The organism is Mesorhizobium sp. CA7 (assembly GCF_020165015.1).
GTDB lineage: Bacteria > Pseudomonadota > Alphaproteobacteria > Rhizobiales > Rhizobiaceae > Mesorhizobium.
In genome coordinates this window covers 340,258-451,374 of record NZ_JAIUHH010000003.1, presented here as the reverse complement: position 1 = coordinate 451,374, position 111,117 = coordinate 340,258, and the positions used below count along the sequence as shown (strand labels likewise).

At 63.9% G+C, this 111,117-nt stretch carries 112 protein-coding genes and 2 pseudogenes (2 of these 114 cut by a window edge); 63 read left to right on the top strand and 51 right to left on the bottom strand.

Features of this window, described 5'->3' with window-relative positions; genetic code table 11:
* Window positions 1–423, bottom strand: partial view of a diacylglycerol/lipid kinase family protein gene (locus LB552_RS09845; RefSeq protein WP_224604523.1) — the start only. It extends 516 nt beyond the left edge of the window; 423 of the gene's 939 nt are visible here — the first part of the coding sequence; the start codon lies at window positions 421–423; its stop codon lies beyond the left edge, outside the window.
* 954 nt (window positions 424–1,377) lie between these two features.
* Here LB552_RS09845 and LB552_RS09840 point away from each other — a divergent pair.
* Both LB552_RS09840 and LB552_RS09835 read left to right on the top strand, forming a co-directional pair.
* Window positions 1,378–1,893 carry a hypothetical protein gene (locus LB552_RS09840; protein WP_224604520.1) on the top strand — a complete coding sequence of 172 codons (516 nt, stop codon included), beginning with the start codon at window positions 1,378–1,380 and terminating at the stop codon, window positions 1,891–1,893.
* A gap of 164 nt (window positions 1,894–2,057) precedes the next feature.
* A complete protein-coding gene (locus tag LB552_RS09835) occupies window positions 2,058–2,540 on the top strand; it encodes a YegJ family protein (protein WP_224604517.1) in 483 nt (160 codons plus the stop codon).
* 3 nt (window positions 2,541–2,543) lie between these two features.
* On the opposite strand, the gene LB552_RS09830 is transcribed toward LB552_RS09835, so the two are convergent.
* On the bottom strand, window positions 2,544–3,593 hold the full coding sequence (locus LB552_RS09830) for a CapA family protein (RefSeq protein ID WP_224604514.1): 1,050 nt from the start codon (window positions 3,591–3,593) through the stop codon (window positions 2,544–2,546).
* Between the two features lie 137 nt (window positions 3,594–3,730).
* Between LB552_RS09830 and LB552_RS09825 the strand changes: the two genes are divergently transcribed.
* Window positions 3,731–4,981 (top strand): hypothetical protein, encoded by a 1,251-nt coding sequence (locus tag LB552_RS09825; RefSeq protein WP_224604512.1) that lies wholly within the window; start codon window positions 3,731–3,733, stop codon window positions 4,979–4,981.
* Window positions 4,982–5,193: 212 nt separating this feature from the next.
* On the opposite strand, the gene LB552_RS09820 is transcribed toward LB552_RS09825, so the two are convergent.
* On the bottom strand, window positions 5,194–6,414 hold the full coding sequence (locus LB552_RS09820) for a clavaminate synthase family protein (RefSeq protein ID WP_224604509.1): 1,221 nt from the start codon (window positions 6,412–6,414) through the stop codon (window positions 5,194–5,196).
* Window positions 6,415–6,518: 104 nt separating this feature from the next.
* Here LB552_RS09820 and LB552_RS09815 point away from each other — a divergent pair, with 104 nt between their 5' ends.
* The 7 genes and pseudogenes from LB552_RS09815 to LB552_RS09785 all read left to right on the top strand — a co-directional run bounded on the left by LB552_RS09815 (window position 6,519) and on the right by LB552_RS09785 (window position 12,777).
* Window positions 6,519–7,442, top strand: coding sequence for a LysR substrate-binding domain-containing protein (locus tag LB552_RS09815; RefSeq protein ID WP_224604506.1), 924 nt, complete (start codon window positions 6,519–6,521; stop codon window positions 7,440–7,442).
* Window positions 7,443–7,541: 99 nt separating this feature from the next.
* The gene (gene uvrB, locus LB552_RS09810; RefSeq protein ID WP_318012026.1) at window positions 7,542–10,664 is read left to right on the top strand and encodes an excinuclease ABC subunit UvrB; all 3,123 of its coding nucleotides are present in this window, start codon (window positions 7,542–7,544) and stop codon (window positions 10,662–10,664) included.
* A 53-nt stretch (window positions 10,665–10,717) separates the two neighbouring features.
* Window positions 10,718–10,885, top strand: a pseudogene (locus LB552_RS09805) (ABC transporter ATP-binding protein); the annotation flags it as partial.
* 121 nt (window positions 10,886–11,006) lie between these two features.
* The gene (locus LB552_RS09800; protein ID WP_224604504.1) at window positions 11,007–11,396 is read left to right on the top strand and encodes a nuclear transport factor 2 family protein; all 390 of its coding nucleotides are present in this window, start codon (window positions 11,007–11,009) and stop codon (window positions 11,394–11,396) included.
* Between the two features lie 94 nt (window positions 11,397–11,490).
* Window positions 11,491–11,673 carry a hypothetical protein gene (locus LB552_RS09795; protein WP_224604502.1) on the top strand — a complete coding sequence of 61 codons (183 nt, stop codon included), beginning with the start codon at window positions 11,491–11,493 and terminating at the stop codon, window positions 11,671–11,673.
* Between the two features lie 155 nt (window positions 11,674–11,828).
* On the top strand, window positions 11,829–12,245 hold the full coding sequence (locus tag LB552_RS09790; RefSeq protein WP_224604501.1) for a VOC family protein: 417 nt from the start codon (window positions 11,829–11,831) through the stop codon (window positions 12,243–12,245).
* A gap of 178 nt (window positions 12,246–12,423) precedes the next feature.
* Entirely contained in the window at window positions 12,424–12,777 is a 354-nt protein-coding gene (locus LB552_RS09785) for a DUF1428 domain-containing protein (RefSeq protein WP_095766545.1), read from the top strand.
* Window positions 12,778–13,069: 292 nt separating this feature from the next.
* Here LB552_RS09785 and LB552_RS09780 read toward each other — a convergent pair whose 3' ends face one another.
* Entirely contained in the window at window positions 13,070–14,704 is a 1,635-nt protein-coding gene (locus LB552_RS09780; protein ID WP_224604498.1) for a tetratricopeptide repeat-containing sulfotransferase family protein, read from the bottom strand.
* Window positions 14,705–14,894: 190 nt separating this feature from the next.
* Entirely contained in the window at window positions 14,895–15,287 is a 393-nt protein-coding gene (locus LB552_RS09775; RefSeq protein WP_224604496.1) for a Kazal-type serine protease inhibitor domain-containing protein, read from the bottom strand.
* Between the two features lie 447 nt (window positions 15,288–15,734).
* Here LB552_RS09775 and LB552_RS09770 point away from each other — a divergent pair, with 447 nt between their 5' ends.
* The 3 genes from LB552_RS09770 to LB552_RS09760 all read left to right on the top strand — a co-directional run bounded on the left by LB552_RS09770 (window position 15,735) and on the right by LB552_RS09760 (window position 17,079).
* The gene (locus LB552_RS09770; protein WP_006202520.1) at window positions 15,735–15,947 is read left to right on the top strand and encodes a cold-shock protein; all 213 of its coding nucleotides are present in this window, start codon (window positions 15,735–15,737) and stop codon (window positions 15,945–15,947) included.
* A gap of 238 nt (window positions 15,948–16,185) precedes the next feature.
* The gene (locus LB552_RS09765; protein ID WP_008877668.1) at window positions 16,186–16,398 is read left to right on the top strand and encodes a cold-shock protein; all 213 of its coding nucleotides are present in this window, start codon (window positions 16,186–16,188) and stop codon (window positions 16,396–16,398) included.
* A gap of 267 nt (window positions 16,399–16,665) precedes the next feature.
* Complete coding sequence (locus LB552_RS09760) at window positions 16,666–17,079, top strand: BA14K family protein (protein ID WP_095766542.1); 414 nt, start codon at window positions 16,666–16,668, stop codon at window positions 17,077–17,079.
* Window positions 17,080–17,149: 70 nt separating this feature from the next.
* On the opposite strand, the gene LB552_RS09755 is transcribed toward LB552_RS09760, so the two are convergent.
* The 3 genes from LB552_RS09755 to LB552_RS09745 form a co-directional block, all read right to left on the bottom strand.
* Window positions 17,150–17,791, bottom strand: a complete 642-nt coding sequence (locus LB552_RS09755) for an MBL fold metallo-hydrolase (protein WP_224604493.1) — start codon at window positions 17,789–17,791, stop codon at window positions 17,150–17,152.
* Window positions 17,792–17,996: 205 nt separating this feature from the next.
* On the bottom strand, window positions 17,997–18,305 hold the full coding sequence (locus tag LB552_RS09750; RefSeq protein ID WP_224604490.1) for a hypothetical protein: 309 nt from the start codon (window positions 18,303–18,305) through the stop codon (window positions 17,997–17,999).
* Window positions 18,306–18,451: 146 nt separating this feature from the next.
* A complete protein-coding gene (locus LB552_RS09745; protein ID WP_224604487.1) occupies window positions 18,452–19,345 on the bottom strand; it encodes a branched-chain amino acid aminotransferase in 894 nt (297 codons plus the stop codon).
* Window positions 19,346–19,604: 259 nt separating this feature from the next.
* On the opposite strand from LB552_RS09745, the gene LB552_RS09740 reads away from it, so the two are divergent.
* From LB552_RS09740 to LB552_RS09725, 4 genes are all read left to right on the top strand, one after another.
* Window positions 19,605–20,132: a MarR family winged helix-turn-helix transcriptional regulator gene (locus tag LB552_RS09740; RefSeq protein ID WP_140647554.1), complete on the top strand. Its 528-nt coding sequence runs from the start codon at window positions 19,605–19,607 to the stop codon at window positions 20,130–20,132.
* Window positions 20,119–20,838: a response regulator gene (locus LB552_RS09735; RefSeq protein ID WP_095766537.1), complete on the top strand. Its 720-nt coding sequence runs from the start codon at window positions 20,119–20,121 to the stop codon at window positions 20,836–20,838. The genes LB552_RS09740 and LB552_RS09735 overlap by 14 nt, the downstream gene beginning before the upstream one ends.
* 51 nt (window positions 20,839–20,889) lie before the next feature.
* Complete coding sequence (locus tag LB552_RS09730; RefSeq protein WP_224604485.1) at window positions 20,890–22,305, top strand: ATP-binding protein; 1,416 nt, start codon at window positions 20,890–20,892, stop codon at window positions 22,303–22,305.
* 225 nt (window positions 22,306–22,530) lie between these two features.
* A complete protein-coding gene (locus LB552_RS09725; RefSeq protein WP_224604730.1) occupies window positions 22,531–23,595 on the top strand; it encodes a glycosyltransferase family 4 protein in 1,065 nt (354 codons plus the stop codon).
* Here LB552_RS09725 and LB552_RS09720 read toward each other — a convergent pair.
* The 3 genes from LB552_RS09720 to LB552_RS09710 all read right to left on the bottom strand — a co-directional run bounded on the left by LB552_RS09720 (window position 23,587) and on the right by LB552_RS09710 (window position 25,081).
* Window positions 23,587–23,946 carry a tRNA-binding protein gene (locus LB552_RS09720; protein ID WP_127251739.1) on the bottom strand — a complete coding sequence of 120 codons (360 nt, stop codon included), beginning with the start codon at window positions 23,944–23,946 and terminating at the stop codon, window positions 23,587–23,589. The genes LB552_RS09725 and LB552_RS09720 overlap by 9 nt on opposite strands.
* 18 nt (window positions 23,947–23,964) lie before the next feature.
* On the bottom strand, window positions 23,965–24,465 hold the full coding sequence (locus tag LB552_RS09715) for a YbjN domain-containing protein (protein ID WP_040989643.1): 501 nt from the start codon (window positions 24,463–24,465) through the stop codon (window positions 23,965–23,967).
* Window positions 24,466–24,778: 313 nt separating this feature from the next.
* The gene (locus LB552_RS09710) at window positions 24,779–25,081 is read right to left on the bottom strand and encodes an accessory factor UbiK family protein (protein ID WP_040990372.1); all 303 of its coding nucleotides are present in this window, start codon (window positions 25,079–25,081) and stop codon (window positions 24,779–24,781) included.
* A gap of 135 nt (window positions 25,082–25,216) precedes the next feature.
* Between LB552_RS09710 and LB552_RS09705 the strand changes: the two genes are divergently transcribed.
* From LB552_RS09705 to LB552_RS09670, 8 genes are all read left to right on the top strand, one after another.
* Window positions 25,217–25,477 (top strand): type II toxin-antitoxin system ParD family antitoxin, encoded by a 261-nt coding sequence (locus LB552_RS09705; RefSeq protein ID WP_224604483.1) that lies wholly within the window; start codon window positions 25,217–25,219, stop codon window positions 25,475–25,477.
* On the top strand, window positions 25,474–25,731 hold the full coding sequence (locus LB552_RS09700; RefSeq protein WP_224604481.1) for a type II toxin-antitoxin system RelE/ParE family toxin: 258 nt from the start codon (window positions 25,474–25,476) through the stop codon (window positions 25,729–25,731). The genes LB552_RS09705 and LB552_RS09700 overlap by 4 nt, the downstream gene beginning before the upstream one ends.
* 19 nt (window positions 25,732–25,750) lie before the next feature.
* Window positions 25,751–26,605, top strand: a complete 855-nt coding sequence (lgt, locus tag LB552_RS09695; RefSeq protein ID WP_224604479.1) for a prolipoprotein diacylglyceryl transferase — start codon at window positions 25,751–25,753, stop codon at window positions 26,603–26,605.
* Entirely contained in the window at window positions 26,602–27,669 is a 1,068-nt protein-coding gene (locus tag LB552_RS09690; RefSeq protein WP_224604478.1) for a class I SAM-dependent methyltransferase, read from the top strand. Before lgt ends, LB552_RS09690 begins: the two co-directional genes overlap by 4 nt.
* Before the next feature lie 87 nt (window positions 27,670–27,756).
* On the top strand, window positions 27,757–28,545 hold the full coding sequence (pgeF, locus tag LB552_RS09685; RefSeq protein WP_224604476.1) for a peptidoglycan editing factor PgeF: 789 nt from the start codon (window positions 27,757–27,759) through the stop codon (window positions 28,543–28,545).
* Window positions 28,545–29,696, top strand: coding sequence for a M24 family metallopeptidase (locus LB552_RS09680; RefSeq protein WP_224604474.1), 1,152 nt, complete (start codon window positions 28,545–28,547; stop codon window positions 29,694–29,696). Before pgeF ends, LB552_RS09680 begins: the two co-directional genes overlap by 1 nt.
* A 55-nt stretch (window positions 29,697–29,751) precedes the next feature.
* Window positions 29,752–30,378 carry a hypothetical protein gene (locus LB552_RS09675; RefSeq protein WP_095766530.1) on the top strand — a complete coding sequence of 209 codons (627 nt, stop codon included), beginning with the start codon at window positions 29,752–29,754 and terminating at the stop codon, window positions 30,376–30,378.
* 189 nt (window positions 30,379–30,567) lie between these two features.
* Entirely contained in the window at window positions 30,568–31,503 is a 936-nt protein-coding gene (locus LB552_RS09670; RefSeq protein WP_095766529.1) for a ribose-phosphate pyrophosphokinase, read from the top strand.
* Here the strand turns inward: LB552_RS09670 and LB552_RS09665 are convergent, their stop codons facing one another.
* Both LB552_RS09665 and LB552_RS09660 read right to left on the bottom strand, forming a co-directional pair.
* On the bottom strand, window positions 31,504–32,070 hold the full coding sequence (locus LB552_RS09665; RefSeq protein WP_224604472.1) for a dihydrofolate reductase family protein: 567 nt from the start codon (window positions 32,068–32,070) through the stop codon (window positions 31,504–31,506).
* A 115-nt stretch (window positions 32,071–32,185) separates the two neighbouring features.
* Window positions 32,186–33,055: an AraC family transcriptional regulator gene (locus LB552_RS09660; protein WP_224604469.1), complete on the bottom strand. Its 870-nt coding sequence runs from the start codon at window positions 33,053–33,055 to the stop codon at window positions 32,186–32,188.
* A gap of 167 nt (window positions 33,056–33,222) precedes the next feature.
* Here LB552_RS09660 and LB552_RS09655 point away from each other — a divergent pair, with 167 nt between their 5' ends.
* Window positions 33,223–34,452 (top strand): MFS transporter, encoded by a 1,230-nt coding sequence (locus tag LB552_RS09655; protein WP_181174692.1) that lies wholly within the window; start codon window positions 33,223–33,225, stop codon window positions 34,450–34,452.
* A 152-nt stretch (window positions 34,453–34,604) separates the two neighbouring features.
* Here LB552_RS09655 and LB552_RS09650 read toward each other — a convergent pair whose 3' ends face one another.
* Both LB552_RS09650 and LB552_RS09645 read right to left on the bottom strand, forming a co-directional pair.
* Window positions 34,605–35,891, bottom strand: a complete 1,287-nt coding sequence (locus tag LB552_RS09650; RefSeq protein ID WP_224604467.1) for a glycosyltransferase — start codon at window positions 35,889–35,891, stop codon at window positions 34,605–34,607.
* Between the two features lie 267 nt (window positions 35,892–36,158).
* Complete coding sequence (locus tag LB552_RS09645) at window positions 36,159–37,016, bottom strand: alpha/beta fold hydrolase (RefSeq protein ID WP_224604465.1); 858 nt, start codon at window positions 37,014–37,016, stop codon at window positions 36,159–36,161.
* Window positions 37,017–37,160: 144 nt separating this feature from the next.
* Between LB552_RS09645 and LB552_RS09640 the strand changes: the two genes are divergently transcribed.
* Window positions 37,161–37,610, top strand: a complete 450-nt coding sequence (locus tag LB552_RS09640) for a MarR family winged helix-turn-helix transcriptional regulator (protein ID WP_095766524.1) — start codon at window positions 37,161–37,163, stop codon at window positions 37,608–37,610.
* A gap of 39 nt (window positions 37,611–37,649) precedes the next feature.
* On the opposite strand, the gene LB552_RS09635 is transcribed toward LB552_RS09640, so the two are convergent.
* From LB552_RS09635 to LB552_RS09610, 6 genes are all read right to left on the bottom strand, one after another.
* Entirely contained in the window at window positions 37,650–38,411 is a 762-nt protein-coding gene (locus LB552_RS09635; protein ID WP_224604462.1) for an ABC transporter ATP-binding protein, read from the bottom strand.
* Window positions 38,412–38,428: 17 nt separating this feature from the next.
* A complete protein-coding gene (locus LB552_RS09630; protein ID WP_224604453.1) occupies window positions 38,429–39,424 on the bottom strand; it encodes an ABC transporter substrate-binding protein in 996 nt (331 codons plus the stop codon).
* Window positions 39,425–39,471: 47 nt separating this feature from the next.
* A complete protein-coding gene (locus LB552_RS09625) occupies window positions 39,472–40,320 on the bottom strand; it encodes an ABC transporter permease (RefSeq protein ID WP_224604448.1) in 849 nt (282 codons plus the stop codon).
* 24 nt (window positions 40,321–40,344) lie between these two features.
* Entirely contained in the window at window positions 40,345–41,709 is a 1,365-nt protein-coding gene (locus LB552_RS09620) for an LLM class flavin-dependent oxidoreductase (RefSeq protein ID WP_224604445.1), read from the bottom strand.
* Between the two features lie 36 nt (window positions 41,710–41,745).
* Window positions 41,746–42,303 (bottom strand): FMN reductase, encoded by a 558-nt coding sequence (gene msuE, locus LB552_RS09615; RefSeq protein WP_224604443.1) that lies wholly within the window; start codon window positions 42,301–42,303, stop codon window positions 41,746–41,748.
* 140 nt (window positions 42,304–42,443) lie between these two features.
* Entirely contained in the window at window positions 42,444–43,088 is a 645-nt protein-coding gene (locus tag LB552_RS09610; RefSeq protein ID WP_224604432.1) for a glutathione S-transferase family protein, read from the bottom strand.
* A gap of 347 nt (window positions 43,089–43,435) precedes the next feature.
* Between LB552_RS09610 and LB552_RS09605 the strand changes: the two genes are divergently transcribed.
* The 6 genes from LB552_RS09605 (at window position 43,436) to LB552_RS09580 (ending at window position 48,259) form a co-directional block, all read left to right on the top strand.
* The gene (locus LB552_RS09605) at window positions 43,436–44,077 is read left to right on the top strand and encodes a 50S ribosomal protein L25/general stress protein Ctc (RefSeq protein ID WP_095766518.1); all 642 of its coding nucleotides are present in this window, start codon (window positions 43,436–43,438) and stop codon (window positions 44,075–44,077) included.
* Window positions 44,078–44,188: 111 nt separating this feature from the next.
* Window positions 44,189–44,911 carry an aminoacyl-tRNA hydrolase gene (gene pth / locus LB552_RS09600; protein WP_095766517.1) on the top strand — a complete coding sequence of 241 codons (723 nt, stop codon included), beginning with the start codon at window positions 44,189–44,191 and terminating at the stop codon, window positions 44,909–44,911.
* Between the two features lie 198 nt (window positions 44,912–45,109).
* Window positions 45,110–46,213, top strand: coding sequence for a redox-regulated ATPase YchF (gene ychF, locus LB552_RS09595; RefSeq protein ID WP_224604429.1), 1,104 nt, complete (start codon window positions 45,110–45,112; stop codon window positions 46,211–46,213).
* A gap of 19 nt (window positions 46,214–46,232) precedes the next feature.
* A complete protein-coding gene (corA, locus tag LB552_RS09590) occupies window positions 46,233–47,207 on the top strand; it encodes a magnesium/cobalt transporter CorA (RefSeq protein ID WP_140838680.1) in 975 nt (324 codons plus the stop codon).
* Window positions 47,208–47,321: 114 nt separating this feature from the next.
* Window positions 47,322–47,792: a MaoC family dehydratase gene (locus LB552_RS09585; protein WP_224531110.1), complete on the top strand. Its 471-nt coding sequence runs from the start codon at window positions 47,322–47,324 to the stop codon at window positions 47,790–47,792.
* The gene (locus LB552_RS09580; protein ID WP_224604415.1) at window positions 47,789–48,259 is read left to right on the top strand and encodes a MaoC family dehydratase; all 471 of its coding nucleotides are present in this window, start codon (window positions 47,789–47,791) and stop codon (window positions 48,257–48,259) included. The genes LB552_RS09585 and LB552_RS09580 overlap by 4 nt, the downstream gene beginning before the upstream one ends.
* A gap of 157 nt (window positions 48,260–48,416) precedes the next feature.
* Here LB552_RS09580 and LB552_RS09575 read toward each other — a convergent pair whose 3' ends face one another.
* The 5 genes from LB552_RS09575 to petA form a co-directional block, all read right to left on the bottom strand.
* Window positions 48,417–48,962: an adenine phosphoribosyltransferase gene (locus LB552_RS09575; RefSeq protein WP_140838687.1), complete on the bottom strand. Its 546-nt coding sequence runs from the start codon at window positions 48,960–48,962 to the stop codon at window positions 48,417–48,419.
* Between the two features lie 194 nt (window positions 48,963–49,156).
* A complete protein-coding gene (locus tag LB552_RS09570; RefSeq protein ID WP_224604414.1) occupies window positions 49,157–49,852 on the bottom strand; it encodes an acid phosphatase in 696 nt (231 codons plus the stop codon).
* 138 nt (window positions 49,853–49,990) lie between these two features.
* A complete protein-coding gene (locus LB552_RS09565) occupies window positions 49,991–50,848 on the bottom strand; it encodes a cytochrome c1 (protein WP_224524619.1) in 858 nt (285 codons plus the stop codon).
* A gap of 21 nt (window positions 50,849–50,869) precedes the next feature.
* Window positions 50,870–52,171, bottom strand: coding sequence for a cytochrome b (locus LB552_RS09560; RefSeq protein ID WP_224524616.1), 1,302 nt, complete (start codon window positions 52,169–52,171; stop codon window positions 50,870–50,872).
* Between the two features lie 16 nt (window positions 52,172–52,187).
* On the bottom strand, window positions 52,188–52,748 hold the full coding sequence (gene petA, locus LB552_RS09555; RefSeq protein WP_095766509.1) for a ubiquinol-cytochrome c reductase iron-sulfur subunit: 561 nt from the start codon (window positions 52,746–52,748) through the stop codon (window positions 52,188–52,190).
* 310 nt (window positions 52,749–53,058) lie between these two features.
* Here petA and LB552_RS09550 point away from each other — a divergent pair.
* Window positions 53,059–53,398: pseudogene (locus tag LB552_RS09550) on the top strand (cupin domain-containing protein).
* A 4-nt stretch (window positions 53,399–53,402) separates the two neighbouring features.
* Here the strand turns inward: LB552_RS09550 and LB552_RS09545 are convergent.
* The 5 genes from LB552_RS09545 to LB552_RS09525 all read right to left on the bottom strand — a co-directional run bounded on the left by LB552_RS09545 (window position 53,403) and on the right by LB552_RS09525 (window position 60,025).
* On the bottom strand, window positions 53,403–53,714 hold the full coding sequence (locus tag LB552_RS09545) for a DUF6665 family protein (RefSeq protein WP_140838699.1): 312 nt from the start codon (window positions 53,712–53,714) through the stop codon (window positions 53,403–53,405).
* Window positions 53,715–53,723: 9 nt separating this feature from the next.
* Entirely contained in the window at window positions 53,724–55,607 is a 1,884-nt protein-coding gene (locus tag LB552_RS09540; RefSeq protein WP_224604412.1) for an ABC transporter ATP-binding protein, read from the bottom strand.
* On the bottom strand, window positions 55,604–57,496 hold the full coding sequence (locus LB552_RS09535) for an ABC transporter ATP-binding protein (RefSeq protein WP_224604409.1): 1,893 nt from the start codon (window positions 57,494–57,496) through the stop codon (window positions 55,604–55,606). Before LB552_RS09535 ends, LB552_RS09540 begins: the two co-directional genes overlap by 4 nt.
* Window positions 57,497–57,702: 206 nt before the next feature.
* Complete coding sequence (locus tag LB552_RS09530) at window positions 57,703–59,583, bottom strand: ABC transporter ATP-binding protein (protein ID WP_224604408.1); 1,881 nt, start codon at window positions 59,581–59,583, stop codon at window positions 57,703–57,705.
* Between the two features lie 25 nt (window positions 59,584–59,608).
* Entirely contained in the window at window positions 59,609–60,025 is a 417-nt protein-coding gene (locus LB552_RS09525; protein ID WP_224604406.1) for a hypothetical protein, read from the bottom strand.
* Between the two features lie 443 nt (window positions 60,026–60,468).
* Between LB552_RS09525 and LB552_RS09520 the strand changes: the two genes are divergently transcribed.
* Complete coding sequence (locus LB552_RS09520) at window positions 60,469–60,927, top strand: tRNA (cytidine(34)-2'-O)-methyltransferase (RefSeq protein WP_224524600.1); 459 nt, start codon at window positions 60,469–60,471, stop codon at window positions 60,925–60,927.
* Window positions 60,928–61,075: 148 nt separating this feature from the next.
* Window positions 61,076–61,519, top strand: a complete 444-nt coding sequence (gene soxR / locus LB552_RS09515) for a redox-sensitive transcriptional activator SoxR (RefSeq protein WP_140838707.1) — start codon at window positions 61,076–61,078, stop codon at window positions 61,517–61,519.
* 150 nt (window positions 61,520–61,669) lie between these two features.
* Here the strand turns inward: soxR and LB552_RS09510 are convergent, their stop codons facing one another.
* Window positions 61,670–61,927, bottom strand: coding sequence for a hypothetical protein (locus LB552_RS09510; RefSeq protein WP_095766723.1), 258 nt, complete (start codon window positions 61,925–61,927; stop codon window positions 61,670–61,672).
* Between the two features lie 121 nt (window positions 61,928–62,048).
* On the opposite strand from LB552_RS09510, the gene hemF reads away from it, so the two are divergent.
* The 5 genes from hemF (at window position 62,049) to LB552_RS09485 (ending at window position 65,769) form a co-directional block, all read left to right on the top strand.
* Window positions 62,049–62,963: an oxygen-dependent coproporphyrinogen oxidase gene (hemF, locus tag LB552_RS09505; RefSeq protein ID WP_224604405.1), complete on the top strand. Its 915-nt coding sequence runs from the start codon at window positions 62,049–62,051 to the stop codon at window positions 62,961–62,963.
* Between the two features lie 258 nt (window positions 62,964–63,221).
* The gene (locus tag LB552_RS09500; RefSeq protein WP_224604402.1) at window positions 63,222–63,482 is read left to right on the top strand and encodes a DUF1344 domain-containing protein; all 261 of its coding nucleotides are present in this window, start codon (window positions 63,222–63,224) and stop codon (window positions 63,480–63,482) included.
* 169 nt (window positions 63,483–63,651) lie between these two features.
* The gene (locus tag LB552_RS09495) at window positions 63,652–63,837 is read left to right on the top strand and encodes a DUF1059 domain-containing protein (protein ID WP_095766497.1); all 186 of its coding nucleotides are present in this window, start codon (window positions 63,652–63,654) and stop codon (window positions 63,835–63,837) included.
* A 203-nt stretch (window positions 63,838–64,040) separates the two neighbouring features.
* On the top strand, window positions 64,041–64,703 hold the full coding sequence (locus tag LB552_RS09490) for a hypothetical protein (protein ID WP_224604399.1): 663 nt from the start codon (window positions 64,041–64,043) through the stop codon (window positions 64,701–64,703).
* 85 nt (window positions 64,704–64,788) lie between these two features.
* The gene (locus tag LB552_RS09485) at window positions 64,789–65,769 is read left to right on the top strand and encodes a S8 family serine peptidase (RefSeq protein WP_095766496.1); all 981 of its coding nucleotides are present in this window, start codon (window positions 64,789–64,791) and stop codon (window positions 65,767–65,769) included.
* Between the two features lie 24 nt (window positions 65,770–65,793).
* On the opposite strand, the gene LB552_RS09480 is transcribed toward LB552_RS09485, so the two are convergent.
* From LB552_RS09480 to LB552_RS09470, 3 genes are read right to left on the bottom strand one after another with little or no spacing between them, the layout of a single operon-like run.
* Window positions 65,794–67,062, bottom strand: coding sequence for a CCA tRNA nucleotidyltransferase (locus LB552_RS09480; RefSeq protein ID WP_140838712.1), 1,269 nt, complete (start codon window positions 67,060–67,062; stop codon window positions 65,794–65,796).
* Window positions 67,059–67,691: a CoA pyrophosphatase gene (locus LB552_RS09475; RefSeq protein ID WP_224604729.1), complete on the bottom strand. Its 633-nt coding sequence runs from the start codon at window positions 67,689–67,691 to the stop codon at window positions 67,059–67,061. Before LB552_RS09475 ends, LB552_RS09480 begins: the two co-directional genes overlap by 4 nt.
* Window positions 67,691–68,365 carry a DUF1285 domain-containing protein gene (locus tag LB552_RS09470; protein ID WP_411965805.1) on the bottom strand — a complete coding sequence of 225 codons (675 nt, stop codon included), beginning with the start codon at window positions 68,363–68,365 and terminating at the stop codon, window positions 67,691–67,693. The genes LB552_RS09475 and LB552_RS09470 overlap by 1 nt, the downstream gene beginning before the upstream one ends.
* A 154-nt stretch (window positions 68,366–68,519) precedes the next feature.
* Here LB552_RS09470 and LB552_RS09465 point away from each other — a divergent pair, with 154 nt between their 5' ends.
* The 4 genes from LB552_RS09465 to LB552_RS09450 are packed head-to-tail and all read left to right on the top strand — an operon-like array spanning window position 68,520 to window position 75,348.
* Window positions 68,520–69,524, top strand: a complete 1,005-nt coding sequence (locus tag LB552_RS09465) for an AAA family ATPase (RefSeq protein WP_095766493.1) — start codon at window positions 68,520–68,522, stop codon at window positions 69,522–69,524.
* Window positions 69,524–70,438: a DUF58 domain-containing protein gene (locus tag LB552_RS09460; protein WP_224604394.1), complete on the top strand. Its 915-nt coding sequence runs from the start codon at window positions 69,524–69,526 to the stop codon at window positions 70,436–70,438. Before LB552_RS09465 ends, LB552_RS09460 begins: the two co-directional genes overlap by 1 nt.
* Window positions 70,435–73,257, top strand: a complete 2,823-nt coding sequence (locus LB552_RS09455; RefSeq protein WP_224604391.1) for a DUF4159 domain-containing protein — start codon at window positions 70,435–70,437, stop codon at window positions 73,255–73,257. Before LB552_RS09460 ends, LB552_RS09455 begins: the two co-directional genes overlap by 4 nt.
* A 3-nt stretch (window positions 73,258–73,260) precedes the next feature.
* The gene (locus tag LB552_RS09450; RefSeq protein ID WP_224604386.1) at window positions 73,261–75,348 is read left to right on the top strand and encodes a hypothetical protein; all 2,088 of its coding nucleotides are present in this window, start codon (window positions 73,261–73,263) and stop codon (window positions 75,346–75,348) included.
* A 170-nt stretch (window positions 75,349–75,518) separates the two neighbouring features.
* Here the strand turns inward: LB552_RS09450 and clpS are convergent, their stop codons facing one another.
* The 4 genes from clpS to LB552_RS09430 all read right to left on the bottom strand — a co-directional run bounded on the left by clpS (window position 75,519) and on the right by LB552_RS09430 (window position 77,067).
* A complete protein-coding gene (gene clpS, locus LB552_RS09445; protein ID WP_140546186.1) occupies window positions 75,519–75,824 on the bottom strand; it encodes an ATP-dependent Clp protease adapter ClpS in 306 nt (101 codons plus the stop codon).
* A 127-nt stretch (window positions 75,825–75,951) separates the two neighbouring features.
* Window positions 75,952–76,296 (bottom strand): hypothetical protein, encoded by a 345-nt coding sequence (locus tag LB552_RS09440; protein ID WP_224604384.1) that lies wholly within the window; start codon window positions 76,294–76,296, stop codon window positions 75,952–75,954.
* Window positions 76,297–76,448: 152 nt separating this feature from the next.
* The gene (locus tag LB552_RS09435; RefSeq protein WP_095766487.1) at window positions 76,449–76,724 is read right to left on the bottom strand and encodes a hypothetical protein; all 276 of its coding nucleotides are present in this window, start codon (window positions 76,722–76,724) and stop codon (window positions 76,449–76,451) included.
* 37 nt (window positions 76,725–76,761) lie between these two features.
* On the bottom strand, window positions 76,762–77,067 hold the full coding sequence (locus tag LB552_RS09430) for a hypothetical protein (protein ID WP_224604381.1): 306 nt from the start codon (window positions 77,065–77,067) through the stop codon (window positions 76,762–76,764).
* A 247-nt stretch (window positions 77,068–77,314) separates the two neighbouring features.
* Between LB552_RS09430 and LB552_RS09425 the strand changes: the two genes are divergently transcribed.
* The 3 genes from LB552_RS09425 (at window position 77,315) to LB552_RS09415 (ending at window position 79,907) form a co-directional block, all read left to right on the top strand.
* Window positions 77,315–78,031, top strand: coding sequence for a response regulator (locus tag LB552_RS09425; protein ID WP_224604378.1), 717 nt, complete (start codon window positions 77,315–77,317; stop codon window positions 78,029–78,031).
* Complete coding sequence (locus tag LB552_RS09420; protein ID WP_224604375.1) at window positions 78,028–79,437, top strand: ATP-binding protein; 1,410 nt, start codon at window positions 78,028–78,030, stop codon at window positions 79,435–79,437. Before LB552_RS09425 ends, LB552_RS09420 begins: the two co-directional genes overlap by 4 nt.
* A 95-nt stretch (window positions 79,438–79,532) precedes the next feature.
* Window positions 79,533–79,907 (top strand): YciI family protein, encoded by a 375-nt coding sequence (locus tag LB552_RS09415; RefSeq protein ID WP_140838742.1) that lies wholly within the window; start codon window positions 79,533–79,535, stop codon window positions 79,905–79,907.
* A 20-nt stretch (window positions 79,908–79,927) separates the two neighbouring features.
* On the opposite strand, the gene LB552_RS09410 is transcribed toward LB552_RS09415, so the two are convergent.
* Window positions 79,928–81,406 (bottom strand): pyridoxal phosphate-dependent decarboxylase family protein, encoded by a 1,479-nt coding sequence (locus LB552_RS09410; protein ID WP_224604372.1) that lies wholly within the window; start codon window positions 81,404–81,406, stop codon window positions 79,928–79,930.
* Window positions 81,407–81,486: 80 nt separating this feature from the next.
* On the bottom strand, window positions 81,487–82,572 hold the full coding sequence (locus LB552_RS09405; protein ID WP_224604369.1) for a PLP-dependent cysteine synthase family protein: 1,086 nt from the start codon (window positions 82,570–82,572) through the stop codon (window positions 81,487–81,489).
* Window positions 82,573–82,813: 241 nt separating this feature from the next.
* On the opposite strand from LB552_RS09405, the gene LB552_RS09400 reads away from it, so the two are divergent.
* Window positions 82,814–84,814, top strand: coding sequence for a BTAD domain-containing putative transcriptional regulator (locus LB552_RS09400; protein WP_224604726.1), 2,001 nt, complete (start codon window positions 82,814–82,816; stop codon window positions 84,812–84,814).
* A 52-nt stretch (window positions 84,815–84,866) separates the two neighbouring features.
* Here the strand turns inward: LB552_RS09400 and LB552_RS09395 are convergent, their stop codons facing one another.
* From LB552_RS09395 to LB552_RS09380, 4 genes are all read right to left on the bottom strand, one after another.
* Window positions 84,867–85,904, bottom strand: coding sequence for an MBL fold metallo-hydrolase (locus tag LB552_RS09395; RefSeq protein ID WP_224604366.1), 1,038 nt, complete (start codon window positions 85,902–85,904; stop codon window positions 84,867–84,869).
* Window positions 85,905–86,005: 101 nt separating this feature from the next.
* On the bottom strand, window positions 86,006–87,187 hold the full coding sequence (gene choV, locus LB552_RS09390; RefSeq protein ID WP_140838752.1) for a choline ABC transporter ATP-binding protein: 1,182 nt from the start codon (window positions 87,185–87,187) through the stop codon (window positions 86,006–86,008).
* Window positions 87,184–88,038, bottom strand: a complete 855-nt coding sequence (gene choW, locus LB552_RS09385; RefSeq protein WP_095766478.1) for a choline ABC transporter permease subunit — start codon at window positions 88,036–88,038, stop codon at window positions 87,184–87,186. Before choW ends, choV begins: the two co-directional genes overlap by 4 nt.
* Before the next feature lie 123 nt (window positions 88,039–88,161).
* Complete coding sequence (locus tag LB552_RS09380) at window positions 88,162–89,097, bottom strand: choline ABC transporter substrate-binding protein (RefSeq protein WP_095766477.1); 936 nt, start codon at window positions 89,095–89,097, stop codon at window positions 88,162–88,164.
* On the opposite strand from LB552_RS09380, the gene LB552_RS09375 reads away from it, so the two are divergent.
* The 8 genes from LB552_RS09375 (at window position 89,096) to LB552_RS09340 (ending at window position 99,491) form a co-directional block, all read left to right on the top strand.
* On the top strand, window positions 89,096–89,320 hold the full coding sequence (locus LB552_RS09375) for a hypothetical protein (RefSeq protein WP_095766476.1): 225 nt from the start codon (window positions 89,096–89,098) through the stop codon (window positions 89,318–89,320). The two genes, LB552_RS09380 and LB552_RS09375, sit on opposite strands and share 2 nt — an antisense overlap.
* Before the next feature lie 62 nt (window positions 89,321–89,382).
* Window positions 89,383–89,994, top strand: coding sequence for a thymidine kinase (locus tag LB552_RS09370; protein WP_095766475.1), 612 nt, complete (start codon window positions 89,383–89,385; stop codon window positions 89,992–89,994).
* A 428-nt stretch (window positions 89,995–90,422) separates the two neighbouring features.
* Window positions 90,423–91,511: a hypothetical protein gene (locus LB552_RS09365; RefSeq protein ID WP_224524557.1), complete on the top strand. Its 1,089-nt coding sequence runs from the start codon at window positions 90,423–90,425 to the stop codon at window positions 91,509–91,511.
* Window positions 91,512–91,545: 34 nt separating this feature from the next.
* Window positions 91,546–92,691: a hypothetical protein gene (locus LB552_RS09360; protein ID WP_095766473.1), complete on the top strand. Its 1,146-nt coding sequence runs from the start codon at window positions 91,546–91,548 to the stop codon at window positions 92,689–92,691.
* A 23-nt stretch (window positions 92,692–92,714) separates the two neighbouring features.
* Window positions 92,715–94,625, top strand: a complete 1,911-nt coding sequence (locus tag LB552_RS09355) for an AAA family ATPase (protein ID WP_224604348.1) — start codon at window positions 92,715–92,717, stop codon at window positions 94,623–94,625.
* Window positions 94,626–94,850: 225 nt separating this feature from the next.
* Window positions 94,851–96,155 carry a DUF6638 family protein gene (locus tag LB552_RS09350; RefSeq protein ID WP_224604345.1) on the top strand — a complete coding sequence of 435 codons (1,305 nt, stop codon included), beginning with the start codon at window positions 94,851–94,853 and terminating at the stop codon, window positions 96,153–96,155.
* Window positions 96,156–96,373: 218 nt separating this feature from the next.
* Complete coding sequence (locus tag LB552_RS09345; protein WP_224604333.1) at window positions 96,374–97,498, top strand: DUF2333 family protein; 1,125 nt, start codon at window positions 96,374–96,376, stop codon at window positions 97,496–97,498.
* Window positions 97,499–97,811: 313 nt separating this feature from the next.
* Window positions 97,812–99,491 carry a formate--tetrahydrofolate ligase gene (locus LB552_RS09340; protein ID WP_224604330.1) on the top strand — a complete coding sequence of 560 codons (1,680 nt, stop codon included), beginning with the start codon at window positions 97,812–97,814 and terminating at the stop codon, window positions 99,489–99,491.
* 65 nt (window positions 99,492–99,556) lie between these two features.
* On the opposite strand, the gene LB552_RS09335 is transcribed toward LB552_RS09340, so the two are convergent.
* The 4 genes from LB552_RS09335 to LB552_RS09320 all read right to left on the bottom strand — a co-directional run bounded on the left by LB552_RS09335 (window position 99,557) and on the right by LB552_RS09320 (window position 101,892).
* On the bottom strand, window positions 99,557–100,417 hold the full coding sequence (locus tag LB552_RS09335; RefSeq protein ID WP_224604328.1) for a hypothetical protein: 861 nt from the start codon (window positions 100,415–100,417) through the stop codon (window positions 99,557–99,559).
* Window positions 100,414–100,860, bottom strand: coding sequence for a hypothetical protein (locus LB552_RS09330; protein WP_224604326.1), 447 nt, complete (start codon window positions 100,858–100,860; stop codon window positions 100,414–100,416). The genes LB552_RS09335 and LB552_RS09330 overlap by 4 nt, the downstream gene beginning before the upstream one ends.
* Window positions 100,861–100,875: 15 nt before the next feature.
* On the bottom strand, window positions 100,876–101,091 hold the full coding sequence (locus tag LB552_RS09325) for a hypothetical protein (protein ID WP_224603672.1): 216 nt from the start codon (window positions 101,089–101,091) through the stop codon (window positions 100,876–100,878).
* 159 nt (window positions 101,092–101,250) lie between these two features.
* Window positions 101,251–101,892, bottom strand: a complete 642-nt coding sequence (locus tag LB552_RS09320; RefSeq protein ID WP_224603669.1) for a cysteine hydrolase family protein — start codon at window positions 101,890–101,892, stop codon at window positions 101,251–101,253.
* A 127-nt stretch (window positions 101,893–102,019) separates the two neighbouring features.
* Here LB552_RS09320 and LB552_RS09315 point away from each other — a divergent pair, with 127 nt between their 5' ends.
* Window positions 102,020–103,006: a helix-turn-helix domain-containing protein gene (locus LB552_RS09315; RefSeq protein ID WP_224603666.1), complete on the top strand. Its 987-nt coding sequence runs from the start codon at window positions 102,020–102,022 to the stop codon at window positions 103,004–103,006.
* On the opposite strand, the gene LB552_RS09310 is transcribed toward LB552_RS09315, so the two are convergent.
* Window positions 102,993–103,550, bottom strand: coding sequence for a sugar O-acetyltransferase (locus tag LB552_RS09310; RefSeq protein ID WP_224604307.1), 558 nt, complete (start codon window positions 103,548–103,550; stop codon window positions 102,993–102,995). The two genes, LB552_RS09315 and LB552_RS09310, sit on opposite strands and share 14 nt — an antisense overlap.
* A 133-nt stretch (window positions 103,551–103,683) precedes the next feature.
* Between LB552_RS09310 and LB552_RS09305 the strand changes: the two genes are divergently transcribed.
* From LB552_RS09305 to LB552_RS09285, 5 genes are all read left to right on the top strand, one after another.
* Window positions 103,684–104,145 (top strand): DUF4126 domain-containing protein, encoded by a 462-nt coding sequence (locus LB552_RS09305; protein WP_224604305.1) that lies wholly within the window; start codon window positions 103,684–103,686, stop codon window positions 104,143–104,145.
* A complete protein-coding gene (locus LB552_RS09300; protein ID WP_224604303.1) occupies window positions 104,142–105,518 on the top strand; it encodes an FAD-containing oxidoreductase in 1,377 nt (458 codons plus the stop codon). The genes LB552_RS09305 and LB552_RS09300 overlap by 4 nt, the downstream gene beginning before the upstream one ends.
* Before the next feature lie 141 nt (window positions 105,519–105,659).
* On the top strand, window positions 105,660–106,715 hold the full coding sequence (locus LB552_RS09295; RefSeq protein ID WP_224604300.1) for a succinylglutamate desuccinylase/aspartoacylase family protein: 1,056 nt from the start codon (window positions 105,660–105,662) through the stop codon (window positions 106,713–106,715).
* Window positions 106,716–106,953: 238 nt separating this feature from the next.
* Entirely contained in the window at window positions 106,954–109,143 is a 2,190-nt protein-coding gene (locus LB552_RS09290; RefSeq protein ID WP_224604297.1) for an anthranilate synthase, read from the top strand.
* A gap of 5 nt (window positions 109,144–109,148) precedes the next feature.
* Complete coding sequence (locus LB552_RS09285) at window positions 109,149–110,096, top strand: cation diffusion facilitator family transporter (RefSeq protein WP_224604293.1); 948 nt, start codon at window positions 109,149–109,151, stop codon at window positions 110,094–110,096.
* Window positions 110,097–110,248: 152 nt separating this feature from the next.
* Here the strand turns inward: LB552_RS09285 and LB552_RS09280 are convergent, their stop codons facing one another.
* Window positions 110,249–111,117, bottom strand: the 3' portion of a protein-coding gene (locus LB552_RS09280) for a hypothetical protein (protein ID WP_224604291.1). It continues 232 nt past the right edge of the window; 869 of the gene's 1,101 nt are visible here — the last part of the coding sequence; its start codon lies off the right edge, out of view; the stop codon is at window positions 110,249–110,251.

Here is a 111,117-nt window from a genome sequence, read left to right as displayed (position 1 = left end):
GCTGGCCAGCGCGCCGTGGTCGTCGATATAGCAGATGCGGCCGGCGTCGATTTTTCGCGCATTGGAATCGGCGATCCGCTTCAGCGCGGCATCGATGCCGCGCGGCAAGTCGAGCCCGCGCGCGAAGTCGATGCCGGTACCACAGGGCAGAAGGCCAAGCGCGGCTTCCTGGCCGGTCTCATCTTGTACCTGCAGCAACCCGTCGGCCACCTCGCTTGCGGTGCCGTCGCCGCCTGCCGCGATCACCAGGTCGCACCCGCCGGCGGCGAGGTCGATCGCCAGCCGCTCGGCGTCGCCGCCGGCCTGAGTTTCACGCAAGTCGAAATCGCCGAAATTCCTGTTGAGCGATGCCGCGGCCTCCGCCCAATGCCGCTTGAGCCTGCCGCCTCCGGCTATCGGATTGAGAACCACTCCGACTTTCAAGTCGACCTCCCCCGAGGCAAGTCGCGCAAAATGTGCGGCGGCACCTGTGCGGGCATCCAAAGTCTTTTGCCGGCCCAAACTCTTTTGCCGACATTGAAACGCGGACCGGGCGACGGAGCAAGGCTCCAACGTCCAGCGGTCACAGAAAAGCGGGGCAGGCTGTCTAAGCGGTTCGGCCGGCGGATTCCGAGACTTTTGCCACTGGTCCCCGATAATCCCGCTATCCACAGGCGCGCCGGCATTCCCCAGACCCCTTACCCGGCGTACATTCAACCCATCTCAGGCGGCTACCGAACGCCCAGCCGAAAGGCAAAAGCGCAAGGCGGATTTCCTGAGGCCCGTACGGCCCAGAACGAGAGCAGGCTCGCCTGTTGGAGGGACGGATGCCGAGACCTACGGGTGCCGCGGAAAGCGTGCCAACGCCGACGGCGGACCGATGCTGCCATGAAGGCCGGTAAAAACCTTCGATGGCACGCTGGGCGAAGCCCGCAAGGGTGGAGATCGGCGTGGTCTGGAACGGGCGCCGCCCTCGGGTGGCGACTGGCAGGACCGTCAAAATCAAGGCTGGCCTGGCGCGACGACTTTACGGAAGTTGCTGCCTTGACTGGTTCCTGATCTGACAGGGAGGCGCTGGGAGAAATCCCAGCGCCGACTGTCTTTTTGAGGACGGCGTCGCCTCCTGTCAGGCCTACGAATCGCCACTACCCGACATGTGCCGCGCCGCGCTGGCCGGCGCCGTCCACAAGCTGCACTTGGTCCTGCCGGCGCTCGCCAACCCGGTGCCAAATTGGAACATGTCTACGCCGAGACTGAGGCATTTCGGTCACAGTCGCCGGCTGAGCAACCTTCGGAACGTCCCGTCATCCACATTTCACAATGGCGGCCAAATCCCGCCTTGTTCGGCATGGATTGATGCAACCGGGTGGAGCGGGGCAATTTCGAAGGGACAAGACCGTGATCAAGACCGCCCTTGTCGCCATGACCATTGTCGGCTGCGACTGCGACGCCAAGCTGTGCGAATATATCGGTGAAACGCCGGCCAAATGGGCGACAATCGCCGACTGCGAAGCGGCGATGAAGAGCCAGATGCTGCACCAGCGCAATTTCGACTATCCGCTGGTTTCCGGCATCTGCCGCGCCGAGGGCTCGGCCTCTTCCTCCGAGCTTGCCGAGAAAGCTTCCAGACCGGATTTGAAGCCCAGGAACCGCGTCGTCGGAACCATCGCCCCGCTGCCGCCCGAGCTCGACCATCGCCCGAGCGCTCCGGTCGGCGGAACGGTGACCGCCAGCGAAACGGAATCGGCAAAGCCCGTGGCCTTCGACGGGTCGGTCGATGGCGGCCGCGCCGTGCTCTACCGCACCAAGGCCGGCTATGCCGTGGTCAAGACCGACCTCAGCCGCGCTGCCGGCGCAACGGTGGACGCGGCGAAGCGCTCGGCAAGCTGGCTGGCCGGATTGACCGGGCTGTAAGCCTGCCCACGGTTCAGGTCGGCCCGAGCAGAACTGAAGCCATTCCCTTATCATTGCCCGATGACAAAGGCGTAGGGCCGCTTCGCAACCGCAGATCGGATTGATCAAGCCGACACATTGCCCGAAGATAACGCACAGGATATTGGCCTTCACCGGGGGGTGTCATGACAATTGCCGTTCGTATCGCGTTATCCCTGCTGCTGGCGCTCGCTCCCTTGCATGCCAGGGCGGAAGGCGACGACAAGGCCATGGTGATCGCCTCCGACGACGCCGAGATGGCGGCGGCGGTCGAGAAGGCGCGATCCAGCCTGGATGAATTCCTGAACCTGTCCGACGCTCCGCCGCCGGGAACCGACAGGTTCAAGCTGAAGGTGATGGTCGTCGACGGCAAGGCGACGGAGCATTTCTGGGTCATTCCCTTCAAGCGGACCGCCAACGGCTTCGTCGGCATATTGGCGAACGAGCCGGAAATCGTCCGCAACGTCGTCCTTGGCCAGAACATCGAATTCACCAGGGACGACATCTCCGACTGGGGCTACACCAGGAACGGCCGCCAGGTCGGCAGCTTCACCGTCTGCGTGATGCTCAAGAAGATGTCGAAGGAAGAGGCCGAGCACATGCGCGCCCAATACGGCTTCGATTGCTGAGATCTATCGCCCACCTCCCGCCATGGGAAAAATCGCCACCAGTCGGGCCGCGACCCGCTGCTTGAGCACTCCATCCAGAACTTCGATCGGCAGCAGCCGCTCATGGTTGCCTGCCCGCAGCCGCACGAAGAAATGCATCAGGTAGCCAGCGATCCTACCCCGCGTGGCCGGATCGACGCTGACATCGACGACGAATATCGAGCCGATGCGTGCCGGCCATGGCAGTCTGGCGAGCGCAGTGCCGAGGAAATCGCCAAGGCCGTAGGCGATCACGCTGTCGCCGATGCGCTCGATGGGCTGCACGACATGCGCGTGATGCCCCGCGATCAGCCGGACGCCGTGATCCGCCAGCCGGCTCGCCAGCACCCGCGTCGGGGGTCGTGGAAAATGCCGGAACTCCCAGTCCCAGTGCGGCACGGCGCAGATGAGATCGATGCCGGATGCAGCGTCGCGCGGCCATTCGGCGGCATGCATCGAGATGCGTTCTTCGAACGGCGCGGCATCCGTGTTGCGCCAGAGCGTGAAAGCCGCAAAGCCGATCGTCAGCGGTCCGGCCGCATGACGCTGGACGGGCCCGCCGGCAACCGTGCCGATGGTCCGGACCCCGAGCCGGTTCAGCGCCGCGAGCGTTTCGTCGAAACCGGCGATGCCCTGATCGAGCACGTGGTTGTTGGCCAGGGACAGAACGAGCCTGTCGCGCGCGATGCCGGCGGCTGCGAGCGCATCGGCCAGGAAATGCTCGCTCATCGCATGATGCGTGCCGAGCCGCGTGCCCATGACCGCGCGTGCGCGTTCGACGATCGGACTTTCGCAATTGCCGATCACGAGGTCGGCGGATGAAAGCAGCGTCGTGATCGCCGGATCGCATTCCGGCGCATCGCGATTGGCGACGGCCGAAATGTCGCCAATAAACGCCAGCCGCACTGTCCGCATGGACTGCCGATCGAGCAACGTCGCCGCCGGCGCCGCGAAGCCGCTTCTGTCACCGGCAAGCGACGGTCTCAGCAGGCGCGGCAGCCATGACAGTTTATAGGCAAGCGGATAGTTCGACACAGGCCCATCCAGTTTCGCCCTGTGTAGACTGTCTGATGGATAGGTTGAAGCGGGTTGCTGGCGATCCCGCGGCGGGCATCTCGGACTGACCGAAATCCGTGTATGCTCACGACGTGGAGCAGTGGAGGGCGATGCCGATGCGTAGAACGATCCTTGCAGCAGCCTTGTTTGCATTCCTGCCGGCGTCTGTCGCCTGGGCCGAGATGCCGGACGCGGCCAAGTCCATGTTCGAGGCCAAGAGCGTGAGCGACCGGAACACGGCGCTGTCGACGTTGGAGGCGGCAGGGGCCAAGGACCCGGCCTCGGCCTATGCTGCCGGCGCCGGCGAATTCTTCACCGCGCTCGAACTCCTCGCCGGCGGCCTGCATCGCCACGGTTTCGAGAGCCCGAAATCCTTCATGCTGCCGCTGATGCGGTTGCCCGTGCCGGACAATCCCAACCCGCAGCCGCTGACCTACGAAGAATTCCGCGCCATCCTGATTGCCTTCCGTGACCGGCTGGAGAAATCCGCCGCCACGCTCGGCTCCGTGCCAAAAGATGCCGATATCGGCATGATGGTCGATCTCACCTATGTCGGCATCGATCTCAACGAGGATGGCAAGCTCGCGCCCGACGAAAGCATCGCCGCCATCATGGCGTCGCTCTCACGCGGCAGCGTCGAACCGAGCGATGCCGCGCCTTCGCTCGTCTTCCGCTTCGACCGCGCCGACGGTTTTTGGCTGCAAGGCTATGCCGAGTTCCTCATGGCGCAGGCCGATTTCTGGCTGGCGCATGATTTCCGCAATGCCTTTGACGGCTCGTTCCACATGCTGTTCCCGCGCGCGAAACTGCCATTGCAGGATACGCTCGTGCCGCTGGACGGCGGTATGAGCGGCAACATTTTCGCCTCGGAATGGCGCTTCGCCGACTTCATCTCGCTGGTGCATCTCGTCAACTGGCCGGTGGTCGAGCCGGAACGCCGGCAGGCCGCGCGCCGCCACCTGCTGGAGATGATCCGACTGTCGCGCGAGGACTGGAAATCGATCCTGGCCGAGACCGACAACGACCGCGAATGGCTGCCGGGACCCCAACAGCAAGGCGTCAACCCGCTGACCGGCCTCGAGGTCGGCGAGGAACAGGTGCAGGCCTGGCTCGCCACGCTGACGATAGCCGAGGATCTTCTCGAAGGCCGCGCGCTGCTGCCGCATTTCCGCATTGCCGGGAAGGGCATCAACATGAAGCGCTTCTTCGACGAGCCGAAACCTTTTGACCTGGTCCTGTCGATCACCGGTCCCGGCATCGCGCCCTATCTCGAAAGCGGCAAGATCCTCACCAGCGACGATTTCGACCAGATCCAGCGCCAGTTCGGCGGCGCCGGTTTCTTGACGTTTGCGCTGTGGTTCAACTGAGGCCCGCGGTCTTAGGTTCCTCGCCCCCCATGAAATGGGGGAGAGGTGGCTCGGCGAAGCCGAGACGGAGAGGGGGGCGCGGTCCGGGCGGCGAAAGCGCTTTGAAGAGAAGGGCTTCCGCCTTACGAAACCCCCCTCTCCGTCCGCTTCGCGGACACCTCTCTGGGCGAGGAACCGAACCTTCGAGGTCGACGCCGTCCCCCTGGCTATCGTCAGAAAATTGCGCCCTGATAAAGCACCGCTTCCGCCTCTTCCGGCGCGAAGCGCCGCGCCAGGGTGCGGAAGGCGCTGTGGACGCCGTCGCGGTCCAGGTTGCAGCTTCTGAGGTGGCGGACGGCCAGCGTCGGATCGAATTCGGTGCGTCCGTGCAAGACCCGCTGATTGTCGAAGACCAGCACCTCGCCGGGCTGCAGCTGGTGCCGGAACTGGTTCGCCGGATCGCAGACCAGCCGCGTCAGCCCGGCAAGCGCCTCGATCAGCCCGTCGATCTCATCGACAGCGCCCGTCTGCGGCGCCAGGCAGCGATCGTTGAAGCGTATGCCGGTGACGGCGCCGCTCGCGTCGAGGCTGATGACATGCGCCTCGGCGCTGAAGAACACTTCGCCGGCATGCTCGCGATGGAATGTCACGCCATGCCGCGCGAGTAGGGCGAACAGATCCGGCGTATCGCGCCGCATCCGTTCGGCAATTTGAAAACCGTCGACCATCAGCGATGTGCCGCCGCTGCCGGCGCCGGTCCTGATGGCGTGGAAGAAGATGAAACCCGGCGGTGAATAGCGGAACGGCTCGTCCGTGTGCGGAATTTGCGCGCGCGCCGTTTCCCCGGCCACCCGGGCGTCCGGTCGTGAGATGAGATCGAAAACCTTGCCGTAACTAGTCTCGCGCACGGGCCCGTAGCGGCCGGCGACGCGCAGCGTCGCCTCAGGCTCGGCCGGGACGCCGGTCAGCATGGCGATGCCATGGTCGCGCAAGGCGCGCAGCGACTGGAAAAGCGCCGCGTCGTCCTCCACCACGGCGTCGAAGGCGAAGCGGCCAAGCCGCGCCCCGAGATCGCTATTCCACAGTTCCGGCTGAAAGCGTGGAGCGCCGAAGTCGCCGCCGCGTCCGGCATGGGCCGCCAGAAAGTCCGCCGCGAAGCGCGAGACATGGCCGTCCTGCCAGACCACGTCCATCTTCCCATCCGTCGAGATCTCGATCGAGGTCGCGCGGGTATCGGCCGGAACATCGGCAGGCGTCAGCCAGCGCTTTCCGGAAGCGGTGTCGCCGCATATCCCGCATTCGCAGGCAAGCCGCAGCCAGCGCGTCGACAGCCGACCGACGCTGCCGTCGTCGAATTCCATGGCGATGTTCGGTCCTTCGTTGCGCATCGATCGCAAGGAGCGCGTTGCGAGTGCCTGGCCGGCGGGGACGGACTGCGTTTGCATATCAAGCATGGCGACGGCTTTCCTGGATTGAGTTGTCTTCAACAACGGTAGGGCGATCGCGGCTTTTCCTGCAAACGAGTTTGTTTTCGCAAGTTTTGAGGTATTCTCAATCCATGATGCTTCTTCGCGACCTCCCGCTGTCGGCCCTGCGTGCGCTGGCCGCCGCCGCGCGAACCGGCAGTCTGACGCGGGCCGCCGACGAACTCGGCGTCACGCCGGGCGCCGTCGGCCATCAGTTGCGGCAGCTGGAGGACCGGCTTGGCGTCAAGCTGGTCAGGCGCGAGGGCAACGGCATCGCGCTCACGCGCATCGCCGAGGCGGCGCTGCCCGACATCGATCGCGGCTTCGACGCGCTGGCCTCCGGATTGCGGCGGCTGCGGTTCGAGCGCCGCGCCGATACCTTCACCATCGCCGCCGACCCGTCCTTCGCCTCGCTTTGGCTGGCGCCGCTCCTTGGCAATGTCCGCGCGGCTCTCGGCAGGCTGGACGTGCGCATCGTCGTATCGATCGCGTTGGATTCGATGCTGGAGGAAGGCATCGACCTCGCCATCAGTTACCGCAACAGCACGGCAAGAGATCTCGCATCGGCCGATCTTTTCACCGAAAGGGTGGTTCCGGCCTGTGCCCCGGCGCTAATCCGCAACCGCACAGATCAAGACAGCGCCGAAGTGCTCGACCGCCTGCCCCTCCTCCACATCGACCAGACGATGGGCGACGACGTCTATCCCACATGGGCAAACTGGTTCGCCGCCGCCGGCCGCCAGCGTAAGAACATCGATCACGGACCGCGATTCCCCTTGACCGTGCTGGCCGCGCAGGCCGCGCTTTCCGGCATGGGCGCGCTGCTTGCCAGCGAACTGGTGCTTAGGGAGCATTTCCGCTCCGGCCAGCTCGTCGAGATTGCCCGCGAGGTTCCGGCATTGACCATCAAGCGCCGCCTGGTCTGGCCGGTTGACGGGCCGAAGGGCCGCCGCGCCGCCGCCGTCGCCGCGGCGCTTGCCGCAATCGCAGACGCTCCCAGCCCAATCGGATCATGACCCCTTTCCTGACAGCCTTCTGTCAGCAGCGTCCGCGCTCGGCCGGAGCCCTTTCACTCCGCTCTTTCCATTTCGGCCGAGTCCTCCCATATTCGGGCCATGGCCAGACATCCTGACAAGAAGACGCCTTCGCAAGACGGCGCGCCGAAGCGGCGCAGCCCGCTGACCGAATTCCTCGATGCCGCCGAGCCGCTGGAGCCCGGCGGCTTCGCGGAAGCGCCGCAGGCCGACTTTTCCGGAGCGCCGCTGACCGGCTCGATCTCCGATTGGGCCGGGCAGATCGAGCGTGAAGCTGAAAAGCAGCCGAAGGCAAAAGCGCCGAAGAAGATACCCGAGCGCTCGTCGGCGCCCGGCCGCACCGCGCGCGGCACCTCGATGGGCGGCGCTGCCTCGGCGAAGGAGCGCGCGGCCGCTGGCCTCAACCCTGTGGCCGGCCTCGACATCAGCCTGGAGGATGCCGAGTCGGTTTCGTCCGGCGGCGTCACCGCGACGGTCGCGGCGCTGTCGGCGCTGATCGAATCCGGCAATCCGCTGCACAAGGACGGCCAGCTGTGGACGCCGCACCGTCCGGCCCGCCCGGAAAAGTCTGAGGGCGGCATCGCCATCAAGATGGTCTCGGATTTCGAGCCCGCCGGAGATCAGCCGACAGCCATCAAGGACCTCGTCGAAGGCGTCGAGCGGAACGACCGCACCCAGGTGCTGCTCGGCGTTACCGGCTCGGGCAAGACCTTCACCATGGCCAAGGTGATCGAGGAGACACAGCGCCCTGCTTTGATCCTGGCGCCGAACAAGACGCTTGCCGCGCAGCTCTATGCCGAGTTCAAGAAATTCTTCCCCGAGAACGCGGTCGAGTATTTCGTCTCCTACTACGACTATTACCAGCCGGAAGCCTACGTCCCGCGCACGGACACCTATATCGAGAAGGAATCCTCGATCAACGAGCAGATCGACCGCATGCGCCACTCGGCGACCCGCTCGCTGCTCGAGCGCGACGATGTCATCATCGTCGCCTCCGTGTCCTGCATCTATGGTATCGGCTCGGTCGAGACCTACACGGCGATGACGTTCCAGATGCAGGTCGGCGACCGGCTCGACCAGCGCTCGCTTCTCGCCGACCTCGTCGCCCAGCAATACAAGCGCCAGGACATCAACTTCGTGCGCGGCTCGTTTCGCGTGCGCGGCGACACCATCGAGATCTTTCCCGCCCACCTGGAAGACCGCGCCTGGCGCATCTCGATGTTCGGCGACGAGATCGAACAGATCACCGAGTTCGATCCGCTCACGGGCCAGAAGACCGGCGAGCTGAAGAGCGTCAAGATCTACGCCAACTCGCACTACGTGACGCCGCGCCCGACCTTGAACCAAGCTATCAAGTCGATCAAGGAGGAGCTCAAGCATCGCCTGCAAGAGCTTGAAAAGGCTGGCCGTCTGCTGGAAGCGCAGCGGCTGGAACAGCGTACGCGCTTCGATCTGGAGATGCTGGAGGCGACCGGCTCCTGCGCCGGCATCGAGAACTATTCGCGTTACCTCACCGGACGCCAGCCCGGCGACCCGCCGCCCACCTTGTTCGAATATGTGCCCGACAACGCGCTGATCTTCATCGACGAAAGCCACGTCACAGTGCCGCAGATCGGCGGCATGTATCGCGGCGACTTCCGCCGCAAGGCGACGCTGGCCGAGTATGGTTTCCGCCTGCCCTCCTGCATGGACAACCGGCCGCTTCGCTTCGAGGAATGGGACGCCATGCGCCCGCTGTCGGTGGCGGTCTCGGCGACGCCGGGCGGTTGGGAAATGGAGCAGTCCGGCGGCGTCTTCGCCGAGCAGGTCATCCGTCCGACCGGCCTGATCGATCCGCCGGTCGAGGTGCGTCCGGCCAAGAGCCAGGTCGACGACGTTGTCGGCGAGATCCGCGACACGACCCGGGCCGGCTACCGCACGCTGGTCACCGTGCTGACCAAGCGCATGGCCGAGGACCTCACCGAATATTTGCACGAGAACGGCATTCGCGTCCGCTACATGCATTCCGACATCGACACGCTGGAGCGCATCGAGATCCTGCGCGATTTGCGCCTCGGCGCCTTCGACGTGCTGGTCGGCATCAACCTGTTGCGCGAAGGCCTCGACATTCCCGAATGCGGCTTCGTCGCCATTCTCGATGCCGACAAGGAAGGGTTCCTGCGTTCGGAAACCTCGCTGATCCAGACCATCGGCCGCGCTGCCCGCAACGTCGATGGTAAGGTCATCCTCTACGCCGACCAGATCACCGGCTCGATGGAACGGGCGATGGCCGAGACCAACCGCCGCCGCGAGAAGCAGATGGAGTGGAACGCCGCCAACGGCATCACGCCGGAATCAGTCAAGTCGCGCATCGCCGACATCCTCGACTCGGTCTACGAGAAGGACCATGTCCGCGCCGACATCTCGCAGTTCACCGACGACGCCGGGGCGATGATCGGCAACAATCTGAAGACGCACCTCGAGGCGCTGGACAAGCAGATGCGCGACGCCGCCGCCAATCTCGATTTCGAGAAGGCGGCGCGCGTCCGCGACGAGATCAAGCGGCTGCGCGAGATGGAGCTTGCCATCTCCGACGACCCGCTGGCGCGCGAGGTGGAAGGCCAAAGTCCTGCCTCAGGCCGCGAAAAGGGCAAGCACAACAAGGGCGTGGCCAAGCATCGCACGGTCGAGGAACAGGAGCGCTTCCGCAAGCTCGATGAGGCACGCGCCGCCGAGGAGGCGGCAAAGGCTACCCGGCCCAACCTCTTCCGCAAGCCGCATCTGGACGAGATGGGCGCCGACGGTGCCGTGCCGGTGAAGAAGCCGCTCTTCGCCAAGCCGTCGATCGACGACATGGGGCCCGGCACCGACATGACGACCCCCGCCGGCGCGGTGTCGCGCTCGCTGTTCAAGAAGCAGAGCGCGCACGAAGCGCACGGTTCCGATTTCGGCATTCCGGGCGAGCCGACAAAGCCCCTGTTCAGGAAGAACTCGCTCGACGAGATGACCGTGCGCCGCACGGAGAAACCGGTCGAGGGCAAGAAGCCGGCGAAGCCGCAGCCAACGCCTCCTCCGGCGGGGGAGATGTCCGGCAGGACGGGCGCGAAGGAACGCGACGATAAGCCGATCGTCCGCCAGAGAGCCGGCATCGGCTCCTACGAGGACCCTGGCGACGAGCGGCGTCAAAAACGCCGGCCGGGCAAGACCGGACGGCCGGGGCAGTAGCGCCTTTTCCCTTCTCCCCCTGTGGGAGAAGGCAGGCGCTCCACCGTCGCCGCCTGGAGGACGAATTGTTGAAGCATCAGGCGAGCTGCCTGCTTGCCTCGCATGATCGCTCCTTCATCCGCGCCGTCGGCAATCGCTTCTGGCTGATCGACAAGCGGCGGCTGACCGAGGTCGACGACCCGGAAGCGTTCTTCCGCTCGGTCGCCGAGATGCCGAGCTGAGACGATACCTCTGTTGGGCCGGCGCTGCCGGCCCGACAGGCGTTGCTGCCGGCTCGGCGATACTTTTCCACCTGCTAAAAAAAGCGCATGCTGAACTGCTTAGCCATGGAGGGAATGGGCCATGCGTGCAGTGGAAATCGTCAGCAATCTTTATCAGGCCTACGCGGACCGCGACATCGAAGGCGCCTTGTCTCGGTGCGCTGAAGATGTCGTGTTCCGCTGGATTGCCGATCCCCGGCAATCGCGTCATGCCGGCACCGCGCACGGCAAGCAGGAATTCCTCGCCAGGCTCCTGGCGCTCGATGACGACTTCGAGTACCGGCATTTTGTCCCCGTCGAGCTCATCGACGGCGGCGACAAGGTCGCCGCGCAAGTCGAGATCCACATGACGCGCCGCGCCACCGGCGAGGAGCTCATCATGCGTACCGCCAATTTCTGGACGGTCCGCGACGGCGAGATCATCGAGATGGTGCAATATTACGACACCGCGCTGGCCGCGTCGGTGCTCTGAAAAAAAATCGAGGGCGCCCTGTCGGATCGCCGATTGCCGCCTCGTCCTTGGGATGCCGACACGATGATGCCGGCATCAACCAGGGAGAGACATCATGTCGGTACTGTCATCCATCGGCCGCCTTGCCAACCGCTATACCCAGGCGCGCGCCCGTCATCGCAGCGAGCGCATCCTGCTGTCGCTGCCGGCCGAGCTGCGCAAGGACATAGGCTTTCCGGAGATTTTCGAAACGCGGGAAAGCCGCCGCGCCGCCACCTTCTCGGCGAAGGTCATATAAGTCGCTTTCGATGCGATCGTTTTGCAGCCGCGCTTGCCGCCCGAGCTGTTTGGGCTAGCTACTCTAAAAATAATTCTCGGGCCATGTAGGATCGCCGCCGCTTCATCCGTCCTGGGGTCGCAAAACCGGATCAACCCGTGAAGAGGAACACGAGAATGAATGACCAAACCCCGCCCCGCGCCAAGGTCCTTGGCGGATTGACGCCCTACCTGCAGGTCGACGGCGCTATCAAAGCCGCCGAGTTCTACAAGAAGGCTTTCGGCGCCGAGGAAGTGTTCGCCTATCCGCCTGACGACAAGGGCCGCACCATGCACATCCATCTCTACGTCAACGGCTCGACGCTGATGCTGGGCGATGCCTATCCCGAACACGGCTATCCGCACCAGGCGGCACAAGGCTATACGCTGCAGCTGCATCTCGGCAGCGACGACATCGATGCCTGGTGGCAGCGCGCGGTGGATGCCGGCTGCGAGATCGTCACCCCGCTGCAGGTGATGTTCTGGGGCGACCGCTGGGGCCAGGTGAAAGACCCCTTCGGCGTCGCCTGGGCGATGAATGCCCCGGTGAAGTGAGCCCGCCCACCTCTCCCTGTGGGAGAGGTCGGATTGCCCCAATTTGCCCTTCGCAAATCGGGGCAATCGGGGTGAGGGCTAGTTACCGCCAAGCTGGAACACCCCTCATCCGTCTCGGCGCTGCGCGCCGATCCACCTTCTCCCACGGGGGAAGAGACGCCACAAAGAGGAGTTCAGCATGTCCTATGTCGATGGTTTCGTGCTTGCCGTTCCGAAGGCAAATCTCGATGCGTACAAGAAGATGGCCGAGAACGCCGGCGCCGTCTGGATGGAGCACGGCGCGCTCGCCTATGTCGAATGCGTCGGCGACGACGTGCCCTATGGCGAGCTGACCTCGTTCCCGCGCGCCGTGCAGGCGAAGGACGACGAGGTCGTCATCTTCTCCTGGGTCGTCTACGAGTCCAGGCAGAGCCGCGACGCGGTCATGGCCAAGGTGATGGCCGATGAGCGTCTCAAGATGGACTGGTCCGCCATGCCGTTCGACGGCAAGCGCATGATCTTCGGCGGCTTCCAGCCATTCATCCAGCTTTGAGGAGCGACGGAACGCCAGTGTCGGCTGATCGCAATCCGTTGCGATTGGCCGAGACGCTCGTCAGGTCGTCATCCACGGGCGGAGCAAGGAGCGAAGCGACGCGGCGCAGACCCGAGGATCCATTCCGTTACCTATGAGCTTTGCAGCGATGCAAAACGACCTCTGTTCTGCGCCGCCTTTAACCTTCGCGCGAGGTCACGGAATGGATCCTCGGGTCTACGCGTCCGCTTCGCTCCCGCTCCGCCCGAGGATGACGAAGTTCGGGCGCTTCGGCCAATCGCTGACGCGTGTGCTAGTTCAGCCGATCAAGCAGCGGCTTCAGCCGCTCCCCATAACGCTTCCACAGATCGACCGAGCCCTGATACATCGGCTTGCGCACCTGCGCGGCGGAAGCGGTGCGCACCGGCCGGTCCGTCTCGTGGAAGGACAACACCTTGTCGTCCCAGGGCAGGCCGAGATACGCCATCAGCGCCCGCGACTGCCCTTCCTGGTCGGCGACGAAATCCTCATAGCGCACATCATGCACGACGCCTGGCAGCACCTTGTGCCAATGCGCCATGATGTCGGTGTAGAGGTTATGGAAATCGGCGAGCTCGCCGAGGTCGTAGCCGTAGCGGTGGCTGTCGCCGCGGAAATGCACTTTGAAGATCGACAGGCACGTGGCCGCCGCATCGCGCGCGCAATGGACGATCTTGGCCTTCGGCAGCATCATGTGCAGGAAGCCGACCAGCAGGAAGTTGCCCGGCATCTTGTCGGTGACATGGCGGTAGCCCGGATAGCGGGTATGCAGCATGTCGAGATAGGCCTGGCCCGCCTCGGCGAAGGCCTTGTCGGGCATATCGGCGATACCGGCGGGGAAGCCGCCCGGCATGCTCATCGGAAACTGCTTGCCGACGGCCGTCTTCAGGATGTTCAACTCGCCCGCGCCAAAGACCGTCGGGTGGCTGGCGATGATCTGCTCGACCAGCGTGGTGCCGGAGCGCGGCATGCCGACGACGAAAATCGGCGTGTCGTCGGAAATGCCGCTTGGCCTGCGCTTCTCGAAGAAGGCTGTGTCGAAGGCCGCCTTCATCGCCTCGAATTCGCCGCGCGTGCGCGCGGGATCGTAGTCGATCGCCTTGCGGCGGATGGCATTGCCCTCGGCGAAATAGTCGAAGGCGCGACCGTAATCCTTGAGGTCGTCATTGACCTTGCCCAGGCCGAAGGAGAGCTGCATGCGCGCGAGGCTGCCTTGCGGCGCCTTGGCGTGCTCGGCCTCCATGCCGGAAAGCTCCTTGTCGCGCTCGGTCTGGCGCTTGACCTGCGAGAGCAGCAGCCAGGCTTTCGATATGTTCGGGGCGATCGCCAACGCCTGGCGGGCGAAATCGGCCGCCTCGCCGAGCTTGCCCTTCTCCATCATCGCGACGCCAAGCCCGTAGAGCAACTCGGCGTCCTTCGGCCGGATCGACAGCGCCTCGCTAAACAGCTTGATCGCCTCATCCAGCCGCCCGGCCTCCTGCATCGTCTCGGCAAGGCCGATGCGCGCGCGGACGTGGAACGGGTTGCGGCCGATGGTGCCGCGATAGATCTCCTCAGCCGCGTCGAGCTGTCCGAGCTGCTTCAGCGACGAGCCGAGATTGTCGCGCGCGGCCAGTTGGTCCGGCCGGATATCCACCGCGCCGCGGAAGAAATCGATCGCGGCGGCGACGCGCCCGAGATCGCGCATGACCGTGCCCATATTGTTGAGGAAGTCGGCATTCTGGGGCTGCAGCGTCACGGACTGCTCGATGAGATCGAGCCCTTCCTCGCTCCTGCCGGTCTGGTGCAGCAGCAGCCCGAGGAAATGCAGCGCGGCGGCATGGTTCGGCTGCTGCCCCAATACCTGCCGGTAGAGGCCCTCGGCCTCCTGGCGCCGGCCGGCCTGGTGCAGTTGCAGCGCCTTTTGCACATAAGGATCGAGCGGGCTCGCCGAGCCACCTGGCCTGCCACCTGCGTTTGCCGCTCTTCTGCGATCTTTGTTAATGGGAAACCTGCCGTATTTGTTGGTCCGCCGGACCTAAGCCATGCGGGCAAGAGATTCAAGACAAACGTCAGCGCGCCTCGCGGTGTCTATCTTGCGAATGGAGACCGCGGTCTGCTCAGCACGGCCCGTCGCCGATGATGCGATAGTCCGCCGCGCGCGCCTCGCAGGCGTTCGGGAAGGTGCGCATCTGCCCATGGCGCCTGGCGCAGACCGGCGCGTATTCGCGCGTGCAGAAGGCTTGTTCGCCACCACCACCGCCGCCCTCGCGGCAAGGACCGTCCCGCACGATGCGGTAGCCTTCCCTTTCAGCCAGGCAGGCATTGGCAAAGGTCTGCCGGTCGCCGCCGCGCCGAGCGCAGACCGGTTGGTACTGCATGGTGCAGAGCTGCGGATGCGGCCGGGACGGCAGCGGGCGCGGCCCATCGTCGACGACGACGGTGCAGGCTGCCAGCAGCGCCGACAGCGTGAAAACGACAACGCCCTGCCATGACACCGCAAGAAGCCGCATATACCCCTCCTCCATCCCGACGCGTGATGCCGGCTCGCGGTATCCTCGCATCCTGCGCGTTAAACGCAACCATCGTTTGTGGAGCCACGGAACGGTCGCCACCTACATTCTGGCCCATGCTTGGCCCGCCTCTGGCCGATGACCGGTGATAGGGCCGGGTCTATCGAGGCCCAGCGTTGGACGCGCCGCTGGCCGCCCGCGAGCGTCGTCTTGCAACCATCACGTTTCCGTGTAATAAAAATCATGTTCGGGCATTTGCGACCCGGAGAGCGGAACGTTTTGGACGACCTTTCCCCGATAAGTGTGAATCTCTGACAACCCCGTTTTTCGGCGGGGGGTTTGACCATGCGCGAATGCATGACCGCCGAAGCAACCACCGGGATTTGCCCAAGGCGCGAGGCAGCGGGCAAACCACCAAGACTGACACGGGTGAAGGAGTTTTCCCCAATGGCCCAGACCGGTACTGTAAAGTTCTTCAATGCCACCAAAGGCTTCGGCTTTATCACGCCGGATGGTGGCGCCAAGGACGTGTTCGTCCACATTTCCGCGATCGAGGCCTCTGGCCTGCGCACGCTGGTCGACGGCCAGAAGGTCACCTTCGACGTCGAGCCGGACCGCATGGGCAAGGGCCCGAAGGCGGTCAACCTGCGCGCCGCCTGATCCGCCGAAACAGCCTATCGTTGCGGATGCAATGGTGCGGCAGGATCATGAACCGGCTTCAGGACAGGCTTGAATTTGCGAAGGCGCGACCGAAAAGGTTGCGCCTTTTTTGCGCGCAAATGCTTGGATCGGCAGGCGAAAACTTTCTCTTGCCGATAGCGCTAAAATAAAGGACAAATTTCCTCTCGGGCAGTTTGCCGGCCCGAGACTTGACTTGATGGGATCAAAGGAGTTTCCCATGCCGCAGACCGGCACCGTCAAATTCTTCAACCATGCCAAGGGCTTCGGCTTCATCACGCCCGATGATGGCGCGAAGGATGTCTTCGTCCACATCTCGGCTGTGCAGGCGTCGGGCCTTCCCGGTCTTGAGGATGGGCAGAAAGTGACATTCGACACCGAGCCGGACAAGCGCGGCAAGGGTCCGAAGGCCGTCAATCTGTCGGTCGGCTAAGCCGGCTCGCGACGGATCCGACGGAAGCTTTTCAGGCGGGACCGCTCCCGCCCCGGAACGGATTGTGCCCAGGTCCGGAAAGGTCGCCGGCTTCGAAAATCGCCAAGCCTCGCAAACCGCCGAGGCTCGAAAAATCCCCAGGCCTCGAAAAATCGTTTACGCCGATTTCCGTTCAGCCTCCGTTCAGCCACGGTCTTCTATTAACCTTTGCTAAAGCCGGTCCGTATCCTCCGAAAAACGCGCGGGCCGGCGCGAAGGAGACCGAAAATGAACCGTTTTCTCAGGACCGCCATCCTCAGTGTTGGCATTGCCGCGACCACCTTGGCCACCTTCTCGGCGGCCAATGCGGACGACTGGCGCTGGCACCATCATCGTCATCATGGCGGTGACGCCCTCGCCGCCGGCGTTGTCGGCCTCGCGGCAGGTGCCCTGATCGGCAGCGCGCTCAGCAACCCCGGGCCGCGCTATTACGAACCGGCCTATGGTGACGATTATTATGTCTACCGGCCGGTGCGCCGCTACTATGTTCAGCAGCCGCGCGTCGTCTATGCCGACCGCTACGCCGAGCCGTGGACCCGCGGCTGGTACGAGTATTGCTCGGACCGCTACCGCAGCTTCAATTCGCGGACCGGCACTTTCACCGGCAGTGACGGCGCCCAGCATTTCTGCGTCGCCAACTGACCGATCGAACATCGCCTGGGTTCCCTGCCCAAGAAAAGCGCCGCTCCCCGCGGCGCTTTTCTTTTGAAGGTCAGGTCAGAAACGGATTGGTCCGCCGCTCGTCGCCAAGGCGGCTACCCGGGCCATGGCCGCAGATGAAACCTATGTCGTCGCCTAGCGGCAGAAGCTTGTCCTTGATCGAGGCGATCAGCGCGGCATGGTCGCCGCCGGGCAGATCGGTGCGCCCGATCGAGCCGCGGAACAGCACGTCGCCGACATGCGCGAATTTGGCCGCCCGGTTGTAGTAGACGACATGGCCCGGCGCATGTCCCGGGCAATGCAGCACTTCGAACACATGGTTGCCGAACGACACCGTTTCGCCTTCGGTGAGAAAACGGTCCGGCACGCAATTGCGCACCGGATCGGTGAGGCCGAAACGTTTGGCCTGGTTCTCGAGATTGGCAAGCAGCGGCTTGTCGGCCTCATGTGGGCCGATAATGTCGATGCCCAGCGCGTCCTTCAGGTCCATCGCGCCGCCGGCATGGTCGATATGACCGTGCGTGATCCAAATTGCGCCGGCGGTGATGGCATTGTCCTTCAGCGCCGACAGTATCTGGTCGACATCGCCGCCGGGATCGACCACGACGCCCGTCCTGTCGTCCATGTCGAAGAGAATGGTGCAGTTCTGCTGGAAGGGCGTGACCGGCACGATACCGGCATTGAGCTGACCCATGGCATTCCTTTCCCTTCCTTCGAAGTGTCGCCCTGATGTAGACAGCCCGGCGAACCTCGTCCACCACTGTTCGAACTTCGGGAGGAAATGCGCGGCCGAGGCCGCTGGCCATGTTTCCAAAGTAATGGGCGGCCGAGGCCGCCGGCTTGGTCAAAAAAGGAATGGGCGGCCGAGGCCGCCCATGGCAAAGTCCGAAAGACCGGAGCTATTTCTTCATCGCATTCATGACCGCGCCGACGATGCCGGTCAGGATCGCGCCACCGCCAACGCCGCCGAGGAGGTTCTTCAGGTCGAGCGCGCTGCCGATGCCGCTCGCCGCCGCTGCCGCGTCAACGCCGCCGCCGCCGAGAAGGCTGCCGAGAATGGCCGCGCCGCCGACGCCGCCGATCGCACCGCTGAGGATTTTGGCAAGTTGGCCCATCGCCGCCTGCTTGAACGCCGCGCCAACCGCCTGGCCACCGATAACGCCGGCAATTACCTGTACAACGATCTGAATAATCGTGTTGCTGTCCATGTAACTAGTCCCTCCATAGCCGCCAGCCTCCTCGGGCCGACGCCATCATGAGACGCCGAATTGTTCGAAAGTCAAATGCGCGCGCGCTTAAATAAAAGGGGCGGCTCGAAAACCGCCCCTATTGCACAAAAAAGCTGTGACTATCTCTATTCTGCAGCGATTGCATGCTTTGGCTGCACCGCGGCGGAATAGTCATTCATCAATGTCTTGGCGATCTCGCCGACCTCGAATCGGTATGGACCGATCTCGGAAACCGGCGTGACCTCGGCGGCGGTGCCGGTGAGGAAGCACTGCTCGAAATCTTCGAGCTCCTCCGGCATGATGGCGCGCTCGATCACCTCGAAACCGCGGTCCTTCGCCAGGCCGATCACCGTTCGGCGGGTTATGCCGTCGAGGAAGCAGTCGGGCGTCGGCGTATGGATCTTGCCGTCCTTGACGAAGAAGATGTTGGCGCCCGTGGCTTCCGCCACCTGGCCGCGCCAATCGAGCATCATGGCGTCGGCGTAGCCCTTGGCCTCGGCGGCGTGCTTGGACAGCGTGCAGATCATGTACAGGCCGGCGGCCTTCGACTTGGACGGCGCGGTGCGCGGATCGGGCCGGCGCCATTCGGCGACGTCGAGCCGAATGCCCTTGAGCTTCTGCGCGGGATCGAAATAGCTCGGCCACTGCCAGATGGCGATGGCGCAGTTGATGCGGTTGTTCTGCGCCGAAACGCCCATCTGCTCGCTGCCGCGCCAGGCGATCGGACGCACATAGGCGTCCTGGAAACCCTGCTTCTTCAACAGCGTGCGACAGGCCTCGTCGATCTCGGCGACCGGATAGGGAATCTTGAAGCCTAGCAGGCGCGCCGATTCATGCAGGCGCTCATTGTGCTCGGTCAGCTTGAAGATCTGGCCGCCATAGGCGCGCTCGCCCTCGAAGACGGCACTGGCATAGTGCAGGCCATGGGTCAGCACATGGATCTTGGCGTCGGCCCATTTGACGAACTCGCCGTTCATCCAGATGAAGCCTTCCAATTGATCGAAGGGAACGGATGCCATGGAAACCTCCCGCGGGCAGGCGCCCGCAAATCGTTGTGTTTATGACCTTTCGAACCGGCCCCGCACAGGATCCGAAACGCTGGCCAATGCTTGAAAGCGTAGGCGGATATTCAATCCGTGGCAAACTCAGGAAGTTCCGGAAAAACGGCTTCCTCTTGCCTTTTTGTTCGCAATCCGCCGAAAAGCTTGTCAAAAATTATCATTGCCCGGAAATTACGTCAATAGTACTGACGTAATTCCCGCCTCGCATGGAGAAACGATGACGAGCCCCGCAGCCGGAAAACCGATCAGGACGGCCATCGCCGATGAGGACGGCATCGACTTCGCCATCATCGAGCTGTTTTTCTTCGCCTATCGCGATTTCACCTCCGACCCGGACCAGATCCTCGCCGATTACGGCTTCGGCCGCGCCCATCATCGCGTGCTGCATTTCGTCAATCGCAGGCCCGGCCTCACCGTCGCCGAGCTGCTCGATGTGCTGAAGATCACCAAGCAGAGCCTGGCGCGGGTTTTGAAGCAGTTGATCGACACCGATCACATCGTCCAGGTGCAGGGTCCGCGCGACCGCCGGCAGCGCGAGCTTTACCCGACCGCCAAGGGTCGCGCCCTGGCCCTGGCGCTGGCGCGGCCACAGTCGCGCCGCATCCGTGCGGCATTGGAGGATTCCGGAACCACCGAACGCGCCACGATCGAGCGTTTCCTGGAAGCGATGGTCAATCCGGAACTAAGAGCGCAGATCGACATTGTGCCTGCGCAAACATCGGGGAAGAACCATGGAGACCATTGAGAAGGTCGATCATCCGTCAGCGCCCGACGATGACGCGCCGCATCTTCTGGTCGTCGACGACGACACGCGTATCCGCAACCTGCTCAAGCAGTATCTGTCCGAGAACGGTTTTCGCGTCACCGTGGCCGGCAATTCCGGCGAGGCCAGGCGCAAGCTCGCCGGCCTCGACTTCGACCTTCTGGTGCTCGATGTGATGATGCCGGGCGAGACCGGCGTCGACCTCACCAAGGCGCTGCGGGCCGAGAAGAACGTGCCGATCCTGATGCTGACGGCGCTGTCCGAGACCGACAGCCGCATCACCGGACTGGAAGCCGGCGCCGATGATTACCTGCCGAAACCGTTCGATCCGCGCGAGCTGATCCTGCGCATCAACAACATCCTGCGCCGTGGCGGCCCGGCGGCGACGCCGAAGGTGGAGCAACTGGTGTTCGGGCCCTACACATTCCAGATCGCCAAGCGTGAATTGAAGCGCGGCGGCGAGGCGCTTAAGCTGACCGACCGCGAGCAGGAGATCCTCGCGATCTTCGCCGCGCGGGCGGGCGAGACCATACCGCGCCATGAGCTGGTGGGCGATGAATCGGATGTCGGCGAGCGCACCATCGACGTGCAGATCAACCGGCTGCGCCGCAAGATAGAGCGCGATCCGTCCAATCCGGTGTGGCTGCAGACGGTGCGCGGTATTGGGTATCGGCTCAGCGTCGAATAGGTTACCGTCGAAGGCCCTTTGCTGAACGGCCATCGACGAGCGGAAGGGCGAATGGCGACCACGCAACTGGACGAGCCGAAAGGAAGCGGTCCCGGCGATCTCGCATTGCGGACGCTGAGGGCGATGCCGCGTGCCTGGAACCGGTTCTGGCGCCTGGTCGCGCTCTACATGCCGAAACGGCTTTATGCCCGCTCGCTGATCATCGTGATCGCGCCGATGATCCTGCTGCAGTCGGTGGTCGCCTTCGTCTTCATGGAGCGCCATTGGCAGACTGTCACGCAGCGCCTGTCGCAGGCGACCATCTCGGACATAGCGGCCGTCATCGACATGATGGAGACCTATCCGCACGACGCTGACTACGCCAACATCATCCGCATCGCCCAGGACCGCATGCAGTTGAAGGTGGATCTGCTGCCGCCGGACCCGCTGCCGCCCCCCGGTCCCAAACCGTTCTTCTCGATCCTCGACGAGGCCTTGTCGTCGGAGATCACGAAGCAGATCAACCGTCCGTTCTGGATCGACACCGTCGGCAACTCCAACGTTGTCGAGGTTCGCGTCCAGCTTGAAGGCAAGGTGCTGCGCGTCTTCGTGAGGCGCAGCCAGGCTTATGCCTCGAACACCCATATCTTCCTGATCTGGATGGTCGGCACCTCGCTGGTGCTGTTGATGATCGCCATCCCCTTCCTGCGCAATCAGATCAGGCCGATCCTGACGCTCGCTGAGGCCGCCGAGAGTTTCGGCAAAGGTCGGCCGATGCCGCGCGATTTCCGCCCGCGCGGCGCCGAGGAAGTCCGTCGCGCCGGCTTCGCTTTCATCCAGATGCGAGAGCGCATCGAGCGCCAGATCGAGCAGCGCACCGCGATGCTGACGGGCGTCAGCCACGACCTCAGGACCATCCTCACCCGCTTCAAGCTGCAGCTGGCGCTGGCCGGCGGCAAGTCCGAGACCAAGGCCGCGCTGAACCAGGACATCGACGACATGCAGTCTATGCTGGAAGGCTATCTCTCTTTTGCCCGCGGCGAGTCCGCGGAGGATACAGGCCGCTTCGACCTTGAGACCTATTTCCAGAAGCTCGGCGAGGAAGCGCAATTGCGCGGCTGCAAGCTCGCGACGACGCTGGTCGGCGATCCGACCGTGCATGTGCGGCCAAACGCCTTTGCCCGTTTGCTGTCGAACGTCATCGGCAATGCTTTCCGCTATGCCAAGACCGTCGAGGTCCACGCCAATCATGGCCGCGGCTCGCTTACCGTCACCATCGACGACGACGGACCGGGCATCGCACCCGACAAGCGCGAAGAGGTGTTCAAGCCTTTCCTGCGGCTCGACGAGGCGCGCAATCTCGATGCCAGCGGCACCGGCCTTGGCCTGTCGATCGCCCGCGACATCGCCCGCAGTCACGGCGGCGACGTCGGCCTCGAGGACAGCCCGCTCGGCGGCCTGCGCGCCGTGATCAAGGTGCCTGCGTAAGTCCAGCCGAGACAGGCTTCATCCGCCCGTCATGAAATCATGGTCAAGAGCGCGCATGAAGCGCGCGACCTCTGTTGATTCGGCCCTGCCGCATCGCTTCGATCCGGCCCCTGCCCGGGTGCGCTGGAGCGAGGCGCGAGCGGCTGCCTGGTCGCCGTTCCGGCACCGCGCCGGCGCGCTCAGGAATTATTACGGCAAAGGATCGCCATGCGTATCGGGATCGCCATGCGTATCCTGATGATCACCGACGCGTGGCGGCCCCAGGTCAACGGCGTGGTGCACACGCTGGAACGCCTCACCGAGGCGCTGAAACCCTTCGACGTCGAGCTCGATTTCCTGACGCCGAACCTGTTTCGCACCTTGCCGATGCCGACCTATCCCGACATCCGCTTGGCGCTGACCACGCCTAGCCGCGTCGCGCGCGTGATCAAGGCCGCCAAGGCCGACCACATCCACATCGTCACCGAGGGTCCGCTCGGCATCATGGCGCGCCGCCATTGCCGAAAAGTGGGCCGCCCCTTCACCACCAGCTACCACACGCGCTTTCCCGAATATCTCAGCGCCCGCCTGCCGGTGCCGGAGAGCTGGGCTTACAATTGGCTGCGCGACTTCCACAATTCCGGACAGGGCACGCTTGTCGCCACGCAATCGCTGGCGGACGATCTCGCGGCACGCGGCTTCAACAAGCTGAGGCCCTGGACGCGCGGCGTCGACACCGACCATTTCCGGCCCAACAAGCGCAAGGAAACCGGATTCCCCCGTCCGGTTTTCCTATGCGTCGGCCGTGTCGCAATCGAAAAGAACCTGACCGCCTTCCTCGATCTCGACCTGCCCGGCAGCAAGGTTATCGTCGGCGAAGGACCGGAACTGGCAAAGCTCAAGGCGCGCTATCCCAACGCGCATTTCCTCGGCCACCGCCCGAACGACGAGCTGGCCGAGATCTACGCGTCGGCCGATGTCTTCGTCTTTCCGAGCCGCACCGACACCTTCGGCAACGTCATCATCGAGGCGCTGGCCAGCGGAACGCCCGTCGCCGCCTATCCGGTGACCGGACCGATCGATATTGTCGGCGATGGCGTCGGCGGGGCCGTGTCGAACGACCTGGGCGAGGCGGCGATGAAGGCGCTTCACGTCGATCGCGCCGAAGCGCGCCAGCGCGCGATGCGCTACAGCTGGCAGGCCTGCGCCGAAATGTTCCTCGACGCCGTCGACGAAGCGCTGGGCATGCCAAGCAAGCCCGCCGATCAGGACAGAGCGGCTCCAGTTCGCCCCAGGCTCGCCCTAGAATAGGCGCCCGCCGTCCGGCACTTTGCGCTCGATGGCGCCGAGCACCACGGCGCCCTCTTCGTCGGGAAAGCCCAGCGTCAGCACTTCCGACATGAACGGGCCGATCTGGCGCGGCGGGAAGTTGACCACCGCGAAGACCTGGCGGCCGATCAGCGTTTCCGGCGCGTAGTATTTGGTGATCTGCGCCGACGACTTCTTCACCCCGATCGCCGGGCCGAAATCGATCTTCAGCTTGATCGCCGGCTTGCGCGCCTCCGGAAACGGCTCGGCCTCGACGATCGTGCCGGCACGGATGTCGACACGGTCGAAATCGGCAAAGCTGATCTCGGGCTTGCGCTCGCTGCTGGAACTCATTGGCGGAATTGGCTTGGTTCAGGCGTTACCATGGGTCTCGAAGAGCACGCTGGAAAGCGCGTCCTTGGCCGATGTACCCGACCAGACGACGAACTGGAAGGCCTGGAAATAGCATTCGCAGGCCTCGAGCGCCGACGACAGCAGCACCTCGACCTGCTGGCTCGACGGCTCGACCCCGCCGGCAAGCAGCAGCGACTGCCTGAACATGATCGCGCCTTCCTGCTCCCACAGATCGAAATGCCCGAACAGCATCTGCTCGTTGATCAGCGACAACAGCCGCATCACTTCCAGCGCGCGCGTTTCCGGCACCTTGATGTCGAAGGCGCAGGCCAGATGCAGCGCCTCGAAATCCTCCATCCAGGAAAAGGAGACGTGATAGTCTGTCCAGCTGCCGGCCACCGAAATCGAAATCTCGTCGTCGCCGGCGCGCTCGAAGGACCAGTCGTTGTTGTGGGCCACCTGCTCGATGACATCCACCGGGTGGATTTCGCGGGAGAATTCGAGTTCGAGGAGTTCCATGAATGCTTCCTGTGTTCAGGGGAGCGCCACACGCTCCGCGGGGCACACACGACGAACAATCTTGTCTAGAACTCGGACGGTCAGGACTTTCCAACACAAAGACCCAACCGGACCCCACCGCCCGGCGCATGACCCTGCTTCGAATCATGCAACAAATTCAGTCTATTGATCGGGAGTCGCGTGAACAGCCCAATTTTTCGCACTGCGTCATCCGCATGTGGAAAGGTGGCTGTGACAAAGATTCATGCAATGCCGGTAAGCGATTCACGGCAAAGCGATTTTTCGGATCGCGCTATGTGGAAAAGTTTAACGATTATTTTTTTGCGCGGGGCTTCGCCGCACCCGCAGGTGCGGCTTGTCCGGTCAATTCGGCGAGCCTGGCCTCGAGCGCCTCGACACGCGTCGCCAGCTGAATGTTGTCTTCCCGCGCCTTGACCGCCATCTCGCGCACCGCCTCGAACTCTTCGCGCTGCACCACATCCATGGAATTCAGCATGCGCTCGGCCTGGGCCCGGAACGCCGTCTCCACTTCGCGCCGCACGCCCTGCGCGGCACCCGCGGCATCGGTCATGATCTTTGCGAATTCATCGAGAATGCGGTTCGGTCCAGTCGCCATGGCAGATCCTCGCTTTGTCGTTTTGACGTAGTGGGGCGCGGCGCGGAATGCAAGCGTGCCTGATGACGAGCGGTTCATGTTAGCGCAGCGCTCAATAACTATTATTACGTCGACAAGAGCCCCTAGGAGCATGTCATGGCAATCAGTGCAGATCTCGGTGACCGCCTGGAAGACGTCGTGAACCGGCTCGTCAAAACCGGTCGCTACAATTCGAAAAGCGAGGTGTTGCGCGAGGGTGTCCGCCTCGTTGAAGAAAGGGAGAAACGACTCGCCACGCTCGATGCAGCCCTCGCGCGAGGCGTCGCTGACGCAGACGCAGGACGCGTGAAACCTGGCGTGGACGTGTTCGATCGCCTGGAGAGCAAATATAAGGCGATGGCCGAGAAGCGTAGGTGAAACTACTGGTATTTGCCGACCAGGCCGAGGGTGACCTTGAGGCTATCGGCGATCACATCGCCAGCGACAATCCATTCCGGGCGATGACCTTCGTTCGCGAATTGCGCAATGCCTGCATTGAACTATGCACAATGCAGGAACGTTGTCAGTTGGCCCCACGCCATCAGTCCTCCGGTATCGTGACGGTCGGCTGCGACATCGACCTTGCCTTGACCGCGCCAAAACCCTGCCGCATGGTCCGCGCCCAATCGTGACCGTCACCGGGGAACCGTTTTGAGCGAATATTTCCTGCTGCCGCTGGCCTCCCTGCCCTTCCCCAACATCGATCCGGTCATCGTCCATATCGGGCCGCTGGCGGTGCATTGGTACGGCGTCGGCTATATCGTCGGCATACTCTTTGCCTGGTGGTACGCCAAGCGCCTGGTCACCAACCCGCGCCTGTGGCCCGACGGCAATCTGCCGATGAAGCCCGAGGACCTCGACGACTTCATTGTCTGGGCGGCGATCGGCGTCGTGCTCGGCGGGCGCACCGGCTACGTGCTCTTCTACGACCTGCCGCGCTATATCGCGCATCCGCTCGACATCTTCGCGGTCTGGCAGGGCGGCATGTCGTTCCATGGCGGCCTGCTTGGCGTCATCCTCGCCATGACGCTGTTTTCGCTCAAGCGCCGCATTCCCACCTGGACATTGTTCGATGTGGTGTCGGCTGGCGTGCCGGTTGGGCTGGGCCTGGTCCGTATCGCCAACTTCATCAATTCGGAGCTTTGGGGCCGGCCGTCGGACGTGCCCTGGGCGATTGAATTCCCCAATGGCGGCCCGTTCACCCGCCACCCCAGCCAGCTCTACGAGGCGCTGCTCGAAGGGCTCGTGCTTTTCCTGGTGCTGCGCTTCCTCACCAACTCGCGGCTCAAGCTGAAGACGCCGCGCTTCGTCGGCGGCGCCTTCATCTGCGGCTACGGCCTGTCGCGCATCTTTGTCGAGTTCTTCCGCGAGCCCGACCAGCAGCTCGGCTATCTGCTCGGCACCGGCTGGCTGACCATGGGCATGATCCTGTCCACGCCGATGCTGCTCGCCGGTATCTGGGCCGTGGCTACGGCGAAGCCGGCGGCCGAGCAGCGGGCGGCATGACCCGGCTGAAGGAGCGCATCATAGGCCTGATCGGCGCGGCGGGGCCGATCCCGGTCAGCGAATATATGGCGCTCTGCCTGTTCGATCCCGACGCCGGTTACTACACGACGCGCGAGCCCTTCGGCGCCGCCGGCGACTTCATCACCGCGCCAGAGATCAGCCAGATGTTCGGCGAACTCGTCGCCGTCTGGCTCTACCAGGCCTGGCAAGGTGCCGGCCGGCCGTTGCCTGCGACCTTCGCCGAGATCGGTCCCGGCCGCGGCACCCTGATGAACGACATGCTGCGCACCTGGTCGCGGCTCGACCCGGCGCTCACCGGTAAGGCTTCGTTTGCCCTCATCGAGACCAGCCCGCGCCTGGCTGAAATCCAGAGAGAGACACTTGCCGACCAAGACGCAAAGCTAGCCTGGCACCAGACCATCGACACGCTGCCGCGGCAGCCGCTCTTCATCGTCGGCAACGAGCTGTTCGACGCGGTGCCGATCCGGCAGTTCGTCCATGTCGGCGAAAGCTGGCGAGAGCGCGTGGTCGGCCTCGATGGCGCCGATGAACTGCGTTTCTTCGCCGGCGCGGGGTCTGTCGATCCGGCACTGCTAACGGCCGCCACGGCCGATGCGCCGCAAGGCGCCGTCGCCGAAATCGCGCCCGCCCGTTCGGCGCTGATGGCGGTGATCGCCGAACGCATCGCCGGCCAGGGCGGCGCCGGCCTGTTCATCGACTACGGCCACCTCCGGCCGGGGATCGGCGACACCTTCCAGGCGCTGCGCCGGCATCGGCGCGAAGACGTGCTGGCCAACCCAGGTGAAGCCGATCTCACCGCCCATGTCGATTTCACGCCCCTTGCCGATATGGCGCGCGCTCACGGTCTCGATGTGCAATTGTCGACCCAGGGCGAATTCCTGCTCGGCATGGGCCTGCTCGAGCGCGCCGGCACGTTGGGTGCCGATGCCGATGCCAAGACACGTCAAGCCATTTCGGAAGCGGTCGAACGCCTGGCCGGCCGCGACGCGATGGGCGAGCTGTTCAAGGTCATGAAGGTCCTGCCGGCGGCCCAAGCCGCCTGAGATCGACGAGCGGCTTCACCGGCTGGTCCGCTTCGTACTCCGAACTTCGCCTTGACGAGACCGCCCCGCACGGACGACAAACCCACCATGCTGAATCAGACCAGACCCGATCCAGTGCGCTCGCCGCTGCTTGAAAAGGCGCAAGGCATGCGCCACGGCTATTTCACGCGCATCGGCGGCGTCTCCGACGGCATCTATCGGGGGCTCAACATCGGCACGGGCTCCAGCGACGATCAGACACTGGTCGCCGAGAACCGGCGGCGCGTTGCCGCCTGGATGGGCGTGCCGGCGGATCATCTGTTGACCGCGCACCAGGTCCATTCGCCGGATGTCGTCGTCGCCAGGGAACCCTTCGCTGGTCCTCGCCCAAAGGCCGACGCCATCGTCACCGACCGTCCGGGCATCGCTATCGGCGCCTCGACCGCCGATTGCGGGCCGGTTCTCTTCGCCGATGCCGAGGCGCGCGTCATCGGTGCCGCCCATGCGGGCTGGAAGGGTGCCTTCACCGGCGTGCTCGAGAATACCGTCGCCGCGATGGAGAGCCTCGGCGCCAGCCGCGAGCGCATCGTCGCCGTGCTCGGTCCTTCCATTGGCCCCGACAATTACGAGGTCGGGCCGGAATTCGTCGCCCGCTTCGTCGAGGCCGATGCCGGCAATCACCGCTATTTCAGACCGTCGAAGACAGCCGGGCACTCGATGTTCGATCTCAACCGATATACGGTCGACCGGCTGCGCAAGGCCGGCGTGACCGCTGAGGGGCTTGGCCGCTGCACCTATGCGGAAGAAGACCTGTTCTATTCCTACCGGCGCACCACACACCGCAAGGAAGCGGATTACGGGCGCCAGGTTTCGGCAATCGTTCTGGAGAAAGAATAATGGCGCTGCATTTCGAACGTTCGGAATTCGACGCGCGGCGCGACCGGCTGCTGATCGAGCTGGCCGAGAAGAAGCTCGACGCCGTGCTCCTGTTCGCGCAGGAGAGCATGTACTGGCTGACCGGCTACGACACGTTCGGCTTCTGCTTCTTCCAGTGCCTGGTGGTGAAGGCCGACGGCTCGATGGTGCTGCTCACCCGTTCGGCCGATCTGAGACAGGCGCGCCATACCTCGACCATCGAGAATATCGTGCTGTGGACCGATCGTCAGGGGGCCAATCCGGCGATCGACCTGCGCAACCTGCTTAACGACCTCGATCTGCTCGGCGCCCGCATCGGCGTCGAATACGACACCCATGGCTTGACCGCCTACAATGGCCGCCGCCTGGACGAGCAGTTGCAGACCTTCGGCCAGATCGCTGATGCTTCCGGCATCGTCGGCCGGCTGCGCCTGTTCAAGAGCCCGGCCGAGATCGCCAAGGCGGAAAAGGCCGCCAATCTTTCCGACGACGCGCTGGATGCCGCCCTGCCCCTGATCAAGCAAGGCGGCGACGAAGGGCTGATCCTTGCCGCCATGCAGGGCGCGGTCTTTGCCGGCGGCGGCGACTATCCCGCCAATGAGTATATCATTGGCTCCGGCGCCGATGCCTTGCTCTGCCGCTACAAGGCCGGCCGCCGCAAGCTCACCAAGAACGACCAGCTGACGCTCGAATGGGCCGGCGTCTTCCACCACTACCATGCCCCCATGATGCGTACCGTTTTGACCGGCAAGATATCGAAACGTCATCAGGAATTGTTCGACGCTTCCCGCGCCGCCCTGCTCGCGGTCGAAAAGGCGATGACGCCGGGCAACACTTTCGGCGATGTCTTCGACGCGCATGCCCGCACGCTCGAAACGCACAATCTGACCAAGCACCGGCTGAACGCCTGCGGCTATTCGGTCGGCGCCCGCTTCACGCCGTCCTGGATGGACATGCCGATGTTCTACCAGGGCAACACGGAACCGATCGCGCCCAACATGACGCTGTTCGCGCACATGATCATCATGGACTCTGAGACCGAGACCGCGATGACGCTTGGCCGCACCTACCTCACCACGGAATCGGCGCCGAAGCCGCTGTCGCGCCATGATCTCGACTTGATCGTGCAGTGAATCCATAATCGTTCGTTCACGCGGGGGCGTTCGCCAGCAGGGAGTTTTCAGGCAAATGAGACGATCGCAGGTGACGACCGTGTCATTGCTTGCGGCGCTGGCGCTTGGCGCCTGCACCAATGCCAAGGACGTGCTCGAACCTTCGGCAATCACCCCGCCGGCGGGCTCGGCCCAGTCCTCGGCCGCATCGCAGGGCACATCAACGACGGCCACAACCCCGACCACGACCGCGCCCGCCCCTTCGCCCGCGCCTTCCACCACAGCGTCGCCCGCGACATCCAGGACACCGGCCCAGACCGCGGCTGTCGCCAAGACGCGGCTGCAGGTGGCGCCGATCGTCGGCGCGTCCGTGGAGGCTGCGGCGCCGTTGACGGCGGAACTGCAGGCCCGTGCCCGGCAGCGCGGCCTGACGCTTGTCGGCAGCACCGACCAAACGGCCACGCATGTGCTGAAAGGCTATTTTTCGACGATGTCCGAGGGCAAGGACACGACCGTCATCTATGTCTGGGACATCTACGACCCCTCCGGCAATCGCCTGCACCGCATCAATGGCCAACAGAAGGCGCCCGCGGCCGGCAGCGGCGAGGGCTGGCCCACGGTGGCGCCCGCGACCATGCAGGCCATTGCCGACCAGACGATCGACCAGTTCGCCGCCTGGCTCGGCAGCGGCGGCGCCGGTTGACCGGACCGGCGCGGGCCGAACTGTTGCCGGCCAAACTGTTGCCGGCTTGCGATGTTTTCCGTGTTTGTTGCGGCCGCCGGAAGGATTCCCCACGACGAGGCTTGCAATACCGGCCCGGCCCGCTAAAAGCCCGCTTAAAAGGCGCATGAGAGTCTCTCCGGCCTCTCCATCCTTCACCAGGAACGGTGCATGAAGCTTTTCGCGGGCAATTCCAATCGGGTGCTGGCCGAGGCGGTCGCTCGCTATCTCAACGTCCCGCTGGGCAAGGCCAGCGTCAGGCGCTTCGCCGACCAGGAGATCTTCGTCGAGATCCAGGAAAACGTGCGCGGCGAGGATGTCTTCATCCTGCAATCGACCTCTTATCCGACCAACGACCATCTGATGGAACTGCTCATCATGATGGACGCCTTCATGCGCTCCTCGGCGCGGCGCATCACGGCGGTCATCCCCTATTTCGGCTATGCAAGGCAGGACCGCCGCGCCTCGGGCCGCACGCCGATCTCGGCCAAGCTGGTCGCCAACATGATCACCCGCGCCGGCGCCGACCGCGTGCTGACGCTTGATCTCCATGCCGGCCAGATCCAGGGTTTCTTCGACATCCCGACCGACAATCTGTTCTCGGTGCCGGTGATGGCCCGCGACGTGAAGGCCAAGTACAAGCAGCTCGGCAATGTCGTCGTCGTGTCGCCCGACATTGGCGGCGTGGTGCGGGCGCGCGCGCTGGCCAAGCGCTTCGACGCGCAGCTCGCCATCGTCGACAAGCGCCGCGAGCGTCCCGGTGAATCGGAAGTCATGAACATCATCGGCGCGGTTGCCGGCAAGGACTGCCTCCTGATCGACGACATCGTCGATTCCGGCGGCACGCTTTGCAACGCGGCCGACGCGCTGCTGGCCAATGGCGCGACCTCCGTCACCGCCTACATCACCCATGGCGTGCTCTCCGGCGGCGCCGTTGCCCGTATCGCCGGCTCGAAGCTGCAGGAACTGGTGATCACAGATTCCATTCAGCCGACGCAGGGCGTGCTCGACGCCCCGAACATCCGTGTCATTTCGATCGCCGACCTGCTGGGCGAAGCGATCTCGCGCACCGCGACGGAAGAATCGGTCTCGAGCCTGTTCGATTGATCAGAAACTGGTTCCCGCGGGCGCATAGCGCAGCAGCGTGACCCCTTGGGCAAGGCGCTCCGTGCCGAGCGGCTTTAACGCCAGCGACCGGCCGGACTGGAAATAGGGCTTGCCGCCGCCCAGCACGACCGGATGCACGTAAAGCCGGTATTCGTCGATTAGGCCGGCACGCGCAAGGTGCCCGGCAAGGTCGGCGCCGGAGACCGAAATCTCGCCATCTGTATCCGTCTTGAGGGTCCTTGCCACCGCCTCCGCGTCAGCCTTCACCAGGCGGGCATTCGGCCCGACCTCCTGAAGCGTGGTCGAAAACACGACCTTCGGCGTCTCCCGCCACGCGCGGGCAAAATCCCGCTCGACCTCCCCAGCCGCGATATCGCGTTCCGGGCTGTCCCAGAAGCGCATGGTTTCATACATCCGGCGCCCGCACAGCGCGATCGACGTCCGCCTCATCTCGTCGTTGAAATACCGATGCAATTCTTCCTCGGGAACCGGCAAGTCGATGTCTCCGCTCGGCCCGGCGATGTAGCCGTCCAGCGATGTCAGCATGGCATAGACGATCGTTGCCATGGGGCCTCCGATTTTGCGTTTCTCGCAAAAGAAACATAACTGATTGCAAATTGCAATCAGAATTGGCGCCTAGGCCGAGAACCGGCACACCGGCTCAATGCCGCTTGGCGCTGTTTCACGCGGCGATCGGACCGCCTGTACGGCGCTGGTTCTCACCGGCATCGCGCGAGCCACGCATATAGCCGCGCGGCGAAGCGCCGAGCATGCGCTTGAACATGGTGATGAAGGCCGGCACGCTGTCATAGCCGAGATCGAGCGCCACCCTGGTGATCGGCTCGCCGTCGGCGAGCCTTGGCAACGCCGCGAAAAGGCAGGCCTGCTGGCGCCAGGTCGACAGCGACAGCCCGGTCTGGCGATGGAAGGCGCGGGTGAAAGAGCGCCGGCTCATGCCCGCGGCATCCGCCCATTCGTCGATCGTCGCATGCGGCGAAGGGGCCGCCACGAAACGCCGGCAAAGCGCCGCGAGCTTCGGATCGGACGGGAAAGGCAAGCCGAGCGGTCGTTCCGGCAGGTTCGGGATCTCGTGCAGCAGCAGTCCCATGACAAGTGCTGCCCGCCCTTCGAGCTCGCCGCCCTGCGGCAGCTTCTCCGATTCGACGATCAGGCTGTGCATCAGCTCGGTAATGCCGACGACGCGCAAGCTGTCCGGCAGGCCGGCAATGGCGCCCGGCATCACATAGACCGAGCGCATCGAGACGTCGCCCAACATCTCGACGGAATGCTCGATGCCGGCTGGTATCCACATCGCATGGTCGGGCGGCACCATCCAGCGCCCGTGCCTGGTCGTCACCAGGACCACGCCGACCAGCGCGTGCAGCAGCTGGCTGCGGCTGTGGCGGTGCTGCGGCACGTGATAGCCGTCCGGATATTCGGTCGGCAGCGCGACCGCCGGCCCGACAGCCTGTTCCAGCCATTGCCAGCGGCTTTCATGCAGCCGGCCGAGCTCGGCGGCGTCGCCCTTGAATATCTCCTTGCCATGCGGCATCGATGTGGCCCACTTGCGAAACTATTGGACCAAACCACGAAAGAAGTCGCTTAGCAACGGGCCTATAAGGCCGGCTGCGGTTCGGCCCGCCCAGAGCATGATCCCGAAAAGTGGGAACCGGTTTTCGGAAAAGACCATGCTCCAACAAGAGACTACGGAGCATTGCCTTGACTGATACGACCGCCACCTCCGTCGCCGCACCGGCGCCGGCAAGCAACATCTCGGCGCAGGCGACGGCCTTCACCGTCATTCTTGCGGTGAGCTTCTGCCACTGCGTCAACGACATCATGCAGTCGCTGCTTTCGGCGATCTATCCGCTGCTCAAGGACAATTACGGTCTCGATTTCTGGCAGATCGGCCTTTTGACCTTCACCTTCCAGGTGACGGCCTCGCTGCTGCAGCCGGTGATCGGCATGATCACCGACAAGAAGCCGATGCCCTACTCCTTGCCTTGGGGCATGGCCTCGTCGCTGGTCGGCCTGGTGGTGCTCGCCCATGCCGGTCATTACTGGCTGCTCCTGATCGGCGCCTCGCTGATCGGCATCGGCTCGGCGATCTTCCATCCGGAATCCTCGCGTATCGCCCGCTTCGCCTCGGGCGGCCGGTTCGGCCTGGCGCAATCGCTGTTCCAGGTGGGCGGCAATTTCGGCCAGGCCATGGGCCCGCTGCTCGCCGCCTTCATCGTCGTGCCGTTCGGCCAGACCAGCATTTCCTGGTTCGCCGTCGGCTCGCTGATCGGCATCGTCGTTCTGTGGCGGGTCGGCGGCTGGTACAGTCGGCTGCGCGCCTCGCTGGCCACCCGCAAGCAGGCTGCCCATGTCTCGCCCTTCGCGCGCAAGAAGGTCATGTGGGCGTTGGCCGTGCTGACGCTGCTGGTGCTGACCAAGAACGCATATATCGCCTCGCTCTCCAGCTACTACACCTTCTACGCCATGCATAAATTCGGCGTTTCGGTGCAGATGAGCCAGGTGATGCTGTTCCTCTTCCTCGGCGCCTCGGCGCTGGGCATCCTGCTCGGCGGCCCCTTCGGCGACCGCTACGGCCAGAAGGCGATGATCTGGTTCTCGATCGTCGGTGTGCTACCCTTCACGCTGGCGCTGCCCTACGCCAATCTGGAATGGACGATGGTGCTTACCGTGCTGATCGGCCTGATCCTGTCGTCGGCCTTCTCCAACATCGTCGTCTTCGCGCAGGAGCTGGTTCCGGGCCGCGTCGGCATGATCGCCGGCATCTTCTTCGGCTTCGCCTTCGGCATGGGCGGCATCGCCGCCGCGGTGCTCGGCGTCGTCGCCGACATGAAGGGCATCGACTTCGTCTACCAGATCTGCTCGTACCTGCCCTTCCTCGGCCTGCTGACTGTTTTCCTGCCCAACATGAAGGAAGCGCGGAAAGCCTGAGCCGATCGGATCAGCGGCCAAGCTGCCGTTCAACAAAAGATCGCCGCCGGGTTCGGAGCCTTGAAGGTTTCGGAGCCGGCGGCGGCGTCCCATGGCGCGACGCTTGCTTTATCCAACAAGCAGCTTCTTCCCTCGCCGCCCTCGCGACGAGATCAGCTCCTTCCCCTCAAACCCAGGCGTTGCAAAAGGCCGTGAAGAAAGCGACCCCGGCCATCGGCTGGCTTCGCCGCCGGCTGGCGTTGCCGCCTCGGCAGCGCTGCAAACAGCTCGGGAAGCTTTCGGAGCGTCGAACTCCAAAGCAGCGTGTCGAGCTGCGCGATGTCCGCCGAATTCAGCTCTTCAGGCTCGCTTCTGAGCGCCTGGGCAAGCACATCCCGGAAGTCTTCCGGCCTGTCCGCCAGCCGGACATTCGGCCAATGCTGGAATTGCTCGTAGCCGCGCAACGCGAAGGATGTCGCCACGACCGGCTTGCGGTTGTACAGCGCTTCCGCGGTCTTGATATTCGTGCCGCCGCCCTCGACGATCGGAAGCATCACGACGTCCGCAAGCTCGATCAGCGCGCTGAGGTTCGCGCCGTCCTGCATGCCGAGCAGCTCGATCCGGGCATTGTCGGCGCCACGATGCCGCAGGAATCCGGGATCGTTGCGGATCTGGTCGGCAACGCCGCCAACCACCACAATCCGTTCCGAGGCTGAGAGAAAACCAAGGTCCGGATCCGTCATCTGCAGAAAACCGCGGGCGTTGGGCGGATGGCCCGACCCGACGAACAGCGCCGTGCGCAGGCCGGCGAACCGCGATGCCCAACGATCGAGGCCGACGGGCGTTTCCCGCGGCCATACGCCGTTGCCGGCGACCACCACGCTTGGATTGAGCTTGCGAAAATGGGCTGCATCCTGCTCGCTGACCGCGACCACCAGGTCCGCCTTTGCGGCAAGATCGGACTCGATGTCCGCCGCACGTCGAGCGCTCCAGAGGTCCGTTCCCGCGCCGGCAATCGCGGCCTCTTGCGCCAGCAAGTGCTGTTCGACATTGTGCGAGCTGTAGACGATTGAAAAATTCGCCTCGGGCGGGCACGTCTCAACATACTCACGCAAAGCCGGCCAAAGCCAGCCTTGCTCCACGGCAATGACATCCGGCCTGAAGTCGTCGAGAAATCTTGCGATTTCAAGGCGATGGGAGCTGCTGCGCGCGATGAATTCGGCGGTGGCGACATCGGAACGCCATTTGCGCCTGGCCATCTGCTTGCGAAACCGGCGCGGCATCTCGATGAAAAGATCGCCGGCCTCCATTTCCCGCCTGGCGCCGCGGTTGGGAGTAACGAGGACATGGCGTGTTTCCCATCCACAATCCCGCAGGACCTTGTGGATGGCGTTCGCCCGCAGCTGGCCGCCCTGGACCGGCTGCCGGATCGGATACGTTCCCAGCGAAACATATCTCATCGGATCAGCATGATGCTGCAATCGCCGGCATCAAGCAGCGATCCTACGACGGCACTCATTTTTTTGCCCCCTTCTTCAGAGGCGACAGTACCATTTTTCGGTGCCGAGTCTGGAGATGATATCGGCGGCCGGGCGCTGACTTCTCGCCGATATCGAAAGGACGGCATAGGGACAATATCGAGCGTCCCCGCCCAACCGCGAAACGATGATCCGTCGTCTTACAGCACCCGCCCGAGGGCGGGTGCTTTCGCGTTTTGGCGGCCAGCCTCAGGCCTTGAAGAAGGCCAGCAGGTCGGCGTTGATGACATCCGCATGGGTCGTTGCCATGCCGTGCGGAAAGCCCTTGTAAACCTTGAGCTCGCCCTTCTTGAGCAGCTTGATCGAGAGGAGCGCGGAGTCGGCGATCGGGACGATCTGGTCGTCGTCGCCATGCATGACCAGCACCGGCACGTCGATTTTCTTCAGGTCCTCGGTGAAGTCTGTTTCTGAGAAGGCCTTGATGCAGTCGTAATGCGCCTTGGCGCCGCCCATCATGCCCTGGCGCCACCAATTGTCGATGACACCTTCGGAAGCCTGGGCGCCGGGACGGTTGAAGCCGTAGAACGGGCCGGCCGGCACGTCGTGGAAGAACTGTGCCCGGTTGGCCGCCAGCGCCGCGCGGAAACCGTCGAACACCTCGATCGGCAGGCCGCCGGGATTGGCCGGCGTCTTCAACATGATCGGCGGCACCGCGCCGATCAGCACGGCCTTCGCGACGCGGCCTCCGCCGCCATATTGCGCGACATAGCGAGCGACCTCGCCGCCGCCTGTCGAATGACCGACGTGGATGGCATCCTTGAGGTCGAGATGTTCCGCGAGCGCCGCCACATCGGCGGCATAGGTGTCCATCTCGTTGCCGGTATCGGTCTGGCTGGACCTGCCATGGCCGCGCCGGTCATGGGCGATGACGCGGTAGCCCTGTGCCAGGAAGAACAGCATCTGGGCGTCCCAGTCGTCGCTGCTCAGCGGCCAGCCATGGTGGAAGACGACCGGCTGGCCAGTCCCCCAGTCCTTGTAGAAGATCTGCGTTCCGTCCTTCGTGGTGATCGTGCCGCTGCCCGAACCCGACTTGGTCTGCGAGGTCATCTCAATCTCCTTGTATTAGCGCGATAAACAATATCGCGATAATTATTTCGTAATGGAGATCGGGAGCCTTGTCCACGAAAAAATGTATCGCGATACCATTTCCCGTGGTACATAAAGGATGCTCAGTCGGCAAAGGAATGCGCCGTGCCTCTCCCGTTGGACAATCAGCTCTGCTTCACCCTCTACGCCACCAGCATGGCGATCAACCGCACCTACAAGCCAATGCTGGACGAGATGGGGATCACCTATCCGCAATATCTCGTGCTCAATGCGCTGGGAGAGACGGACGGCATGTCGGTGGGCAGCATCGCGCATCGGCTGGCCCTCGAATCGAGCACCATCACGCCGCTGGTGAAACGCATGGAACAGGCAGGACTTGTCACCCGCCAGCGCAGCCAGACGGACGAGCGCCAGGTGCAGGTCGATCTCACCGCCGCCGGACGTGCTCTGCTCGTCCGGTGCAATTGCCTGAACGAGACCCTGATCGAGCGCTCAGGCATGAAGCTGGCTGAACTCGATGCTCTGAACCGGCAAATCCAGGCGCTGCGCAATGCTTTAAGCGGCGGCCAGGTGGTGGACACCGCCGAAGGCTAATTGAGATCAAGATCGAGCCGGCATCACCTGAATATCAACCTAGTGCAGGCCGAACTCGCTTAGCAGCTCCTCGCGATAGCGCACGAAGCGGCTTTCGCTGCGCTCGCGCGGCCGCGGTAGGTCGACATCGATCAGTCGCGCCGCGCCGCCTTTCTCCCTGGGCAGGATCAGCACCCTGTCGGCAAGATAGATCGCCTCTTCAAGGTCATGGGTCACCATGACCATGGTGACATTCTCGTCGCTCCAGATGCGCGCCAGCTCCTCCTGCATGGAGATCTTGGTCATGGCGTCGAGCGCCCCGAGCGGCTCGTCGAGCAGCAGGATTTCCGGCTGCACCGTCAGTGCCCTGGCGATGCCGACGCGCTGCGCCATGCCGCCGGAGAGCTGCCTGGGATATGCATCGCTGAATTCGGCAAGGCCGACCAGGGCGACATAGAAACGCGCCCGCTTCTCGGCCTCCGCCTTGGCAATGCCGCGCACTTCGAGACCGAAGGCGACATTGCCGAGCACAGTCAGCCAGGGCAGCAGCCGCGGCTCCTGGAAAATTACCGCTCGCTCTTCGCCGACGCCCTCAATCCGCTTGCCGTCGATCGCGACGGCGCCGCCATCGGCCCGCTCCAGCCCGGCAAGGATGCGCAGCAGCGTCGTCTTGCCGGAACCGCTTGCGCCGACAATGACCAGGCATTCGCCGGAGCGGATATCGAGATTGAGCGAGCGCAGCACGGCAAGCTGCCGCCCGGCGAGAGCGAAGGATTTCGACAGGTCGCGGATCGTGACATCGCCGCCGCGTGCCGTGGGCATGGTTTGCGTCTCCGTGCTCAATTGGTCTTGGTTTCGCCGAGACGGTAGAGAATGTCGGAAGCCTTGAGCTTGCCTTTCGGCAGCCGGCCGTCGCGCTCGAGGATATTCACCCAGAACTCGACGTCGCGGTCGGTCACCGCCGCCTTTTCGCGCAGGCCGAAGCCGGTCCAGTAGCGCGCCAGCTCGCCATTCTCGCCACGCCTGTTGAGGATGTCGGCGAGCAGCTTGCGCGTCTCGTCCGGATTTTGCCGCGACCAGTCCGACGCGCGCGCCGACTGTTCGACGAAGTTGTGGGCTGCCTCCGGATTCGCCGTGATGAAATCACGACGCAGGACGACGAAGCCACCGGCGATTTCGCCGAGCACGTCGGTATCGTTGAAGACGCCGCGCACACCGCCATTGCTGACCAGTTGGCCCGCAAACGTCGCTTGCCAATAACCCAGCCCGGCAATATCGACCTGACGCGAGCGCAAGGTCTGTTCGAGCTGCGGCCCGGGCACCACCACCAGCTTGGCCGCGTCCGGCGGCAGGCCAACGCTGTGCAGCGCCTCGCGCACCGTATAATCGAGATGGGCGCCGAGCGTGTTGACCGAGATCGTCTTGCCGGCAATGTCGGCGATCGATTTGATCGGACTGTCTTCCAGCACGTAGAAGACACTCTTCACATCCTTGTTGATGCCGTTGCTGGGATAAGCCGCGACGAAGTCGTTGCCGCCGGCGATAGAGTTGATCACCGCCGGCGTGGCTGCCGAGCCCAGGTCGACGCTGCCGGACGCGAGCGCGAACAGCGATTCCGGGCCGCCCGCGGCATAGCCGACATTTTCGAGCTCGATGCCGAGGCCCTTGAAATAGCCGAGCGCGTCGGCCAGCTCATGCGGGGAGATGCTGCCGCGGCTGGCGAGATAGCGGATCTTGACGGATGCGGCTTGCGCCATGGCGATCGACGGCAGGCCGGCGAGAATGCCGACAGCAAGCGGAGCGCGCAGGAGAAGCGAACGGCGGGTGATGCTCATGATCAAGCCTTTCGTTGTTTTGGGAGTGACGGTGAAGGTTTGGGTGCTTAGCCGGCTGAAACATTCCAACGACACAGCCGCCGCTGCAGGACGACCAGCACCTGGTTGGCGATCAGGCCGAGTGCCGCCAGGATGACGATCGCCGCGAACATCAGCGGAATCTGGAAATTGTACTGGGCATTCATCACCTGGAAGCCGATGCCCTTGTTGGCACCGATCATCTCCGAAGCGATCAAGAGCAGCAGCGCGGTCGTGGCGCCGAGCCGCAGGCCGACGAAGATCGACGGCACCGCGCCCGGCAGCACGACGCGACGGAAAATCGTCAGCCGCCGGGCACCATAGGCGCGCGCCATTTCGAGCAGCTTCGGGTCGACCTCCTTGACGCCGCTGATGGTGTTGAGCAGTAGCGGAAACAGCGTCGCCCAGAAGATGACGAACACCTTCGAAGCTTCACCCAGTCCCAAAAGCAGGATGAACACCGGGTAGAGCGCCAGCGCCGAGGTCTGACGGAACAGCTGCAGGATCGGGTCGAGCGCGGTCTCCACGGCACGCGCCTGGCCCATGACCAGGCCAAGCGGAATGGCAACGACGACGGCCGCCGCGAATGCAAGGCCGGCACGCTGCAGGCTGATGGCTATGTCGCCGAGCAGGCTGCCGCCAATGAGACCGTTCCAGAGCGCCGCGACGATCGTGTCGACCGGCGGCAGCACGGCCGAATTGACCCAGCCGCTGCTCGCTGCCACCTGCCAGAACACGAGAAAGCCGAGCAGCACGCCATAACGCGACAGGATTCGCGCCGAAGTCCGCGTCAGGAGGTGCAGCGGCTCCATGCCGGTGCCGCTGCCACCCTCATGACGGCCGATACCGACCGTCTTTTCGATATGCTGCAAAGTCATCGTCTTGCCCTCTCGCTTCAGGAATCATTCGGCGGCGAGCACGGTCGAGCGCGCGGCCGCCCACGGATTCTGCGGTCGCCTCAGGCCAAGATTTTCGCGCAGCGTCCTGCCCTCGTAAGCGGTGCGGAACAGGCCGCGACGCTGCAGCTCCGGGATTACCAGGTCTACGAAGTCGTCGAGCGCGCCGGGCAGCCAGGGCGGCAGGATGTTGAAGCCGTCGGCGGCCTCGCCTGTGAACCATTCCTCCAGCTGATCGGCGACCTGGGCGGCACTGCCGATCACCGTGTAATGGCCGCGCGCGGTCGCCACCCACTGATAGAGCTGGCGGATCGTGAAATTATGCTCGTCCGCGATCTGGCGGATCAGCACCTGGCGGCTCTTCATGCCTTCGGTCTCCCTGCTCGGCGGCAGCGGGCCGTCGAGCGGATAGTCCCTGAGGTCGAGCGTCTGGCCGGCAAGTCCGTTGAGCAGCGCCACGCCGTCCTCCGGCAGGATCAGGTCGTTCAGCTGCTGGTATTTGGCACGGGCCTCTTCCTCGGTGCGGCCGACGAAGGGCGCCACGCCCGGCATGATAAGCACCTGCGCCGGATCGCGCCCGGCCGCCGCGACGCGCGCCTTGATGTCGCGATAGAACTCCTGCGCCGAGGCAAGGTTCTGATGCGCGGTGAATATCACCTCGGCCGATGCCGCCGCAAGCCCGCGACCGTCCTCCGACTGTCCCGCCTGCACGACCACCGGATGACCCTGCACCGGACGCGGCACGTTGAGCGGCCCCTTGACGCTGAAATGCGCGCCCTTGTGGTTCACGTCATGCAGCTTGTCCTTATCGTAGAAACGGCCCGTCTTCTTGTCGCGGATGAAGGCGTCGTCTTCCCAGCTGTCCCACAGCGCCTTGACCGTTTCGACATGCTCATGCGCCCGCGCATAGCGCTCGGCATGATTGGGCTGGACGTCACGATTGAAGTTGCGCGCCGTGTCGTCGCCGGCCGACGTCACCACGTTCCAGCCGGCGCGCCCGTTCGACAACAGATCGAGCGAGGCGAATTTGCGCGCGAGCGTGTAGGGTTCCTCATAGGTGGTCGAGGCGGTGGCGATGAAGCCGATATGCGTGGTCAGCGGCGCCAGTGCTGCAAACAGCGTCACCGGCTCGAAACCGGCGATCTTGGCGTTGCCGCCTTCACGGGCGCCGAGACCGATGGTGAGATTGTCAGCCAGGAAATAGGCGTCGAACAGGCCCCGCTCGGCGGTCAGCGCGAGTTGCTTGTGGAACTCGAAATTGGTGGCGCCATCGGCCGGCGCGTCCGGATGGCGCCAAGCCGCGACGTGCTGGCCGCCGCCGGGCAGAAAGGCGCCGAGCTTGATCTGTCTGGATGTGCTGGAGCTGGTCATGGCTGATCCTTCGGGTTCCAAAACGACTGCCTGAATTCAGGCGGCGAGGCCGACGCTGCGAGTTTCGCCAACGATGCGCAAAACCTCGGCAACGGCCTGGCGGGCGCGGGCTTGGGTGGCTTCCGACACCAGCACGCCGTCGGCGAAATCCTTGTCGGAAGCGTAGATCGCGGTCGGCATGGTGAGCGCTTCGAAGAAGCCGAACAGCGGCCGCAGCTGATGCTCGACGATCAGCGAATGGCGCTCGCCGCCGCCCGTGGCAACGAGAACGATCGGCTTGCCGCGCAGCGACGACGGATCGAGCAGATCGAACAAGTGCTTGAAAAGCCCGGTATAGCTGCCTTTGAAGGTCGGCGACCCCACCACCAGAACATCGGCGCCGGCCAATTGCTCAACGATATTGCGCGCCGTTTGATCGAGATCGGAAATGCGCCGTGCCGACGGGAACGATAGACCGAGATCTTCAATGTCATGGACCGCCGAGGCCGCCCCGATGCGGCCAGCCGCTTCGTCCGCGATCTGCGTGATAAATGCCTTGGTCTTTGACGGACGGGTCAGATTGCCGGAAAATCCAACCACCAGCTTCTTTGTCATGTTCGGGCTCTCCTCGCGGGCACTTCTTCATTAAGACTACAGATTTTATAGAATTAAATGAGCGAGAAGATTTCAAAACGCGCCGCGCAAACGGATTGAGTTTGCGCGGGAGAAGCGTTGATTGGTTCAGCCCATGCGGGTCAGGCCTCGATCTTGACCGGAGCCAGTGGAGGCGCCTGAAGTCCCTGGAACGGGTCGCGCCAGGCATCGATCGCCTCGAGCCGGCCATACCAGCGGCGGATAGACGGGTAGTCGTCGAGCGGCAATCGGGCGGCATCGTTGAAAGGCAGGAACGTCGCCATGCGGAAGTCGGCATAGGAGACGGAATTGCCGACCAGCCAATCGCGTCCGGCAAGCTCAGGCTCGAGGATCGCGGCGGCGGCGTGGAACTGCCTCAATCCCTCCTCGACCATCGCTTGATCGATCGGACCGAGCCCATAGCGCTGCTTGGTCCCACGCTCGAAATGCACCATGTCGCAAGCGAAAGCGAACCGTTCCTTGCCCCAGCTGATCCAGCGGATCATGTCCGGCTCGTCCTCCCCGCTGCGCCAGAAATCCGAATGCGTCTCGCGCGAAAGTCGGCAGGCGATGGCGTCGGCCTCCCAAAGACTCCATCCCGGCCCGACCAGGATCGGCAAGGTCAGATTGGGGTTCAGCGCGCGATAGCGTTCGGCCTGCCCCGGCGCCATGGGCGATGCGAACTCGAACGCGATCTCCGCCTTGAGATGGCGCGCCGTCGCGACCGCGAGGCGAGGATTGGGATTGCGGCTGAACAGAAGCTTCATATCGGTCCCCTTTGGGTCTGGTCAGATGCCGCAGGACGGCTGAGAACTGCGCGTTCCTACATTTGCCGCAAATCGGATTTCCGGCTTATCCTTTCGGCACCGGAAACCGCCGGCAAGCCTTCCGGCCCAACCGCTTGCACCCTTGCCCGCCTTCCGCTATAGAGCCGCCACCCGCGTAGACACCCTTGGAGGCAACGCGGAGGAAGGCCGGCCAGGCCTGCATGATCCCCTAGACGCTTTTGGATCGCCAAACGCATCGACAGATCGTGCAAGGCCGCGACGGCTTTCGACGTTTACGGACGGGTTTGCCGGCCGCGAACGCTCCACAACACGCGAAAGGAAATGCCATGAGCCACGATGCTTATGAGCTGAAAGCCGAAGCGCGCGAACAGGTCGGTAAGGGGTCCGCCCGTGCAGTTCGTCGCGACGGTAAAGTGCCTGCAGTTATCTATGGCGACAAGCAGCCTCCCCTGGCGATTGCGCTCAACTACAAGGACATCTTCTACAAGATCCATGGCGGCGGGTTTCTGACCACGATCGCCACGATCGATGTCGACGGCAAGAAGATCCAGGTCCTGCCGAAGGATTTCCAGCTCGACCCGGTCAAGGATTTTCCTGTCCATGTCGACTTCCTGCGCATCGGCAAGGACACCGAAGTCAATGTCGACGTGCCTGTCCACTTCATCAATGAAGACAAGTCGCCAGGCATCAAGCGCGGCGGCGTGCTCAACATCGTTCGTCACGAAGTCGAGTTCCACTGCCCGGCCAACGCGATCCCGGAGTTCATCACCGTCGATCTCACCGGCACCGACATCGGCGATTCGATCCATATCTCGGCGGTCAAGCTGCCGGCCGGCGTCAAGCCGGTCATCTCCGATCGCGATTTCACCATCGCGACCGTTGCCGGCTCGTCGGCGATGAAGCCGGAGACGGAAGCGACCACGGAAGCTGTGGAAGAGACGGCGGCCCCGGAGGCCGAAGAGAAGTAATTCTCCGAGCCGGATGATTTCATCCGGCTCTAAATCAAAGAAATAGAGCATGATGTTTTCCGAAAACCGCTTCCCACTTTTCGGCATCGTGCTCTAAGTCTGGAGGCGGCGATGCTTGTCTTTGCAGGCCTCGGCAATCCGGGCGCGAAATACGAAAACAACCGGCACAATGTCGGCTTCATGGCGGCGGACGCGATTGCCCGCCGCCATTCCTTTTCGCCCTGGTCGAGAAAATTCCAGGGCCTGGTCTCAGAAGGCACGCTCGGCGGCGAAAAAATCCTGCTGATCAAGCCGCAGACCTTCATGAACCTCTCCGGACAGTCGGTCGGCGAAGCGCTGCGCTTCTACAAGCTCGAGCCATCCGCCCTCACCGTCTTCTACGACGAGATCGACCTTGCCGCCGGCAAGCTCCGGGTCAAGGTGGGCGGCGGCTCCGGCGGCCATAACGGCATCCGCTCGCTCGACCAGCATGTCGGCAACGCCTATCGCCGGGTGCGCATCGGCGTCGGCCATCCCGGCGTCAAGGAGATGGTGCACGGCCATGTGCTTGGCGATTTCGCCAAGGCCGACCGCGAGTGGCTCGATGTCCTGCTGGACGCAATCGCCGACGCTGCCGGCTTGCTCGCCAAGGGCGACGACAGCTCGTTCATGAACCGGGTCACGCTCGCCTTGCGCGACAAGCTTGTGCCGACCGGCGACGACGACCGCCCGCCGCCCAAGGCGCCGAAGCAGCAAAGCCATGTCCGCCAGGCGCGCCCGCAGCAGCCAGCGGCAAAGCTCCCAGAAAGCGGCCCGATGGCTGCCATGCTGAAGAAGCTCTTTGGCAAGGACTAAAGCATGTCTCCCGAAAGTGGGAACCGGTTTCGGGGTAAAGACATGCGCAAAATCAAAAGCCTAAAGCGCAGGGAGCGAATCTAAAAGATCGCGACGCGCTTTAGGCCCTGTCACGATAGAGGCATGGGACTTGACGTTCGTCACCCCTATCGCCCATAGCCCTCACCAAAATCGAATTTCCGACAGGATTGGACGAACATGGGTTTCAAATGTGGCATCGTTGGCTTGCCCAACGTCGGCAAGTCGACGCTGTTCAACGCGCTGACCAGGACGGCCGCCGCGCAGGCCGCCAACTATCCTTTCTGCACCATCGAGCCGAACACCGGTGAGGTGGCGGTGCCCGACCCACGCCTGCAGAAGATCGCGGCGATCGGCAAGTCGAAGGAGATCATCCCGACCCGCATCTCCTTCGTCGATATCGCCGGCCTGGTGCGCGGCGCCTCCAAGGGCGAAGGGCTGGGCAACCAGTTCCTCGCCAACATTCGCGAGGTCGACGCCATCGTGCACGTGCTGCGCTGCTTCGAGGATGACGACATCACCCATGTCGAAGGCCGTATCGACCCTGTCGCCGACGCCGAGACGGTCGAGACCGAGCTGATGCTCGCCGACCTCGAAAGCCTCGAGCGCCGCATCGCCCAGATCCGCAAGCGCGCCGCCGGCAAGGACAAGGAAGCCATGGCCGTCCTGCCCATGATGGAGGCCGCGCTCGAGCTTCTGCAAGCCGGCAAGCCGACGCGCTTCCTGCTCAACGGCATCGCCGCGGAGGACCTGCGCATCCTGCAGGGGCTGAACCTGCTCACCTCGCATCCCGTTCTCTATGTCTGCAACGTCGCCGAAGCGGCCGCCGCCACCGGCAACGAGCACACCAGGGCGGTGGAGAAGATGGCGGCCGCGCAGGGCGCCGGCACGGTGGTGATCTCGGCGGCGATCGAGGCTGAAGTCGCCCAGCTTTCAGACGAGGAGGAAATGGAGTTCCTTGCCTCGATCGGCCTCGATGAGCCGGGCCTCAACAAGGTGATCCGCGCCGGCTACGAGCTCCTGCATCTGATCACCTATTTCACCGTCGGGCCGAAGGAAACGCGCGCCTGGACGATCCACAAGGGCGATAAGGCGCCGCAGGCGGCCGGCGTCATCCACACCGACTTCGAGCGCGGCTTCATCCGCGCCCAGACGATCTCCTACAACGACTTCGTCACGCTGGGCGGCGAGGCGGCCGCCAAGGAAGCCGGCAAGGCGCGCGACGAAGGCAAGGAATACGTCGTCCAGGACGGCGACATCATGCTGTTCAAGTTCAACACCTGATCTCCAGGGAGACCCGGCGATGATAAAGACCTTCGTCGTGGACAATGATCGCCTGCGCCTCACGGAGGACCTTGCGGCGGACGGCGACAGGATCGTCTGGGCCGATCTTTTCAACCCAACCAAGGAGGAAGAGGCGCGCATCGAGAGCTGGCTGGGCATTGCCATCCCGACCCGCGAGGAAATGGAAGAGATCGAGATTTCGAGCCGGCTCTATATCGAGGACGGCGGCTACTTCATGACCGCCGTGCTGCCGGCGCAGACCGAGGCCGACGATCCCTTGATGTCGCCCGTAACCTTCGCGCTCGCCGGCAAGAGGCTGATCACCATCCGCTATCATGAGCCCAAGGCCTTCAAGACCTTCCCGCAGCGCGCCGAAAAGGTGGCGACCGGCTGCACCAGCGGCGACACCATCCTGATCGGCCTCCTCGAGGCGATCGTCGATCGCCTGGCCGACATCCTCGAGCGCGCCGGCCGCGAGGTGGAAACGATCTCGCGCGACATTTTCGAAGCGCGCTCGACCAAGGCCTCGAAGCGCAACCGCGATTTCCAGGAGCTCCTCAAAGGCATCGGCCGCAAGGAGGACATCGCTTCCTCGGTCCGCGACAGCCTGATCTCGTTGCAGCGCCTGGCCGGCTTTCTCGCCCACGTCGCTGACCAGACCAAGATGAGCAAGGATGTGCGCGCCCGCATCAAGACGCTGTCGCGCGACGTGCTCTCGCTCGCCGACCATGCCACCTTCCTGTCGCAGAAGATCTCCTTCCTGCTCGACGCCACGCTCGGCATGATCTCGATCGAGCAGAATGCCATCATCAAGATCTTCTCGGTCGCCGCCGTCATCTTCCTGCCGCCGACGCTGGTCGCCTCGATCTACGGCATGAACTTCGACATCATCCCCGAGCTCAAATGGGAGTTCGGCTACCCCTTCGCCATCGCCCTGATGGTGGTCTCGGCGATCCTGCCCTTCTGGTATTTCCGCCGCCGCGGCTGGCTCTGACGGACTTGGCCGGCGACGGCTGGCTTACCAGAAATCACTTGACCAAATCGACTTGGGCCGGCATCCGGGTTTTCCGATCCTTGCGGATCGCGTTCGTCAACCGGATTGCCGATCATGACCGGAAAGACCTGGGCCTATGAGGATTTCGCCGAGGGCGCCTCGCTCGACCTCGGCAGCAAGGACGTAAGCGCCGCCGAGATCATCGAATTCGCCTCGGAGTTCGATCCGCAGCCGATGCATCTCGACGAGGAAGCCGGCAAGGCGAGCATCCTCGGCGGGCTTTCGGCTTCGGGGTGGCATACCTGTGCGATGTTCATGCGCATGCTGTGCGACGCCTTCCTGCTCGATTCGACCTCGCAGGGCTCGCCCGGCATCGAGCATGTGAAATGGAAGAAGCCGGTGCTGGCCGGCGACAGGCTTACCGGCACGCTCACCATACTTTCCAAGCGCCAGTCGAAATCGAGGCCGCAGCTCGGCTTGGTCACCATGCGCAGCGAGCTCGTAAATCAGCGCGGCGAAAGCGTCTTCGAACTCGAAAACACCGGCATGTTCCTGGCGCGTGATGCCGCAAGGGACCCGTCATGACCCTCGACGAGTATTTCCTGATCGGCGAGACCGTCACGCTCGGCTCGCATAAATTCGAAGCCGACGAGATCAAGGTGTTCGCCAACAAATACGATCCGCAGGTCTTCCACGTCGATGAAGAGGCGGCGAAGGAGAGCGTGCTTGGCGGGCTCTGCGCCTCGGGCTGGCACACTGCCGCCACCTGGATGAAATACAATCTCGAAAAGCGCATGGAGACCGAGGGCGTGCGCTGGACAGGCCCCGGTCCGCAGCCCGAGTTCGGCCCCTCGCCCGGCTTCCGCAATTTGAAATGGCTGAAGCCGGTCTATGCCGGCGAGACCGTGACTTTCACGCGCACCGCGCAGGCGCACCGCCCGCTCGCCGGGCGCCCAGGCTGGAACCTGCTGACGCTGCGTTCGGAAGGCTTCGATTCGACCGGCGACAAGGTGATTGAGTTCGACAGCGCCGTTCTGGTGAAGGTGGGATAGCGCCTCTCCTTCTCCCCTTGTGGGAGAAGGTGGATCGGCGCGCAGCGCCGAGACGGATGAGGGGTGTTCCAGCGAAGTGCGACGTTGGCGTTCCCTGGAACACCCCTCATCCGTCGCCTTCGGCGACACCTTCTCCCCCAAGGGGAGAAGGGGAAGATCAATGCCCCTCGAACCCGATCAACGTCCTCACCGGCACGTCTAGCGCTTCCAGCTTCTGGCGGCCGCCGAGGTCGGGCAAGTCGATGACGAAGCATGCCGCGACGATGTCGGCGCCGATTTGCCTCAGCAGCTTCACCGCGGCTTCCGCCGTGCCGCCGGTGGCGATCAGGTCGTCGACCACGATCACCTTCTCGCCCGGCGAGACGCCGTCCTTGTGCATCTCCATCTCGTCCAGGCCGTATTCGAGGCTGTAGGCGACGCGCACCGTCTCGTAGGGCAGCTTGCCTTTCTTGCGGATCGGCACGAAGCCTGCCGAAAGCTGGTGCGCCACAGCGCCGCCGAGGATGAAGCCGCGCGCCTCGATGCCGGCGATCTTGTCGATCTTCAATCCGGCATAGGGATGGACCAGCTCGTCGATGGCGCGGCGGAAGGCGCGCGCGTCGCCAAGCAGCGTGGTGATGTCGCGAAACAGGATGCCGGGCTTGGGATAATCCGGAATGGTGCGGATGGCCGCAAGCAGCGTGTCTTCGAGGGAGGATTTCATCGAGGCTTTCCGCGTGTCCGGCTGTCGGATTTGGCGGCGTCGGCCTTTGCTGCCCGACGCGACCGACAAGGGCTACCGCGATGTCGCGCCAGAGACAAGCACATCCGGCAAAGGATCGGCACCGATCGGCCTCGACCATAATGAAAAAGGGCGCCCGCGAAGGCGCCCTTCGAAAAGCAGGCGCTACCGAGCGGCTACATGCCGAGATCCGAGCGCAGCTCGGAGCGCGCCACTTCGTACTCGGCCTTGAAATCTGGACGGTTGAGCAGGACCGCGGCGATCACGCTGCCGGAGATCTTGCCCATCTCGATGTCGGACGGATAATGGATGCCACCGACCACGCGGTTGTGGGCGAATTCGGCCGCGCGCGCCATGATCTCGGCGCGCTTTTCGGGGACCATGTCGGCAAGGACGATGCCCATCATGGTGCCGACCGTCGCATGGCCAGATGGCCAGGAACCGGAGCTCGACAGCTTCACGACCGGCTTGACCAGATCGCTGAGCTGATGCGGCCGCGGCCGCTTCCAGACATCCTTGGCGGGATCGACGACGGCGCCTTCGGTCGCCACGACGCGATCGAAGAAGGCACTGAACTTCGGCAGCTTCTCCTTGTTGAAATTCGGGCCCATGACGTCGGCGAAGCGCCAGATATTCTCCTCGGCGTCGGCGATGGCGCGCTTTTCCATTTCCGGCGTGCGCGTCACCTGCAGCGTCAGCACCTCGCCGAGCTCGGCTTTGGTTTCCGCCGAGTCATTGGCCGGTGGCGGCGGCAGGATCATCGTCAGGTCGATGTCCTTGCTGGTGACGAAAGGCTGGGCCTCATCGGCATGGGCGACATATCCGGTGACAAGCAGCAGGAAACCCGCCGCGAGCGATGCATATCTTTTCATGGGTGCGATCCTTTGGTGAGTGCGAGGCAGGATCGCCACGAGCGATGACGATCATGTGACACGCCCCGGTTTGCGCGCGCCGAAATACAAAAGGGCGCCTTGTGGCGCCCTTTCAAAATTCTTGCGATCGACGCCGCCTCAGTGCGCCACGTCGGCCCACACCCTGCGCTTGGTCATGTAGACCAATGCGCCGAAGACCAGCAGAAATATCATGACGCGGAAGCCGGTTTTCTTGCGATCCTCGAGATGCGGCTCGGCCGCGAACATCAGGAAGGCCGAGACGTCGCGCGCATACTGGTCGACGGTCTGCGGCGAGCCGTCGTCATAGGTCACCTGGCCGTCCGAGAGCGGCTTGGGCATCTTCAACGACACGCCGGACAGGAAGTACGGGTTGTAGTGCGTGCCTTCCGGGATCACCATGCCGGCCGGCGGCGTCTGGTCGTAGCCGGTGAGCAGCGAGTGGATGTAGTCCGGGCCGCCCTGCGCATACTGGGTGAAGATGTCGAAGATGAAGCGCGGGAAGCCGCGCTCGACGCCGCGTGCCTTGGCAAGCAGCGACATGTCGGGCGGCGCGGCGCCGCCATTGGCGGATGCCGCGGCCTGCTCGTTCGGGAACGGCGCCGGGAAGTGATCCGACGGCTTGCCGGGACGATCGAACATGTCGCCGGCATCGTTCGGGCCGTCATGGATGGTGTATTCGGCGGCCAAAGTCTTGATCTGCGCCTCCGAATAGCCGAGGCCTTCCAGCGTGCGGAAAGCCACCAGGTTCATCGAGTGGCAGGCCGAGCAAACTTCCTTGTAGACCTTCAGGCCGCGCTGCAGCTGCGCCTTGTCATAGGTGCCGAACGGACCGGCGAAGCTCCAGCTCATTTCCTTCGGTTCGTTGATCGGGAAATGCGTCGGAGCGGCCGCGTTGTGTTCCTCTTCGGCGGCGATGGCAGCGGTGCCCGCGACCACCAGGCCAAGCAGCGCCAGCGAGGTGAGAATCTTCTTCATACCCAAAATCCCCTCAGATTCTCAGCCCGTGGTTTCCGGCGCGGCGGCAGCGCGTGCCGGATGTCCGCTGCCGCCCTTTTTCTTTTCAAGCACGGCCTCGGTGATCGAATTCGGCAGCCTGCGCGGCGTCTCGATCAGGCCGAGCACCGGCATGACGACCAGGAAGAAGGCGAAGTAGAACAGCGTCGCCATCTGCGCCATGAACACATAGCTGCCTTCCGCCGGCTGCGAGCCCAGCCAGCCGAGCAGGATGGCGTCGGCTACGAACAGCCAGAAGAACAGCTTGTACCATGGACGATAGACCGCCGAGCGCACCTTGGAAGTGTCGAGCCACGGCACCAGGAACAGCATGGCGATGGCGCCGAACATGCACAGCACGCCGCCGAGCTTGGAATTGATCGGGCCGATGTTGAAGGTGATGGCGCGCAGGATCGCGTAGAACGGCAGGAAGTACCATTCCGGAACGATGTGGGCCGGCGTCTTCAGCGGATTGGCGACCGTGTAGTTGTCCGGATGGCCAAGAAAGTTCGGCAGGTAGAAGACGAAATAGGCGAAGACGAACAGGAACACGATCATGCCGAACGCGTCCTTGATGGTGGCGTAGGGCGTGAAGGCGACGGTATCGGTCTTCGACTTGACCTCGATGCCGGTCGGGTTCGACTGGCCCACGACATGCAGTGCCCAGATGTGCAGCACGACCACGCCGGCGATCATGAACGGCAACAGGTAATGCAGCGCAAAGAAGCGGTTCAGCGTCGGATTGTCGACGGCGAAGCCGCCGAGCAGCAGTTCCTGGATCCAGTTCCCCACCAGCGGAATGGCGCTGAAGAAGCCGGTGATGACGGTAGCGCCCCAGAAGCTCATCTGGCCCCAAGGCAGCACGTAGCCCATGAAGCCGGTGGCCATCATCAGGAGGTAGATGATGCAGCCGAGGATCCACAAGAGCTCGCGCGGCGCCTTGTAGGAGCCGTAGAACAGGCCGCGGAAGATATGGATGTAGACGGCGACGAAGAAGAATGAGGCGCCGTTAGAATGGAGATAGCGCAAGAGCCATCCCGAATTCACGTCGCGCATGATCTTCTCGACCGAATCGAAGGCGAGATTGGTGTCGGAGGTGTAGTGCATCGCCAGCACGATGCCGGTCAGGATCTGCGCGGCCAGCATGATCGACAGGATGCCGCCGAACGTCCACATGTAGTTGAGGTTGCGCGGCACCGGATAGGCGACGAAGCTGTCATGGACCAGCCGCGGCAGCGGCATGCGGGCGTCGAACCAGCGCTCGATACCGGTCTTGGGCGTATAGGTCGAGTGTCCCTCGCTCATCGAAATGTCCCCTGCCTCAACCGATAAGAATCTTGGTATCGGAAATGAACTTGAATACCGGGATCGCCATGTTCTCCGGCGCCGGGCCTTTGCGGATGCGGCCGGCGGTGTCGTATTGCGAACCGTGGCACGGGCAGAACCAGCCGCCGAAATCGCCTTCCTGACCGAGCGGGATGCAGCCGAGATGCGTGCAGACCTGCACCATCACCATCCAGGCTTCCTTGCCAGGCGTGGTGCGGTTGGCGTCGGTCGCCGGCGCGTCGGACGGCAGGTTGGCGTTGCGTGCGATCGGATCCTTGAGATCGGCGAGATTGACGGCCGCGCCGTCCTTCATTTCCTTTTCGGTGCGGTTGCGCACCACCACCGGCTTGCCGCGCCACTTGACGACCAGCGAGCTGCCGGGCTGCAGTGAAGAAACATCGACCTCGACCGAAGCCAGCGCCAGGGTCGAGGCATCGGGGCGCATCTGGTCGATGAACGGCCACGCGACGGCTCCGGCGCCGACAACGGCGGCCATGCCGGTGGCTACGTAGAGAAAATCGCGACGGTTGGGATCGTGGATGTCGGTTGCGCTCACGGGTGCCTGATCCTTTCGCCTCTTCCTAACCGGAGGCCGAGCCTTGTCCCCGCTCAATCGCACCTGCCCGACAGCGCATGGCGAACAGGCTAGCGAATTCCTCCGGCATTTGGAGTTCGGTTTATGCGTGCGGCCCGTTTTTGTCCAGCGGGGTGAGACCACAAGGGCAGATTGTCGCGGGGATGCGCGGCGGCCCAGGCCGACGCGTCCCCGCCAGGCCGCCGGACAGGGTGAAACAGCGGGAAATCCGGGGGCAATCGAGCCGGTGTTCGCCTCGACATCGGCTCCTGGCCCGGTCTATTCTGGCGTCATGGCGCATGTCATTGAACGCGACAGCTGGGCCGACGCCCCCGACTGCTGGAAAGGCGAGCTGCAATGCGGCCAGTTCGGTGCCAATTCCTGCCTGATCTTCAACTATCAGCCGACTGTCGGCGGCGGCCCACGTCTGCACAAGCATCCCTACGCGGAAATCTTCGTCATCCGTTCCGGGCCTGTTCACGATCGGCGACCAGGAGATCAAGGCCACGGCCGGCCAGATCCTGATCGTGCCGCCCGACACGCCGCACAAATTCACCAATCTCGGGCCTGGCCCGCTCGAAAGCACCGACATACACGAGAACGGCCACTTCATCACCGAATGGCTGGAATAGCTGGTTAGCTGGCGCCGAGCCTGACCAGCACCGCGCGCGGGATGTCGTATTCGCGGATCACGGCGTCATGCTTGCGCAAACCGCAAAGCTCGCGCTGGATGAAATAGGCATGGACGGCCGCTGCCGCCTCCTTAAGCAGCCGGTTGCGATGCTCGCCCTCGCCGCTCTCGCGCAATCTGGCAAGGGTTTCCTCGACACGCCGGCCGGCGCGGCCGAGCGCTGCGGCCTTCTCGGCGAGGATTTCGTGGCCGAGCAGATCGAGCGCGCTTTCCTGCGCGCCTGACCGTCCGAAATTCATAGGCATGCGTACCGACATGATGCCGTTCTACTCCGCTGGCCGCGTCTCTTCCAGCGCGCTTTCCTCGTTGAACAGGAAGCCGCCGGACTGCCGCTTCCAGAGCCGCGCATAGAGCCCGTCGAGCGCCACCAGCTCGTCATGCGTGCCCTGTTCGACGATGCGGCCGCCGTCCAGCACCACGAGCCGGTCGAGCGCTGCGATGGTCGACAGCCGGTGCGCGATGGCGATCACCGTCTTGTTCTCCATCAGTCTGGTCAGGTTCTCCTGGATCGCCGCCTCGATGTCGGAATCGAGCGCCGAGGTCGCCTCGTCGAGGATCAGGATCGGCGCATCCTTGAGGAAGACGCGCGCGATGGCGACGCGCTGCCGCTGGCCGCCGGACAGCTTCACGCCGCGCTCGCCGACATAGGCCTCGTAGCCGGAGCGCTCGCGGTTGTCGCGCAGCCCTAGGATGAAGTCATGCGCCTCGGCTTTCCTGGCCGCGGCGATCACCTGCGCATCGGTCGCGTCCGGCATGCCGAGCTTGATGTTGTCGCGCAGCGAGCGGTGGAAAAGTGCGGTATCCTGGCTGACCACGCCGATATTGCTGCGCAGCGAGTTCTGCGTCACATGCGCGATGTCCTGGCCGTCGATCAGGATCTGGCCGCCCTCGAGGTCATAGAGGCGCAGGATCAGGTTGGCCAAAGTCGTCTTGCCGGCGCCCGACGGGCCGACCAGCCCGACCTTCTCGCCCGGATGCACGACGAGGTCGATGCCGTCGAGCACTCCGGCCCCCTTGCCATAATGGAAGGTGACGTTCCTGACGTCGATGCGGCCGCCGGCGACGACCAGTTCCTTGGCGTCCGGCGCGTCGGTCAGGCCAAGCGGCTGCGAGATCAGCGCCTTGGAATTCTCCAGCACGCCGAGATTCCTCAGGATGCCGTTGAGCTGCATCATCAGCCTTCCAAGCAGCATGTTGAGCCTGAGCACCAGCGACAGCGTGAAGGCGACGGCGCCGACCGTGATCGAGCCTTCGACCCACAGATAGATGGCGAAAGCGGCGATCGCCGTGATCATGATGCCGGAGAGCATGGTCAGCGCCATGCGCACGCCGGTCAGCCGGCGTGTGAACGGCCGCAGCGCGTCGAGATAGATGCCGAAGCCGCTGCGGATATAGCGATCGTCGCCGTCGGCCGAAAACAGCTTCAACGTCTGCACGTTCGAGTAGGAATCGACGATGCGGCCGGTGATCATCGAACCGGCCTCGGCGGTCGCCTCGGCATGCTTGCGGATAGCCGGCAGATAGAGTTTCGCCAGCCAGCCGAAGGCAGCGATCCAGATCACCACCAGCACCGCCAGCCGCAGATCGAGACCGGCGACCAGTGCGAGCGTCGTCACCGTATAGACGATCATGAACCAGACCACCTCGATGAAGCTCTCCATCAGGTCGCCGGTCGCCTGCCCCGCCTGCCAGACTTTTGTCGCGATGCGGCCGGCGAAATCGTTCTGGAAGAAGGCATAGGACTGGCGCGAGACGTGCCGGTGCGCCTGCCAGCGCACCAGATTGTAGAATCCGGGCGTGATCGTCTGCTCGTCGACCAGCGCCGACAGGCCGACCACCAGAGTGCGGATGAACAGAACCACGGCGCCCATGAACAGGAGCTCGGGACCGGCGGCCGCCCACAGCGCGTGCCAGCTGCGCTCACCGGGCAACTGGTCGAGGATATCGACCAGCCTCCCGACGAAATAGAACAAGCCTGCCTCGACCAGCGGCGCGATGCCGCCGATGATGAGCATGGCGAAGAAGGCGAGCTTGGCCTGCCCGACATAGTGCCACAGGAAGCCGCCGACGCTGGCGGGTGGCCGAAGATTCACGGGCTCGCGGAACGGATAGACCCAGCCCTCGAACCAGCGATAGACGCCTTTCATCATTCCGCGGCTTCACCTTTCGCCGCCAGATCGTCGGCGGCCTGCTTTTCCTCGAGCAGGAAACCGCCCGACTGGCGCCGCCAGAGCTGGGCATAGAGCCCGCCCTTGGCGATCAGCGCCTCATGCGAGCCGTCCTCGACGATGCGGCCCTTGTCCATGACGACGAGCCGGTCCATCGCCGCGATGGTGGACAGCCGGTGGGCTATGGCGATGACGGTCTTGCCCTGCATCAGCTTGTAGAGGTTCTCCTGGATGGCGGCCTCCACTTCCGAATCGAGCGCGGACGTAGCCTCGTCGAGGATCAGGATCGGTGCGTCCTTCAGCATAACGCGGGCAATTGCGATGCGTTGCCGCTGGCCGCCGGACAGCTTCACGCCGCGCTCGCCGACAAGCGCCTCATAGCCGCTCTGCCCATGCGGATCGGTCAGTGCCGCGATCACATCGTCGACCTGAGCGGCTTTGGCGGCGCTAAACATGGCCTCGTCGCTGGCCGACTGGCGTCCATATTTGAGGTTCTCGCGAACGGATCGATGCAAGAGCGACGTGTCCTGGTTGACGAAGCCGATCGCCGCGCGAACGCTCTCTTGCGAGACGTGGCGGATGTCCTGTCCGTCGATCAGCACCTTGCCGTCCTGGACGTCGAACAGCCGCAGCACGAGATTGACCAGCGTCGACTTGCCGGCCCCGGAGCGACCGATCAGGCCGACCCGCTCGCCCGGCGCGATCTTCAGCGACAGATTGTCGATGACGCCGCCTTTGCCGTCCTTGCGCCAGTAGTTGAAATTCACCCGGTCGAACTCGATGCCGCCGGCGGTCACGGCGAGGGCCGGTGCGTCAGGCTGGTCCTGCGTGGTGATGGGACGCGCGATCGTCGTCATCGAATTGCTGGCAACGCCGATCTGCCGGAAAACGTTGGCGCCGACATCGAGGATCCTGCCGGAGATATTGGCGATCTGCAGCGCGAACGGTATCGCGGTCGCCACGGCTGCCGTAGTCATGGTCCCCGCGTTCCAGCCGGCCAGCGCCAGCCAGCTTATGGCAATGAGCAGCGCCGCGTTGAGGACGAACAGGGCCGACCACATCAGCGTGAAAACGCGCATCAGCTGGTAAAACGTGTGGGCATGCTCGACCACCGCGTGCGAGACATATTTGTCTTCGTGCTCGCCGGTCGAGAACGTCTTGAGCGTCAGGATGTTGGTGTAGCTGTCGACCATGCGGCCGCTCACCTGCGACCACCGTTCCGACAGTTGGGACGAACGCTGCGTGATCCTGGGCATCGCGGACCAGAAGATGAGGCAGTAGAATACCAGCCACACCGCCACCACAGCCAGCAGCAGCGTATCGAGCCGCGCCAGCACGACGATGGCGACCGCGACGAAGACCAGCGCGTACCAGACCGCATCGACGGTGAGGTTGACGCTCATCTCCACCGAATCGCCGCTCTGCATGACCTTGGTTCCGATGCGGCCGGCGAAGTCGTTCTGGAAGAACGACCAGTCCTGGCGCACGACGTGCCAATGGCTCTGCCAGCGGATGAGGTCGATGAGGTTCGGCGCGATGGCGTGGTTGCGGATGAGACCATCGACAACCATCGACAGCGGACGCAGCAGCACGACGATCGCCATCATGACGAGCAATGGCATGTGCGCAGCAAAGAAATCGCCTGGCTTGGTGCTGGAGAGCAGGCCGACGATCAGGCCGACGAAAATCGGCAGCATCGCGTCCACTACCGCCGCGAGGGCAACGATGATCATGCGCAACCGATAGGCGGCGCGAAACTGTCTTATGAAATACCAGTAGAACCGCCAAAGGCCCATTGGCGGCTGCCTGTCGTCGGCCAGCGCCACCGGCGAATAACGGCTTTCGAACCAGGTGAAGATGCGGTCGAACATTTTTCTCTCATCGCGCCGGAAATCCGCCGGTAACCGATCTGGTCGCCAGCAGGCCTCTGGCGAGGTCGTGGTTACGCCCGGGATCGATTCCCCGCAATCGCCGTAACCTTGATGCCGGAGCGGCTCGACGGCTCACAGAACCGCCGGGCCGCTCCAAGTCTTTGTTTTGCGCAATTCCGGACGGAGTTGCTGCAATCGCGATCGCGTTACTCCGCAGCCATCTCGGATCGAAGCGACCTGGCATCGGGCTCAGCCGGCGCGTCATCGAGCAGGAAGCCGCCCGACTGGCGTTGCCAGAGCTGGGCGTAGAGCCCGCCCCTGGCGACGAGCTCCTCATGCGAGCCTTCCTCGATGATGCGCCCCTTGTCCATGACGACGAGCCGGTCCATCGCCGCGATCGTCGACAGGCGGTGCGCGATGGCGATGACGGTCTTGCCCTGCATCAGCTTGTAGAGGTTCTCCTGGATGGCTGCCTCGGCTTCCGAATCGAGCGCCGACGTCGCCTCGTCGAGGATGAGGATCGGCGCGTCCTTCAGCATGACGCGGGCAATCGCGATGCGCTGCCGCTGGCCGCCGGACAGTTTGACGCCGCGGTCGCCGACATGGGCATCGAATCCCTTGCGGCCGTTATGGTCCGAGAGCCCGCCGATGAAATCGAGCGCCTCCGCCCGGCGCGCCGCCTCGATGAGCATTTCGTCGGTCGCGTCCGGCCGGCCATAGAGGATGTTCTCCTTCACCGAGCGGTGCAGCAGCGAAGTGTCCTGCGTGACCATGCCGATCTGCGCGCGCAAAGAATCCTGCGTCACCGCCGCAATCTCCTGGCCGTCAACGAGGATCCTGCCGCTTTCCAGGTCGTAGAAGCGCAACAACAGATTGACCAGTGTCGATTTGCCGGCGCCGGAGCGACCGACAATACCGACCTTCTCGCCGGGTTTCACGGTGAGCGACAGGTTCTCGATGACGCCCTTCTGCTTGCCGTAATGGAAGCGGATGTCCTCGAAGCGGATCTCGCCCCGGGCGACGGTGATGTCATTGGCGCCCGGCCTGTCTTCGACCAGCCGCGGCAGCGAGATCGACTGGATGCCGTCCTGCACCGTGCCGATATTCTCGAACAGCACGGACATCTCCCACATGATCCATTGCGACATGCCCCACATGCGCAGCACAAGGCCGATGACCACGGCTACTGCGCCGATCGTCACCGCCTGGCCGAGCCACAGCCACAGCGAGATCGCCGTGACAGAGACCAGCAGCAGCGAGTTCAGGATGTAGAGCAGGCCGTAAAGCACCGTCACCAGCCGCATAGAACGGTAGACGGTGTCGAGGAAGCCTGCCATGCCTTCCCTGGCGAAGGTCGCCTCGCGGCGCGCGTGCGAAAACAGCTTCACCGTCTGGATGTTGGCGTAGCTGTCGACGACGCGGCCGGTCATGGTCGAGCGTGCGTCGGCTTGCTCCTCGCCGACTTTGCCCAGCCGCGGAATAAAATGCCACAGCAAGGCGACATAACCGATCAGCCACACACCCAAGGGTGCGGCCAGCCGCAAATCCGCCGAACCGACGATGAACAGCATGCCGAGGAAGTAGACGATCACGTAGTTGAGGACATCTATCAGCTTCATGACGAAGTCGCGCACGGCGAGTGCGGTCTGCATCAGTTTGGTGGCGATCCGGCCGGCGAACTCGTCCTGGTAGAAAGCCATCGACTGTTTCAGCAAATAGCGATGCACCTGCCAGCGGATGCGCATGGGATAATTGCCCATCAGCGTCTGCTGGTTGAGCAACGAACGCAGCCACACCGTACCGGGCAGCGCAAACAGCACGATGAAAGCCATGCCGGCGAGTTTCCAGCTCTCGGTCTGCAGGAACGTTTCCCGGTTCTGCGCGGACAGCCAGTCGACGATGCGGCCCATGAAACCGAACATCCACACTTCTGTGATGGCGATCGCCGCCACCAGCACCGCATCTACGGCGATGTAGGGCCAAACGCCGCGCGTATAATGAACGCAGAAGGCGATCAGCGTCTTCGGCGGCTCGACCGGCTCCGCGGCGGGAAACGGATCGAGCCTGTTTTCAAACCAGCGGAACATTCCAGGCACTCGACTATCTAGGCGCTCACGCGGCGCGGGATTGATGGGCAAGGCTTTGCGGCCGCGCGGCATTGCGGGCCGGCGATACGGAATCATCCGCATCGCCGGCCCTGTCCCGCGCAATATAGGGTTTCGCCGGCATTTCGCCGACAGGCTCGTTTGACGTCCCTGACGGCACCGAACTTCCCGACGAAAGGCTGGAGCCTGCCCGGCTCCTGTCGCCCGGCCGGATCAGGCGGATGATCCGGCGCACAAGCGTGGGCCGGCTGTGGTCGGGCACCGCGCGCGAGAAATCGACGTCCGGCAGCATGCCGCGATGCGGCCTGCGCCGTTCCTCGGCATGCACGGCCGACGAATAGGTCTCGCCGATCAGCAGCGCCCAGGTAGCCGCCTTGCGCTCGTGCAGGCTTCTTGAACCAGGTATTTTGTAGGGATCGAACATCGGCCCGTCCTCCATATGCAAATGCGTTAAAAACGGTGATGCGGCCTCGACCATCGGCATTCGGCCGAAGGCGCGGATCGAATCGGCCGGGAGACGACTAGCGTCGGTCCCGACACGCTCAGCTGGGGCACGGCGCCCCTTTGGCAGTTTGAAAAACATCGCAAGATTCCTTCGAAGGCCGAAAACTGGGTTCGGCGGGAATCGGTGCGATGAGGACTTAAAGTGTCAGAAGAATCGTCGTACCGAAACCGCCGGTGGGCATAGGGGTGCCCCGGAGAGGAGCTGGAAGTGCATGGTCATCATGTGGTCCCCCTCCTTCGGTTCGGGTTGACGATGGTCAGCATATACTCGACTTCGCAGAAAATGGCCACCCGCCAGTCCAGAAATCGCCGAAAGCCGGAGGCGCCTGTGGCCGATCTGCCACTTATTAGCAGGATACGGAAATGAACGATCGTCTCCGCATCGCGCTCTACCAGCCGGACATCGCCGGCAACACCGGGACAATCCTGCGCTTCGCCGCCTGCCTCGATATCGGCGTCGATATCATCGAGCCGGCTGGTTTCCCGCTCTCCGACCGGGCGCTGAAACGGGCCGGCATGGACTACCTCGAAATGGCGGCGCTGTCCCGCCATGCCGACTGGCACGCCTTCGAGGGGTGGCGAAAGACCAACGCGCGCCGCCTCGTGCTGCTCACCACCAAGACCACGGCCGCCTACACCGACTTTGCTTTCGCTGCCGGCGACATCCTTCTGTTCGGCCGCGAATCCGCCGGCGTGCCGGACCAGGTCCACCAGGCGGCGGATGCGCGACTGACCATCCCGATGCGGCCCGGAGCGCGCAGCATCAATGTCGCGCTGTCCGTCGCCATGGTCGCGGGCGAAGCGCTGCGCCAGCTCGGCTAGAACCTCGAGCCCTTCTTCATTGCTGCGCGCAGGGTCCACTCGCGGCGTCATTCTCACGCAGGCGCACATCGCCTTCTCCTGCAATTGTCCCATCGACGTTTCTTGGCTACAAGCTCAACTTAACTTGAGGTCAAGCGGAAAAATCGAGATGGCTCCAGTAAGGGAATTGACGGTCGGCCAGGTGGCCGTGCGCAGCGGCGTTGCGGTATCGGCGCTGCATTTCTACGAGGCGCGCGGCCTGATCCGCAGCCACCGCACCTCCGGCAACCAGCGGCGCTACAGCCGCGACGTGCTTCGGCGCGTGGCGATCATCCGCGTCGCCCAGGAGGTCGGCATCTCGCTTGCCGACATCGCCCGGGCGTTCCAGTCGCTGCCGGAAGAGCGCACACCGAACCGCGAGGACTGGAACCTGCTTTCGACAGCCTGGCGCGACGAGCTCGACCAGAAGATCGCCCAGCTCAAGAAATTGCGCGACGGCCTGACCGATTGCATCGGCTGCGGCTGCATGTCGATCGACAAATGCCCGCTGAGGAACAAGGAAGATCGGCTGGCCAAGGAGGGGACGGGGGCGAGACGGCTGGCGGTGCGCTGACAGTCTGCCGCCAAGGTGCATTGAGATTCAGGTCAGGCCGAGTCGAAAGTGGCTTCCGAGAACCGGAGCGGAGCGTACTTAAAGTACGTGAGCACCGGAAGCGCAGGAGCCGCCATTTGCAGGCTGGCCTCACCTGAATATCAATGCACCTTAATCGGCCGCCGGCAGCCGCCGCATGGTGAATTCGATCACGTCGCCCGGGCGCTCGAACCAGCTTTCGATCTCGGTCCAGTAGGCCTGTTTCGGAAAACGCTCGAACCACTCCTTGGCCTTGAGGCGCGCATCCGGGCGCGGCAGCACGAAGGTTTCGCGCAGGAAACCGTCGCGCGGCTGGTTTTCGCGCTCAGCCCGTGAGCGCTCCAGCCTCTTGCGTAAGCCATCCAGCGGCGGTCTTGCCGGGGTGCGCACGAAGGAACTCCTTTGCACCTTGGTCAGACAGGACTTGACCCTTCCTCTCAAGAGATTAGGGATCGCGCCCTGAAAAGACGAGTCATTTGTCAGGCAAGTGTGCCTGTAACCGGAGACCGAATTGGAAAGACCTGACCTTCCCGTGGGCCTGCCGGCCGACATCGAGCAGAAGAAGATGAAGGCACGTCTGTGGTTCGAGGCCTTGCGCGAGCGCATCTGCGCCACTTTCGAGCAGATCGAGCAGGAACTCACCGGCCCGCAAGCGTCATGGTCGCCCGGCCATTTCGAGAAGACCCCCTGGGAGCGCGACGAGGGCCGCGGCGGCGGCGGCACCATGTCGATGATGCGCGGCCGCGTCTTTGAGAAGGTCGGCGTCCACACCTCGACCGTCCATGGCGAATTCTCGCCCGAGTTCAGGAGGCAGATTCCCGGCGCCGAGGAAGACCCGCGCTTCTGGGCGAGCGGCATCTCGCTGATAGCACATCCCTGGAACCCCAACGTGCCGGCCGTGCATATGAATACCCGCATGGTCGTCACCACGCGCCAGTGGTTCGGTGGCGGCGCCGATCTGACGCCGGTGCTCGACCGCCGCCGCACCCAGGACGATCCCGACACGATCGCCTTCCATCGCGCCATGCAGTTCGCCTGCGAGAAGAACGCCGCCGTCGCCGACTATCCCAAATTCAAATCGTGGTGCGACGAGTATTTCTTCCTGCCGCACCGCAACGAGCCGCGCGGCATCGGCGGCATCTTCTTCGACTGGCTGCATTCTGACGAGGACAGGGGCGGCTGGGACGCCGATCTCAATTTCGTCCAGGATGTCGGACGTTCTTTTCTCGTCGTCTATGCCCATCTGGTGCGGGGCAATTTCAACCAGAACTGGACTGATGGCGAGCGCGAGGAACAGCTCATCCGGCGCGGCCGCTACGTCGAATTCAACTTGCTTCACGATCGCGGCACCATCTTCGGCCTGAAAACCGGCGGCAATGTCGCCTCGATCCTGTCCAGCCTGCCGCCCGAGGTAAAATGGCCGTAACGATCCGGTGAGCGCGGCGACGGCCGCATTGCTGTCCAATTCGCCGAATCTTGGCCGGCAATGTGGCAGGGACGATATCTTTTTCGTCTAATATCCCTTTGAAAAAATTGAGCTATTTAAGATCGCCGGGTCGGGAAGCGCCGGCGGTCGAAGCGGAGATCATCTCGTCTCCCTCCGGCCGTGAGCCGGCGCGACTTGACGACCCTGATCACGAGGTGCCTCGCCGAATCGGGCACCCGCATTCCAGGAGAGCACGCCATGCGCAAGCTTATCGTGACCGCAGCAACCGCCGCCCTTCTCGCCTCCGGCGGCGCCGCGCTCGCAGCGGTCAAGCACACCACCGGCACCGTCAAGAGCTTTGACGGAACGGCCATGAGTCTTGTTCTGGACGACGGATCCACTTTCAAGCTGTCCAAGGCCTTCAAGGATCCCGGCATCCAGGCCGGCGAGAAGGTTCGCGTCTCCTGGGACATCAGCGGCAAGAACAAGATTGCCGAGGCCGTCAAGATCATGAAGTGAAGGCCTGCCCGTCAAAGGCAGATCGAGTTCTCAGGCGGCAAGGAAGGCGGGGCAGCACTGCTCCGCCTTCCTTTTTTGGAGAGAAAAGCAGTCTGCCGCGGGCTGCGATGCAACCGAAACCGGTCGCATGTGTTATGGTTTTCCAGCAGAACGAGGAAAGGAAAGTCCGATGAAGGAATTCCAATGCGGGTCGCTTGTCCCCGGCTGTGACTGGCATACGCGCGCCGAGGAAGAAGCCGAGGTGATGCGCCGGGCCGTCGAGCACATGCGCGAGACGCATGGCGAGACCGTCATCCGCGAGACGATGATCGAGGCGATACGCTCCCGCATCCAGAAGGTTCGCGACGCGGCCTGAGGGACTCCTCACCTTCGAACAGATCGACCGGCAGCGAAATCAGGACGGCTCAGGGCCTGAGCATGTTCCATCGCGAGTTGCGAACCAATTTGCCTGAGTCGATCCCGGAAGGTCCGGACCGGCCCGGCATTTCAAACAGATACTTATATTCGAGTCGTCTCATTTAAGTTTGCGGTAACGGAATTCGTGCCACCGTCGGGCAAATGATCCGGCTGCAGGGCTGGCCGAGAAACTCGCCGCCACCCAAGGCGCTGACCGGATCGGTGGGGCGAGGTGTTTCGCGCATGCGCGAACGATCCGGCAAGAGGAGAACATCGTGCGAGGCGGCGCTGCTGCTGTGCGCATGTCTCGGCGCGTCTCCCGCGACCGCCCAGGAAATGATGACCACCTCGCTGATCGGCATGCATCAGGGGTCGCCGCTGAGCGACCGTGCCCGAGGCCTCGGCGGTGGCGGCTATGAGCTGCAGAATGGAAGCTGGGTCTCGTTCAACCAATGGTACCACACGAACTGGGTAGACATGCATGTCGACCTGCTCACCCAGGTTACCGAAAACACCGGCATCCTTTGGGGGTTCGGGACCGGCGAACAAGGCGACAAATACACCATCGGGCCCAGCCTGAAGCTCGGTTTCCTCACCCAGACGCATCCGAATCCGAACAGCACCCTGTCGCTGTCCGTAACGTCGATCATCGGCGGAAACCTCACCGAGAAACCTTGCCTGGCCGACTACGGGGATCTGGGCTCCTACAGTGTCAATTGCCGGCTCGCAGCCGGTGAGATGGCGCCGCAGGAAACCCTGAAATACCTGGTTAGCGCCAAGCCTGAGAGCATGCATCTGTGGCTGAATTATCGTCTCACTTTCTGATCGCCGGGAGCCGCGAATGAAAAGTCCATCTCGTCCCGAAACGCGCGATCGCCCGTCCTGGTTCTTGTTTGGCTGGAGTTGGAACATGTCTGCTGGTCACCTGAAATTCGGCCTCGTTGCCGCCCTTGCCATCCTTTCGGCGCCCATTGCCTCGGCGCAGGAGGGCCTCGGCGCGGACGAGACGGCGGCGCTCTGCCATGGCGGCGGCTCGATCTGCGTGAGTGCAAAGATACCGGTCGCGCGCACGACGCAAACGGTACAGAACTGGATGAGCCCCGACGTCGGCGCGGCATGGGCCGCCGGCTACAAGGGCAAGGGCGTCACCATCACCATGGTCGACGACTTCAGCAGCACCTCGCGCTTTTCCGGCAATTTCGGGATCGGCGTGCAGACCCAGCGACACGGCGAATGGACGCGCGAGGAAGCAAGCATGATTGCTCCCGCCGCGACCATCCGCTCCAAGGATTTCTCGACGGGCACGGCCGTTTCGCTGGCACGCGGCCTTAATGTGCTGAACCTGAGCTACGGCATGTACACAACCGCGGGCTACAGCGCGAACCAGATCTGGTGGGCTCCAGAGGAGTCCTCGATCATCTCCTACGCCACCAAAGGTTCGGCCATCGTCTCGAAGGCGGCCGGCAATGACGCGGTCGCTGTTGGCGGGGTCACTGGTGGCCAGCAGGACTATCTCGACCTTGCTTTGATCGGCAAACCGACCGCGATCTTCGTCGGCGCGCTGTCGACGAACGGAACCACAGCCAACAAGGCCCAGCTCGCCTGGTATTCCAATTATGCCGGCTCCGACCAGGCTGTGCAGAGCCACTTCCTGGTGGTCGGCGTCGAGGGTGACAAGACCGGGCTCTACGGAACGTCTTTTGCCGCGCCGATCATCTCCGGCTATGCTGCGATCATCGGCAGCAAGTTCACCAAGGCGACGCCCGTCCAGATCACCAACGACCTGCTCAATACGGCCCGCACCGACACGCTGGCCAATTACGACCCGTCCGTCTACGGCAAGGGCGAAGCAAGTCTCTCGCGCGCTCTCGCTCCTGTGGCCATACACTGACAGGCACCGGCCGTTCCGGCCCGTCTAGCTCTCCAGCGCCTGCGCGGCGCGTTCCACCAGCGCGCCGCGTTCCAGGGTGAAGCCGGACTCGACCCATTCCTTCTCGAGGTTCTTCAGCGTGGCGCCGAGCTTCGGTCCTGGCGACGCGCCAAGCGCGGTCAGGTCGGCGCCTTTTATCGGAAACACCGGCTTTTCCCATTTCAGCGTGAAATTGAGCAGGCGTGAAAAGCCGCCGGCTTCCATCATCGCCTGATTGTCCTCGACTGCGCGCGTCCGCGCGGCGGCAAGCGCCAGCCGAATGCGGTCGATATAGCCGTTGCGATCGCCGTAATAGAGTTTCTTGGCCAGCTCGGTCTCCGTCGCCTTGGCATCCGGCGCGATGGTCAGTGCCCAATGCCGCAGGCGGCCGGCCTCGTCGTTCGACAATCGCAGCCGCTCGCCAAGCGTCTTCATGCGCACGGCATCGGGCGGGACGATCGCCTCCAGCCTCAGCACAGGATCGGCGGCCCAGCCGAGATCTTTTCCAGTTTTGACCAGGCCATGGATGGCGTCGATGCCCCACTTCTCGCTTTCCGGCAGCACGGCGGTGAGCACGCCTGCCTGGCGCATCCATAAGAGCGCGCGCGAGGGATCGGGAGCCGACAGCAGCTTCTTCAGCTCGGACCAGACGCGTTCGGCCGAAAGCCGGGCAAGTCCGTCCTTCAGCCTGGCACAGGCCTTCAGCCCTTCCGCGTCCGGCCGTCCGTCGCCATACCAGGCAAAAAAACGGAAAAAGCGCAGGATGCGCAGATAATCCTCGCGGATGCGCGCCTCCGCGTCGCCGATGAAACGCAGCCGCCTCCCCTCTATATCGGCGACGCCGCCGACGAGATCGACGACCGTGCCGTCCGCTTCGGCGTAGAGCGCGTTGATGGTGAAGTCGCGCCGCTCGGCGTCCGCTTTCCAATCGCGCCCGAAGATCACCTTTGCCCGCCGGCCGTCGGTCTCGACATCGGCCCTGAGCGTCGTCACCTCATAAGGCTTGCCGCCGGCGATCACCGTGATCGTGCCATGCTCGATGCCTGTCGGCACCGTCTTGAAACCGGCCGCCTCCGCGCGCCGGACCGTTTCCTCGGGCACGGTGGTTGCGGCGATGTCGATGTCGGCGACCGGTTGGCCGATCAGCGCATTGCGCACCGCGCCGCCGGCGACACGCGCTTCCTCGCCGCCCTGCTTCAGCGCAGCAAGAAGCTTCTGCAGATGCTTGTCGGCCAGCCAATCGGCCTTGCCCGAGAGTGACGCCTCAGCGGTCAACCATAAAGCCTTTCATAGAGCGTGCGGATGATGCCGGCGGTGACGCCCCAGATACGCTGGCCGCCATAGGGCATCTCGTAGAAGAACCATTCGAGCTCGTTCCACATGCGGCTGTCGCGCGCGTGGTTGGCCGGATCCATCAGGAAACTCAGGGGCACCTCGAAAGCCGCATCGACCTCATCGGCATTGAGCGTCAACGAAAAACCCTGGCGCACGGTGCCAAGCACCGGCACGATGCGGTAGCCGCTGCCGGCGACGTAGTCGGGCATGCGGCCGATGATCTCGACGAAATCCCGTTCGAGACCGATCTCCTCGAAGGTCTCGCGCAAAGCGGTTGCCTCGGGGCTTGCATCGGTCGCATCGATGGTGCCGCCTGGAAAGGCCACCTGGCCGGAATGGTTGCGCAGTTTCTCGGCGCGCTTGGTGAGCAGCACCATGGCGCCCTCGGCGCGGTCGACCACGGGAATCAGCACCGCCGCGTCGCGCAGCGGCTTGATGTGTTTGAGCCTGGGATGGCCGGGATTGAAGCGATGATCGCCGAATTCATCGCCGGGGACGATCGCCGCTTGCGCCGCGACGCGCGCCCGAAAATCCGCGACCGAAAACGCCGCCGGCGTCACCTGGTCCATCATGCGCTCAGCCGTTTCAGTTTCTCGACCGGCATGATCGGATAGACCTCTCCGCCCGAGCGAATGGCGAACATCGCCTTGCCGCCGATGTCGATCTCCTCGCCATGCTCGACCAACTCATACATCACCGGACGCGCCACCAGCGCTTCCAGTCGTCCGCGCACCAGCACATAGGGTTTCAGTCCGCCGGTTTCGTCCTCGTCGACGAAGCGCAGCGCATGGCCGGGGCCGGCGGCGACGACATCGCCGACATTCGTGCGGAAGGTGACAACCTGGTCGTTCCCGCTCCCGGACACGTTCATTTCGACGGCGATGAAGGGCGCGTCGACGACGCGGATCCCAACCCGCTCGACCGGCGTCACCAGATAGGTCTTGCCGTCGTCATCCTTGCGCAACACGCTGGAAAAGAGCTGCACCAGCGGCATGCGGCCGATCGGCGTGCCGAGATAGAACCAGGTCCCGTCGGCCTTGATCTCCATGTCGAGGTCGCCGCAGAACTCCGGATTCCAGCGCTCGACCGGCGCCGGCCCCTTGCCGGCCCGGGCCGCGCGGGAGATCAGCGCCTCAAGGCCGCGCGCCTCTGTGGCGCCGATCAGGCTCTGTTTGCTCAAGCTGTGCTCGCCAGCGCTCTGTTCGTCGGGCGTTTGTTCACGATGTTCGCTGCGTTCGGCCATGGTCACGAAATAGTCACTGTTGTCCCGATTGTCAGCCTTGTCCGCCCGAGTCTGTGATTTAAGTTCAATTACAGGCGCCAGGTGAGGCCGAATCGCGGCATTCTGCGGCATCGAGAGTGCAGGCCGGCATTTCCAACCACAAGGATCGAACGGCATGAGCGTGATGATCAAGGAAAGCCCGATCAGCGAAAAAGCGATGATCGAGGAAGCCGAAAAGGCGCTGGCCGATATCTCCAGGATCCGCGACGCGGTCGGCAGGGTGATCTTCGGCCAGGAGGCGGTCGTCGAGCGCACGCTGGTGGCTCTGCTGGCCGGCGGTCATGCGCTGCTGGTCGGCGTGCCGGGCCTCGCCAAGACCAAGCTGGTCGAGACACTAGGCATCGTGCTCGGCCTTGATTCGCGCCGCGTCCAGTTCACGCCCGACCTAATGCCGTCGGACATCCTCGGTTCCGAGGTGATGGAACAGGACGAGTTCGGCAAGCGCTCCTTCCGCTTCATTTCCGGGCCGATCTTCACGCAATTGCTGATGGCCGACGAGATCAACCGCGCTTCGCCGCGCACACAATCGGCGCTGCTGCAGGCCATGCAGGAATATCACGTCACCATCGCCGGCGCCCGCCACGACCTGCCCGCGCCCTTCCACGTGCTGGCGACGCAGAACCCGCTGGAACAGGAAGGCACCTACCCGCTGCCGGAGGCTCAGCTCGACCGCTTTCTGATGCAGGTCGACATCCTCTATCCCGAGATTGAGGCGGAACGCCGTATCCTGCTCGAAACCACCGGCGTCGACGAAGCCAAGGCCGACAATGTGCTGCAGCCGGCACGGCTGAGGGAAATCCAGACGCTGATCCGACGCATGCCGGTGCCGGAAAGCGTCGTCGAGGCGATCCTCAAGCTGGTGCGTTCGGCCCGGCCAGGCCAGGGCAATGCCGAGACGGACAAGCACGTCGCCTGGGGGCCAGGTCCCCGCGCCAGCCAGGCGCTCACCCTGTGCGCCCGCGCCCGCGCCCTATATGATGGCAGGTTGGCGCCCTCGGTCGACGACGTTCGCGCCTTGGCCGAACCGGTGCTGCAGCATCGCATGGCGCTGACTTTCGCCGCCCGCGCCGAAGGCACTTCCGTGCGCGACGTGGTGGCGAAGCTGGCAAAAGGCATCTGATGGGTCGAATAGGCGAGGTCCAGGCACCGGTTGCGACGCGCGACGCGCTCGCCCGTGGCCGGTTGCGGGCTTCACTGGTGCCGGACCTGCTGGTCGAGGCGCGCCGTATCGTCAATACGGTGATCGCCGGCTGGCATGGCCGTCGCAAGCGCGGCATCGGCGAGAATTTCTGGCAGTTCCGGCCCTATGTCGAAGGGGATTCCTCGCGCATCGACTGGCGCCGCTCAGCGAGAGACGACCATACCTATGTGCGCGATCGTGAATGGGAAGCCGCGCACACCGTCTGGCTCTGGGCCGACCCCTCGCCTTCCATGCTCTACAAATCGGCCGCGGCAAGCGTCTCCAAGCAATCGCGCGCACTGGTGCTGGCGCTCGCCTTGGCCGAGCTCTTGTCGCGCAGCGGCGAGCGCATTGCCTGGCCGGGCCTGACCGACCCGTTCACCGCCCGCAACGGCGCCGAGCGCATCGCCGCCCAGCTCAGCCACGCCGCCGCGCTTCCGGCCAAGCCCGATCTGTCGACCATCCGCCGTTTCTGCGACATCGTGCTGGTCAGCGATTTCCTCGATCCGGTTGAGGAAACCATGGCCTGGCTCGACGTGCTCGCCCGCCACGGCGTGCGCGCGCATCTGATCGAGGTGGCCGATCCGGCCGAGGAAACCTTCCCCTATGCCGGCCGCACCGAGTTCACCGATCCCGAGACCGGCGACAAGCTGACCGCCGGCCGCGCCGAGATGCTGGCCGAGGAATATCGCCTGCTTTACCGGGCCCGCCGCGACGAACTGGCTGCCTGGTGCAAGCGTCTCGGCTGGAGCTACACCGTCAACCACACCGACCGCCTCGCCTCCGAGGCGCTGGTGCGCGTCCACCTGGCGATGACCGCCGACGGCACCAATTTCGGAAGGGCGGTCGCATGAGCTGGCTGCCGCTTTCGTTCGGGGCGCCCATGGTGCTGTGGGGCCTTCTGGCCCTGCCGGTGATCTGGTGGCTGCTGCGGCTCACCCCGCCCAGGCCGCAAACGGAAGTTTTTCCGCCGCTGAGAATCCTCGCCCGGGTCCTGAGGCGCGAAGAAACCCCGCAGCAAAGCCCGTGGTGGCTGACGCTGCTTCGGTTGCTGATGGCGGCGCTCATCGTGATGGCGCTGGCCGAGCCGGTCTTCAACCCGCGCGAAAAACTGCCGGCGGAGGGCGCCGCCCTGGCGCTTGTCGTCGACAATGGCTGGGCGAGCGCCGCCGACTGGAACAAGCGAGTCGCCACCGCCGATCGGCTGATCGCCGACGCCGGCTCGAACGGCGTGCCGGTCGTGATCGCCTTCACCGCCGAGAAGCCCAATGCCGAGATCGGCCCTTTCGACGCTTCGGGCGCGCTCGATCACCTGCGCGCCGCCAAGCCGCGGCCGATTCCTACCGACAGGCCCGCCGTCTACGCCCGCGTCGCCGCCGCGTTGGAGCGCCTGCCGGGCGCCAGCGTTGCGGTGCTCGCCGATGGGCTTGCCGCCAAAGGCGACGAGGCCGCTTTCAAGACGCTGCTCGAAAAGAATGCGACACGGCTGGTCTGGGCCACGTCCGACCGGCCTTCCGTGACCGGCCTGATCGGCGCCGACAACCAGGTCGATGGTTTCGCTTTGAGCGCCATTCGCGCGCCGGGCAATCCGGCGCCGGCGCAGGTCACCGCTGGCGCCTTCGATGACAAGGGCCGCCGCATCGCCGATGCGACGCTGACCTTCGCGCCGGGCGAAACCATCGCCACGGGGACGATGGCGGTTCCCTTCGAGCTACGCAACGACTTCGCTTCGATCGCGCTCGACGGCGAGCACCAGGCCGGCGCCGTGCGCGTGCTGGACGAGAGCTCGAAACGCCGCCGTGTCGGCCTTCTGTCGCAGGCCGAGGCCGACCAGGCGCAGCCGCTTCTGTCGCCGCTCTATTACATCCGCCGCGCCCTGCAGCCCTTTGCCGACCTGGTCGAGCCGTCGAGCGCCGATCTCGCCGACGCCATTCCGCAGCTTCTCGACCAGAAGCCGGCGATGATCATCATGGCCGATGTCGGCACCATCCCGGCGCAGGTCAAGCAGCGGCTGGTCGACTGGGTCGACAAGGGCGGCACGCTGGTCCGTTTTGCCGGTCCCCGCCTTGCCGCGTCCGGCAATGACGACGACCTTTTGCCGGTCAGGTTGCGCAGCGGCGAGCGCGCGCTGGGCGGCGCGCTGTCGTGGACGACGCCGCAGGCGGTGACCGAATTCCCGAAGAGCGGCCCCTTCGCCGACCTCTCGCCGCCCTCCGAGGTGACGGTGAGCCGGCAGGTTCTGGCCGAGCCGACGCCCGACATCGTCGAGCGCACCTGGGCCACGCTCGCCGACGGCACGCCGCTGGTGACGGGCATGAAGAAGGACAAGGGCACGCTGGTGCTCTTCCATGTCACGCCTGAGGCGACCTGGTCGAACCTGCCGATCTCCGGCAGCTTCGTCGAAATGCTGCGGCGTGTCGTGCAATTGTCGCGCAACCAGGGCGCCGCGATCGCCAATGCCGAAGCCGCCGCGGCGTCGCTCGCTCCCTACCGCATGATCAGCGCCGACGGCATGCTGACGCCGCCCTCGCCGGATGCCCGACCGCTGGTGCCCGGCGCCGGTCCGCTGCCGGTGACGCTGGAGAATCCGCCCGGCCTTTACGGCTCCGAGACGGGCGTCTTCGCACATAATCTGCTCGATGCGTCGAGCACGTTCACGCCGCTGGTCCGTCCGCAGGTTTCGCTGCCGGTGACAGCCATCCCCTATGCCTTCGATGAATCGGAGAACCTGAAGGGGCCGCTGGTCGCCATCGCGCTGCTGTTGATGGTGCTCGACACTTTGGCCGTGTTCTGGATGGGCGGACTGCTGGCGCGCCGGCCGCGCCGCGCAGGCACGGCGGCGACCGCCGCGGCCGTTCTGGTCGTGCTGGGCGGTCTCTTCGGCCATGCCGATCTTGCCCGCGCCGATGATTCCAAGCCCGGCGACAGCCAGGCGATCGAGGATATTTCGAAAACCCGCATCGCCTATGTCATCACCGGCGAGCCGGGCGTCGATTCGATCAGCCGCGCCGGCCTCGAGGGCCTCACCCGTTTCCTCATCGAGAAGACCGCGCTCGAGCCCGGCCCGCCGGCGGGCGTCGACATCGCCAAGGACGAGCTGTCCTTCTTCCCGCTGATCTATTGGCCGATCGATGCGACGGCGCCCATGCCCAGCCAGGCGGCGATCGCCCGCATCGACGCCTATATGCAGCAGGGCGGCACGGTTCTGTTCGACACGCGCGACCAGTTTTCGAACGGCATCGGCGCCGGCTCCGCAAGCCCGGCGACCGAGCGGCTGCGCGACATCCTGGGTAATCTCAACGTGCCGCCGCTGGAGCCGGTGCCGTCGGACCACGTGCTGACGAAGTCCTTCTTCATCCTTCCGGAATTCCCCGGCCGCTTCAACGGCAGCCCGCTCTGGGTCGAGGCCTCGCTCGACGCCAGCAACACCGAGAACCGTCCCGTGCGCACCGGCGACGGCGTTTCGCCGATCATGATCACCGCCAATGATTTCGCCGGCGCCTGGGCCATCGACGAGAACGGCGATCCGATGCTGCCGACCGTCCCGCCCGATCCGATGCAGCGCATCTACGCGCTGCGCGCCGGCGTCAACATCATGATGTACATGCTGACCGGCAACTACAAATCCGATCAGGTGCATGTGCCGGTGCTGCTCGAACGGCTGGGGCAGTAGATCATGAACTGGTCCATCTCATTCGAACCGCTTCTCTCCTGGCCGCTCTTCGGCCTGCTCTTCGTGCCGCTGCTTTTGCTGGCGCTGGTCGGCCTGTGGTTCCGCCAGCGCGGCTCGGTATTGCGCTTCATCGCGCTGCTCGCACTCGCCGCTTCATTGCTCAATCCCGTTTTCCTCGCCGAGGAGCGCGAGGCGCTGAAGAGCGTCGTCGCCCTCGTCGTCGACCGCAGCCAGAGCCAGGACATCGGCGACCGCACCAAGCAGACCGACGAGGCGCTGGCCGGCCTGCAGCAGCGTCTTGCCCGCTTCAAGCAGTTCGATGTCCGTGTCGTCGAGGCCGGCAAGTCCGAAGCCGCCGACGAGCGCACCGAAACCAGGCTGTTCAGCGCGCTGGAAGGCGTCTTCCGCGACGTGCCGCCGTCGCGCATCGGCGGTGCCGTCATGATCACCGACGGCGAGGTGCATGATGCGCCTGCCGGCGCGCCGGAGTTCAACGCGCCGCTGCACGCGCTGATCACCGGCAATGAGCATGAGAAGGACCGCCGCATCCGCTTCGAGAACGCGCCGCGCTTCGGTCTCGTCGGCAAGCCGCTCGACATGACCTATCGCGTCATCTCGACGGAAGGCGATGGCGCGCCTGTGGACGTGCGCGTCTCGGTCAATGGCGAGCAGGTCTCGGTCGAGCACGCGACCGTCGGCCAGCCGATGAAGCTCTCGGTCACCATACCCAATGCCGGCCGCAACATCGTCCAGCTCGGCATCGACCGGGAACCCGGCGAACTGACCGACGCCAACAATCGGGCGATTGCCCTGGTCGACGGCATCCGCGAGAACCTGCGCGTGCTCCTGGTTTCCGGCGAACCGCATGCCGGCGAGCGCACCTGGCGCAACCTTTTGAAGTCGGACGCGTCGGTCGATCTCGTCCACTTCACGATCCTGCGTCCGCCGGAAAAGCAGGACGGAACGCCGATCAATGAGCTGTCGCTGATCGCTTTCCCGACGCGCGAGCTGTTCGTCGAGAAGATCAAGGATTTCGATCTGATCATCTTCGACCGCTACCAGCACCGCGACGTGCTGCCGATCCTCTATTACGACTACATCTCCGAATATGTCGAAAAGGGCGGCGCGCTGCTGATTGCCGCCGGCCCCGAATATGCCGGCGAGAACTCCATTGCCCGCACGCCGCTCAACGCCGCGCTGCCGGCCATGCCGACCGGCGAGGTGGTGGACAAGGCCTTCTACCCGCGCCTGACCGATCTCGGCCAGCGCCATCCGGTGACGCGCGGGCTCGACGGCTCGGCAAGCGAGCCGCCGCATTGGAGCCGCTGGTTCCGCACCATCGGCGTCAAGAACCCGGAAGGCGAAGTGGTGATGAAAAGCGCCGACGATCGGCCCCTGCTCCTGCTCGCTCGCAAGGGCGAGGGCCGTGTCGGTATGCTCCTGTCCGATCAGGGCTGGCTGTGGGCGCGCGGCTTCGAGGGCGGCGGACCGCATGTCCAGCTTTATCGCCGCATCGCCCACTGGCTGATGAAGGAGCCGGAACTGGAAGAAGAACGGCTAACCGCCGACGGCCGCGGCATGATGCTCGAAATCCGCCGCCAGACGATGAGCGATGATCCCGGTCCCGCCCAGGTCATCACGCCGTCCGGCAAGGCGGTGGCGGTGAAGCTCGAGAAAGCCGAGCCCGGCATTTTCACCGGCAGCCTGCAGACCGGCGAGATCGGCCTTTACCAGATCGGCAATGGCGACCTTACTGCGCTTGCCCATGTCGGCCCGATCAACGCGCCGGAATTTTCCGACGTGATCTCGACCGAGGATCGGCTGAAGGCGCCCGCCGAGGCGACCGGCGGCAGCGTGCGGCGGCTGGCACCGTCGTCGACGCTCGGCAATCTCGCCGGCGGCTTGACACTGCCGTCGATCGTTCCCGTCCGCTCTTCAGCGGCCGCGTCGGGCGACGACTGGATCGGCCTGCGCACCACCGACGACAGCACGCTCAAGGCCGTGTCGCGCGTGCCGCTGTTCGGCGGTTTCCTTGGCCTCGGCCTGCTGCTGCTCGCCATCGGCTCGATGTGGTATCGCGAAGGGCGGTGACGCCACCTTCTTCCTTCTCCCCTTGTGGGAGAAGGTGGATCGGCGCGCAGCGCCGAGACGGATGAGGGGTGTTCCAGCGGAGTGAGGCGTCGGCGTTCCCTGGAGCACCCCTCATCCGGCCGCTTCGCGGCCACCTTCTCCCACAAGGGGAGAAGGGAAAGCGCCTGCCCCTACTCTTCCGGTTCTGTGGTGAACAGCAGCGGATAGCCCTTGGCCTTGCCGGCGTCGGTCGCCCGCGTCGCCTTGGTCTCGGCGATATCGCGCGTAAACACCGCGACGACGCACACGCCGCGCGTATGCGCGGTGATCATGACGCGATGCGCCTGATCCTCACTGAGCTTGAATTCGCCCTTGAGCACCGTCACCACGAACTCGCGCGGCGTGAAATCGTCATTGACGAGGATGACTTTGTAGAGCTTCGGCCGCTCGGTTTTCGGCTGCGTCTTAGTGCGGGGTTTGAGGACGGTTTCGGGCATTGGATCCACCAGCGAGAATTGAGCTCTCTCGCTCTCATTCTGTCACGCAGCAAATATACGTCCAATTCCACGCGCGGTAATGCCGGCCTGGACCGTCACCCCTATGTGGGGAATCACTGCCGAAGGGTCAACGGCCCTGGCGCCCGACCTGGCGGCGCAACGCGGTGCCCGATCTGCCGGAACCTGCGCCGCCATCCATGTCGGAGCCGCGTTCGGCGAAGGCGAAGAACATCCAGCCGCCAAAGCCGATCACCGTCGCACCGGCCAGCAGGATCAGGACCCAGGACTGCGCCGGCGTGATGTAGTCGAAGCTTGAAGAGATCAGCGGAGCGAACAGCTCGGGCTCCGTCCTGCCGCTGGCGGGATCCGGCACGGGGCTTGCGGTAAAGATGATCAACGATCGCGCCGCCGCGGTGGCGATCAGGCCGCCGAGGGTCAGCGAACGCATCAGGGACGAAAACCGCTTCTTCATGCGGACTGTCCTACAGCACCGGCATTGCGATCGGGTTAAGGATAGGACTTGAGCGCGGTGGAAACCTGCTGGTTTCGGGCTCCCTGCCGCAAGCAAGCCGCCCCTGCCGAAATCGACCGGAGCGGCTTCGTCTAGTGGCGCAGAGCGCTGGATCAGGGCTTCTTGGCAGCCGGCTTCGCAGCAACGGGCTTCGCAGCCGACGCTTTCTTCTTGACCGGGCACTTGTGCGTCTTGGTCACTTTGCAGGCCTTCTTGGCAGCGACCTTCTTCATCGGCTTCGCAGCCGTGCTGTCCGCCGGAGCAGCCGTGGTGGTCGCGGTCGAAGCAGCCGGGGCAGCCGTCGTCGTGGCGGCGGCGTTGCCGAGCGCCGGCATCGCGAAGGCGAGAGCAACACCGAGGCCGAGGGCGGAGAGGATGGACTTCTTCATGGCTTCATTTCCTTTTTCTTGCGGGTCTGGGTGGGTGTCACTGAACGGGATCGATCGGTGCCACTCCAAGCAGCTTCAAAGCATTTGCGAGCATCCGGATTCCCTGTGCCTGCTTCTTGTTGGCGCAGAACCGGTTTCCCCTTCTTTGCAGTGCTTTCGCCGCGGTGACCTGCGTTGCCGCGGCATGGGTTTCGAGAGCTTCGTCAACCTGACGGCTCAGATTGGTGCAGCGCTCGGTCCGGGTGAGCGGAGCGACGACCTTTGCGGTGGAGGCGCCGTCCGCGGCTGTGACGAGCGATATGCTGAGCAAAGCACCCATCACGCTGATCCAGAACCTCTGCATTGGTCTTGTCCGTTACTCCGGAAACTCGCGTCGCAGCCGATGACCTGACCGCCACGGCACCGTTTATGCCCTTGAAATTTTTCACCAGTTTTTCCCAACTGTAGAATTTTGTTTCTGGATTGTTTCTGAGGAATCCGCCCGGCGCGGCGATCGCGGCCACTGGCCAAGATGTGGCCCGAATTCTATCGTGTGGGTTGTTTCGAACGGATATCCAGCAAGAGCCGGCAAAGAGAATGATAGGTTTCGAGTGAAATCCGATGCGCACATACTGATCGTCGACGACGACAAGGGCATACGCGACCTGCTGCAGGAGTTCTTCCACAAGCGCGGGCTGCAAACGACGGTGGCCGGCGACGGCACCGAGATGGAAGCGATCCTGCGCCGCACGCCGGTGGACCTGATCGTTCTCGACGTGATGCTGCCCGGCAAAAGCGGGCTTGAGCTTTGCCGCGAGATCCGTGCCAATTACACCACGCCCATCATCATGCTGACCGCGGTCACGGAAACGACCGATCGCGTGGTGGGCCTGGAAATGGGCGCCGACGACTACGTGCCCAAGCCCTTCGATCCGCGCGAGCTGTTGGCCCGCATCCGCGCCGTGCTGAGACGCAACGGCAGCGCCGAGCCGCGTCGGCCCGCCGCCAGGCAGGTCTACCGCTTTGCCGGCTGGACCATGGATTGCGCGCGCCGCCGCCTGACGGCGCCCGACGACGTCCGGGTTGAGCTGACGATGGCGGAGTTCAACTTGCTGCAGACCTTCGTCAAGAGCGCACAGCGCGTGCTTACCCGCGAGCAGCTGATCGAGCTGTCCGGCGGCGACACCGGCTACAGCTTCGACCGCAGCGTCGACATTCTGGTGAGCCGGCTGCGCCGCAAGATGGAAGACGATCCGAAAACGCCGAAACTGATCCTGACCGTGCGCAGCGGCGGCTATCAGTTCCTGCCCGAGACGACGGCCGAATGAGACGCTTCCTGCCGCAGACCCTGCCAGTCTGGGTGCTGCTCATCGTCATTGCCGGTCTCATGCTGAGCCAGGTGACGACGCTTTACATCGTCGCGCGCGATCGGGCCGCCGCCAACGGCGTCGTCGACCTCTACCGGTTGAACGACCGCGCCTATTCGCTGGTGCAGCTGATGCATGACGCCACGCCCGAAGAGCGCAAGGCGACCGCCTCCGGCCTGTTCAACTCGACCTATGCGCTGACGGTTTCGGACACGCCCGCCGTCACTTCTTCGATCGCCGGCGACGACCAGCTTGCCGAGTTGGAGGATATCCTGGTCGGACGCTTGTCGAAGTTCGGCATCACCGATGCGCGCGTGCGGCGCGATCCGGCCACCCAGGAGGCCGATGTCCCAGACGGGCAGGCGGTGAACAAGGATGTCGGCCAGGTCGAGCGCGACCTGCTGGTCTTGGCCGCGGATTTCGCGCAAAGCGATAAGCTGACCGCCTCGCTGCGCTTTTCCGACGGGCAGTGGCTGAATTTCACCGAACCGATCACGCCGGCGGGACCGATTCTGAGCCTCGACAGCCTGCCGCTTTACTCACTGATCGCCGGCTTGATCATCATCATGTCGATCTGGTCGCTGCGCCGGCTGACCGCGCCCTATCGGATGATGGAAACGGCGGTGACGCGCATCGGCAATGACCTGAAAAGCCCGCCGATCGCCGAGAGCGGAAGCCGCGAGATCCGCGCCGCCGCGAAAGCGATAAACGCCATGCAGATGCGGCTGCGCGATTATGTCGAGGACCGCGAGCATCTGGCGGCGGCGCTGGCGCACGATCTGCGCACGCCGCTGACCCGGATGCGCCTGCGTCTCGAACTGTTGCGCAGGTCGCCCGCGCGCGAGGCGCTGGCGCACGACCTCGCCGACATCGAAAGCATCGCCAGCTCGGTCATCGACTTCGCCAAATTCGAGGTGACAGAGGAAAAGGCCGAGCGGATCGATTTCTGGTCGCTGGTGGAATCGGTGGCGGACTCCTTCGACGGCGCGTCCTTCGACGAAGGCGTGGTCCCGTCGCGCGGCCTGATCTGCGTCGCGCGGCCGGTGGCGCTGCGGCGCTGCATCACCAATCTCATCCAGAACGCGGTAACCTACGGCAAGAAGGCGCATCTCGGCGTACGGCGATCGGGCGACACGATCACGCTTTCGATCCGCGACGAGGGCCCGGGCATCCCGCAGGCGAAGCTGGACGCGGTGTTCGGCTCCTTCGTGCGGCTGGAGGAATCGCGCAACCGCACCACCGGCGGCCTCGGCCTCGGCCTCACTATCGCCCGCAACATCGCGCGCGGCGCCGGTGGCGAGGTCAATCTTTCCAACTACCCCGGTGGCGGGCTGCTGACGGAGCTGCGGTTGCCGCTGGCAGCTTGAGTCAGGAGTGGGCTCTGTCCGCCACCGGCGCCACTGGATCAGCCGAACCATCCTTGTGATAGTGCGGCCCGCCTGGTTACGAGGGAAATCCACCCATGTTCTACGCCGTCCTTGCCTACCATGTCGAAGACACCGTGCAGTCCTGGTCGCCCGATGAGGATGCGGCATTGATGAAAGACCTGCTCGAGGTCAACGACAGGCTGACGCGCGAGGGCAAGCTCGGGCCCGCGGCCAGGCTCGGCGCGACGGCCAAGGCCGTGACGCTGCGCGGTCCGGGCGACGGCTTGGTGATCGACGGTCCCTTTGCTGAGACCAAGGAGCAGTTGCTCGGCCTCTATGTCCTCGACTGCGCGACCCAAGACGAGGCGATTGCCGCGGCGCGCGACCTCAAGCGCGTCAATCCCACCGCCGTCTACGAGATCCGGCCGATCATGCTCTATCTACCGGGCGCCGCGCTGACGGTAAGCTGAGACAGCTTCCCGAACGTGCTTCAGACCGGTATCGCGGCCTCGATTTCCCGTCCCAGCCGGAGCATCTCCGTCACCAACAGGTTGAGATCGCTGCGGCGGGTGCGGTGATTGGCGATCGCCACCCTCAGGCAGTGCCGGCCCTGCACCGTGGTGTCGGACAAGGCCGCGATGCCCTCCTCCTGGAGTCTCAGCATGATCTCGGTGTTAAACGCCTTGAGCTTTTCCTCCGACGCGCCATCCAGCCGATGGCGGAAGCAGACGATGTTGATGGTGCTCGGCGCCATCAGTTCGAGCGCCGGCTCCGCCTCGATCAGGCGGGTGAGGTGGCGGGCCTGGGCGATGTTCTGGTCGATCAGGCGGCCGAACTTCTCGACGCCATGCTCCTTCAGCGCCATCCAGATCTTGAGCGCACGGAAGCCGCGCGACGTTTGAAGCCCATAATCGTGCAGCCACTCTCCGGAGGCCAGGCCCCGCGGCGTCGATTCCAGATATTCCGGCGTCACGGCAAACGTGTTGCGGTGCTGGGATGCGTCCCGCACCAGGGCGCAGCCGGCTTCGAACGGCGCGTGCAGCCATTTATGCGGATCGAGTGCGATCGAATCCGCCTGTTCGATGCCGGCGACGAGCGATCGGTTCTTAGGCGCGATCGCGATGAGCGCGCCGATGCAGCCGTCTACATGGAACCAGAGATCCTCTTCGGCCGCCACGCTCGCCAGCGCCCGCAGGTCGTCGACCGCGCCGGCGTTGACGGTGCCGGCGGTGCCGATCACGCAGGCCGGCCTGAAGCCCGCCTCGCGGTCCTCCGCGATTGCCGCCTTGAGCGCGGCGATATCGATGCGCAAGCCGGCATCGGTCTGGATGCGCCGCAGCGCCTGATTGCCGAGGCCGAGCGCCTCCACAGCCTTGCGATGACAGGAATGGACCTGGTCCGAGGCGTAGTAGCGCAACGGCTTCGGCATGGCGCCGACACCCCGCTCGCGCACGTCGACGCCTGCCTTGACGTTGCGCGCCACGGTCAGTCCGATAATGTTGGCCATCGAGCCGCCGCTGACCAGCGTGCCGCTGGCCGAGGCTGGGAAACCGACCATCTCCTTCATCCAGTTGACGACCTGGCTGTCCATCAGTGCGGCGGCATGGTTGCCGCCGCCGAGATTGGAGCCCTGGATCGCCGCCAGGAAATCGCCGAGCGCGCCGGTGAAGTTGCTGGATCCCATATACCAGGACCAGAAACGCGGATGGATGTTGCCCATCGGGTAAGGCATCACGTTGCGGGCGACGTCGTCATAGACGTCAGCCGCCGGCGCCGGCGAGCGCGGCAAAGGTGCGCCGAAGAATGCCCGCACTTCGGCCGGCATCTCGCGCCAGACCGGCCGGTTGCGGACATCCTCGAGATAGGCGATGGCATCGTCGAGGATTCGGTGCGAGAGCGCTCCCACATCGGCCCAATCCGGCGGATCGAGCGTTTCCTCCGCGTTGGTCGCTTCCGGAAATATGTCCATCTCGCCTCTCCCGCCGGCGTGGGTCGACCCGTGCATAAAAGAACGACGCCGCCATGCGGGGGCGGCGTCGCGTTCTGTTCTCAGCCTTCGAACTGGCAGCTCGGCGTCGAGCGCGACAGCGCCGTCTCCTCGGCGTCCATCTCGGCCTCGATGCCGTCGAAAAGCGGCGTCGACATGTAGCGCTCCCCCGTGTCGGGCAGCATGCACAGGATCACCGAGCCGGCCGGGGCCTTGCCCGCGATCTGCCGCGCCACGGCGAAAGTGGCGCCGCCGGAGATGCCGGTGAAGATGCCCTCCTGCCGCGCCAGCGCCTTCGTCCATTTGATGCCTTCGGGACCGGGGATCGGCACCACCTCGTCATAATAGCGTTGGTCGATCGCCTCCTGCAGCACGTTGGGGATGAAGTCCGGCGTCCAGCCCTGGATCGGATGCGGTTCGAAGGCCGGATGGCTGGCTGACGGCGCGCCGCCGGCGCCGCGCTCCTGGGCCTTGCCGCTGCCGATCAGCTGCGCGTTCGCCGGCTCGGCGAGCACGATCTTCACCTCCGGCCGCTCGCGGCGCAGCACGCGGCCCACGCCGGCCACCGTGCCGCCCGTGCCGTAGCCGGTGACGAGCACGTCCAGCCTCGAGCCGGCGAAGTCATTGATGATCTCGCGCGCCGTCGTCGCCTCGTGAATGGCGGCATTGGCCTCGGTCTCAAACTGGCGCGCCAGGAACCAGCCATTGGCCTCGGCAAGCTCGACTGCCTTCTTGTACATACCGAAGCCCTTCTGGGCGCGCGGCGTCAGTACCACCTTGGCGCCAAGCATGCGCATCAGCTTGCGGCGCTCGATGGAGAAGCTGTCGGCCATCGTCACCACCAATGGGTAACCTTTCTGCGCGCAGACCATGGCAAGGCCGATGCCGGTGTTGCCGCTCGTCGCCTCGACGACGGTCTGGCCAGGTTTGAGCTTACCGCTGCGCTCGCCTTCCTCGATGATGTTGAGGGCCAGCCGGTCCTTCACCGAGGCCGCCGGATTGAAGAATTCGGCCTTCACATAGATCGTCGCGTGACCCGGCCCGAGATTGTTGATGCGGATGACCGGCGTGTCGCCGACCGTGTCGAGAATGCTGTCGAACAGACGGCCGCGCCCGGACGTGGTCCTGATTTTCAATTGATGCAACATGGCTCTCTCCTCGATCTCCTCACGTGCCGGTTACAAACCGGCGGCTTGGGCGGCGCGGTTTCGACACCTTGCCGCGCTAGTTGCGTGTGACTTGCCGGCAATTCGGCAAAGGCCGCGTCCGGCTCGAAATTCGCCGCAGGATGCGCCCTGTCGTGTTTGGTGATAGAACATGGACCAACTGTTCGACGTGGGAGCGAGCGTGGAAACGGACGTGGAATCCGTTCGGTCGACTCTGAAAGGCATGGCAGCCAGCCTTTCGATCAGGCTGCTCGGCCCGCTTGCGATCATGCGCGACGATGTTCCTGTGGTGTTGCCATCGTCACGCAAGCTGCGCGCGCTGCTGGCCTATCTAGCGCTGGCGCCCCACCCAGTCAGCCGCAGCCGTCTTTGCGAACTTCTCTGGGACGTGCCCAACGATCCGCGCGGCGAGCTGCGCTGGTGCCTGAGCAAGCTGCGTGCCGCGCTTGACGAACCGGGCTTGCGCCGGATCGAGACGGAAGGCGACACCGTGGCGCTTCGCCTCGGCGATGTGAGCGTCGATGCCGTCGAGGCCGCTGCCGCCGTGGCGGAAGGCATTGAGACGCTTGGCCTCGACCGCCTGCGGACGCTTGCGCAACTGTTCGCCGGCGACTTCCTTGATGGCCTGGAACTCGATCGCAGCCCGCATTTCGGCAGCTGGCTGACGGCGCAGCGCCGCCGTTTCAGCGCATGCCATGTCGCGGTCCTGGAGCACATTATCGGCCTTGTCCCGCAGGGAGCCGATGAGGCAGGCCCCTATATCGACAAATGGCTGGAACTTGCGCCCTTCGACGGCCGCGCACATGTGGCACTGCTGGAAAATCTGGCACGGCGCGGACAGATCGGCGCCGGCGAGGAGCATCTTGCCACCGCGGCGGAGCTGTTCCATTCGGAAGAGCTGGATTTCACGCCATTGCGCGAGGCGTGGCAGGACATAAGAGCCCGGAACGCCGGCGCAACGCCATGCGCCCGATCCGGGCCGGCTTTCCCGGTTTCGGAATCGCCGGTCGCCGCGGACGAATCCGAGCCCGTTGCGACGCGCCGGGCTTCGCTCGCGGTGATGCCGTTTGCGGAGAGCGCCGGCACTGGCGGCTTCCGCGGCGGGCTTGCCGATGGCCTCACGCATGACATCATCACGCGGCTTGCCAAGCTGCGCGATTTCTTCGTTATCGCCCGCGGCTCTGTCTTCGCGCTCGCCGAGAAGAACATCGCGCCGGAAGACGCCGGGCGCAGGCTGAATGTCGACTATGTCGCGACGGGCTCGGTGCGGGCTCTGCCGGGCAGGTTCATCGTCTCGGTCGAGCTTGTCGAGGTCCGCACGGCAAGGATCGTTTGGGCGGAAACCTTCGAGCATAAACCCGACGACATCTTCATCGTCATCGAGGATATCGGCAACAGCATCGTCTCATCGATCGCCGCCGAGATCGCGACGGTGGAGCGCAACCGCGCATTGCTGAAAGCGCCAAACTCGCTCAATGCCTGGGAGGCCTATCATCGCGGCCTTTGGCACATGTATCGCTTCACCCGCCAGGAAAACGAGCTGGCGCAGCATTTCTTCGGCGAGGCGTTGAAGCTCGATCCTACTTTCGCACGCGCCTATGCCGGCATGTCCTTCACCCACTGGCAGAACGCTTTCCAGCGCTGGGGCGACCGCGACCGCGAGGCCGCGCTTGCCTTCGAGAGCGCCGGCCAGAGCCTGCTGGTCGACGACCGTAACCCAGCCGCCCACTGGGCGATGGGCCGCGCGCTATGGCTGCGCGGCGAGCAGGACGGCTCGCTGCTGGAGCTCGCGAGCGCCGTTGACCTCAGCCCCAATTTCGCGCTCGGCCACTACGCGCTGTCCTTCGTCCATTCGCAGTCGGGCGACCCGCAATCGGCGATCGGTTCGTCCGACCATTCCCGCCATCTAAGCCCCTTCGATCCGCTGCTGTTCGGCATGATGGGCGCGCGCGCCATGGCGCATGCGAGGCTCGGCGAATTCGAAGCGGCGGCCGAATGGGCGCTGAAGGCTGCGGCACGCCCTAACGCCCATCTCATCATCCTGGCGATCGCCGCTCATTGCCTGGCGCTGGCCGGCCGGCAGGAGGAAGCGCGAACCTTTGCCGCCGCGATCCGCGACACCTTGCCGAACTATCGCGCCGACGATTTCATCGCGACATTCCGTTTCGACCGGGATGGTGAGGCGCTTTTCCGGAGTGGCGCAAAGCTGATCGGGCTGAACTGAACCTGGCCGGCGCGCCTAGACTAGTGTATGTCGCCCAGAAGTTTGACGCGCTTTAATGCATCAGCGGGCCGCTGGCTTTCCGCCAGGCGTCGATGCCGCCCTGGATATGGCGGGCGCTGGTAATCCCGACATCCTGCGCCGCTTGCACCGCCATCGCCGAGCGCTCGCCGAAGGCGCAGTAGAACAGGATCTGTTTGCTGGTCGATTTCGCCAGCTCGTGCAACATGCCGCCGGCGGCGATGTTTTCCTGCAGCCGCGCATAGGGCAGATGGATCGCGCCGGGGATGACCCCGTGTCGCGCGCGCTCGGTTTGCTCGCGCAGGTCGATCAGCGCCACGTCGGCCCGCCCGACCAGCGCCAGCGCCTGCTCCGCGCTGACCGCCCAGCCGCGGCTGGCGATGTCGTCCTGATGCAGCCCGACCCGCATGTTGGCGGGCACGGCCACATCCATCATTTTCGGGTTGGATAGATTGAGATTGTTCATGATGTTTACATACTCGTCGACCGACTTCACCTGCAGGCGCGGATTGAAGGCCTTTTCCTCGCCGATCGTCGACACGGTCTCGCCCTTGTAGTCATGCGCCGGGAAGATCATCGTCTCGTCGGGCAGCTTGAGCAGCCGGCCGAAGATCGATTCATATTGCTGGCGCGGATCGCCGTTCTGGAAATCGGTGCGGCCGGTGCCGCGGATGAGCAGCGTGTCGCCGGTGAAGACCCGGTCGGGCAAGATGAAGCTGTAGGAATCGTCGGTGTGGCCCGGCGTGTAGATGACGTCGAGCGCCAGGCCTTCGATGCCTAGCTTGTCGCCGTCGGCAAGCCGCATCGACACCACGTCGGCCTTGGTCTGCTCACCCATCACGGTCACGCAATGCGTCTTGTCGCGCAGCGCGCCGAGTCCGGTGATGTGGTCGGCATGAAGATGCGTGTCGACCGCCTTGACCAGCCTCAGGTCCAGCTCATTGACCAGTTGCAGATATCGCTCGACCTTCTCCAGCACCGGATCGATGATCAGCGCCTCGCCACCGCGCCGGCTGGCGAGCAGATAGGAATAGGTGCCCGAAACGGAATCGAAGAGCTGACGGAAGATCATTCGTGCCTCTTTCGCCTGATGCCGGTGTTCGGCTGCCGGCCAGTCTAGAACAAGCGCGAGGTGCCCGCCAGCGGCACACGCCCGTCAAAAAGGCTGAAACCCTACCGCCTCAGCACAGCACTCAGCACGTCCCTGATGCCAATCGAGCCGACGAAGCGCGAGCCTTCATCGAACAGCGCCACCGGCGCCGTCTGCGACCGGTGCATGGCGAGCATCACCGTTTTCAGCGGGGTGCCGGGATTGGCCCAGAACACCTGGGCGCCCTCCTCCGGCTGGCGCTCGACATCGGCGCAGGACACCCACACCGCCGGCTTGCCGTCGCGCTCGGCCGCCGCCACAAGGCCGTGGTCGTCGATCTTGAAGCGTGTCGTCTTGCGCCGGTCGAGCCACACCCAGCCGTTATCGCCGTGCTCCAGGTCGCGACGGTCCCGCATCACGTTCCACGCCGTCAGCACCGACAGCGGATTCACATTGGCGATGAAGTCGCGGACATAGTCGTTGGCGGGCCTGAGCACGATGTCTTCCGGCGCGCCGGTCTGGACGATGCGGCCGCCCTCCATGATCGTGATGTGACTGCCGATCTTCAGCGCCTCCTCGAGGTCGTGGCTGACGAAGATGATGGTCTTCTTCAGCTCGGCCTGGAGCTGCAGCAATTCGTCCTGCAGCTTGGTGCGGATCAGCGGGTCCAGCGCCGAAAACGGCTCGTCCATCAAAAGGATCGGCGCCTCGGTGGCGAAGGCCCGGGCGAGACCGACACGCTGCTGCATGCCGCCCGAAAGCTCATGAGCATATTTCTTCGACCACTGGTCGAGATGGACAAGCTGCAGCTGCTTCTGTACCCGCGCCTTGCGCTCGGCTTCCGGCACGCCAGCAAGCTCGAGGCCAAAGCCGACATTTTCCTCGACCGTGCGCCAGGGCAGCAGGCCGAACTGCTGGAACACCATGGCCACTTGCTTCTGCCGCAGCCGCCGCAAGGTCGTCTCGTCGCAGGTGACGACATCGACGATGCGGTCGCCGTCCTTGACGAGCACCTGGCCGCGCGACACGACGTTGAGCCGGTTGACGGCCCGCAGCAGCGTCGACTTGCCGGAACCGGACAAGCCCATCAACACCGAGATCTCGCCTTCGTGCACGGTGAGGCTGGCGTCGGCGCATCCGAGCACATTGCCGGTCTTTTCGAGAATCTCGGCGCGCGTTGCGCCCTGATCGATCAGCGCCAGCGAACCGGCCTGATCGGCGCCGAAGACGATGTCTACATTCTTGAAATCAACCGCGACCGTCATTTCTTGCCTCCAACGCCGATGCGGGTCATGCGGTCGAGCACGATGGCGAGCACGACGATGGCGAGGCCGGCCTCAAGCCCGAGATCGATGCGCCGCGAGCCGAGCGCCCGGTTGATTTCGGTGCCGAGGCCACCGGCGCCGATCAGGGCGGCGAACACCACCATCGACAGCGACAGCATGATCGATTGCGTCAGGCCCGCCATGATGGTCGGCAGCGCCGAGGGCAGCTCCACCTTCCACAGAAGCTGGCGCTTGGTGGCGCCGAACGCCTCGCCCGCTTCGATGATTGCCTTGGGCACCGAAACGACGCCGAGATGGGTGAGCCGAACGGCCGTCGGGATGACGAAGATGATGGTGACGATGAGGCCGGGCGCATTGCCGAGCCCGAACAGGGTGAGCACCGGTATCAGGTAGACGAAGGTCGGCAGCGTCTGCATCAGGTCGAGCACCGGCAGCATGACGCGGTAGACCTTCGGCTTGTGCGCCGCCCAGATGCCGAGCGGCACGCCGATCGCCATTGCCATTGCGGCGGCGGCAACGACCAGCACCAGCGTCTGCACCGTCTGTTTCCACAGATTCTGGTTGATGATGAAGATCAGGCCGAGGAAGACGCCGATGGCGAGCGGCCGCGAACGCTGTAAGAGCCAGGCGATGAACGCGATGACCAGGGCCAACAAAACCGGCGGCACCATGAGCAGGAGGCTCACTGCTCCGTCGAGGATGAAATTCAGACCGTTTGAAAATGCGCGGAAGATGGTGTCGAAATTGTCGGTCAGGAAACCGAAGAAAGCCTTGCCCCATGGCCCGATCGGAATTTTGTAGTCGGTCAGGAATTTAGAAATCGGATCCATCTTTCCCCTCTCGGCTTCGCCGCACTTGCCGCACGGTTATCCTCTCACGTCTCCAGGCATATGAAAAAGGGCAGCCTCTTCGAGGGCTGCCCTTTTTCGGAAATCATGCCGGTCCCAAGCGGATCAGCCCCCGAGCGCGGTCTTGACGGCAGCCGCCGCGTCGCCGCCATCGAAAGTGGTGACGCCGGCGATCCAGGGCGCCACCGCGTCCGGATGCTTCTTCAGCCAATCGGTCGCCACCGTCTGCGGATCGCCACCCTTGAGGATCGCGTCCATCATCTCGCCTTCCATGTCGAGATTGAACTTCAGGTTGGCGATGAACTTGCCGGCGTTCGGGCATTCGGTGGTGTAGCCCTTGCGCACGATGGTATAGACGGTGGCGGCGCCGAAGCCGCTGTCGCCCATGCCGTCGAGATAGGTGATCTTCATGGCGCCCATCACCGGATGCGGCGTCCAGCCGAGGAAGGCGATCCACTCATTGTTCTTCATCGACTGCTCGGCCTGCGTCAGCATGCCGGCCTCCGAGGATTCGACCAGCTCGAAGCCTTCGAGATTGTCCTTCGGGTTCTTGATCATGTCGAGGATGATGCGGTTGCCGTCATTGCCGGCCTCGATGCCGTAAATCTTGCCGTTGAACTTGTCCTTGAACTTGCCGAGATCGGTCAGCGTCTTGACACCGGCATCCGCGACATAGGTCGGCACGACGATGCCATAGCCTGCGCCGGTCAGGTTGGTGCTGATCGTCTCGATCGAGCCTTCCTTGGTGTAGTCCTTGATGTCGTTGGTCATCGACGGCATCCAATTGCCGAGGAAGACGTCCAGGTCCTTGTTCTTCAGCGAGGCCATGGTCACCGGCACCGAAAGCTGGATCGTCTGCGGCTCATAGCCGAGCGCGGTGAGCAGCACCGAGGCGAGGCCCGTGGTGGCCTGGATGTCGGTCCAGCCGACATCCGACAGCCGCACGGCCTTGCAGCTCGCCGGATCGCCGGCATTGGCGGCGGTTGTCGACAGGAACGCCGCAAGGCCGAGGCCTGCGACGAAAGATTTCATACGCGACATGAACTTATCTCCCATTGGATTTCCGAGGCAAAGCGAAGTCACGGTTCTTGCGCCCGCCTTGTTTCGTCAGCCAAACACCATTTTGATGTTGTTTCAAGCGGTTCAACGTCGCGACGAACGGCGCGCGCTGGCCATTAAGCGACATGACAGCTTTTTGAACGACATCGAGTTTTTGGTGGACGGAGCCGGTGCCCTCTCCCCGAGCCGCGGCAAGTCGGCTTAGGGTGTGTCGAGATTCAGGTCGGGCCGGCCTCGCCTGAATCCCGACATACCAAAAAGAGCGACATGGCCAAGCTTTACTTCCACTACGCGACGATGAACGCCGGCAAGACGACGATGCTTTTGCAAGCGTCTTACAATTATCGCGAACGCGGCATGTCGACGATGCTGTTCGTCGCCGGCCACTATCGTAAGGGCGACACCGGGCTGATCTCGTCGCGCATCGGTCTCGAATCCGAGGCAGAGATTTTCCGCGACGGCGACGACCTCTATGCCACGGTCGCCGAGCACCATCGGCATGGCCCTGTGCATTGCATCTTCGTCGACGAGGCGCAGTTCCTCGAGGAAGAGCAGGTCTGGCAGCTCGCCCGCATCGCCGACCGTCTAGGCATTCCGGTCATGTGCTACGGCCTGCGCACCGACTTCCAGGGTAATCTGTTCTCCGGCTCGCGCGCTCTGCTCGCCATCGCCGACGACCTGCGCGAGGTCCGCACGATCTGCCGTTGCGGCCGTAAGGCGACGATGGTGGTGCGCCTGGGGCCCGACGGCAAGGTGGCGAAGCAGGGCGAGCAGGTGGCGATCGGCAAGGACGTCTATGTCTCGCTCTGCCGAAGGCATTGGGAAGAGGAGATGGGCCGGGCCGCACCCGACGACTTCATCGGCTTTGTCAACCGCTGAGCCGAAAGCCTGCATAGAGCAATTCCAGGAAAAGTGCGTAGCGGTTTTCCGTCCGGAATTGTGTAAAAACAAAGGCTTAGAGCAGTTCGACGATTCCGTGAAACTGAACCGCTCTAGAGCTGGATGTCGTCCTAAAACCGCTTCAAACCCTGACCGGCGCCGGTGAAACCGGCATCGCCGCCGCAAGATATTTGCCGGCGCTGTTTCATGGCCGGTCGCAAAAACAAGACCTTAAGGCATGTCAGCAAAAGCTGCTCGATGATGGTGCGCGTTACTAGGCGCCATGCGCATGCTTGCCTTGCCTTTCAAGGACCTAACCAATTCTTTTGTTTTGACGCTTCCCTTTGTCTTCCTTCTTTCAATCCCTTGAAGCCCCACATATATTCGCCGCCACGACACGGAAACGGATGCCGAAGCGGGAGGCCCCAATGGCGACATTGCAGAATTTCGATGCCGAAATTGCCAAGACCAAGCAGGTCGTGCAGGACATGCGCAGCAAGATCGAGCAGTCCGGCACCGTGCTCGACACGCTTGCTCAGGCCGACAAGAAGATCGGCGACGCCAATTTCGACATCGAGAACGCCCGCATCGAGGACGTGCTCAAGCAGCAGAAAGTCATGGAAGGCAATATTGCCGACCTGATCATCGGGCTCGAAGACGCAACCAATGTCTTCGGCGCCGAGTTCGAAAGCATGAAGAACTACACCGGCTGGGAAAATTTCGTCGGTGTCTTTTCGGCGCAGCGCAAGCAGCGCATGCGCACCGATCGCGTCCGCAATATGTCGCTGGCCGGCAATCTGCAGGAGCTGCTGGCAAAATCGGACACCATCGTCGGCATCCTGAAGGCGCAGAAGCAGGTCCTCGACCAGCGCTACAAGACCTCCGAGGCCAGCCTTTCGCAGGTTATCGAACGCCGCAAGATGACGATGACCAACCTTGAAGCGGTGCAGAAGCGCATCGAGGAATTGAACCCGATGCTGCTCGACATCGAAAACAAGATCGCCGCCTCCACGACCCAGAAGGAGCGCACCGAGCTTGAGGGCGAGCGCTCCAAAATGGCGACCGAATACAATGAAAAGCAGGCCAAGGAGCAGGAGCTGCTGGCCGAAAGCCAGACGCTGGAGCGCTACACCTCGATGTTCCAGACCTTCGTCGATTCACTCAACAACCAGATTGCCGCGCAGTCGACGCTGATCAACAAGCTGACCATCGACACCGAGCAGCGCATCGTCCTCTACAAGGCGCTGGAAGATTCGCTCAAGACCGCCGCCCAGCAGGACGTCGCCCACAAGATCAACACGCTGGGCAGCCAGGTCGACAACACGGCCGAGGAGACGATGGCCGGCATCGGCGCCGCCTCGCAGAAGCACATTGGCGACCTGCTCGAGATGCATGAGAAGAACATGGTGGCTTCAGCCGACATCCAGCGCCGCAAGAAGCTTGCCGACGATGCTTTCGCCCGCCGCTTCGACGATGTGATGAAGAAGCACAACGCCGCCAACTATGTGCAGCAATAGGCGGCGCCGCTGATTTCATTTCCACGGCAGCCACATGACACCTGAGAACGACGCCGCGGTACGCTATTTCTCCGCCATCACGGCGGCGCTGAGCGGGCTGGAAGTGTTCATGCGCGACGACCGCTCGCCGCTTTACCGGCACGGCATCGTCGCCAGGATCGTCGCGGAGTATATCGCGCGGCTGGACAAGTCCTTTGCCTGCTGGCGCAACCGGCTGGGCTTCATGGACACCTTCCGCATCTCGCGCGCCGAAAGCGGCTATCCGGTCTTCCAGAACCTGCTGGAGCTGGAAAACGACCGCCAGCAGGCCGATGCCCGCCTGGCCAACATCCCGCAAGCCGGCGAGCTGCGCGAGGAGATGGCCGACTTCATCCTGCGCCATAAGGAATTTCCCGAGGCGCTACAGAAGTCGATGGCCGAGCGGCTCTATCTGGAGGACGTCAAGAGCGAGGCGACCTTCGGCCCGTTCACGCTTGCGCAGACGGCCAAGGTCTCGGTCAACCCGAAAACCATGCGGCCCTATTACCTCGTCCACTGGGCCGCGTTCGACGGCAGCGCCAACCTGCCGCTGGTCTACATGGTGACGGTGGAGGACTCCTCCGAAAGCATGGTGCGCCAGCTGGTCGACGTGAACGGCAAGCTCAACGAGCGGGTCGATATCCCGCTCCCCGTCGACGGCTTGCTCAACCCGGAGCTTGCGCACCGCTTCGACGATTTCACCGAGAAGAACTCGGCCTATACGCTGTCTCCGGCGACGATCGCCGTCAATCTCGACAAGGATTTCGAGCCGCTGCATCCCAAGCAGCTGAGGCGCGTGGTGCTGGGACCCTTCTACTCGGCCGGCATCACCCAGAACAATTCGACGGTGGCCGAGGTGCTGGCCAAGGTGCGCAAGCCGCAGAACGCCTGGCTGCTCACCTGGACCATCCAGGAAGTCTTCTCCAAGAGCGAAAAGCCCGGCCGCAGGGGCCTGTTCTCCAGCGAGAAGACGACGCAGGAATTCTTCATCAACACCGACGATCTCGAAGCGGCGCGCCAGGGCGTGTCGAGCTACGAGAACCACGCGCTGATCCCGCACGAGGCCTATCAGGCGCTCTACGCCGCGGGCGAGGCGCAGAAGATCTTTTCCGGTTACAAGGTCCACATCCTGTCCAACGGACAGGTGATCAGCGACGTCTGACCGTCAATCGCGGAGCATCCTTCATGGACACCGGCCTGACCACGATCTCGGAAGCCGCAATCGAAAAGCACCGCGCGACCGCGCAGAGCTTCATCACCCGCATCGTCGTGCTGGAGGACCCTTCGCGCGAATCCGGCACGGCGCTTGCCGGCACCAACCGCCGCTTCGTCTCGACCGTGTCGGTCGGCTCGGTGCGCCGCACGCGCGAGGTCGAGCTCACGAAAACAGTAGCGGCCATTCATCCCGACGACCAGTTGATGAGCATCCCGCAGCACACGCTGCTCTACCGCGCCCGCCGCGGCCTGGCGATCGCGCTCGCCATATCCGACGTCTTCGCCGAAGGCTCCGACCTCGAAAGCCTGCAGGCGAGGAATGCGCGTGCGCCGCTGGAAGGCGATGAGGCAGCCACCTTCAAGAAGCTTCTGTCGGCCTCGGCTTACGTTTCCGCCTTCAGTTTCGCTTCGTATCTCTTCCAGCTGATCGACAGCGATGGCGAGGCGCCGAACGACATCCCCGAGCCCGACTTCCTGTTCGACACGCCGCAGGACGCGGTCAAGTCGATCATCGCCGGTCTCGACAAGGCAATCGCCGGCTCGAAGGACGACGCCGACCTGACGACGCGCGCTCGCGCCTTCGCCCGCGTCGCCATCGACGGGTTGCTTGCGCGCAAAGGTCGCTTCGACGGCATTGGCCCGTTCGAAAATGCGCATATCCGTATCGACGTCGACGATTTCACCCTCGATGGTTTCGACGTCGCGCCCGGCAAGCGCACCAAGCCGCTGGTGATGACCTTCAAGAAACCGGAAGAGGTCATCGGCAACCACATCGCCAAATTCCAGTCGGTCAGGCTGGCCAAGATGCTCATGGCCTACGACTTCGAGCGCGAGCTGAACCCCTTCGTCGAGCTCGGCGGGTTCCTGTTCACCTTCATCGGCGACGGGGCGCCGGGCACCGGCAAGACGACGCTGATCCAGATGATCGCCGGCCTCGTCAACGGCTACTGCCAGGTCGCCGGCTATCCCTTCGCCTATGAGAATTTCGGCGTCGACCAGATCTCGTCCTACCAGGGCAAGTCGGGCCAGAACTGCCGACAATTCATCAACAACGTGCTCAATCCGCGCGTCATCGGCTTCGGCACCATCGACGACATCGACCAGGTGGCGGCGCGCCGTTCCGACGACCGTGCTTCCGCCGGTCAGCAGGAGATCACCGGCGTCCTGATGGACGCCTTCGCCGGCGCCTCGACGGTGGTGCGCGGCAATTGCTCCTTCGGCATGTTCTCCAACTATCCGGAAAATGTCGACGACGCGCTGCGCCAGCGCGCCGGCGCGCGCTGGCTGGTCGACGGCCCGCAGACCCGCGATGATTATATCGACATCTTCGTGCTGCTTGCCGGCAAGAACCACGAGATCCCGCTTGGCAAGCACGAGCTCTATGCCGCGCAGGAAATCCAGCGCGCCGTGGCCGAGGCCTATGAAGAGCACGAAAAGCCGCGGGAAGACGGGCTGATGAAGGTCTATGAGCGCTACATGAAGGAAAACGGCGCGCCGAAGACCATGGCCGATGTCGGCACCTATCTGCACATGATCAAGGACGCCGAGCCGCGCTTCACCGGCCGCGCCATCAAGAACGTCACCGACGCGATAAAAATGCGCGCCATGGACATCGAGCTGCCGGACGACTGGTTCGAGAAGCCGGAAGCCTTCATGCACAAGAGCTACGACGACAAGAAGGCGATGATCGAGGAACTGCGCGGACCGTTCTCGATGGACATGGTCATGCAGGAGATCAACCGCTACGCCGATTCCGAGTTCCGCTATTCCGACAAATCCGACGACGCCGCCGTGGAGAAGCTCCTGCGCGACGCCAGGCTGCGCGAGCGCGCAGCGCGCGAGATGGAGGAGTTGAAGAAGAAGGGGCTGTGGAATGCGTGAGTTGCGCCGACCTCGCCTTCTCCCCTTGTGGGAGAAGGTGTCGCCGAAGGCGACGGATGAGGGGTGCTCCAGGGAACGCCAGCGTCTCACTCCGCTGGAACACCCCTCATCCGTCTCGGCGCTATCGCGCCGATCCACCTTCTCCCACAAGGGGAGAAGGGAAGAGTGCGCTGCCCCTCATCCGCCCTTCGGGCACCTTCTCCCCGTGAACGGGGAGAAGGGAAGATGAGCGCAATTAAAAAACCCGACCTTCTGCGCGACAACGAGCTGATCTACGGCCGCTTGCTAACCATCGACGAGCCGCATCTCATCCAGCGCTACAACAAGGCGCTTGCCGCTTTCGGCCTCGAGCCCACCAAGCTTGCGAGCTTCCAGATCGACCGCACCGGCTTCTCGCCCGAAATCGCCGAGGAATGCGGCGACTACGACTATCTCGATCCCAACGAGGTCAACCGCCGTTTCATCATCCTGACGCCGTCGCAGATCGACCTGCCGGTGGTCCACACCGCCTTCTCCAACACCTCGCAGCTGATGTTCGAGTTCATGTCGAAGAACCAGCGCGCCATCGACGCGCTGACCATCAAGGACGTCATCTACGGCGAGATCGAGGACTCGGTCCCGAAGGTCAACGACATCGAGGACCTGCTGTCGATCAATCAGGTCGAGTTCAAGGTGTTGTCGGCCGAGGACGTGCTCGGCAAGGCGGCCGAGCTCGGCAAGCTCGTCGACCGGCTGAGGCAGGAGCCTGACGCCTGGCGCGACGACGCCATGCTTGAGCGCATGGTCGAGCTTGCCAAGGTCTGCGGCGACATCCGCGAGAACGCGCTGGTGCCGGACCAGGTGATCTTCCGCCACAACGCCTACTGGACCAGCCATTTCGGCGGGCTCTACGTCTTCGTCGACCCCGATATGACGACGGTGATCAGCGATCCGGCCGCTCCCGGCTTCCGCCGCTCGCGGCCCTGGCAGGTGAGCTATCTGTCGATCAACGACGCCGACAAGGTGTTCGGCTTCCTGGCCGCCACCGGCCGTCTCGATCTGCCTCGCGCCTCCTGGATCGAGACTTCCGGTTATCTCGAACACCGCGCCGAAATGGTCGTGCGGGCGCTGATCCGCGACGCCGAGCCCAACCGCAATCTGACCGATGTCGACAAGGTCTGGCTGCAGACCTGGATCCTTGGCCACGCCGACCTGATCGCCAGCGACGGCAATTTCCCCTTCCTCAACGCCGCCAAGCGCGAGATCGCCCAGCTCGGCCATCTCAAGATCGAGGATGTGTCGCCGCGTCAGCGTTTCCTGGTCGTGCGCGCCAAGCCCGATCATGCCGATGCCTGGCTGACCAACCAGCTGATCTCGGATTTCGTGCCGCAGGACTTCGTTTCGCGCTACGTCTTTAACAAGCCCGGCTTCTACAAGGACTATGACGGCTTCAGCGACGCCTGGCGAAGCCATGTTGTGGACGTTCTGAAAACCACATATTTGAAGGACAAGGCGGCGTTCCGCGCACGCCTTTACGGTTTGATTGACTAGAGCATGATTCCGAAAAGTGGGAACCCGTTTTCGGGGGAAATCATGCTCCAACAAAGAGTTAGATCAGGATAACGTTTCAACGAAACGTTATCCTGATCTAGAGCAATTCCAGGAAAAGTGTGGGCGGTTTTCCGCCCGGAATTGCGCCAAAACAAAGGGTTAGGGCAGATCGCCGTTTCCCTTGAAACGGTGAAATGCTCTGAGGGGGTGCCATAGCCATGCTCGACCCGATCGTGAACTTCTTCACCCGGATTTTTCAATGGATCGGCCGCGGCATCGGCTTCGTCATCGGCCTCATTCTGTGGCCGTTCATGTGGGTTGGCCGCTGGTACGGCCAGCGCGGCTGGATTCTGAAGGCGGTGGTCGGCCTTGCCGTTCTGGTATTGATCGGCCTCTATGCCAATTTCTTCTACGCCACGCAGTGGTGGAACAATTTCGACCCGAACTATCCCGACACCTACACTTTCGAGAAGCGGAACGTGTCGGCGGGCGAGCAGGTTTCAGCCGGCAACGGCACCGATACGGCCAAGACATGCGGCAACTCGGCGATCGCCCAGGTTGCAGCCGATTTGACGGACTTCAACGTCAACCAGAATGCCTGGATCTCCTCGATGATCCTCTACAAGCTCGGCTTGTTCGGCATCGATTGGGACCACACGCCCTGGATGGACAACAAGGCCTCCTTCCAGCGCGGCATCAACCAGGCGGTGCGGCGCACCGCGACCGAGCTTGCAGACAATCTCGGCCGCGTGCGCACGACATCGCAGATCGACGCCGACCTGCAGGATGCGCGCGGCAATCTACAGTTCGATGAATACACCTGGTATTTCGGCCTGAACCCGTTCGGCCCCAAGACGCCGACGCCGAGCTATTATCGCGACGCGGTGCGCAAGCTGCGAAACTTCAACGCCCGGCTGGCCACCTGCCAGGCGACGTTCGACGCCCGTGCCGACAATCTGAAGCAATATATCGACCGCATCTCCTCGGACATCGGATCGACCTCGGCCATTCTCAAGGAGCGCGCGGAAAACCACAATGATGGCTGGTTCGATACCCGCGCCGACGACCGCTTCTGGTTCGCCTATGGTCAGCTCTATGCATATTACGGCCTGATGAAGGGCGCCCAGGCCGACTTCGACGACGTGATCAAGGAAAAGCACCTGCAGAGCCTTTGGGACACGATGGATTCGCAATTCGTCTCGGCGCTGCGCATCCAGCCCTTCATCATCGCCAACGGCCGCGAGGACGGCTGGCTCCTGCCGACGCATCTGACGACGATGGGCTTCTACATCCTGCGCGTGCGCTCCAACATGGTCGAGATCAGCAACGTGCTCACGCAATAGCGCCTTTCGAGGCGACAGGGCGATGGTGGATTTGCGCCGTCGCCTCTGTCGCTTTTCGCGTATTCAGCGGCTGTTTTGAGACGGCGGAACGGTCTTGGCTCTGGCTTCTATACGCCGCAAGCGACCGGGGCCGAAGCCCGAACAGGGTCGGACCGGGAACAGCAGTTTTTCTTTGCAGGAAACTTAGTTGCATGGAAGTTAACGCCGCGGCCGCGACAGGGTTAGAACTTACCCTTGCGCCCGCGCGGCGTTTCGAACATGCACAAATGATCAAAACCGTCCCTTCCACCGCCCAATCCAGAGGAAAGCCGTCATGGCCGAAGTGAAGTCCGACATCGAGATCGCGCGCGCCGCCAGGAAGAAACCGATCCAGGAGATCGGCGCCAAGATCGGCATCCCGAACGAGCATCTCTTGCCCTATGGCCACGACAAGGCGAAGGTCTCGGCCGAGTTCATCAAGTCGGTGAAGGACAGGAAGGACGGCAAGCTGATCCTCGTCACCGCCATCAACCCGACGCCGGCCGGCGAAGGCAAGACCACCACCACGGTCGGCCTTGGCGATGGCCTCAATCGCATCGGCAAGAAGGCGATCGTCTGCATCCGCGAGGCCTCGCTCGGACCGAATTTCGGCGTCAAGGGCGGCGCCGCCGGCGGCGGCCTCGCCCAGGTGGTGCCGATGGAGGACATGAACCTCCACTTCACCGGCGACTTCCATGCCATCACCACGGCACACAACTTGCTTTCGGCACTGATCGACAACCACATCTACTGGGGTAACGAGCTCGGCATCGATACTCGCCGCGTCGCCTGGCGCCGCGTTATGGACATGAACGATCGGGCGCTGCGCGAGATCATCTGCTCGCTCGGCGGCGTCGCCAACGGTTATCCGCGCGAAGCCGGCTTCGACATCACCGTGGCTTCCGAAGTCATGGCGATCCTGTGCCTCTCCACCGACCTCAAGGACCTCGAGAAGCGCCTCGGCGACATCATCGTCGCCTACCGCCGCGACAAGTCGCCGGTCTATGCCCGCGACCTCAAGGCCGACGGTGCCATGGCAGTTCTGCTCAAGGACGCCATGCAGCCCAATTTGGTGCAGACGCTGGAGAACAACCCGGCCTTCGTGCATGGCGGCCCGTTCGCCAACATCGCGCATGGCTGCAACTCGGTCGTCGCCACCACGACAGCGCTGAAGCTTGCCGACTATGTCGTTACCGAAGCCGGCTTCGGCGCCGATCTCGGCGCGGAAAAGTTCTTCGACATCAAGTGTCGCAAGGCGGGGCTGAAGCCGTCGGCGGCGGTCATCGTCGCCACGGTGCGCGCCATGAAGATGAATGGCGGCGTCAAGAAGGAAGACCTCGGCAAGGAAAACATCGAGGCGGTCAAGAAAGGCTGCCTGAATCTCGGCCGCCATATCGAAAATGTGAAGCAGTTCGGCGTGCCTGCCATCGTTGCGATCAACCACTTCACCACCGACACCGAAACCGAGATCCAGGCGATGAAGGACTTCGTCAAGGCGCAGGGCGCCGAGGCCATCCTGTGCAAGCACTGGGCGCAGGGCTCGGCAGGCATCGAGGACCTCGCCAGGAAGGTGGTCGAGATCGCAGAATCCGGCGCCTCACAGTTCTCGCCGCTCTACCCGGACGAGATGCCGCTGTTCGAGAAGGTCAACACCATCGTCAAGCGCATCTATCGCGGCGACGAGGCGATCGCCGACAAGTCGATCCGCGACCAGTTGCATGCCTGGGAGCAGGCCGGCTACGGCAATCTGCCGGTCTGCATGGCCAAGACCCAGTACTCGTTCTCGACCGACCCGAACCTGCGCGGCGCGCCGACCGGCCATACCGTGCCGGTGCGCGAGGTCAGGCTCTCGGCCGGCGCCGGCTTCGTCGTCATCATCTGCGGCGAGGTCATGACCATGCCGGGCCTGCCCAAGGCGCCGTCCTCGGAGAAGATCTTCTTGAACGAGGTTGGCCAGATCGAGGGCCTGTTCTAGACGCTGCTCGAGCTGAAAGACCAAAGGCGCCGCCTCACCGCGGCGCCTTTTTTCTTCGCCGGCTTTCACGCCACCGTGGGCGAGCCGAACTTCTTGATGCCGGCGACCGACATCGAGACGAACTGGTCGAGGATGGCGAAGAAGATATCGAGGCTGAAGCCGAACAGGAAAGCGAAGGTGAACAGGCTGAAGCCTATGCCGGTCACCTCGCCGCCGAGCTTGGTTCCCGGCGCCATGAACCAGGCGAGGATCATGCCGGCAAGCCCGCCCAGCGCGATGCGATGAATGAGCCGCGACAGCGGCGGATTGGGCAGAAGCGGGTTCAGGATCATGCGCATGTGGAACATGATGCCGCCAAGCGCGCCGTAAAGCGCGGGCAGGATCCACAGCGCATAGGGGCTGAGGACTTCGCTGAGCGTCTTGGCCTGCAGTGTCAGCGTCGAAATCGAATTCGGCGTGATGGTAATGACGCCTTCGCATTGCAGGTCGCGTGTCGCCTCGTCGAAATCCGCGCTCACGTCTTCGACCATGCCGGTAGAACTGACGACTTGCATGCCGCCTTGAGTGTTGCCGTTGTTCCTGCAATCGAAGTCCGACTGCTTGAGCGGCTGGCTGCTCCCGGCCCCGCTCTGCTGTTGCGCCAGCGCGATTTGCTGGCCGCAGAACTGGTCTATGGCCATCTGCCTGGGGTTCGAGAAATCGAGCGGCGCGCCCGCTTTCCCTGGCGAAGCTGAGAGCTTGCAATAGGCCCATTGCATGCCCCAGAGCGGAAACGGCGCCTCCTGCGTCATGAACCCCTGCGCCCGCACCAGCAACGAGGAAAAACGCTGGTCGAGCGAATGCAGGTTGTCGACGGAATTGTAATAGGCGTCCTTCAGAAGCGTCAGATCGGTCGCCGACGCCTGCTGGGCGGCGGCCGAGCTCAATTGCTTCTTGGTCGCCCAGACCTGCCTGATCGACGCCCGAACCGAGCGCTGAAATCGTTGTTGTCGATCTCCTGCAGCTCCGCGTTGATCGAGACGCCCCTGTTGTAGACATAGGTCAGCTTGCCGATGACGATCATCATCGTCACCGACAGGGCGATGAGGAAATAGGTCGCGAGCGCGGTCCGGCGCGACATGTCGCCCGGCGACCAGCCGGTGCGCAGCGCAGCCAGGGTTGAAAACGGCACGGTGCTGGAGCAGTCGTTGAGCACCGTTTGAAGTTTGACGACCTCGGGCTGGCTTGCGCTCGCGTCACTGAGTTTTTCCGCGTCGCCGATCGCAGCGAAGAGCGCGCTGTCCTTGAACACGCCGTAGCGGCCGTAGCCGGCAACCAGCTTGGCGTCGGCAAGCAACCCGGAGACAAGAGGATCGTGGAATGTCGTCATCGCGCCCCCCGACGACTAGCCCAGATAACCCTGCACGAAGCCATATTGCGACGGGCATCCGCAGGGATAGCCGGCCGGCCCGGGCGGTTGCGCCCAGCACCAGAAGAATTGGGTGAAGCAGATCGTACCTGGCGCATGCGGCGGCACTTGCGCGAAGGCGGGCCACGGCAGCAGCGCCGCGCCGACAGCGAGGGTCAGGATGACCAAGGTTCGTGCAACGCGCGCCTTCAATCCAGCCCCCCGAGCCATCCGCGCTTATTCACATGCGCGGCGACTTTCTGAAAATACCGGAACGGCGTCCGTGAAATGGCTCACGCTCTTGCTGGATATTTGGCGCCAAGAAAAAGGCGCCGCATCTTGGCGGCGCCCTTGCTTTTGAAAGGCTTCGGGTTACGCTGCGTTCCGCTGCAGGGCCCGCTGGTTGGACGCATAGATCGTGTCGCGCTCGGGCAGGGCGCCGGTCTTCAGGCAATCGATCCACTCGGCGGTCTTGAGCACCGCAGCGAAGCGCGACTGCAAGACGACGCTCACCACCCGGTGTATGTCCTCGGCGGACGCGTAGCCGGCGCTGTTGGCATAGGGCACCGAGCCGCTGGCATCCGAAAGGAACTCGACGGCAAAGCCCATATGCACCGCGTGGATGATGGTCGACAGATCGCAATTGTGGGTCATGTAGCCGACGACCGCGATCGTATCGATGGCGTTGGCGCGCAGCCAGGCTTCAAGATCCGTGCCGGTGAAGGCCGAAGGCAGCGTCTTCTCGACATAGTGGTCGCGGGCGCGCCTGGCGATCTCGGGATGCAGCTCGCCGCCATGGCTGCCCTTGGCGAAGATCGGCGAGGTCTCGGGCGCCATCTGCTTGACGACGACGATTTTGATGCCGGCCGCCGCGGCGGCATCCATGGCGCGCGCCACATTGGCGACGGTCTCGTTGAAGGGCGGATGCTGGATGGCGAGGTTGCCGCCATCGTAGTCGTTCTGGACATCGACGACGACAAGCGCGCGGCGCGGCTGGGTGGCTGGTGCTGACATGGCGGTTTTCCTTTCGACCGGGTTGATGGACGCAAAGCTAGGCCGATGTTTCGAGTCGAGAAAGTGTCCCGATTGACATCATTCGAAAAAATTGGGACATTCAACTTTCAACGAAACGATGCTTGCCATGAAGAATCCGATCATCGTCGCCGTCGCCTTCGACGGCATCAGTCCTTTCCACCTCTCCGTGCCGTGCCTGGTGTTCGGCACCGATCGAACCAGGCTTGGGCTGCCGCGCTTCGATTTCCGCGTCTGTGCGATGGACGAGGGACCCATTCATACCGATGCGGGGCTGAGCATCGTCGTGCCGCACGGGCTTTCGGCGCTCGACGAGGCCGACATCGTCATCATCCCAAGCTGGAAGGATCTCGAGGATCCCTTGGCCGCGCCGTTCAAGGACGCGCTGCAGCGCGCGCATCGGCGCGGCGCGCTCATCGTCGGCTTGTGCCTCGGCACCTTCGCCATTGCCGGCGCCGGATTGCTGGCCGGACGCAAGGCAACCACCCACTGGGCCTATACCGACCGGCTGCAGGCGCTGCATCCCGACATCGCGATCGATGCGGACGTGCTCTATGTCGACGATGGCGACATCGTCACCTCCGCCGGCGTCGCTGCCGGCCTCGACTGCTGCCTGCACATCGTTCGCGCCCGCTATGGCGCGGAGGCCGCCCTTCGGGTTGCCCGCCACGTCGTGCTCTCGCCGCATCGGCAGGGCGGCCAGGCGCAGTTCATCGAGCGCCCGCTTGCGCCGACGCCGAATGCCGACCGGTTCTCGCGCGCTCTCGACCAGGTGCGGGCGACGCTCGGCGAACCGCACAGCCTCGACAGCGTCGCCGATGCGGCCGGCCTCACCCGCCGCACCTTCACGCGCCGCTTCCAGAAGTCGATAGGCACCAGTTTCGGCGACTGGCTTGCCGACCAGCGCGTAGCACTTGCGCAGAGGCTGCTGGAGCAGACGGACAAATCGATGGACATCGTGGCCTTCGAAGCCGGCTTCGGCAGCGCCACCTCGCTGCGCCAGCATTTCGCCGCGCGGCTAAGAACCTCGCCGTTGCGGTACCGGCGTGAATTCTCAAAAACCGCTCAAAACGCCGGTGCGCTCATCGGCGCGTAACGGCCCGTGCCGGGTTGCCGACGACGGTCGCGTTGGCCGGTACGTCGCGGGTCACCACCGCGCCCGCGCCGACGATGGCGCCCTCGCCTATGCTGACGCCGGCGAGGATCACCGCGCTGCCACCGATCCAGGCATTGTCGCCGATCGTTACGGCTTTTGCGATCTCCAGCCCGGCCAGCCGGCCGGCAGCTTCGCGATGATGCTCGGCGCAGTAGATCTGCACATTGGGCCCCAGCATCGTCCCCTTGCCGATGCGCACCGGCGCGGCGTCGAGGATGGTGCAGCCGGCATTGAGGAAGACGCCGTCGCCGAGGAACAGGTTGAAGCCATATGCGCAGTGGAACGGCGCCTCGATGCGCGCCCCCTCGCCCGCGCCACCGAGCAGCGCCTGCAGGGCCGGGGCGATATCACCGCGCTGCCGGGGCGGCAGGCTGTTGTGCTCGAACACCGCATCGCGCGCTGCGATGCGCAACGCCTCGAGCTCATCGTCGATGCAGGTGTACCATTCGCCCGCCGCCATCTTTATGCGTTCGCTTGTCGTCATCGCGATACTCCAGATTTCGTCCGCCGCCAAAGCATAATCGATCGTCTGACAAAAGCCCCGTAGCCAAACGCCTGGCTTGTGCTAGCCTGCCGTTGCGAGGCCATGCGACGGTCTCGGTTTGAGGGGGCCGATCATGGTTTACATTCTCGCCCTGCTGATAGGCGTCATTGCCGGCCTGCGCGCCATGACCGCGCCCGCCGCCGTTGCCTGGGGTTCCTATCTCGGCTGGCTGCCGGTCACGGGCACCTGGGCGAGCTTCATGGGCCACTGGATCGCCGTCGGCATCTTCACCATCCTGGCCATCGTCGAGCTGGTCGCCGACCAGCTGCCGTCGACGCCGAGCCGCAAGGTACCGCCGCAGTTCGGCACCCGCATCGTCATCGGCGCCTTCTGTGGCGCAGTCATCGGCGCGACCGCCGGCGCCACCATCGGCGGCCTGGTCGCCGGCGCGATCGGCGCGGTGATCGGCACGCTGGGCGGCGCCGAGGTCCGCGGCCGGCTGTCCGTCGCATTTGGCAAGGATCCGCCCGCCGCCTTCATCGAGGATGCGGTCGCCATCATCGGCGGGCTGCTCATCGTGGCGGCGGTCGCATGAGCGCAAAGAGCTTCGACGCCATCGTCATCGGCGCTGGCCAGGCCGGGCCGCCACTGGTCGGCCGGCTTGAGGCCGCCGGCATGAAGGTTGCGCTGATTGAGCGCAAGTTCATCGGCGGCACCTGCGTCAACACCGGCTGCATGCCGACCAAGGCGATGGTAGCGAGCGCCTATGCCGCGCATCTCGCCCGCCGCGCCGCCGACTACGGTGTCGCTCTCTCAGGCCCCGTCGGCGTGGACTACAAACGCATCAAGGCGCGCAAGGACAAGGTCACCAACGACGCCCGCGGCAATCTCGAAAAATGGGTCGCCGGCCTGAAGGGCTGCACGCTTTATCGCGACCATGCCCGTTTCGTCACCGCCGACACGGTGCGCGTCGGCGATGAGCTGCTCACCGCGCCAAAGATTTTCCTCAACACCGGCGGCCGCGCCTCGGTGCCCGATCTGCCCGGCGTCAACGACGTACCCTATCTCACCAATTCCTCGATGATGGATCTCGATGTGCTGCCCAGCCACCTGATCGTCATCGGCGGCAGCTATATCTCGCTCGAATTCGCGCAGATGTTCCGCCGCTTCGGCTCCGAGGTCACGGTAATCGAGAAGGCGCCGCGGCTGACCGGCCGCGAGGACGAGGACACCTCCGCCGCCATCCAATCGATACTCGAAAACGAAGGCATCGCCGTCCATGTCGGCGCGGACGACATCGCCTTTGCCAGGCAAGGCAATGGGATCGCCGTCACCTTCGCCGCCGGCAAGCCGCCGGCGGTCGGCTCGCATGTGCTGCTGGCGCTGGGGCGCAAGCCCAACACCGACGATCTCGGCCTCGACAAGGCCGGCGTCGCGGTCGACCAGCGCGGCTATATCGTCGTCGACGACCAGTTGCGCACCAATGTGCCGGGCATCTGGGCGATGGGCGACTGCAACGGCAAGGGCGCCTTCACCCACACCTCCTACAACGACTTCGAGATCGTCGCCGCCAACCTGCTCGACAACGATCCGCGCAAGGTGAGTGACCGCATCGAAGCCTATGCGCTCTATATCGATCCGCCGCTCGGGCGCTGCGGCATGACGGAAGCCGCCGTGAAGAAATCCGGCCGCCGCGCGCTGGTCGGACAGCGGCCGATGACGCGTGTCGGCCGCGCGGTCGAGAAGGGCGAGACGCAAGGCTTCATGAAGATCCTGGCCGATGCCGACACCGGTGAAATCCTCGGCTGCTCCGTGCTCGGCCCGGGCGGCGACGAGGCGATCCACTGCGTGCTCGACCTCATGTACGCTAAGGCGCCGATCTCGACGCTGGCGCGCGCCATGCACATACACCCCAATGTCTCGGAGCTGCTGCCGACCATCGCCCAGGAGCTGAAGCCGCTGGAGTAGAGCAATTCCGGAAAAGGCGCAGCGGTTAGGCTCGGCGTCTTTGCCGTAGCCGCCCTGCCCCGATAGCCCGGCGAGGCTGGACCACTCGACAGCCCGATCGCAACAATGCATGGCTGAAACCTCCTCACGCGGAGATATCCCATGCAGAAGACGATCGAACGCATCGCCGGCGACAGCGAGGGTGTCGCCTACGAATTTCCGGTCTTGCGCTTCGAGGGCAAGGACAAGGCGGCTCCCTCCGCCTATCTGCAGGCGGCGCTGCATGCCGGCGAGCTGCCGGGCGTCGTCGCCATCGACGCGCTGATGCCGATGCTGGCCAAGGCGGAGGCCGAGGGCCGCATCAAGGGTCCGATCACCATCGTACCCTGGGCCAACCCGATCGGCCGCGCGCAATATCATTTCGGCGAGCACCAGGGCCGCTTCAATCTCGGCACCCGCACCAACTTCAATCGCTCCTTTCCGCTGCTTGCCGCGCCCGACGCCAGGCTTCTGCCGGATGTCAGCCTCGGCGGCGCCGATCGCCGGCTGAAGAACCGGCTCGTCCAGCTCTCGCTCGGCAACGACATCGTGCTTGACCTCCACTGCGACGACGAAGGTCTGGCCTATCTCTACATCCACACCAGCCTGTGGCCGCATATGGCCGATTGCGCGGCCGCCATGGGCGCCGAAGCCGTCCTGCTGTGGAGCGAGGACGATACCGGCACCTTCGAAGGCGCCTCGATCATGCCCTACCAGAACGTGCCGGCGAGCGTCGCGCGCTTCGATCGCCGCGTCGTCACCACGGTCGAATATCGCGGCATGCTCAATGTCGACGCCGCCTTCGCCGCGGCCGATGCCGCGGGACTTTACCGACTGCTTGTGACGCGCGGCGTCGTCCAGGACTCATCAGTGCCGAAATTCGAGAAATTTTCCGGACCGGTCGTACCGCTGGAAAACATCGACATGATGCCTTCGCCCAGGGCCGGCGCGATCCTTTACGAGGTCAAACCCGGCGACCGCGTCAAGAAAGGCGACAGGCTGGCGACGATCGTCCACGCGCCCGGCGAGGCCGGCGGCCGCACGGAAGTGTTCGCCCCTCAGTCGGGCTTCATCCTGACCCGCCGCGCGCGCCGCATCATCCGCGCCGGCGAGGATCTTCTGAAGCTCGCCGGCGACGCCAGGAGCACCGATGCACGCTCCGGCACGCTGGAAGACTGAGGCGTAGCGGCTTTCACCATCGCCGTGAAATCCAGTTGCACGGACTTCCATTCGCCGCTATGGGAGTCGCCATGAACATGCGTTCGAACAAGACCATTTGGTGGTGGGCTCGCTGACAGCGGCCTGTTCGTGCGTGTGCGCGTGAAAAAGAGGGTGGCCGCAGCGGAATATCCGGGCGGCCATTTGTTTTTTAACGCCATTCCCGGGTCCGTTGCCCAAGACGCTGATGGAGACGGCAATGACGACTAAAGTTCTGGACAACGGGGCCGAGCGCTTCATCACCGCGGGCGGCGTGACGATCACCCGCGAGCGGCACGACCGGCCCTATGAAGGCGCGATCGATGCCTATGTCGACGGCCTGAATTCGCGCCGCGGCGCAGTGTTTTCCTCCAACTACGAATATCCGGGCCGCTACACGCGCTGGGATACCGCCATCATCGATCCGCCGCTGGTGATTTCCGCGCGGGGACGCACCATGCGCATCGAAGCACTCAACAAACGCGGCGAAGTGTTGCTGCCGGGGATCGGCAAGGCGCTTGGCGAGCTCGGCGAAGTGACGATCGTCGAGACCTCGAAGACGCTCATCCGCCTCGATGTCGCCAAACCAGGCCGCGTCTTCACCGAGGAGGAGCGCAGCCGCGTACCGTCCGTGTTCACGGTGCTGCGCGCCATCACCGCGCTGTTCAAGACCGCCGAGGACGCCAATCTCGGCCTTTACGGCGCCTTCGGCTACGACCTAGCTTTCCAGTTCGATCCTGTCGACTACAAGCTCGAGCGCAAGGAGAGCCAGCGCGACCTGGTGCTGTTCCTGCCCGACGAGATCCTCGTCGTCGATCATTATTCGACCAAGGCCTGGACCGACCGCTACGACTATTCCGGCGACGGTTTTTCGACCGAGGGCTTGGCCCGCGATGCCCATGCCGAGCCGTTCAAGACCGCCGACCGCATCCCGCCGCGCGGCGACCATGAGCCGGGCGAATACGCCAACCTGGTGCGCCGCGCCATGGAGAGCTTCAAGCGCGGCGACCTGTTCGAGGTCGTGCCTGGACAGATGTTCTACGAGCGCTGCGAGACCCAGCCTTCCGACATCTCGCGCAAGCTGAAATCGATCAACCCCTCGCCCTATTCCTTTTTCATCAATCTCGGCGAGAACGAATATCTGATCGGTGCCTCGCCGGAGATGTTCGTGCGCGTCAACGGCCGCCGCGTCGAGACCTGCCCGATCTCCGGCACCATCAAACGCGGCGACGACGCCATTTCCGACAGCGAGCAGATCCTGAAGCTGCTTAACTCGAAGAAGGATGAGTCCGAGCTCACCATGTGCTCGGATGTCGACCGCAACGACAAGTCACGCGTGTGCGAACCGGGCTCCGTGCGCGTCATCGGCCGCCGCCAGATCGAGATGTATTCGCGCCTGATCCACACCGTCGACCATATCGAGGGGCGGTTGCGCGAAGGCATGGACGCCTTCGACGCGTTTCTCTCGCATGCCTGGGCGGTCACCGTCACCGGCGCGCCGAAACTGTGGGCCATGCGCTTCATCGAGCAGAACGAGAAGAGCCCGCGCGCCTGGTATGGCGGGGCGGTCGGCATGGTCAATTTCAACGGCGACATGAACACCGGGCTGACCTTGCGCACCATCCGCATCAAGGACGGCATCGCCGAGGTCCGCGCCGGCGCCACACTGCTTTTCGACAGCATTCCCGAGGAAGAAGAAGCCGAAACCGAACTGAAGGCATCCGCCATGCTCTCCGCCATCCGCGACGCCAAGACCGGCAACGCCACCGGAACCGAGCGCACCACCGCGCGCGTCGGCGACGGCGTCAACATCCTGCTGGTCGACCATGAGGACAGTTTCGTCCATACCTTGGCCAACTACTTCCGCCAGACCGGCGCCAACGTCTCCACGGTTCGCTCGCCGGTGCCGGAGGAGGTCTTCGAGCGGTTGAAGCCGGACCTCGTCGTGCTTTCGCCCGGCCCTGGCACGCCGAAGGATTTCGACTGCGCCGCCACCATCAGACGAGCGCGCAGCCGCGACCTGCCGATCTTCGGCGTCTGTCTCGGCCTGCAGGCATTGGCCGAGGCCTATGGCGGCGAGCTCAGGCAGTTGCACATCCCCATGCATGGCAAACCGTCGCGCATCCGCGTTTCGAAGCCCGGCATCATCTTCTCAGGCCTGCCCAAGGAAGTGACCGTCGGCCGCTATCACTCGATTTTCGCCGACCCGGTGCGCCTGCCCGACGGTTTCGTGGTGACCGCCGAGACCGAGGACGGCATCATCATGGCTTTCGAGCACCGCAAGGAGCCGATCGCGGCGGTGCAGTTCCATCCGGAATCGATCATGACGCTCGGTCACAATGCCGGCATGCGCATCATCGAAAACATTGTCGCGCATCTGCCGCGCAAGGCCAAGGAAAAGGCCGCGTAGGACCTATGGCTGTGACGCAGGACACGGTGGCGGCCGCGGCGAAAGCCGCGACCCGCGAGAAGATTGCCAGGCTTGCCTTCTGGTCGATCCTGGTCGCCTTCGTGGTGCTCGTCTTGAAGCTTGCCGCCTGGTACATCACCGGTTCCGTGGCGCTCTATTCCGACGCGCTGGAATCGATCGTCAACGTGATCGCATCGGCCGCCGCCTTCTGGGCGATCCAGGTCAGCTACAAGCCCGCCGACCAGGACCATCCCTTCGGCCATCACAAAGCCGAATATTTTTCCGCCGTCCTCGAAGGCGTGCTGATCGTCGTCGCGGCGCTGCTGATCCTCAACGAGGTCTGGCAGTCCTGGCAACATCCGGCCCCGCTGGAACAGCCCTGGGAAGGACTTGCCGTCAACGGCGTCGCGACGGTCATCAATGCGATCTGGGCCTGGACGCTGATCCGCGCCGGCCGGAATGCGAAGTCGCCTGCGCTTGTCGCCGACGGCCAGCACATCATGACCGATGTGGTAACATCAGTCGGCGTGTTCGGCGGTCTTGTCGGCGCCGTGCTCACCGGCTGGCAGATCCTCGACCCGGCACTTGCCGTCATCGTCGCGCTCAACATTCTGTGGCAGGGCTGGCATGTCATCGGCTCGTCGATGAGCGGGCTGATGGACCGAGCCGTCGACAACCACGAGCACATGCAGATTCGCGACATCATATCGGCCAATTCGAAGGGCGCGCTCGAGGTGCATGATCTCAAGACGCGCATTGCCGGGCGCGCCACCTTCATCGAGTTCCATCTGGTGGTCGACGCCGACATGACCGTCGGCGCCAGCCATGTCATCTGCGACCGCATCGAGGACGCGCTGAAGGCCGAGATCCCCTCGGTGCGCGTCACCATCCATGTCGAGCCAGACGACGAGGCGAAGCTGCCGAAAGGCACCGCGGCCGTGCCTTTCGCTTAGCAGAGCGCGAAGGTCCGTCGAGATTCAGGTCAGGCCGAGTCGAGAACGACGGCTTCCGAGAACCGGAGCGGAGCGTACTTGAAAGTACGTGAGCACCGGAAGCGAAGGAAGCCGTCGTTCGCAGGCCGGCCTCACCTGAATATCGGCAGACCTCACGGAGCACAGGCCGACTGCGGCATCGGCTGCAGCCGATAGACCTTGTCGTCGGACCTGGTCTTGCCATCCGCCGCCTTCGAGCAGAGATCGACAATTGCCACTGCATTGTTGGGATTTGCGACCATCATCGTGCCGTTGACGCCGCGCTTGAGGAAGATCTCCTTCTGCGAGACGTCGCAGGAAAAATCGCTCATCTTCGCGCTGGCCGAACAGCGCCACTGGTCGGCCTCGCCCTGGCAGGAATAGGTCTGCGTGACCTTTTTCCCCCTCTGCCTCGTCGTCACCGATACGGCGATATCCGCCCCATCCGGCCAGTTCGCGGCATCGCCGCCGGCTGAGAAGGAGGCGAGCTCGACGGGTCCGCGAAACACGCGGATCGATTGCGTCAGCTGGTTGGGATGCGACTTCAGATGCGCATCGTCGTAGTCACGCCCGAAGCAGAAGGGCTGATCGGGCTTGAGCCGCACGCGCAGCGGCTCGCCCAGCGCCGGATCGATCGGGTCGATGCGCGCGAACTCCACCTTGCAGGTCTCGGCCGGCATCGGGTCCAGCTTGAAATTGTCGTCGTCGCTGCCCAGCGCCTGCCTGTTGTACTCGGCCTCGCCGAGCTGCTCTTCCGAATCCGGGTCGAGATAGACGTCTGGCGACAGGCCGGACAGAAGAAGCTTTCCCTTGTCGTCGACTTTCAGCGAAGCCAGCGTCCGGTCGCAGTCCATGCCGCAACGGATGCCGCTCGCCTTGTCGCTTGGATCCTCCTTGTTGCACCAGCTGCTCGCCCATTCCGGCTCCTTGGCGCCGCGCACCGTTGTGGTGAGGAAGCCGTTATAGGACGTATCCTGGTTGGCGGCGGGTTCTTCGTTCGTCC

Excerpts from the sequence above, each read along its gene's own strand:
- LB552_RS09460 (WP_224604394.1), top strand. The coding sequence starts at position 69,524 with ATGGGTCGAATAGGCGAGGTCCAGGCACCGGTTGCGACGCGCGACGCG.
- LB552_RS09645 (WP_224604465.1), bottom strand. The coding sequence starts at position 37,016 with ATGACCTCGCAGACCAAGTCGGGTTCGGGCAGCGGCACGATCACCACG.
- LB552_RS09485 (WP_095766496.1), top strand. The coding sequence starts at position 64,789 with ATGTCTGCTGGTCACCTGAAATTCGGCCTCGTTGCCGCCCTTGCCATC.
- LB552_RS09395 (WP_224604366.1), bottom strand. The coding sequence starts at position 85,904 with ATGATCTTCCGTCAGCTCTTCGATTCCGTTTCGGGCACCTATTCCTAT.
- LB552_RS09620 (WP_224604445.1), bottom strand. The coding sequence starts at position 41,709 with ATGACCAGCTCCAGCACATCCAGACAGATCAAGCTCGGCGCCTTTCTG.
- msuE (WP_224604443.1), bottom strand. The coding sequence starts at position 42,303 with ATGACAAAGAAGCTGGTGGTTGGATTTTCCGGCAATCTGACCCGTCCG.
- LB552_RS09585 (WP_224531110.1), top strand. The coding sequence starts at position 47,322 with ATGACCGGAAAGACCTGGGCCTATGAGGATTTCGCCGAGGGCGCCTCG.
- LB552_RS09430 (WP_224604381.1), bottom strand. The coding sequence starts at position 77,067 with ATGCAGAGGTTCTGGATCAGCGTGATGGGTGCTTTGCTCAGCATATCG.
- LB552_RS09470 (WP_411965805.1), bottom strand. The coding sequence starts at position 68,365 with ATGGCCGAACGCAGCGAACATCGTGAACAAACGCCCGACGAACAGAGC.
- uvrB (WP_318012026.1), top strand. The coding sequence starts at position 7,542 with ATGGCCAGACATCCTGACAAGAAGACGCCTTCGCAAGACGGCGCGCCG.
- LB552_RS09500 (WP_224604402.1), top strand. The coding sequence starts at position 63,222 with ATGCGCAAGCTTATCGTGACCGCAGCAACCGCCGCCCTTCTCGCCTCC.
- LB552_RS09355 (WP_224604348.1), top strand. The coding sequence starts at position 92,715 with ATGGACACCGGCCTGACCACGATCTCGGAAGCCGCAATCGAAAAGCAC.
- LB552_RS09455 (WP_224604391.1), top strand. The coding sequence starts at position 70,435 with ATGAGCTGGCTGCCGCTTTCGTTCGGGGCGCCCATGGTGCTGTGGGGC.
- LB552_RS09410 (WP_224604372.1), bottom strand. The coding sequence starts at position 81,406 with ATGGACATATTTCCGGAAGCGACCAACGCGGAGGAAACGCTCGATCCG.
- LB552_RS09705 (WP_224604483.1), top strand. The coding sequence starts at position 25,217 with ATGGCAATCAGTGCAGATCTCGGTGACCGCCTGGAAGACGTCGTGAAC.
- LB552_RS09815 (WP_224604506.1), top strand. The coding sequence starts at position 6,519 with ATGATGCTTCTTCGCGACCTCCCGCTGTCGGCCCTGCGTGCGCTGGCC.
- LB552_RS09690 (WP_224604478.1), top strand. The coding sequence starts at position 26,602 with ATGACCCGGCTGAAGGAGCGCATCATAGGCCTGATCGGCGCGGCGGGG.
- LB552_RS09435 (WP_095766487.1), bottom strand. The coding sequence starts at position 76,724 with ATGAAGAAGTCCATCCTCTCCGCCCTCGGCCTCGGTGTTGCTCTCGCC.
- LB552_RS09825 (WP_224604512.1), top strand. The coding sequence starts at position 3,731 with ATGCGTAGAACGATCCTTGCAGCAGCCTTGTTTGCATTCCTGCCGGCG.
- LB552_RS09525 (WP_224604406.1), bottom strand. The coding sequence starts at position 60,025 with ATGTTCGATCCCTACAAAATACCTGGTTCAAGAAGCCTGCACGAGCGC.
- soxR (WP_140838707.1), top strand. The coding sequence starts at position 61,076 with ATGGCTCCAGTAAGGGAATTGACGGTCGGCCAGGTGGCCGTGCGCAGC.
- LB552_RS09370 (WP_095766475.1), top strand. The coding sequence starts at position 89,383 with ATGGCCAAGCTTTACTTCCACTACGCGACGATGAACGCCGGCAAGACG.
- LB552_RS09405 (WP_224604369.1), bottom strand. The coding sequence starts at position 82,572 with ATGTTGCATCAATTGAAAATCAGGACCACGTCCGGGCGCGGCCGTCTG.
- LB552_RS09630 (WP_224604453.1), bottom strand. The coding sequence starts at position 39,424 with ATGAGCATCACCCGCCGTTCGCTTCTCCTGCGCGCTCCGCTTGCTGTC.
- LB552_RS09475 (WP_224604729.1), bottom strand. The coding sequence starts at position 67,691 with ATGGACCAGGTGACGCCGGCGGCGTTTTCGGTCGCGGATTTTCGGGCG.
- LB552_RS09570 (WP_224604414.1), bottom strand. The coding sequence starts at position 49,852 with ATGAAAAGATATGCATCGCTCGCGGCGGGTTTCCTGCTGCTTGTCACC.
- LB552_RS09540 (WP_224604412.1), bottom strand. The coding sequence starts at position 55,607 with ATGATGAAAGGCGTCTATCGCTGGTTCGAGGGCTGGGTCTATCCGTTC.
- LB552_RS09625 (WP_224604448.1), bottom strand. The coding sequence starts at position 40,320 with ATGACTTTGCAGCATATCGAAAAGACGGTCGGTATCGGCCGTCATGAG.
- LB552_RS09775 (WP_224604496.1), bottom strand. The coding sequence starts at position 15,287 with ATGCGGCTTCTTGCGGTGTCATGGCAGGGCGTTGTCGTTTTCACGCTG.
- LB552_RS09375 (WP_095766476.1), top strand. The coding sequence starts at position 89,096 with ATGAACTTATCTCCCATTGGATTTCCGAGGCAAAGCGAAGTCACGGTT.
- LB552_RS09415 (WP_140838742.1), top strand. The coding sequence starts at position 79,533 with ATGTTCTACGCCGTCCTTGCCTACCATGTCGAAGACACCGTGCAGTCC.
- LB552_RS09465 (WP_095766493.1), top strand. The coding sequence starts at position 68,520 with ATGAGCGTGATGATCAAGGAAAGCCCGATCAGCGAAAAAGCGATGATC.
- LB552_RS09490 (WP_224604399.1), top strand. The coding sequence starts at position 64,041 with ATGATCCGGCTGCAGGGCTGGCCGAGAAACTCGCCGCCACCCAAGGCG.
- clpS (WP_140546186.1), bottom strand. The coding sequence starts at position 75,824 with ATGCCCGAAACCGTCCTCAAACCCCGCACTAAGACGCAGCCGAAAACC.
- LB552_RS09440 (WP_224604384.1), bottom strand. The coding sequence starts at position 76,296 with ATGAAGAAGCGGTTTTCGTCCCTGATGCGTTCGCTGACCCTCGGCGGC.
- LB552_RS09715 (WP_040989643.1), bottom strand. The coding sequence starts at position 24,465 with ATGGAACTCCTCGAACTCGAATTCTCCCGCGAAATCCACCCGGTGGAT.
- LB552_RS09400 (WP_224604726.1), top strand. The coding sequence starts at position 82,814 with ATGGCAGCCAGCCTTTCGATCAGGCTGCTCGGCCCGCTTGCGATCATG.
- LB552_RS09660 (WP_224604469.1), bottom strand. The coding sequence starts at position 33,055 with ATGCCGCATGGCAAGGAGATATTCAAGGGCGACGCCGCCGAGCTCGGC.
- LB552_RS09735 (WP_095766537.1), top strand. The coding sequence starts at position 20,119 with ATGGAGACCATTGAGAAGGTCGATCATCCGTCAGCGCCCGACGATGAC.
- LB552_RS09575 (WP_140838687.1), bottom strand. The coding sequence starts at position 48,962 with ATGAAATCCTCCCTCGAAGACACGCTGCTTGCGGCCATCCGCACCATT.
- LB552_RS09560 (WP_224524616.1), bottom strand. The coding sequence starts at position 52,171 with ATGAGCGAGGGACACTCGACCTATACGCCCAAGACCGGTATCGAGCGC.
- LB552_RS09740 (WP_140647554.1), top strand. The coding sequence starts at position 19,605 with ATGACGAGCCCCGCAGCCGGAAAACCGATCAGGACGGCCATCGCCGAT.
- LB552_RS09290 (WP_224604297.1), top strand. The coding sequence starts at position 106,954 with ATGACGACTAAAGTTCTGGACAACGGGGCCGAGCGCTTCATCACCGCG.
- LB552_RS09345 (WP_224604333.1), top strand. The coding sequence starts at position 96,374 with ATGCTCGACCCGATCGTGAACTTCTTCACCCGGATTTTTCAATGGATC.
- LB552_RS09725 (WP_224604730.1), top strand. The coding sequence starts at position 22,531 with ATGCGTATCCTGATGATCACCGACGCGTGGCGGCCCCAGGTCAACGGC.
- LB552_RS09450 (WP_224604386.1), top strand. The coding sequence starts at position 73,261 with ATGAACTGGTCCATCTCATTCGAACCGCTTCTCTCCTGGCCGCTCTTC.
- corA (WP_140838680.1), top strand. The coding sequence starts at position 46,233 with ATGATAAAGACCTTCGTCGTGGACAATGATCGCCTGCGCCTCACGGAG.
- LB552_RS09495 (WP_095766497.1), top strand. The coding sequence starts at position 63,652 with ATGAAGGAATTCCAATGCGGGTCGCTTGTCCCCGGCTGTGACTGGCAT.
- LB552_RS09535 (WP_224604409.1), bottom strand. The coding sequence starts at position 57,496 with ATGTTCGACCGCATCTTCACCTGGTTCGAAAGCCGTTATTCGCCGGTG.
- LB552_RS09785 (WP_095766545.1), top strand. The coding sequence starts at position 12,424 with ATGTCCTATGTCGATGGTTTCGTGCTTGCCGTTCCGAAGGCAAATCTC.
- LB552_RS09580 (WP_224604415.1), top strand. The coding sequence starts at position 47,789 with ATGACCCTCGACGAGTATTTCCTGATCGGCGAGACCGTCACGCTCGGC.
- LB552_RS09675 (WP_095766530.1), top strand. The coding sequence starts at position 29,752 with ATGAGACGATCGCAGGTGACGACCGTGTCATTGCTTGCGGCGCTGGCG.
- LB552_RS09610 (WP_224604432.1), bottom strand. The coding sequence starts at position 43,088 with ATGAAGCTTCTGTTCAGCCGCAATCCCAATCCTCGCCTCGCGGTCGCG.
- LB552_RS09295 (WP_224604300.1), top strand. The coding sequence starts at position 105,660 with ATGCAGAAGACGATCGAACGCATCGCCGGCGACAGCGAGGGTGTCGCC.
- LB552_RS09565 (WP_224524619.1), bottom strand. The coding sequence starts at position 50,848 with ATGAAGAAGATTCTCACCTCGCTGGCGCTGCTTGGCCTGGTGGTCGCG.
- LB552_RS09665 (WP_224604472.1), bottom strand. The coding sequence starts at position 32,070 with ATGGCAACGATCGTCTATGCCATGCTGACATCGCTGGACGGCTACATC.
- LB552_RS09340 (WP_224604330.1), top strand. The coding sequence starts at position 97,812 with ATGGCCGAAGTGAAGTCCGACATCGAGATCGCGCGCGCCGCCAGGAAG.
- LB552_RS09745 (WP_224604487.1), bottom strand. The coding sequence starts at position 19,345 with ATGGCATCCGTTCCCTTCGATCAATTGGAAGGCTTCATCTGGATGAAC.
- LB552_RS09380 (WP_095766477.1), bottom strand. The coding sequence starts at position 89,097 with ATGTCGCGTATGAAATCTTTCGTCGCAGGCCTCGGCCTTGCGGCGTTC.
- LB552_RS09755 (WP_224604493.1), bottom strand. The coding sequence starts at position 17,791 with ATGGGTCAGCTCAATGCCGGTATCGTGCCGGTCACGCCCTTCCAGCAG.
- LB552_RS09360 (WP_095766473.1), top strand. The coding sequence starts at position 91,546 with ATGACACCTGAGAACGACGCCGCGGTACGCTATTTCTCCGCCATCACG.
- LB552_RS09720 (WP_127251739.1), bottom strand. The coding sequence starts at position 23,946 with ATGAGTTCCAGCAGCGAGCGCAAGCCCGAGATCAGCTTTGCCGATTTC.
- LB552_RS09670 (WP_095766529.1), top strand. The coding sequence starts at position 30,568 with ATGAAGCTTTTCGCGGGCAATTCCAATCGGGTGCTGGCCGAGGCGGTC.
- LB552_RS09520 (WP_224524600.1), top strand. The coding sequence starts at position 60,469 with ATGAACGATCGTCTCCGCATCGCGCTCTACCAGCCGGACATCGCCGGC.
- LB552_RS09320 (WP_224603669.1), bottom strand. The coding sequence starts at position 101,892 with ATGTCAGCACCAGCCACCCAGCCGCGCCGCGCGCTTGTCGTCGTCGAT.
- choV (WP_140838752.1), bottom strand. The coding sequence starts at position 87,187 with ATGACGGTCGCGGTTGATTTCAAGAATGTAGACATCGTCTTCGGCGCC.
- LB552_RS09420 (WP_224604375.1), top strand. The coding sequence starts at position 78,028 with ATGAGACGCTTCCTGCCGCAGACCCTGCCAGTCTGGGTGCTGCTCATC.
- LB552_RS09730 (WP_224604485.1), top strand. The coding sequence starts at position 20,890 with ATGGCGACCACGCAACTGGACGAGCCGAAAGGAAGCGGTCCCGGCGAT.
- LB552_RS09300 (WP_224604303.1), top strand. The coding sequence starts at position 104,142 with ATGAGCGCAAAGAGCTTCGACGCCATCGTCATCGGCGCTGGCCAGGCC.
- LB552_RS09710 (WP_040990372.1), bottom strand. The coding sequence starts at position 25,081 with ATGGCGACTGGACCGAACCGCATTCTCGATGAATTCGCAAAGATCATG.
- LB552_RS09680 (WP_224604474.1), top strand. The coding sequence starts at position 28,545 with ATGGCGCTGCATTTCGAACGTTCGGAATTCGACGCGCGGCGCGACCGG.
- LB552_RS09350 (WP_224604345.1), top strand. The coding sequence starts at position 94,851 with ATGAGCGCAATTAAAAAACCCGACCTTCTGCGCGACAACGAGCTGATC.
- LB552_RS09650 (WP_224604467.1), bottom strand. The coding sequence starts at position 35,891 with ATGAGATATGTTTCGCTGGGAACGTATCCGATCCGGCAGCCGGTCCAG.
- LB552_RS09285 (WP_224604293.1), top strand. The coding sequence starts at position 109,149 with ATGGCTGTGACGCAGGACACGGTGGCGGCCGCGGCGAAAGCCGCGACC.
- LB552_RS09795 (WP_224604502.1), top strand. The coding sequence starts at position 11,491 with ATGTCGGTACTGTCATCCATCGGCCGCCTTGCCAACCGCTATACCCAG.
- LB552_RS09545 (WP_140838699.1), bottom strand. The coding sequence starts at position 53,714 with ATGTCGGTACGCATGCCTATGAATTTCGGACGGTCAGGCGCGCAGGAA.
- LB552_RS09605 (WP_095766518.1), top strand. The coding sequence starts at position 43,436 with ATGAGCCACGATGCTTATGAGCTGAAAGCCGAAGCGCGCGAACAGGTC.
- LB552_RS09315 (WP_224603666.1), top strand. The coding sequence starts at position 102,020 with ATGAAGAATCCGATCATCGTCGCCGTCGCCTTCGACGGCATCAGTCCT.
- pgeF (WP_224604476.1), top strand. The coding sequence starts at position 27,757 with ATGCTGAATCAGACCAGACCCGATCCAGTGCGCTCGCCGCTGCTTGAA.
- LB552_RS09835 (WP_224604517.1), top strand. The coding sequence starts at position 2,058 with ATGACAATTGCCGTTCGTATCGCGTTATCCCTGCTGCTGGCGCTCGCT.
- LB552_RS09330 (WP_224604326.1), bottom strand. The coding sequence starts at position 100,860 with ATGACGACATTCCACGATCCTCTTGTCTCCGGGTTGCTTGCCGACGCC.
- LB552_RS09305 (WP_224604305.1), top strand. The coding sequence starts at position 103,684 with ATGGTTTACATTCTCGCCCTGCTGATAGGCGTCATTGCCGGCCTGCGC.
- LB552_RS09770 (WP_006202520.1), top strand. The coding sequence starts at position 15,735 with ATGGCCCAGACCGGTACTGTAAAGTTCTTCAATGCCACCAAAGGCTTC.
- LB552_RS09820 (WP_224604509.1), bottom strand. The coding sequence starts at position 6,414 with ATGCTTGATATGCAAACGCAGTCCGTCCCCGCCGGCCAGGCACTCGCA.
- LB552_RS09365 (WP_224524557.1), top strand. The coding sequence starts at position 90,423 with ATGGCGACATTGCAGAATTTCGATGCCGAAATTGCCAAGACCAAGCAG.
- LB552_RS09635 (WP_224604462.1), bottom strand. The coding sequence starts at position 38,411 with ATGCCCACGGCACGCGGCGGCGATGTCACGATCCGCGACCTGTCGAAA.
- ychF (WP_224604429.1), top strand. The coding sequence starts at position 45,110 with ATGGGTTTCAAATGTGGCATCGTTGGCTTGCCCAACGTCGGCAAGTCG.
- LB552_RS09800 (WP_224604504.1), top strand. The coding sequence starts at position 11,007 with ATGCGTGCAGTGGAAATCGTCAGCAATCTTTATCAGGCCTACGCGGAC.
- LB552_RS09530 (WP_224604408.1), bottom strand. The coding sequence starts at position 59,583 with ATGTTCCGCTGGTTTGAAAACAGGCTCGATCCGTTTCCCGCCGCGGAG.
- choW (WP_095766478.1), bottom strand. The coding sequence starts at position 88,038 with ATGGATCCGATTTCTAAATTCCTGACCGACTACAAAATTCCGATCGGG.
- LB552_RS09750 (WP_224604490.1), bottom strand. The coding sequence starts at position 18,305 with ATGGACAGCAACACGATTATTCAGATCGTTGTACAGGTAATTGCCGGC.
- LB552_RS09310 (WP_224604307.1), bottom strand. The coding sequence starts at position 103,550 with ATGACGACAAGCGAACGCATAAAGATGGCGGCGGGCGAATGGTACACC.
- LB552_RS09790 (WP_224604501.1), top strand. The coding sequence starts at position 11,829 with ATGAATGACCAAACCCCGCCCCGCGCCAAGGTCCTTGGCGGATTGACG.
- LB552_RS09760 (WP_095766542.1), top strand. The coding sequence starts at position 16,666 with ATGAACCGTTTTCTCAGGACCGCCATCCTCAGTGTTGGCATTGCCGCG.
- pth (WP_095766517.1), top strand. The coding sequence starts at position 44,189 with ATGCTTGTCTTTGCAGGCCTCGGCAATCCGGGCGCGAAATACGAAAAC.
- LB552_RS09765 (WP_008877668.1), top strand. The coding sequence starts at position 16,186 with ATGCCGCAGACCGGCACCGTCAAATTCTTCAACCATGCCAAGGGCTTC.